Annotated in this window: 120 protein-coding genes and 1 tRNA gene; 44 read left to right on the top strand and 77 right to left on the bottom strand. The window is 67.8% G+C overall.

Annotated elements, in window-relative coordinates:
* Positions 1–92: 92 nt before the first annotated feature.
* From fabG to BLQ14_RS04365, 4 genes are all read right to left on the bottom strand, one after another.
* The gene (fabG, locus tag BLQ14_RS04380; protein ID WP_092498648.1) at positions 93–830 is read right to left on the bottom strand and encodes a 3-oxoacyl-ACP reductase FabG; all 738 of its coding nucleotides are present in this window, start codon (positions 828–830) and stop codon (positions 93–95) included.
* 75 nt (positions 831–905) lie between these two features.
* Complete coding sequence (locus BLQ14_RS04375; RefSeq protein ID WP_092498646.1) at positions 906–2,066, bottom strand: MFS transporter; 1,161 nt, start codon at positions 2,064–2,066, stop codon at positions 906–908.
* Positions 2,067–2,103: 37 nt separating this feature from the next.
* Positions 2,104–3,051 carry an ACP S-malonyltransferase gene (gene fabD, locus BLQ14_RS04370; RefSeq protein WP_092498644.1) on the bottom strand — a complete coding sequence of 316 codons (948 nt, stop codon included), beginning with the start codon at positions 3,049–3,051 and terminating at the stop codon, positions 2,104–2,106.
* A gap of 96 nt (positions 3,052–3,147) precedes the next feature.
* Positions 3,148–3,876: a hypothetical protein gene (locus BLQ14_RS04365; RefSeq protein ID WP_092498642.1), complete on the bottom strand. Its 729-nt coding sequence runs from the start codon at positions 3,874–3,876 to the stop codon at positions 3,148–3,150.
* A gap of 313 nt (positions 3,877–4,189) precedes the next feature.
* Here BLQ14_RS04365 and rpsF point away from each other — a divergent pair, with 313 nt between their 5' ends.
* The 3 genes from rpsF to rplI are packed head-to-tail and all read left to right on the top strand — an operon-like array spanning position 4,190 to position 5,434.
* Entirely contained in the window at positions 4,190–4,534 is a 345-nt protein-coding gene (rpsF, locus tag BLQ14_RS04360; RefSeq protein WP_092498640.1) for a 30S ribosomal protein S6, read from the top strand.
* A 19-nt stretch (positions 4,535–4,553) separates the two neighbouring features.
* Positions 4,554–4,781 carry a 30S ribosomal protein S18 gene (rpsR, locus tag BLQ14_RS04355; RefSeq protein ID WP_092498638.1) on the top strand — a complete coding sequence of 76 codons (228 nt, stop codon included), beginning with the start codon at positions 4,554–4,556 and terminating at the stop codon, positions 4,779–4,781.
* 14 nt (positions 4,782–4,795) lie between these two features.
* Positions 4,796–5,434 (top strand): 50S ribosomal protein L9, encoded by a 639-nt coding sequence (gene rplI, locus BLQ14_RS04350; protein ID WP_092498636.1) that lies wholly within the window; start codon positions 4,796–4,798, stop codon positions 5,432–5,434.
* Between the two features lie 103 nt (positions 5,435–5,537).
* Here rplI and BLQ14_RS04345 read toward each other — a convergent pair whose 3' ends face one another.
* From BLQ14_RS04345 to BLQ14_RS04330, 4 genes are all read right to left on the bottom strand, one after another.
* Positions 5,538–5,888 (bottom strand): hypothetical protein, encoded by a 351-nt coding sequence (locus tag BLQ14_RS04345; protein WP_092498634.1) that lies wholly within the window; start codon positions 5,886–5,888, stop codon positions 5,538–5,540.
* Positions 5,885–6,835, bottom strand: a complete 951-nt coding sequence (locus BLQ14_RS04340) for a DnaJ C-terminal domain-containing protein (RefSeq protein WP_092498632.1) — start codon at positions 6,833–6,835, stop codon at positions 5,885–5,887. Before BLQ14_RS04340 ends, BLQ14_RS04345 begins: the two co-directional genes overlap by 4 nt.
* Before the next feature lie 178 nt (positions 6,836–7,013).
* Positions 7,014–8,342, bottom strand: a complete 1,329-nt coding sequence (gene tig / locus BLQ14_RS04335; RefSeq protein WP_092498630.1) for a trigger factor — start codon at positions 8,340–8,342, stop codon at positions 7,014–7,016.
* Between the two features lie 37 nt (positions 8,343–8,379).
* A tRNA-Leu gene (locus tag BLQ14_RS04330) sits at positions 8,380–8,464 on the bottom strand.
* 213 nt (positions 8,465–8,677) lie between these two features.
* Between BLQ14_RS04330 and BLQ14_RS04325 the strand changes: the two genes are divergently transcribed.
* On the top strand, positions 8,678–8,899 hold the full coding sequence (locus BLQ14_RS04325) for a Hint domain-containing protein (protein ID WP_092498628.1): 222 nt from the start codon (positions 8,678–8,680) through the stop codon (positions 8,897–8,899).
* A 37-nt stretch (positions 8,900–8,936) separates the two neighbouring features.
* Here BLQ14_RS04325 and BLQ14_RS04320 read toward each other — a convergent pair whose 3' ends face one another.
* Positions 8,937–10,484, bottom strand: coding sequence for an NAD(P)H-hydrate dehydratase (locus BLQ14_RS04320; protein WP_092498626.1), 1,548 nt, complete (start codon positions 10,482–10,484; stop codon positions 8,937–8,939).
* A gap of 187 nt (positions 10,485–10,671) precedes the next feature.
* Here BLQ14_RS04320 and BLQ14_RS04315 point away from each other — a divergent pair, with 187 nt between their 5' ends.
* The 7 genes from BLQ14_RS04315 to BLQ14_RS04285 all read left to right on the top strand — a co-directional run bounded on the left by BLQ14_RS04315 (position 10,672) and on the right by BLQ14_RS04285 (position 18,168).
* On the top strand, positions 10,672–11,010 hold the full coding sequence (locus BLQ14_RS04315; RefSeq protein WP_092498624.1) for a P-II family nitrogen regulator: 339 nt from the start codon (positions 10,672–10,674) through the stop codon (positions 11,008–11,010).
* Between the two features lie 92 nt (positions 11,011–11,102).
* On the top strand, positions 11,103–12,509 hold the full coding sequence (glnA, locus tag BLQ14_RS04310; protein WP_092498622.1) for a type I glutamate--ammonia ligase: 1,407 nt from the start codon (positions 11,103–11,105) through the stop codon (positions 12,507–12,509).
* Positions 12,510–12,745: 236 nt separating this feature from the next.
* Positions 12,746–13,846 (top strand): ABC transporter ATP-binding protein, encoded by a 1,101-nt coding sequence (locus tag BLQ14_RS04305; protein WP_092498620.1) that lies wholly within the window; start codon positions 12,746–12,748, stop codon positions 13,844–13,846.
* 59 nt (positions 13,847–13,905) lie between these two features.
* The gene (locus tag BLQ14_RS04300) at positions 13,906–15,006 is read left to right on the top strand and encodes an extracellular solute-binding protein (protein WP_092498618.1); all 1,101 of its coding nucleotides are present in this window, start codon (positions 13,906–13,908) and stop codon (positions 15,004–15,006) included.
* 61 nt (positions 15,007–15,067) lie between these two features.
* A complete protein-coding gene (locus tag BLQ14_RS04295; protein WP_092498616.1) occupies positions 15,068–15,355 on the top strand; it encodes a DUF1330 domain-containing protein in 288 nt (95 codons plus the stop codon).
* 1 nt (position 15,356) lies between these two features.
* Positions 15,357–16,976: an ABC transporter permease gene (locus tag BLQ14_RS04290; protein ID WP_176759527.1), complete on the top strand. Its 1,620-nt coding sequence runs from the start codon at positions 15,357–15,359 to the stop codon at positions 16,974–16,976.
* A gap of 4 nt (positions 16,977–16,980) precedes the next feature.
* Positions 16,981–18,168 (top strand): ABC transporter permease, encoded by a 1,188-nt coding sequence (locus BLQ14_RS04285; protein WP_092498614.1) that lies wholly within the window; start codon positions 16,981–16,983, stop codon positions 18,166–18,168.
* Positions 18,169–18,171: 3 nt separating this feature from the next.
* Here BLQ14_RS04285 and BLQ14_RS04280 read toward each other — a convergent pair whose 3' ends face one another.
* The 10 genes from BLQ14_RS04280 to BLQ14_RS04235 all read right to left on the bottom strand — a co-directional run bounded on the left by BLQ14_RS04280 (position 18,172) and on the right by BLQ14_RS04235 (position 27,708).
* The gene (locus tag BLQ14_RS04280) at positions 18,172–19,101 is read right to left on the bottom strand and encodes an AEC family transporter (protein WP_092498612.1); all 930 of its coding nucleotides are present in this window, start codon (positions 19,099–19,101) and stop codon (positions 18,172–18,174) included.
* Positions 19,102–19,179: 78 nt separating this feature from the next.
* A complete protein-coding gene (locus BLQ14_RS04275) occupies positions 19,180–19,977 on the bottom strand; it encodes an MBL fold metallo-hydrolase (RefSeq protein WP_092498610.1) in 798 nt (265 codons plus the stop codon).
* On the bottom strand, positions 19,974–20,786 hold the full coding sequence (locus BLQ14_RS04270; RefSeq protein ID WP_092498608.1) for a TatD family hydrolase: 813 nt from the start codon (positions 20,784–20,786) through the stop codon (positions 19,974–19,976). The genes BLQ14_RS04275 and BLQ14_RS04270 overlap by 4 nt, the downstream gene beginning before the upstream one ends.
* Positions 20,783–21,925 (bottom strand): DNA polymerase III subunit delta', encoded by a 1,143-nt coding sequence (locus BLQ14_RS04265; protein WP_092498606.1) that lies wholly within the window; start codon positions 21,923–21,925, stop codon positions 20,783–20,785. The genes BLQ14_RS04270 and BLQ14_RS04265 overlap by 4 nt, the downstream gene beginning before the upstream one ends.
* The gene (gene tmk / locus BLQ14_RS04260) at positions 21,922–22,545 is read right to left on the bottom strand and encodes a dTMP kinase (RefSeq protein ID WP_092498603.1); all 624 of its coding nucleotides are present in this window, start codon (positions 22,543–22,545) and stop codon (positions 21,922–21,924) included. The genes BLQ14_RS04265 and tmk overlap by 4 nt, the downstream gene beginning before the upstream one ends.
* The gene (locus tag BLQ14_RS04255; RefSeq protein WP_092498601.1) at positions 22,545–23,711 is read right to left on the bottom strand and encodes a D-alanyl-D-alanine carboxypeptidase family protein; all 1,167 of its coding nucleotides are present in this window, start codon (positions 23,709–23,711) and stop codon (positions 22,545–22,547) included. The genes tmk and BLQ14_RS04255 overlap by 1 nt, the downstream gene beginning before the upstream one ends.
* 25 nt (positions 23,712–23,736) lie before the next feature.
* Positions 23,737–24,606 carry an SPOR domain-containing protein gene (locus BLQ14_RS04250; RefSeq protein WP_092498599.1) on the bottom strand — a complete coding sequence of 290 codons (870 nt, stop codon included), beginning with the start codon at positions 24,604–24,606 and terminating at the stop codon, positions 23,737–23,739.
* A 155-nt stretch (positions 24,607–24,761) separates the two neighbouring features.
* Positions 24,762–25,730 carry a GDP-L-fucose synthase gene (gene fcl, locus BLQ14_RS04245; protein WP_092498597.1) on the bottom strand — a complete coding sequence of 323 codons (969 nt, stop codon included), beginning with the start codon at positions 25,728–25,730 and terminating at the stop codon, positions 24,762–24,764.
* 10 nt (positions 25,731–25,740) lie between these two features.
* The gene (gmd, locus tag BLQ14_RS04240) at positions 25,741–26,871 is read right to left on the bottom strand and encodes a GDP-mannose 4,6-dehydratase (protein WP_092498595.1); all 1,131 of its coding nucleotides are present in this window, start codon (positions 26,869–26,871) and stop codon (positions 25,741–25,743) included.
* Between the two features lie 105 nt (positions 26,872–26,976).
* Positions 26,977–27,708, bottom strand: a complete 732-nt coding sequence (locus tag BLQ14_RS04235) for a GntR family transcriptional regulator (RefSeq protein ID WP_092498593.1) — start codon at positions 27,706–27,708, stop codon at positions 26,977–26,979.
* 181 nt (positions 27,709–27,889) lie between these two features.
* Between BLQ14_RS04235 and BLQ14_RS04230 the strand changes: the two genes are divergently transcribed.
* The 6 genes from BLQ14_RS04230 (at position 27,890) to BLQ14_RS04205 (ending at position 34,677) form a co-directional block, all read left to right on the top strand.
* Positions 27,890–28,927, top strand: coding sequence for a TRAP transporter substrate-binding protein (locus BLQ14_RS04230; RefSeq protein ID WP_092498591.1), 1,038 nt, complete (start codon positions 27,890–27,892; stop codon positions 28,925–28,927).
* 152 nt (positions 28,928–29,079) lie between these two features.
* A complete protein-coding gene (locus tag BLQ14_RS04225) occupies positions 29,080–31,155 on the top strand; it encodes a TRAP transporter large permease subunit (RefSeq protein WP_092498589.1) in 2,076 nt (691 codons plus the stop codon).
* A 10-nt stretch (positions 31,156–31,165) separates the two neighbouring features.
* Positions 31,166–31,288 (top strand): dihydroxy-acid dehydratase, encoded by a 123-nt coding sequence (locus BLQ14_RS04220; protein WP_092498587.1) that lies wholly within the window; start codon positions 31,166–31,168, stop codon positions 31,286–31,288.
* Between the two features lie 7 nt (positions 31,289–31,295).
* Positions 31,296–33,038, top strand: a complete 1,743-nt coding sequence (gene araD / locus BLQ14_RS04215) for an L-arabinonate dehydratase (RefSeq protein WP_092498585.1) — start codon at positions 31,296–31,298, stop codon at positions 33,036–33,038.
* A 3-nt stretch (positions 33,039–33,041) separates the two neighbouring features.
* A complete protein-coding gene (locus BLQ14_RS04210) occupies positions 33,042–33,938 on the top strand; it encodes a dihydrodipicolinate synthase family protein (RefSeq protein WP_092498583.1) in 897 nt (298 codons plus the stop codon).
* A 13-nt stretch (positions 33,939–33,951) separates the two neighbouring features.
* Positions 33,952–34,677 (top strand): ribonuclease activity regulator RraA, encoded by a 726-nt coding sequence (locus BLQ14_RS04205; protein ID WP_211295353.1) that lies wholly within the window; start codon positions 33,952–33,954, stop codon positions 34,675–34,677.
* A 69-nt stretch (positions 34,678–34,746) separates the two neighbouring features.
* Here BLQ14_RS04205 and BLQ14_RS04200 read toward each other — a convergent pair whose 3' ends face one another.
* Both BLQ14_RS04200 and BLQ14_RS04195 read right to left on the bottom strand, forming a co-directional pair.
* Positions 34,747–35,706, bottom strand: a complete 960-nt coding sequence (locus BLQ14_RS04200; protein ID WP_092498581.1) for an acetyl-CoA carboxylase carboxyltransferase subunit alpha — start codon at positions 35,704–35,706, stop codon at positions 34,747–34,749.
* 83 nt (positions 35,707–35,789) lie between these two features.
* Entirely contained in the window at positions 35,790–36,764 is a 975-nt protein-coding gene (locus BLQ14_RS04195) for an L-malyl-CoA/beta-methylmalyl-CoA lyase (protein ID WP_092498579.1), read from the bottom strand.
* A gap of 270 nt (positions 36,765–37,034) precedes the next feature.
* Between BLQ14_RS04195 and dgcN the strand changes: the two genes are divergently transcribed.
* From dgcN to BLQ14_RS04180, 3 genes are all read left to right on the top strand, one after another.
* Positions 37,035–38,036, top strand: a complete 1,002-nt coding sequence (gene dgcN / locus BLQ14_RS04190; RefSeq protein ID WP_092498577.1) for an N-acetyltransferase DgcN — start codon at positions 37,035–37,037, stop codon at positions 38,034–38,036.
* Positions 38,037–38,104: 68 nt separating this feature from the next.
* Positions 38,105–39,070, top strand: a complete 966-nt coding sequence (gene dgcA / locus BLQ14_RS04185) for an N-acetyl-D-Glu racemase DgcA (RefSeq protein WP_092498575.1) — start codon at positions 38,105–38,107, stop codon at positions 39,068–39,070.
* Between the two features lie 24 nt (positions 39,071–39,094).
* Positions 39,095–39,946, top strand: coding sequence for a D-amino-acid transaminase (locus BLQ14_RS04180; protein WP_092498573.1), 852 nt, complete (start codon positions 39,095–39,097; stop codon positions 39,944–39,946).
* 6 nt (positions 39,947–39,952) lie between these two features.
* On the opposite strand, the gene BLQ14_RS04175 is transcribed toward BLQ14_RS04180, so the two are convergent.
* On the bottom strand, positions 39,953–40,723 hold the full coding sequence (locus BLQ14_RS04175; RefSeq protein WP_092498571.1) for a sulfite exporter TauE/SafE family protein: 771 nt from the start codon (positions 40,721–40,723) through the stop codon (positions 39,953–39,955).
* A gap of 167 nt (positions 40,724–40,890) precedes the next feature.
* On the opposite strand from BLQ14_RS04175, the gene BLQ14_RS04170 reads away from it, so the two are divergent.
* Complete coding sequence (locus tag BLQ14_RS04170; RefSeq protein WP_092498569.1) at positions 40,891–42,573, top strand: acyl-CoA dehydrogenase family protein; 1,683 nt, start codon at positions 40,891–40,893, stop codon at positions 42,571–42,573.
* A gap of 6 nt (positions 42,574–42,579) precedes the next feature.
* Here BLQ14_RS04170 and recO read toward each other — a convergent pair whose 3' ends face one another.
* Together recO and BLQ14_RS04160 are read right to left on the bottom strand one after the other, a co-directional pair.
* Complete coding sequence (gene recO / locus BLQ14_RS04165) at positions 42,580–43,305, bottom strand: DNA repair protein RecO (protein ID WP_092498567.1); 726 nt, start codon at positions 43,303–43,305, stop codon at positions 42,580–42,582.
* 21 nt (positions 43,306–43,326) lie between these two features.
* Complete coding sequence (locus tag BLQ14_RS04160; protein ID WP_092498565.1) at positions 43,327–43,902, bottom strand: YqgE/AlgH family protein; 576 nt, start codon at positions 43,900–43,902, stop codon at positions 43,327–43,329.
* A 113-nt stretch (positions 43,903–44,015) separates the two neighbouring features.
* Here BLQ14_RS04160 and BLQ14_RS04155 point away from each other — a divergent pair, with 113 nt between their 5' ends.
* Entirely contained in the window at positions 44,016–44,891 is an 876-nt protein-coding gene (locus tag BLQ14_RS04155; RefSeq protein WP_245656941.1) for a protein-disulfide reductase DsbD domain-containing protein, read from the top strand.
* A 14-nt stretch (positions 44,892–44,905) separates the two neighbouring features.
* Here the strand turns inward: BLQ14_RS04155 and BLQ14_RS04150 are convergent, their stop codons facing one another.
* From BLQ14_RS04150 to BLQ14_RS04130, 5 genes are all read right to left on the bottom strand, one after another.
* Positions 44,906–48,334, bottom strand: a complete 3,429-nt coding sequence (locus BLQ14_RS04150; RefSeq protein ID WP_092498563.1) for an efflux RND transporter permease subunit — start codon at positions 48,332–48,334, stop codon at positions 44,906–44,908.
* 4 nt (positions 48,335–48,338) lie between these two features.
* Entirely contained in the window at positions 48,339–49,799 is a 1,461-nt protein-coding gene (locus BLQ14_RS04145; protein WP_092498561.1) for an efflux RND transporter periplasmic adaptor subunit, read from the bottom strand.
* Positions 49,800–49,893: 94 nt separating this feature from the next.
* Positions 49,894–50,436 carry a molybdenum cofactor biosynthesis protein B gene (gene moaB, locus BLQ14_RS04140; protein ID WP_092498559.1) on the bottom strand — a complete coding sequence of 181 codons (543 nt, stop codon included), beginning with the start codon at positions 50,434–50,436 and terminating at the stop codon, positions 49,894–49,896.
* Between the two features lie 16 nt (positions 50,437–50,452).
* The gene (locus BLQ14_RS04135; protein WP_092498557.1) at positions 50,453–51,064 is read right to left on the bottom strand and encodes a metallophosphoesterase family protein; all 612 of its coding nucleotides are present in this window, start codon (positions 51,062–51,064) and stop codon (positions 50,453–50,455) included.
* A gap of 1 nt (position 51,065) precedes the next feature.
* Positions 51,066–51,872, bottom strand: a complete 807-nt coding sequence (locus BLQ14_RS04130; protein WP_092498555.1) for a uracil-DNA glycosylase — start codon at positions 51,870–51,872, stop codon at positions 51,066–51,068.
* A gap of 257 nt (positions 51,873–52,129) precedes the next feature.
* Here BLQ14_RS04130 and BLQ14_RS04125 point away from each other — a divergent pair, with 257 nt between their 5' ends.
* The 3 genes from BLQ14_RS04125 to plsY are packed head-to-tail and all read left to right on the top strand — an operon-like array spanning position 52,130 to position 54,964.
* Positions 52,130–53,071 carry an aspartate carbamoyltransferase catalytic subunit gene (locus BLQ14_RS04125; protein WP_092498553.1) on the top strand — a complete coding sequence of 314 codons (942 nt, stop codon included), beginning with the start codon at positions 52,130–52,132 and terminating at the stop codon, positions 53,069–53,071.
* Complete coding sequence (gene pyrC, locus BLQ14_RS04120) at positions 53,068–54,360, top strand: dihydroorotase (RefSeq protein ID WP_092498551.1); 1,293 nt, start codon at positions 53,068–53,070, stop codon at positions 54,358–54,360. Before BLQ14_RS04125 ends, pyrC begins: the two co-directional genes overlap by 4 nt.
* A gap of 10 nt (positions 54,361–54,370) precedes the next feature.
* A complete protein-coding gene (plsY, locus tag BLQ14_RS04115) occupies positions 54,371–54,964 on the top strand; it encodes a glycerol-3-phosphate 1-O-acyltransferase PlsY (RefSeq protein ID WP_092498549.1) in 594 nt (197 codons plus the stop codon).
* A 3-nt stretch (positions 54,965–54,967) separates the two neighbouring features.
* Here the strand turns inward: plsY and BLQ14_RS04110 are convergent, their stop codons facing one another.
* The 4 genes from BLQ14_RS04110 to BLQ14_RS04095 all read right to left on the bottom strand — a co-directional run bounded on the left by BLQ14_RS04110 (position 54,968) and on the right by BLQ14_RS04095 (position 58,876).
* Positions 54,968–55,756, bottom strand: coding sequence for a hypothetical protein (locus BLQ14_RS04110; protein WP_143004457.1), 789 nt, complete (start codon positions 55,754–55,756; stop codon positions 54,968–54,970).
* 297 nt (positions 55,757–56,053) lie between these two features.
* Positions 56,054–57,424 carry a glutamate--cysteine ligase gene (locus tag BLQ14_RS04105; protein ID WP_092498545.1) on the bottom strand — a complete coding sequence of 457 codons (1,371 nt, stop codon included), beginning with the start codon at positions 57,422–57,424 and terminating at the stop codon, positions 56,054–56,056.
* A gap of 83 nt (positions 57,425–57,507) precedes the next feature.
* Positions 57,508–58,050 (bottom strand): hypothetical protein, encoded by a 543-nt coding sequence (locus BLQ14_RS04100; protein WP_092498543.1) that lies wholly within the window; start codon positions 58,048–58,050, stop codon positions 57,508–57,510.
* A gap of 100 nt (positions 58,051–58,150) precedes the next feature.
* Positions 58,151–58,876 (bottom strand): 16S rRNA (uracil(1498)-N(3))-methyltransferase, encoded by a 726-nt coding sequence (locus tag BLQ14_RS04095; RefSeq protein ID WP_092499429.1) that lies wholly within the window; start codon positions 58,874–58,876, stop codon positions 58,151–58,153.
* A 12-nt stretch (positions 58,877–58,888) separates the two neighbouring features.
* Between BLQ14_RS04095 and ubiA the strand changes: the two genes are divergently transcribed.
* The 3 genes from ubiA to BLQ14_RS04080 all read left to right on the top strand — a co-directional run bounded on the left by ubiA (position 58,889) and on the right by BLQ14_RS04080 (position 62,159).
* Positions 58,889–59,857, top strand: a complete 969-nt coding sequence (ubiA, locus tag BLQ14_RS04090) for a 4-hydroxybenzoate octaprenyltransferase (protein WP_245656939.1) — start codon at positions 58,889–58,891, stop codon at positions 59,855–59,857.
* A gap of 65 nt (positions 59,858–59,922) precedes the next feature.
* Positions 59,923–61,833, top strand: a complete 1,911-nt coding sequence (locus BLQ14_RS04085) for an OmpA family protein (protein ID WP_092498541.1) — start codon at positions 59,923–59,925, stop codon at positions 61,831–61,833.
* Positions 61,830–62,159 (top strand): hypothetical protein, encoded by a 330-nt coding sequence (locus BLQ14_RS04080; protein WP_092498539.1) that lies wholly within the window; start codon positions 61,830–61,832, stop codon positions 62,157–62,159. The genes BLQ14_RS04085 and BLQ14_RS04080 overlap by 4 nt, the downstream gene beginning before the upstream one ends.
* 12 nt (positions 62,160–62,171) lie before the next feature.
* On the opposite strand, the gene BLQ14_RS04075 is transcribed toward BLQ14_RS04080, so the two are convergent.
* Both BLQ14_RS04075 and BLQ14_RS04070 read right to left on the bottom strand, forming a co-directional pair.
* Positions 62,172–63,347, bottom strand: a complete 1,176-nt coding sequence (locus BLQ14_RS04075) for an acetyl-CoA C-acyltransferase family protein (protein WP_092498537.1) — start codon at positions 63,345–63,347, stop codon at positions 62,172–62,174.
* Between the two features lie 33 nt (positions 63,348–63,380).
* Positions 63,381–63,872, bottom strand: coding sequence for a MarR family winged helix-turn-helix transcriptional regulator (locus tag BLQ14_RS04070; protein WP_092498535.1), 492 nt, complete (start codon positions 63,870–63,872; stop codon positions 63,381–63,383).
* Between the two features lie 149 nt (positions 63,873–64,021).
* On the opposite strand from BLQ14_RS04070, the gene BLQ14_RS04065 reads away from it, so the two are divergent.
* The 7 genes from BLQ14_RS04065 to BLQ14_RS04035 all read left to right on the top strand — a co-directional run bounded on the left by BLQ14_RS04065 (position 64,022) and on the right by BLQ14_RS04035 (position 70,770).
* Entirely contained in the window at positions 64,022–64,399 is a 378-nt protein-coding gene (locus BLQ14_RS04065; protein ID WP_092498533.1) for a hypothetical protein, read from the top strand.
* 103 nt (positions 64,400–64,502) lie between these two features.
* On the top strand, positions 64,503–65,864 hold the full coding sequence (gene hmgA / locus BLQ14_RS04060; RefSeq protein ID WP_092498531.1) for a homogentisate 1,2-dioxygenase: 1,362 nt from the start codon (positions 64,503–64,505) through the stop codon (positions 65,862–65,864).
* A gap of 167 nt (positions 65,865–66,031) precedes the next feature.
* Complete coding sequence (maiA, locus tag BLQ14_RS04055; RefSeq protein ID WP_092498529.1) at positions 66,032–66,667, top strand: maleylacetoacetate isomerase; 636 nt, start codon at positions 66,032–66,034, stop codon at positions 66,665–66,667.
* 23 nt (positions 66,668–66,690) lie between these two features.
* The gene (gene fahA, locus BLQ14_RS04050; protein WP_092498527.1) at positions 66,691–67,962 is read left to right on the top strand and encodes a fumarylacetoacetase; all 1,272 of its coding nucleotides are present in this window, start codon (positions 66,691–66,693) and stop codon (positions 67,960–67,962) included.
* A gap of 17 nt (positions 67,963–67,979) precedes the next feature.
* Positions 67,980–68,930 carry an MBL fold metallo-hydrolase gene (locus BLQ14_RS04045; protein ID WP_092498525.1) on the top strand — a complete coding sequence of 317 codons (951 nt, stop codon included), beginning with the start codon at positions 67,980–67,982 and terminating at the stop codon, positions 68,928–68,930.
* Positions 68,931–68,955: 25 nt separating this feature from the next.
* A complete protein-coding gene (locus BLQ14_RS04040; RefSeq protein WP_092498523.1) occupies positions 68,956–70,566 on the top strand; it encodes an FAD-dependent oxidoreductase in 1,611 nt (536 codons plus the stop codon).
* Positions 70,567–70,569: 3 nt separating this feature from the next.
* Positions 70,570–70,770: a DUF2783 domain-containing protein gene (locus BLQ14_RS04035; protein WP_092498521.1), complete on the top strand. Its 201-nt coding sequence runs from the start codon at positions 70,570–70,572 to the stop codon at positions 70,768–70,770.
* A gap of 24 nt (positions 70,771–70,794) precedes the next feature.
* Here the strand turns inward: BLQ14_RS04035 and dtd are convergent, their stop codons facing one another.
* Both dtd and BLQ14_RS04025 read right to left on the bottom strand, forming a co-directional pair.
* Positions 70,795–71,232, bottom strand: a complete 438-nt coding sequence (dtd, locus tag BLQ14_RS04030; protein WP_092498519.1) for a D-aminoacyl-tRNA deacylase — start codon at positions 71,230–71,232, stop codon at positions 70,795–70,797.
* A 10-nt stretch (positions 71,233–71,242) separates the two neighbouring features.
* Positions 71,243–73,039: an ABC transporter ATP-binding protein gene (locus BLQ14_RS04025; RefSeq protein WP_092498517.1), complete on the bottom strand. Its 1,797-nt coding sequence runs from the start codon at positions 73,037–73,039 to the stop codon at positions 71,243–71,245.
* Between the two features lie 143 nt (positions 73,040–73,182).
* On the opposite strand from BLQ14_RS04025, the gene BLQ14_RS04020 reads away from it, so the two are divergent.
* The 7 genes from BLQ14_RS04020 (at position 73,183) to BLQ14_RS03990 (ending at position 80,131) form a co-directional block, all read left to right on the top strand.
* Entirely contained in the window at positions 73,183–74,046 is an 864-nt protein-coding gene (locus tag BLQ14_RS04020) for a glycosyltransferase family 8 protein (protein WP_092498515.1), read from the top strand.
* 55 nt (positions 74,047–74,101) lie between these two features.
* Entirely contained in the window at positions 74,102–75,322 is a 1,221-nt protein-coding gene (locus tag BLQ14_RS04015; RefSeq protein WP_092498513.1) for an MFS transporter, read from the top strand.
* A 201-nt stretch (positions 75,323–75,523) separates the two neighbouring features.
* The gene (locus tag BLQ14_RS04010) at positions 75,524–76,705 is read left to right on the top strand and encodes an ABC transporter substrate-binding protein (protein WP_092498511.1); all 1,182 of its coding nucleotides are present in this window, start codon (positions 75,524–75,526) and stop codon (positions 76,703–76,705) included.
* Positions 76,706–76,782: 77 nt separating this feature from the next.
* Positions 76,783–77,706 (top strand): branched-chain amino acid ABC transporter permease, encoded by a 924-nt coding sequence (locus BLQ14_RS04005; RefSeq protein WP_092498509.1) that lies wholly within the window; start codon positions 76,783–76,785, stop codon positions 77,704–77,706.
* Positions 77,706–78,677, top strand: a complete 972-nt coding sequence (locus BLQ14_RS04000) for a branched-chain amino acid ABC transporter permease (RefSeq protein WP_092498507.1) — start codon at positions 77,706–77,708, stop codon at positions 78,675–78,677. Before BLQ14_RS04005 ends, BLQ14_RS04000 begins: the two co-directional genes overlap by 1 nt.
* Position 78,678: 1 nt before the next feature.
* Positions 78,679–79,425, top strand: a complete 747-nt coding sequence (locus tag BLQ14_RS03995) for an ABC transporter ATP-binding protein (protein WP_092498505.1) — start codon at positions 78,679–78,681, stop codon at positions 79,423–79,425.
* A gap of 4 nt (positions 79,426–79,429) precedes the next feature.
* Positions 79,430–80,131 (top strand): ABC transporter ATP-binding protein, encoded by a 702-nt coding sequence (locus BLQ14_RS03990; RefSeq protein ID WP_092498503.1) that lies wholly within the window; start codon positions 79,430–79,432, stop codon positions 80,129–80,131.
* A 42-nt stretch (positions 80,132–80,173) separates the two neighbouring features.
* Here BLQ14_RS03990 and ettA read toward each other — a convergent pair whose 3' ends face one another.
* The 25 genes from ettA to rpmC all read right to left on the bottom strand — a co-directional run bounded on the left by ettA (position 80,174) and on the right by rpmC (position 96,693).
* Positions 80,174–81,829, bottom strand: coding sequence for an energy-dependent translational throttle protein EttA (gene ettA, locus BLQ14_RS03985; RefSeq protein WP_092498501.1), 1,656 nt, complete (start codon positions 81,827–81,829; stop codon positions 80,174–80,176).
* Between the two features lie 86 nt (positions 81,830–81,915).
* Positions 81,916–82,635, bottom strand: coding sequence for an ATP12 family chaperone protein (locus BLQ14_RS03980; protein ID WP_342670226.1), 720 nt, complete (start codon positions 82,633–82,635; stop codon positions 81,916–81,918).
* Positions 82,629–83,318, bottom strand: coding sequence for an HAD-IA family hydrolase (locus BLQ14_RS03975; RefSeq protein ID WP_092498499.1), 690 nt, complete (start codon positions 83,316–83,318; stop codon positions 82,629–82,631). Before BLQ14_RS03975 ends, BLQ14_RS03980 begins: the two co-directional genes overlap by 7 nt.
* On the bottom strand, positions 83,315–84,361 hold the full coding sequence (locus tag BLQ14_RS03970; protein ID WP_092498497.1) for an RluA family pseudouridine synthase: 1,047 nt from the start codon (positions 84,359–84,361) through the stop codon (positions 83,315–83,317). Before BLQ14_RS03970 ends, BLQ14_RS03975 begins: the two co-directional genes overlap by 4 nt.
* On the bottom strand, positions 84,358–84,735 hold the full coding sequence (gene crcB, locus BLQ14_RS03965) for a fluoride efflux transporter CrcB (RefSeq protein WP_092498495.1): 378 nt from the start codon (positions 84,733–84,735) through the stop codon (positions 84,358–84,360). Before crcB ends, BLQ14_RS03970 begins: the two co-directional genes overlap by 4 nt.
* Positions 84,736–84,767: 32 nt before the next feature.
* Positions 84,768–86,087: a replication-associated recombination protein A gene (locus tag BLQ14_RS03960; RefSeq protein ID WP_092498493.1), complete on the bottom strand. Its 1,320-nt coding sequence runs from the start codon at positions 86,085–86,087 to the stop codon at positions 84,768–84,770.
* A 68-nt stretch (positions 86,088–86,155) separates the two neighbouring features.
* Positions 86,156–86,770, bottom strand: coding sequence for an autoinducer binding domain-containing protein (locus tag BLQ14_RS03955; RefSeq protein WP_092498491.1), 615 nt, complete (start codon positions 86,768–86,770; stop codon positions 86,156–86,158).
* A gap of 199 nt (positions 86,771–86,969) precedes the next feature.
* The gene (gene rplQ, locus BLQ14_RS03950; protein ID WP_092498489.1) at positions 86,970–87,389 is read right to left on the bottom strand and encodes a 50S ribosomal protein L17; all 420 of its coding nucleotides are present in this window, start codon (positions 87,387–87,389) and stop codon (positions 86,970–86,972) included.
* Positions 87,390–87,485: 96 nt separating this feature from the next.
* Positions 87,486–88,502: a DNA-directed RNA polymerase subunit alpha gene (locus BLQ14_RS03945; protein WP_092498487.1), complete on the bottom strand. Its 1,017-nt coding sequence runs from the start codon at positions 88,500–88,502 to the stop codon at positions 87,486–87,488.
* Between the two features lie 115 nt (positions 88,503–88,617).
* The gene (rpsK, locus tag BLQ14_RS03940) at positions 88,618–89,007 is read right to left on the bottom strand and encodes a 30S ribosomal protein S11 (RefSeq protein WP_092498485.1); all 390 of its coding nucleotides are present in this window, start codon (positions 89,005–89,007) and stop codon (positions 88,618–88,620) included.
* A 15-nt stretch (positions 89,008–89,022) separates the two neighbouring features.
* The gene (gene rpsM, locus BLQ14_RS03935; protein ID WP_092498483.1) at positions 89,023–89,391 is read right to left on the bottom strand and encodes a 30S ribosomal protein S13; all 369 of its coding nucleotides are present in this window, start codon (positions 89,389–89,391) and stop codon (positions 89,023–89,025) included.
* A gap of 201 nt (positions 89,392–89,592) precedes the next feature.
* A complete protein-coding gene (locus BLQ14_RS03930) occupies positions 89,593–90,255 on the bottom strand; it encodes an adenylate kinase (protein ID WP_092498481.1) in 663 nt (220 codons plus the stop codon).
* A complete protein-coding gene (secY, locus tag BLQ14_RS03925) occupies positions 90,252–91,625 on the bottom strand; it encodes a preprotein translocase subunit SecY (protein ID WP_092498479.1) in 1,374 nt (457 codons plus the stop codon). Before secY ends, BLQ14_RS03930 begins: the two co-directional genes overlap by 4 nt.
* Before the next feature lie 106 nt (positions 91,626–91,731).
* Positions 91,732–92,208 carry a 50S ribosomal protein L15 gene (gene rplO, locus BLQ14_RS03920; protein ID WP_092498477.1) on the bottom strand — a complete coding sequence of 159 codons (477 nt, stop codon included), beginning with the start codon at positions 92,206–92,208 and terminating at the stop codon, positions 91,732–91,734.
* 286 nt (positions 92,209–92,494) lie between these two features.
* Positions 92,495–92,686: a 50S ribosomal protein L30 gene (gene rpmD / locus BLQ14_RS03915; protein WP_092498475.1), complete on the bottom strand. Its 192-nt coding sequence runs from the start codon at positions 92,684–92,686 to the stop codon at positions 92,495–92,497.
* Positions 92,687–92,700: 14 nt separating this feature from the next.
* Positions 92,701–93,264 (bottom strand): 30S ribosomal protein S5, encoded by a 564-nt coding sequence (gene rpsE / locus BLQ14_RS03910; protein ID WP_092498473.1) that lies wholly within the window; start codon positions 93,262–93,264, stop codon positions 92,701–92,703.
* Between the two features lie 11 nt (positions 93,265–93,275).
* Positions 93,276–93,635: a 50S ribosomal protein L18 gene (gene rplR, locus BLQ14_RS03905; RefSeq protein ID WP_092498471.1), complete on the bottom strand. Its 360-nt coding sequence runs from the start codon at positions 93,633–93,635 to the stop codon at positions 93,276–93,278.
* Positions 93,636–93,646: 11 nt separating this feature from the next.
* Entirely contained in the window at positions 93,647–94,180 is a 534-nt protein-coding gene (rplF, locus tag BLQ14_RS03900) for a 50S ribosomal protein L6 (protein ID WP_092498469.1), read from the bottom strand.
* Between the two features lie 12 nt (positions 94,181–94,192).
* Positions 94,193–94,585, bottom strand: a complete 393-nt coding sequence (rpsH, locus tag BLQ14_RS03895) for a 30S ribosomal protein S8 (protein WP_092498467.1) — start codon at positions 94,583–94,585, stop codon at positions 94,193–94,195.
* A gap of 12 nt (positions 94,586–94,597) precedes the next feature.
* Positions 94,598–94,903: a 30S ribosomal protein S14 gene (gene rpsN / locus BLQ14_RS03890; protein WP_092498465.1), complete on the bottom strand. Its 306-nt coding sequence runs from the start codon at positions 94,901–94,903 to the stop codon at positions 94,598–94,600.
* Between the two features lie 20 nt (positions 94,904–94,923).
* Positions 94,924–95,487, bottom strand: coding sequence for a 50S ribosomal protein L5 (gene rplE, locus BLQ14_RS03885; RefSeq protein WP_092498463.1), 564 nt, complete (start codon positions 95,485–95,487; stop codon positions 94,924–94,926).
* Positions 95,480–95,794, bottom strand: a complete 315-nt coding sequence (rplX, locus tag BLQ14_RS03880) for a 50S ribosomal protein L24 (RefSeq protein ID WP_092498461.1) — start codon at positions 95,792–95,794, stop codon at positions 95,480–95,482. The genes rplE and rplX overlap by 8 nt, the downstream gene beginning before the upstream one ends.
* A complete protein-coding gene (gene rplN, locus BLQ14_RS03875) occupies positions 95,794–96,162 on the bottom strand; it encodes a 50S ribosomal protein L14 (RefSeq protein ID WP_092498459.1) in 369 nt (122 codons plus the stop codon). The genes rplX and rplN overlap by 1 nt, the downstream gene beginning before the upstream one ends.
* Before the next feature lie 76 nt (positions 96,163–96,238).
* Entirely contained in the window at positions 96,239–96,472 is a 234-nt protein-coding gene (gene rpsQ / locus BLQ14_RS03870) for a 30S ribosomal protein S17 (RefSeq protein WP_092498457.1), read from the bottom strand.
* A 14-nt stretch (positions 96,473–96,486) separates the two neighbouring features.
* Complete coding sequence (gene rpmC, locus BLQ14_RS03865; protein ID WP_092498455.1) at positions 96,487–96,693, bottom strand: 50S ribosomal protein L29; 207 nt, start codon at positions 96,691–96,693, stop codon at positions 96,487–96,489.
* A 181-nt stretch (positions 96,694–96,874) separates the two neighbouring features.
* Between rpmC and BLQ14_RS03860 the strand changes: the two genes are divergently transcribed.
* Together BLQ14_RS03860 and BLQ14_RS15480 are read left to right on the top strand one after the other, a co-directional pair.
* A complete protein-coding gene (locus BLQ14_RS03860) occupies positions 96,875–97,495 on the top strand; it encodes a 2OG-Fe(II) oxygenase family protein (protein ID WP_092499423.1) in 621 nt (206 codons plus the stop codon).
* Positions 97,492–97,674 carry a hypothetical protein gene (locus BLQ14_RS15480; protein ID WP_092498453.1) on the top strand — a complete coding sequence of 61 codons (183 nt, stop codon included), beginning with the start codon at positions 97,492–97,494 and terminating at the stop codon, positions 97,672–97,674. The genes BLQ14_RS03860 and BLQ14_RS15480 overlap by 4 nt, the downstream gene beginning before the upstream one ends.
* A 48-nt stretch (positions 97,675–97,722) precedes the next feature.
* On the opposite strand, the gene BLQ14_RS03850 is transcribed toward BLQ14_RS15480, so the two are convergent.
* From BLQ14_RS03850 to BLQ14_RS03780, 15 genes are all read right to left on the bottom strand, one after another.
* Positions 97,723–98,031 (bottom strand): DUF4387 family protein, encoded by a 309-nt coding sequence (locus BLQ14_RS03850; protein ID WP_092498451.1) that lies wholly within the window; start codon positions 98,029–98,031, stop codon positions 97,723–97,725.
* Positions 98,028–99,383: an acyclic terpene utilization AtuA family protein gene (locus BLQ14_RS03845; RefSeq protein ID WP_092498449.1), complete on the bottom strand. Its 1,356-nt coding sequence runs from the start codon at positions 99,381–99,383 to the stop codon at positions 98,028–98,030. Before BLQ14_RS03845 ends, BLQ14_RS03850 begins: the two co-directional genes overlap by 4 nt.
* A 13-nt stretch (positions 99,384–99,396) precedes the next feature.
* Positions 99,397–100,902, bottom strand: a complete 1,506-nt coding sequence (locus tag BLQ14_RS03840; RefSeq protein ID WP_092498447.1) for a tripartite tricarboxylate transporter permease — start codon at positions 100,900–100,902, stop codon at positions 99,397–99,399.
* A gap of 3 nt (positions 100,903–100,905) precedes the next feature.
* Entirely contained in the window at positions 100,906–101,346 is a 441-nt protein-coding gene (locus tag BLQ14_RS03835) for a tripartite tricarboxylate transporter TctB family protein (RefSeq protein ID WP_092498445.1), read from the bottom strand.
* On the bottom strand, positions 101,346–102,275 hold the full coding sequence (locus BLQ14_RS03830) for a Bug family tripartite tricarboxylate transporter substrate binding protein (RefSeq protein WP_092498443.1): 930 nt from the start codon (positions 102,273–102,275) through the stop codon (positions 101,346–101,348). Before BLQ14_RS03830 ends, BLQ14_RS03835 begins: the two co-directional genes overlap by 1 nt.
* Before the next feature lie 278 nt (positions 102,276–102,553).
* Entirely contained in the window at positions 102,554–102,967 is a 414-nt protein-coding gene (rplP, locus tag BLQ14_RS03825) for a 50S ribosomal protein L16 (RefSeq protein WP_092498441.1), read from the bottom strand.
* A 12-nt stretch (positions 102,968–102,979) separates the two neighbouring features.
* Positions 102,980–103,687: a 30S ribosomal protein S3 gene (gene rpsC, locus BLQ14_RS03820; protein ID WP_092498439.1), complete on the bottom strand. Its 708-nt coding sequence runs from the start codon at positions 103,685–103,687 to the stop codon at positions 102,980–102,982.
* Positions 103,687–104,067 carry a 50S ribosomal protein L22 gene (gene rplV, locus BLQ14_RS03815; protein ID WP_092498437.1) on the bottom strand — a complete coding sequence of 127 codons (381 nt, stop codon included), beginning with the start codon at positions 104,065–104,067 and terminating at the stop codon, positions 103,687–103,689. The genes rpsC and rplV overlap by 1 nt, the downstream gene beginning before the upstream one ends.
* Before the next feature lie 3 nt (positions 104,068–104,070).
* Entirely contained in the window at positions 104,071–104,349 is a 279-nt protein-coding gene (gene rpsS, locus BLQ14_RS03810) for a 30S ribosomal protein S19 (RefSeq protein ID WP_092498435.1), read from the bottom strand.
* Positions 104,350–104,352: 3 nt separating this feature from the next.
* Entirely contained in the window at positions 104,353–105,195 is an 843-nt protein-coding gene (gene rplB / locus BLQ14_RS03805) for a 50S ribosomal protein L2 (protein WP_092498433.1), read from the bottom strand.
* A gap of 140 nt (positions 105,196–105,335) precedes the next feature.
* Positions 105,336–105,632 carry a 50S ribosomal protein L23 gene (locus BLQ14_RS03800; protein WP_092498431.1) on the bottom strand — a complete coding sequence of 99 codons (297 nt, stop codon included), beginning with the start codon at positions 105,630–105,632 and terminating at the stop codon, positions 105,336–105,338.
* Entirely contained in the window at positions 105,629–106,249 is a 621-nt protein-coding gene (rplD, locus tag BLQ14_RS03795; protein ID WP_092498429.1) for a 50S ribosomal protein L4, read from the bottom strand. The genes BLQ14_RS03800 and rplD overlap by 4 nt, the downstream gene beginning before the upstream one ends.
* Positions 106,246–106,989, bottom strand: a complete 744-nt coding sequence (gene rplC, locus BLQ14_RS03790; protein WP_092498427.1) for a 50S ribosomal protein L3 — start codon at positions 106,987–106,989, stop codon at positions 106,246–106,248. The genes rplD and rplC overlap by 4 nt, the downstream gene beginning before the upstream one ends.
* Positions 106,990–107,005: 16 nt before the next feature.
* The gene (gene rpsJ, locus BLQ14_RS03785) at positions 107,006–107,314 is read right to left on the bottom strand and encodes a 30S ribosomal protein S10 (protein ID WP_092499421.1); all 309 of its coding nucleotides are present in this window, start codon (positions 107,312–107,314) and stop codon (positions 107,006–107,008) included.
* Positions 107,315–107,427: 113 nt separating this feature from the next.
* Positions 107,428–108,169: EF-Tu C-terminal domain-related protein (locus tag BLQ14_RS03780; RefSeq protein WP_245656935.1), on the bottom strand; the 742-nt coding region annotated here is incomplete at its 5' end.

The following is a 108,169-nucleotide window of genomic DNA, read 5'->3' as shown; positions in this document are numbered from 1 at the left end:
TGCCCGGTGCGACATCGCGCCCCGGCAAGCTGCGCCGCCTATAGCACATCGTTCAGGCGACGCAAACGCTTTCGCCGTGGCGCGACAGCCGCTCAGATCATCGCCATGCCGCCGTTGACATGCAGCGTCGCGCCGGTGACATAGCCCGCCTCTTCCGAAGCGAGATACACCGCCGCCGCGCCAATCTCGTCCGGCCGGCCCATGCGCCCTGCCGGGATCTGCGCCAGTATGCGCGCCTTCTGCTCGTCGGTCAGCTTGTCGGTCATGGCCGTCTCGATGAAGCCCGGCGCGATGCAGTTCACGGTGATGCCGCGGCTCGCCACCTCATAGGCCAGCGACTTCGACATGCCCACAAGCCCGGCCTTGGCCGCGGCATAGTTGCCCTGACCGGGGTTGCCGGTGGCTCCCACCACCGAGGTGACGTTGATGATCCGCCCCCAGCGCGCCTTCATCATGCCACGCAGAACCCCGCGCGAAAGCCGCATCGCCGCGGTCAGGTTCACGTCAAGAACCGCCTGCCACTCCTCGTCCGACATGCGCATGAACAGGTTGTCGCGCGTGATGCCCGCGTTGTTGACGAGAATATCCACCGAACCCATCGCCTCGGTGGCCCGTTTTGGAAGTTCCTTCACCGCATCGGGGTCAGAGAGGTTGCAGGGAAGAACATGGGCCCCCTCGCCCAGCTCGGCGGCAAGCTCCTCGAGCGGCTCGATCCGCGTGCCCGAAAGCCCCACCTTGGCTCCCCGCGAGAAGAGCGCGCGCGCAATCGAGGCGCCGATGCCTCCCGACGCGCCAGTGACGAGCGCGGATTTCCCGGTAAGATCGAACATGGGGCAATACTCCTTGGCGACGATCCCGATTGGCGCGCGTGCTAGCCCAGCGCGCGCGCTGCGGCAAGCGCCCAGTCACCCGCGCGCCGCCCACTGCCGGCGCAACGCCACCACGCCCGCGAGCGCGATGGCGGCAAACCCGGCACCGGCGCCGAAGCTGAACGCAGGCCCCGCGAACTGCCAGAGCGCCCCGGCAATGGCGCTGGCCAGAAGCATCGCGACGCCCGTGACGAGGTGAAAGACACCATAGGCCGTGCCCCTCAGCTCGGCGGGCGCGGAATCGGCCACGAGCGCTGAAAGGATGCCCTCGCTCAAGCCCATGTGCAGCCCCCAGAGAATCACGCCGGCCCCGATGCCGATGGCCCCACCCCCGGCAAGCGCAATCTGCGCGGCGGCCAGCAGCACGAGCGCGGGAACGAGCACGAGCGTCCTGTCCACCCGGTCAGAAACCGCCCCTGCCGGGTAGGCGCTGAGAAAATAGGCCAAATTCAACGCCACGAAGACGAGCGGCAACAGCGTGAAGGACAGGCCCGCTCCCTCCGCCCGGAGAACGAGAAATGCCTCCGAGAACCGCGCCAGGGTGAAGGCCACCGCCACGGCCACGACCTGCCGGTAGCGCCGGCCGAGCCGGCCGAGCCCGGCTCGCGAGAGCGGCGCGCGCACGGGCTTGCCGGCCCTCGGCGGCTCCCGCACGGCGAAGAGGATGAGCGCCACGGCCAGTACCGCAGGCACCGCCGAGGTCCAGAAGACGGCACGGAAGTTGTCCGCGAACACCCACATCAGCCCGACCGCCAGAAGCGGCCCGAGGAACGCCCCGGCCGTATCGAGCGACTGCCGCAGACCAATGGCCGCGCCCCGGATGTCCTCGGGCGCGAGATCGGCCAGAAGCGCATCGCGCGGGGCGCCGCGAATTCCCTTTCCTACCCTGTCGGCAAAGCGGGCCGCCGCCACCCATCCCGCCGAGGGTGCCATCGCAAACACCGGCTTTGTCACCGCTGCAAGGGCATACCCCAGCAGAACCAGAGGCTTGCGCCGGCCCAGCCGGTCGCTCAGCGCGCCCGAAAACAGCTTGGTGATGGCGGCAGTGGCCTGCGCCACACCCTCGATGAGCCCCACCGTCAACGCCGAGGCACCGAGCCCCACCATCAGCCACACCGGCAGCAGCGCATGGATCATCTCCGAGGAGACATCCATCAGGAGCGACACGAGCCCCAGCGCCCAGACGCCGGCGGGCATCCGCCGCAACCCGCGCCCCAGACGCCCCACGACGCCCTCAGCCCTGGGTGAGGCTTGCAGCTGCCGCCTTCACCTCGTCGACGGTCCCCACCGTCCGGGTGGTGATCGAACGGTCGATCCGCCGAACCATGCCCGAAAGCGCCTTGCCGGCGCCGATCTCCCAGGTCTCGGTCACGCCGTGCGCGGCCATCCACATCACCGATTCGCGCCAGCGCACCATTCCCGTGACCTGCTCCACGAGCAGGGCACGGATGAGGGTCGGGTCATCCACCGGCGCCGCCCGCACATTGGCGATCACCGGCACTTTCGGGGGCGCGATATCCACCTTGCTCAGAGCTTCGGCCATTACCTCGGCCGCAGGCGCCATGAGCGAGCAATGGAACGGTGCCGAGACGGGCAGCACCACGGCCCGCTTCGCCCCGGCGGCCTTGGCCAGTTCCACCGCTTTCTCCACCGCCTCACGGTGCCCCGAGACAACCACCTGTGCCGGGTCGTTGTCGTTGGCTACCTCGCAGACATGGTGCCTGTCCGAGGCCTCGCTGGCCACCTTGCGTACCGCCTCGAGGTCCAGCCCCAGAATCGCCGCCATGGCGCCGACGCCCACCGGCACCGCCTCCTGCATCGCCCGGCCGCGGATGCGCAGGAGCCGCGCCGCGTCCGCCACCGTCAGCGCACCGGCCGCGGCAAGGGCGGAGTATTCGCCCAGCGAATGACCGGCCACATAGGCCGCCGCCTCGATGGTCACGCCCTCCTCGGCCAGCGCCGCCATGACCGCCATGGAGGTTGCCATGAGCGCCGGCTGGGCGTTCTCGGTCAGGGTCAGCGTTTCCTGATCGCCTTCCCAGATCAGCGCCGAAAGCTTCTCGCCCAGCGCCTCATCCACCTCGTCGAACACCGCCCGCGCGGCCGGATAGGCCTCGGCGATGTCGCGCCCCATGCCAACGGTCTGGGCCCCCTGGCCCGGAAACAGGAAGGCTCGGCTCATGGCAGTCTCCTTCGCGGCTCGTGTGGCGCCCTCCGATAGCCAATGCGCGCCGTCACTGCAATCTCCCGGCACGCCGCGCCACGGCCAGACGACGGGTCAGCCCGCGCTCGGCCGGCCTCCGAGTCGCAGCTCGTGCGGGCCAAGCAGCGGAAATGCCATCGACCGCCGCGACGCCGGCGATGGGACTGCCGCTGCAACACGCGCCTCGGGCGGCAGGAAGTCGCGCGCGATGCGCCGGTGCAGCCCCCGCAAGACGTCCTCCTCGCCAACCGCCAGAACCTGCCAGCCGGCTCGGTCGCCCTCTCCGGCCTTCAGACACAGCCGCATCATCCCGTTGCGCCGGCGCTGAAGCACAAGCTCCGAAACCGGGCCGAAGGTGCGGTCGAGCAGGACGCGGGAGCCGACTGCGCATAGCCGACAGACCCTGATGCGGCGCGTCAGCGTGTCAACCTCGACACGCAGCGTGCCGCGCATGGTTAAAAGAAGCCCGGCAAGCGCCCCCACGAGTCCGGCGTGCAGGCCGACCAGCCCGGCCCGGCTCCAGCCCGCCTCCGGCAGTGCAAGCTGCACCGCGCCCCACCCGAGCGCCGCCAGCCCCGCGGCAGCCGCCCCCGTGGCCCAGGCGGCACGAACATCGTGCCGCGTCACCGGCACGATCGTGAGCGGCTGTTCGATGACATAGCCCCTCGTCATCTCACGCACCGCGATGCGCGAGCTGACGCCCAGGCCCCGTCCCAGCCGTTTTCCCACATGCAGGCGCGGAATCCGGCGCGCCGGGGGCGGCGCGGGAATCATCCACGGGCTGTCTTCGGTTTCGATCAACATCGGCAATCCGTCGCGGTTCAAGATGCGCTTGAGAAACCCCGTCAGCCTGCCCTGCGATGCTGGCCCGGCCGCGGCGCCTTTCGGTCAGGCTGTCGGAAATTCCGCGGCGTAAATCGGGCCGCTGCCTCGTCGGTCACTCGCGAGCTGCCCATGCAAGCCGTGTACGGGCCGCGCCGCCTTGCATCGCGGGCCGAGAGATGTATAAGGCCCCATCCTTCCGCAACTTCATCGATCGGCGCAGCCTCTCGAGGGCGGGACGCGGAAGGTCGAGCCCCCGCCCGGCGAAGCGCGCCCGAAGAGAGACGGAGATCGCATGCCGCTTTACGAGCATGTCTTCATCGCGCGCCCGGATCTGTCCGGCGCGCAGGCCGAGGGCCTGATCGAACATTTCGGCTCCATCCTGCAGGAAAACGGCGGCAAGGTCGTCGGCAGCGAGTACTGGGGCCTGAAGACGATGGCCTACAAGATCAACAAGAACCGCAAGGGCCACTACGCCTTCATGCGCACCGACGCTCCGGCGCCGGCGGTGCAGGAGATGGAGCGGCTGATGCGGCTGCACGAGGATGTCATGCGCGTGCTCACCGTGAAGGTGGACAAGCACGACGAGGGCCCCTCGATCCAGATGCAGAAGCGCGACGAGCGCGACCGGCGCCGCTGAGAGAGAAGGAGACAGGAACATGGCCGCAAGACCGTTCTTCCGCCGGCGCAAGGTCTGCCCCTTCTCGGGCGAGAATGCGCCGAAGATCGACTACAAGGACACCAAGCTGCTGCAGCGCTACATTTCCGAGCGTGGCAAGATCGTGCCCTCGCGCATCACCGCGGTATCCGCCAAGAAGCAGCGTGAGCTTGCGCGCGCCATCAAGCGCGCCCGCTACCTCGCGCTCCTTCCCTATGTGATCAAGTAAGGGAGGCCCGCGACATGGACGTGATCCTTCTCGAACGCGTGGCCAAGCTGGGCCAGATGGGCGATGTCGTCTCCGTCAAGGACGGCTACGCGCGCAACTATCTTCTGCCCCAGAAGAAGGCGCTGCGCGCAACGCCCGAAAACCTCAAGGTCTTCGAGGCGCAGAAGGCGCAGCTCGAGGCGCGCAACCTCGAAACCCGCAAGGAGGCCGAGGCGCTGGCCGAACGGCTCGACGGGCAGCAGTTCGTCATTCTCCGCTCGGCTTCCGATTCGGGGGCGCTTTATGGCTCGGTGACCACGCGCGACGCCGCCCAGGCCGCGACCGAGGCCGGCTTCTCGATCGACCGCCGCCAGGTGGTGCTCAACCGCCCGATCAAGGAGCTGGGCCTGCACGAGGTGACGGTGAACCTGCACCCGGAGGTGTCGGTGACCATCACCCTCAACGTCGCCCGCACGCCCGATGAGGCCGAGCTTCAGGCCGCAGGAAAGACGGTGGCCGAACTGGCGGCCGAAGAGGCCCGCGAGGCCGAATTCGAGATCGCCGAACTCTTCGAGGATGTCGGTGCCGCGCAGGAGGCCGAGTCGCTTCTCGTCGAGACGGTCGAGGGCGAATCGCCCGACACCGGCGAGCAGCCCGACGTCGAGCAGCGCTGAGCGCTGCCGCCCCCATCGGAACCACTGCAAGAAGAACGGGCCGCCCGCGCAAGCGGGTGGCCCTTTCGCTTTCCGGCAGGCGCCTGTTGCGGCGCGGCGCCGGTTACTCGACGCGCCCCCAGCGGTGACGAAGGAAGGCTGCGCCAAGCTCCCGGCGCACGGCCTCGGGCTGCTCGGCCACGGCGCGAAGAAGCGCGTCAAGCTCCGCGTGAAGCCCGTGCATCCGGTCAACCAGATCCATCACCAGTCCCAGTGCATCCTCATTGAGGTCGAAGACCTCGCCAAGATGGCAGGCGAGCTCGAGGCGGGCACGATCCACCGCGCGATAGGCAGGTGCCGCATCGTCGGTGATCATCGGCCGAACCACCTCGCTCGCCTCCAGCCGGCGCAGCCGCGCCACCGTCAATCCCGGAATGGCGGCGACCAGCTCCTCGATGCTGTAGACCCGGCTCATGGCTTCATCCCCTTCCGCGGATCATAGGCGTGTTTCTCGCGCCACGTCTTCATGAACGCCTCGAGCTCGTCGTCGATCTGCGGCGGCATCACGATCTTCAGTTCGACGAGCTGATCGCCGGGCTTGCCGCCCTTCTCTGGCTTGATGCCGCGGCCCTTCATCCGCAGCACCCGGCCGGAGGAGGCGCCCTTCGGGATCGACAACTTCACCATGCCGTCGATGGTCGGCACCGGCACCTTGCCGCCCAGCACTGCCTCATCGATGGTGATCGGCAGCACCACGCGAATGTCGCTGCCCTCGCGCTTGAAGACGGGATGCGGCGCCACCTCGATGGTGATCAGCGCATCCCCCGGCGGCCCTTCGCCGATGCCCGGCTCGCCCTTGCCGCGCAGCCGGATCGTCTGCCCGTCGCGGATGCCGGCCGGGATCTTCACCTCGAGCGACTTGCCGTCAGGCATCAGCAGCTTCTTGGTCGCCCCCTTGGCCGCATCGAGGAAGGACACCTGCAGCCGGTAACGCACGTCCGCCCCGCGGGCATGCACCTCACGCGTCGAGAACCCCCAGCGCGAGGCGCCGCGGTCGCCGCGGCCACGCAGGATCTCGGCGAATATGTCGGAGATGTCCTCGAAACCCTCGAATCCGGCCCCGCCGGCACCCGCATGCGCATACGGATTGCCCTGGGCACCGGCATACTGCTTGTAGTAGTGATATTCGGGTCTCTCCTGGCCCATGGCGTCGATCTCGCCACGGTCGTAGCGCGCACGCTTCTCGGGGTCCTTCAGAAGTTCATAGGCCACCGAGGCCGCCTTGAACCGCTCGGCCGCCTCCGGGTCATCCGGGTGCAGGTCCGGATGGCTCGTCTTCACGATCTTGCGGTAGGCCTTCCTGATCTCCTCGTCCGTCGCGTTCTTCGACACGCCGAGGGCCGCATATGGATCAAGACTCACGTCTGCCCCCTGATCTTGTATTCGGTTTCTCGCGCCGCGATGGTTTCTGCGCTGCAGAATCCCGCGGCAGGTCGATCAACATATTGTCATGTCTAGGTGAATTTTCGAGGGGGCCGGACAAAGAAAAACGGGCCGCCCCATCGGGACGGCCCGCGGATTCGCCGACTGGCCCTGTGGCTCAGTCCTCGAGAGCTTCGACGGCCTTCTCCAGTTCGTCCTTCGAGACCTCGCGCTCCTCGACCTTGGCGAGCTCGAGGATGAAATCCACCACCTTGTCCTCGAACAGCGGCGCGCGGATCTGCTGCTGAACCTGCGGGTTCTGCTGCACGAACTCGAAGAAGGCGCGCTCCTGCCCGGGATACTGTCGGGCCTGATTGAGCACGGCCTGCGTCATTTCCTGGTCGGTGACCTCGATCTTGTTCTTTCGGCCAAGCTCGGCCAGCAGCAGCCCCAGCTTCACCCGCCGGCGGGCGAGCTTCTCGTGCTCCTCGGTGGGCTCGACCTCGGGGTGGTCGTGGCCCTGCACCTCGGGGTGCTCCTCGTGCCACAGCTGATGGGCGATCTGCTTGGCTTCGGTCTCCACAAGCGTCGGCGGCAGCTCGAAATCGACCATCTCGTCGAGCTTGTCGAGAAGCCGGCGCTTGAGCACCGCGCGCGCGGCGTTGGCGTATTCCGCGGCGAGCTGGTCGCGGATGCGCGTCTTCAGCTCCTCGAGGTTCTCCGCCCCGTAACGCTTGGCAAGCTCGTCATCGATCTTCGCCGGCACCGGCCTTTTCACCGCCTTCACGGTGCATTCGAAGACGGCTTCCTTGCCGGCGAGATGCTCCGCGCCGTAATCCTCGGGGAAGGTGACCTTCACGTCCACCTTGTCACCCGCCTTGGCGCCGATCAGCTGCTCCTCGAAACCCGGAATGAAGCTCTCCGAGCCCAGCACCAGCGGATAGTCCTCCGCCGAGCCACCCTCGAACGCCTCGCCATCGACCTTGCCCACGAAGTCGATCACCACCTGATCGCCCTTCTCGGCGGGCTCGCCTTCGGGCTTGTCCTCGAACTCCTGCGCGTTCTCGGCCAGACGCTTGAGCGTGTCCTCCACCTCCTCATCGGAAGGCTTCACCACCATCCGCTCGATCTCGATCCTGGAGAACTCGACCTCGGGGATTTCGGGCAGCGCCTCGTAGGTCATGGAGACCTCGATGTCGTCGCCCTCCTTCCAGTCCTCGTTGGTAAGCTTCACCTCGGGCTGGAACGCGGGACGGTCGCCCGTCTCCTCGAAGTGCTTGGCCATGGCGCTGTCCACGGCCTCCTGCATCGCCTCGCCCATAAGGCGCGGCCCGAACTGCTTGCGCAGAAGCGCCATGGGAACCTTGCCCTTGCGGAAGCCCTTCATCTCGATCTGGGGCCGCGCCTCCTCGAGCTTGGCGACAACCTTGGCCTCCAGTTCCTCGGCGGTAACCTTGATCTGGTAGCCGCGCTTGAGGCCTTCCTTCAGGGTCTCGGTGACCTGCATATTCCGTCCTTTTCACATCCTCTGGGTATCGCGGGTCTGGTGCGGGTGGAGGGACTTGAACCCCCACGCCTTGCGGCGCCAGAACCTAAATCTGGTGCGTCTGCCAGTTCCGCCACACCCGCATCTCATGGGTCAGCACCCCCGGGCAGCACAAGCGCGGCCCGGAAAACCGGCGCCCTTCTAGCAAAGCCCTCTGAGGGATGCGAGAGGAAAAACCGCGTCCCCGCGGACGGCTCAGCCCCCGTCGCGCTGGTGCAAAGAGAAAACGCCTGATGGCCATATTTCTGCCGCAACTGCGGGAAAGACATCGGAAAGCCGCAGAAGGAGGTGCCGGGATGTACATTGACCGAGAGATGCCCGTCGTCACGCCCGTGAGCCCGAGTTGGAGCGAAGGCGAGATCAAGGCCGTCGCGCCGGGGACACGGGTTCTGACGCTCCAAGGGCCGAAGCCCGTCGAGACACTCGCCCCCGGCGAGCACATCGTCACCCGCGCAGGGGCCCGCAGGCTGCGCGCTCTCGCCGCAGGCGATGGGGGTTTTCACCTCGTCTTCACCTAAACCGGCCAGGTCCGGGCCGCGTCTCACTGAGGCCCGATCAGAGACCGAGCGCGGAGAAAACCTCCGGCAGGCGGTCGGGCAGATCCTCGGCAATCATCCCCGCCCCTGCCCGCCGCGCCGCTTCCACATGCAGCCAGGCTGCCAGCGACGCCGCCCGCTCCGGGGCAAGCCCGCGCGCCAGAAGCCCGGCAATGAGACCGGCCAGCACATCGCCCGCGCCCGCCGTCGCCAGCCACGGCGCGGCGCGCGCATAGGCCGCGGCATGGACCCAGGCCCGCCCATCGGGCGCGGCGATGACGGTATCGGGCCCCTTGAGCAGCACCACCGCGCCGCTCTCGCGCGCCGCCGCGCGCGCGGCGTCGAGCCGGGAGAAGGCCGGCCCCGCCTCCGGCTCCGCCCGCAGCCGCGCGCCCAACCCGGGAAACAGCCGCGCGAACTCTCCTTCATGCGGGGTAAGCACGCAGCGCCCGTGCACGCGCGCCCGCAGCCGCGGCTCACGCGCGAGAATCGTCAGCGCATCGGCATCGAGCACCGTCGCCCGGCCCGCATCGAGCGCGGCCGCCACAAGCGCCCCCTCCCGCGGCCCGAGCCCGAGCCCCGGGCCAAGGCAGAGCGCGTCGATGCGCGGGTCTTCCAGCAGCGCGGCAAGCGCCTCTCCGTCAGCCACCGGCCGCAACATCACCGCCTCGAGCCGCGCGGCATTCTCGATCATCGCCGCCGGCGGGCAGCCGAGCGTCACCAGCCCCGCGCCGACGCGCAGCGCCGCCCGCGCCGCCATGCGCGCCGCCCCGCCACGGCCCACCCCGCCTGAAAGCACCAGCGCATGGCCGTGGTGGTATTTGTGCCCGCCGGTCTTGGCGAGCTCTCGCACCGGCGCCGTCAGCTCGACAAGCTGCACGCACTCCCCCGCCCCCGCCGCCCAGGCACCGATGCCGATGTCGGCGACTTCGAGCCACCCGGCATGCGCCGGCCCCTCGGCGAGGTAATGCCCGAGCTTCGGCGCATGAAAGCTCACCGTGAGGTCGCAGTGCATCGCCGCCCCCAGCACCCGGCCGCTGTCGGCGCAAATCCCCGAGGGGATGTCGACGGCCACCACCCGCCCATCGCGCCCCCCCTCGCCACGCCAGGCCGCGACAGCGCGAATCGCTTCGGCCACCGACCCGGTCAGGGGGCGCGCGAGCCCGGTTCCGAAGAGCGCATCGATGACCACCGCCGGAGATTCTTCAAGCCCCGCCCCGAGCTCGGCCAGAGGCCGCACCGCCCCGCCCATCTCGCGCCAGCGCGCATGGTTGGCCTGCGCGTCGCCCTTCAGCCGTTCGGGCTCACCAAGGGCGAAAACCTCAACCTCCCAGCCCCACTCTCGCAGAAGCCGCGCCACAACATAGCCGTCGCCGCCGTTGTTGCCCGGCCCCGCGAGAACCAGCCCGCGGCGCGGCGCCACGGCAAGCTCGGGCCAGCGCGCGAAGGCCGTCCCGACCACCCCGCGCCCGGCCCGCTCCATCAGCTCAAGCCCGGTGACCGCGCCGCTCGCCATCGCCGCGACTTCCACCGCGCGCATCTGCGCTGCCGTCAGCAATTCGCCCATTCCTGCGGCTCCCTGCAGCCTGTCCGTTCACAATTCGTCCTTTTTCCGGGCATCCTGCACATTTTTTGTGCACTCATCCCGGAATCCTCGCCGCGCGCCGCGCTGCGACAGCCTAGCGAATTGTCGGCACCGGCGTGAAGTGGTCTGACCTGCTCCGACAGACTGAAAGTGGCCAGGGAGCGGGCGCATGAAGAAGGTCGAGGCGATCATCAAGCCGTTCAAGCTCGACGAGGTGAAGGAAGCCCTGCAGGAAATCGGCGTGCAGGGCCTCAGCGTCATCGAGGTGAAGGGCTTCGGCCGCCAGAAGGGCCATACCGAGCTCTACCGGGGCGCCGAGTATGTGGTGGACTTCCTGCCGAAGGTGAAGATCGAGGTGGTCATGCCGGACGATCTCGTCGACACCGCCATCGAGGCCATCATCGCGGCGGCCCGCACCGACAAGATCGGCGACGGAAAGATCTTCGTCTCGCCAGTCGAGCAGGCGGTGCGCATCCGCACCGGCGAGACCGGCGAGGACGCGCTCTGAAGAAGGCGTCCGTCGCCACCGCGGCCAGACAGACTGAAAACCCCGGCGCCCCGCGCCGACGATCTCTCGAAAGGGAAGGAAAGGTCACGCAAATGAGCAATGCTGACGTTCTCAAGACAATCAAGGACGAGGAGGTCGAATACGTCGACCTGCGCTTCACCGACCCGCGCGGCAAGCTGCAGCACGTCACCGTGCTGGCCGATCAGGTCGACGAGGACTTCTTCGAGGAAGGCTTCATGTTCGACGGCTCCTCCATCGCCGGCTGGAAGTCGATCGACCAGTCGGACATGAAGCTGATGCCCGACGCGGAGTCGGCCTATCTCGACCCGTTCTTCGCCGAGAAGACCATGTGCGTGCACTGCTCGGTGGTCGAGCCCGACACCGGCGAGCGCTATGAGCGCGACCCGCGCGGCACCGCTCAGAAGGCCGAGGCCTATCTCAAGTCCTCCGGCATCGGCGATGTGGCCTATTTCGGCCCGGAGGCGGAATTCTTCCTGTTCGATGACGTCCGCTTCGCCGTCACCATGAACAAGGTGTCCTACCAGGTCGATGCAATCGATGCCGCCTGGAACACCGACACCGAATACGAGATGGGCAACATGGGCCACCGCCCCGGCGTCAAGGGCGGCTACTTCCCGGTGCCGCCGGTCGATGACGGGCAGGACATCCGCTCCGAGATGCTCTCGACGATGAAGCGGATGGGCATGAAGGTGGACAAGCACCACCACGAGGTGGCTTCCTGCCAGCACGAGCTCGGGCTCATCTTCGACAGCCTGACCCGCCAAGCGGACGAGCTTCAGAAATACAAGTACGTCATCCACAACGTCGCCCAGGCCTACGGCAAGACGGCAACCTTCATGCCCAAGCCGATCGCGGGCGACAACGGCACCGGCATGCATGTGAACATGTCGATCTGGAAGGACGGCAAGCCGCTCTTCGCCGGCGACAAGTATGCCGATCTGAGCCAGGAAGCGCTGTGGTTCATTGGCGGCATCCTCAAGCACGCCAAGACTCTCAACGCCTTCACCAACCCCTCGACCAACTCCTACAAGCGCCTGATCCCCGGCTTCGAGGCGCCGGTGCTGCGCGCCTACTCGGCCCGCAACCGCTCGGGCTGCGTGCGCATTCCGTGGACGGAGAACCCCAAGGCCAAGCGCGTCGAGGCGCGGTTCCCCGATCCTTCCGCCAACCCCTACCTGTGCTTCTCCGCACTTCTGATGGCCGGCCTCGACGGCATCCGCAACAAGATCGATCCGGGCCCGGCGATGGACAAGGATCTCTACGACCTGCCGCCCGAGGAGCTCGAGGGCATCCCGACCGTCTGCGCGTCCCTGCGCGAAGCGATCGACAGCCTTGCTGCCGATCACGACTTCCTGCTTGCGGGCGACGTGTTCACCAAGGATCAGATCGAGGGCTACATGGAGCTCAAGTGGGAAGAGATCTACGCCTTCGAGCACACGCCGCACCCGATCGAGTTCAAGATGTACTACAGCTGCTGAGGCATCGGCGTCGACATCGCCTGCGGGGGCGCCCATCGTGGCGCCCCTCTTTTTTTGCCGATGGTCCGTCAGCGGCGCCTTTCCGGTCGCAAGTGCCCTGAAATCGGTCGCTTCTGCGCCCCCACGACGTCCTCCCCCGGAACATACGGTTGCAAGAGCCCGCCAGTTTTGTTTGGATTGGCGGGCGAGAGCAAGGGAAGCGGGCCTGCGCCCGACGGCCTGAGAAGGGGGGTACATTGGCGGCAGAGGCAAGCGACGACGCATTCGTCGTCTTCGAGCGCGTGCAAAAAAGCTACGACGGCGAGACGCTCGTCGTGAAGGATCTCAACCTGTCGATCGGCAAGGGCGAGTTCCTCACGATGCTTGGGCCGTCGGGTTCGGGCAAGACCACCTGCCTGATGATGCTGGCCGGTTTCGAGACCGCCACGCACGGCGACATCCGGCTCGGCGGCGTTTCCATCAACAACATCCCGCCCCACAAGCGCGGCATCGGCATGGTGTTCCAGAACTACGCGCTGTTCCCGCACATGACGGTGGCGGAAAACCTTTCCTTCCCGCTCGAGGTGCGCGGGATGGACAAGGCGACGCGCGAGGAAAAGGTCAAGCGCGCGCTCGACATGGTGCAGATGGGCGAGTTCGGCGGGCGCCGGCCCGCACAGCTTTCGGGCGGCCAGCAGCAGCGCATCGCGCTTGCGCGCGCGCTCGTCTTCGAGCCCGAGCTCGTGCTGATGGACGAGCCACTGGGCGCGCTCGACAAGCAGCTGCGCGAGCACATGCAGTTCGAGATCAAGCACCTGCACGAGCGGCTCGGCATCACCGTGGTCTATGTCACCCACGACCAGACCGAGGCGCTGACGATGTCCGACCGGGTGGCGGTGTTCAACGATGGCGTCATCCAGCAGCTCGACCCGCCCGACGTGCTCTACGAAGAGCCGCAGAACAGTTTCGTCGCCCAGTTCATCGGCGAGAACAACACGCTCGAGGGCACCATCGAGGCCATCGAGAACGGCATTGCCCGCGTGCGGCTCGACCATGGCGAGCTGATTGATGCGGTGCCGGTGAACGTCAACAAGGTCGGCGAGCGCACCCGCGTTTCCATCCGCCCCGAGCGGGTGGAATACAATCCCGAGCGCATGCCGCCCGATGCGCACACGGTCAGGGCGGAGGTGCTTGAGTTCATCTACATGGGCGACATCTACCGCACCCGGCTCAACGTCGCCGGCAACGAGAACTTCATCATCAAGACACGCAATGCCCCCGATCAGCGCCGGCTGAAGCCCGGCGAGGTGATCGAGGTCGGCTGGCGCCCGCAGGATTGCCGGGCGCTGGACGCGTGACCGCATCCGCGGCCGCGCGCCATCACGAAACCCGAGAGTCTGACAAGGAGAGGAAGACCATGAAACGCAAGATACTTCTGGCCACCGCCGCTGCGACGGCCATCGGCGGGGCGGCGTTCGCCGCCAGCCACGGCATGATGTCGAACAAACTGGTGCTGGTCAGCTGGGGCGGCGCCTACCAGAACAGCCAGGTCAAGGCCTATGCCGAGCCCTACAAGGCGATGCACCCGAAGGTGGAGATCATCTGGGATGAAAGCTCCGCCGAGGCTGTGGCCAAGCTGCGCGCCATGAACGAGGCCGGAAACATCACCTGGGACGTGGTCGACGTGGTCGCCTCCGACGCCATCCGCCTTTGCGACGAGGGCCTGGCGATGGAGATCGACCATGACAAGATGCTCGCCCCGGCGCCTGACGGCACGCCTGCCTCGGAGGACTTCGGCGAGCTGATCGTCTCGGAATGCTTCATCCCGCAGATCGTCTACTCCACCACCTTCGGCTACCGCACCGACGTTGCCGAATGGGGCGGCAAGGAGCCCGATGACGTCTGCGACGTCTTCGATCTCGAGACCTTCCCCGGCAAGCGCAGCCTCGAGAAGCGCCCGATCAACAACCTCGAGTGGGCGCTCTATTGCGACGGCGTGGCCAAGGAAGACATCTACGACGTCCTCGAGACCGAGGAAGGCCAGGCGCGCGCCTTCGCCAAGCTCGACACCATCAAGGATCAGGTGATCTGGTGGTCGGCCGGCGCCGACACGCCGCAGCTTCTGGCCGATGGCGAGGTTGTGATCGGCTCCACCTACAACGGCCGCCTGTTTGACCTCATCGTCAACCAGAAGCAGCCGGTGAAGATGCTGTGGGACATGCAGGTGTTCGACCTCGACGGCTGGATCATCCCGAACGGCCTGCCCGAGGATCGTCTCGCCCGCGCGCTCGACTTCGTCTATTTCGCCACCGACACCCAGCGGCTGGCGGATCAGGCCAAGTACATCTCCTACGGCCCGGCGCGGAAGTCCTCGGCACCGCTCGTGCCCGACCACATGAAGCCGCACATGCCGACCGACCCGGAGAACGCCAAGAACACGCTGCTCTACAACTACGAGTGGTGGGCGGACTACCGCGACGATCTGGACGCCAAGTTCCAGGCCTGGCTGGCGAAGTGATCGCCTGACGCAAAACCGGGGCAGGCAGCACTGCCTGCCCCACCCCAAGGGGAGCGCACCCATGCCCAAGGGCTACATCATCGCCCATATCACCGTGAAGAACCCCGAGGCCTACCGCGAGTACGTGGAGCGCGACACGCCCATTCTCGAAGGACTCGGCGGACGCTTCATCGTGCGCGGCGGGCGCTCCGAAACGGTTGAGGGCGAATGCCTCGACCGTCACGTCATCATCGAATTTCCCGACTACGAGACCGCGCTCCGGGCCTATCACGACCCGGCCTATCAGGAGGTCGCGCAGATCCGCAAGGACAACGCCGAGAGCGTGATCGTCGTCGTTGAAGGCACCTGAGATGAAGGTTCCAGCCACAGACCCCAACACCATGGACGCGCCGACGCCGGATGACGCGCTGCATCTGGTCAAGGGTGAAGGCCCGATCGTCGCCGCCGACGGGCGGCCGCTGAAGGCCAGCCTGCGCCGGGCACTCAGGCGCGAGAAGCTCAGGGCGCTGGGGCTGGTGGCGCCTCTCCTGATCTTCGTTCTGGTCAGCTTCATCGCCCCGATCGCGGACATGCTGTTCCGCTCGGTGGAAAACCAGATCGTCGCCGACACGCTGCCGCGCACCGTCGCAGCACTCGAGGACTGGGACTATTCCAGCGGCGAGGCACCGGGCGAGGATGTATTTGCCGCCTTCTACGTCGATCTCTCCGAGGCGGTGGCGCTCAAGACCCACACCCGCCTCGGCACCCGCCTCAATTACGAGATGACGGGAATGTCCTCGCTGTTCCGCAAGACCGGCCGCCGGGTCGGGCGCTTCGACACCGACATCTACGCCGACCAGTTCGCCGCGCTGGACCCGGCCTGGAAGGACGGCGCGGCCTGGATGGAGATGATGAGCGCACCGGGCATCGAGAGCGTCCTGCCCGAGACCGCTTCCGCCTGGCAAAGCTGGCTCAGGATTCTCGAGAACGAGGGCGACGACCCGGCGGAGGAGACGCCAGCCGATTTCGTCTTCACCATGCTCTACCGCGATCTGGCGCGCGGGGCCGACGTTTCGGCCTACAACGGCCCCGGCGCGGACCGCCTCGCCGCCGCTGCCGCGGCCGTGGGCGGTTTCGAGACCGTCTCGATCAAGGAGCAGTTCCTCAAGGCTGACAAGGACTGGGGCGACCCCGAAGTCTGGGGCGTGATCCAGACCTTCTCGCCGCCCTACACGCCGGGCTATTTCCTCGCCGCGGTTGACCTCAAGCTCACACCCCACGGCATCGAGAAGCAGCCCGAGGAGCAGCAGATCTACGTGATGCTGTTCAACCGCACGCTGTTCATGAGCCTCGTGATCACCGGGGCGTGCATCCTCTTGGGCTATCCGGTGGCGTATCTGCTGTCGAGCCTGCCGCTGCGCACCTCGAACATCCTGATGATCCTGGTGCTCCTGCCCTTCTGGACCTCGCTTCTGGTGCGCACCTCGGCCTGGAAGGTGCTCCTCCAGCAGCAGGGGGTGATCAACGACATCCTCGTCTGGCTGGGGTTGGTGGATGATGCCAACCGCCTCATCCTCATCAACAACCAGACCGGCACGATCATCGCCATGACGCACATCCTGCTGCCGTTCATGATCCTGCCGCTCTATTCGGTGATGAAGACGATCCCGCCCTCCTACATGCGGGCGGCGAAGAGCCTTGGCGCCACCAACTGGACGGCCTTCTGGCGGGTCTATTTCCCGCAGTCGGTGCCGGGGATCGGTGCGGGCTCGATCCTCGTCTTCATCCTTGCCATCGGCTACTACATCACGCCGGAGCTCGTGGGCGGCACCTCGGGCACCTTCATCTCCAACCGGATCGCCTATCACATCTCCAGCTCGCTCAACTGGGGGCTGGCCGCCGCGCTCGGCACGATCCTTCTGGGCGTGGTGCTGATCCTCTACTGGCTCTACGACCGCATCGTGGGCATCGACAACGTGAGCCTCGGGTGACCCCATGACAACCATCGTGACCCCGCGCGGAACCTCCCCCAGCCTCACCGGCTTCACCATCCCGCTCACGGCGGCACTTGGCGGCTTCTTCGGCCTGCTCGCCGGCTCGGCCAATGACATGGTGCTGGCAGGGCTCGTCGCCGGAGCCGCCATTGGCGCGGCGACCGCCTGGGTGCTCGCGCGCTTCCTGCCCGACCGCAGGCGCGGGAAATGGGCGACGGCGGCGGTCTATGCGCTCGGAGGCCTTCTGAGCGGCGGCACCACCGGCCTTGTCGCCGGCGGCGTGATCGGGCTGGTGATGGGGTGGTTCGCGCTGTGGCTCCACTCGGGGCGCTACCGGGCGGGCGTGCCGGTTTACGCCACGCCCCTGCAGGTGCTCTGGCACAACAGCTATCTCTTCATCTGCGGGCTGATCTTCTTCTTCCTGATCGCCCCGATCATCGTGGTGATCCCCTTGAGCTTCAACGCCGAGGAGTTCTTCACCTTCACGCCGAAGATGCTCGCGCTCGACCCCGAAGGCTACTCGCTCAGGCACTACCGCGACTTCTTCACCAACCCCGACTGGCAGCAGGCGCTGCGCAACTCGGTGCGGATCGCGCCGGCGGCGACGCTGCTTTCCGTCTCGCTGGGCACGCTCGCCGCGATAGGGCTGTCGCGCCCGCATGTGCCCTTCCGCCGCGCGATCATGGCGATCCTCATCAGCCCGATGATCGTGCCGCTGATCATCTCGGCCGCCGGCATGTACTTCTTCTACTCGCGCATCGGGCTGCAGGGCACCTACGCGGGCGTCGTGCTGGCCCATGCCGCGCTGGGCATCCCCTTCGTCATCATCACCGTCACGGCAACGCTGGTGGGGTTTGACGAATCGCTCACCCGCGCCTCGGCGAGCATGGGCGCGGGGCCGGTGCGCACCTTCTTCCGCGTGCAGATGCCGCTCATCCTGCCCGGCGTGATCTCGGGCGCGCTGTTTGCCTTCATCACCTCATTCGACGAGGTCGTGGTGGTGCTCTTCGTGGGCTCCGCGGGGCAGAAGACGCTGCCCTGGCAGATGTTCACCGGGCTGAGGGAGCAGATCTCGCCGACGATTCTCGCGGTGGCCACGATCCTTGTGACGCTGTCGATCCTGCTTCTGACAACGGTGGAGCTACTGCGCCGGCGTTCCGAGCGGCTGAGGGGGATGTCGCCGGGCTAAGCCTCAGGGCAGGACGGCCAGCCACAGCCAGATGGTGAGAAGCGAGGCGGCGGTGCCTGCAAGAACCGAGGTGGCGGCGACGCGCCGGGCGACTCCGTAGATGTTGGCAAAGAGATAGGCGTTGACGCCGGGAGGCGTGGCCGCGGTGATGACGGCCGCGCGCATCTGCTCCTTCGCAAGGCCGAGTTCATGGCCGATGAGCCAGGCGAGCGCGGGGGTGAGCAGAAGCGAAACCGCGCAGACGAAGGCGATAGTGAGCGCATCGCCCTCGGGCCGGTAGGCATACAGAACACCACCGAGCCCGAAGAGCGCCGCGGGAAGCGCCGCGCGGGCCATCAGCTCCAGCCCCTCGACGACCGCACCCGGCAGCGCCAGACCGGTGACGTTTGCGACAAAGCCGAGGGCAATTCCGAGCATGAGCGCGTTCCGGGCCAGCGACCTGGCCACCGTGCGCAGCGCCGCGACGAGACCGTTGCCTCTTGCCCGGACCAGTTCGATCGCGGTGATGCCGATGCCGTAGCAGACCGGCGCGTTCAGCGCGACGATGGCATAGTTCGACGCAAGTGTCGGGGCGCCGTAGGCGCGCTCGGCGATGGGCAGGCCCAGCAGAACCGAGTTGGAGAACAGGCAGCAGAACCCGATGGCCACGCTGTCTTCCCACGGGCGCCCGAAGAGGCTGCGCGCACCGCAAAGGCCGACGAGAAAGGCCGCCACGGCCGAGGCGTAGTAGGAGATGAGGAGCGCGGGTCGGAAGCTTTCCTGCAGATCGAGCCGGGCGATCGCGAGAAACAGCAGGCACGGGATGGCAAAGCCCTGCGCAAAGCGCATCAGCGCCGCGATCTCGCCCTCGCCGATCAGCTTGCGCCAGCGCGCTGCATAGCCAAGGCCGAGCACGAGGAAGACCGGCAGGACGATGTCGATGAGCGCCTGCACGGTGTCACCTCCGCTGCGAGGCTGCGGCTGGCGCCGCAGCTGGGTATTTGCACCAGGGTGATGATGGGGAGCGCCCGTTCATTCCTGAAGCGTGATCTCCATGCCATCGAAGGCGGGGGTGACGTTTTCGGGCGTCTCCGCCTCGACGGTGGCGTAATCGAGGTCGATGTGCATGTTGGTCAGCACCGCGCGGGCCGGCCGGGCGCGGGCGACCCACTCGAGGGCCAGGTCGAGATGGGCGTGGGTGGGATGCGGCGTGCGTCTGAGCGCGTCCACGATCAGAACGTCGAGGTCTTCAAGAAGCGGCCAGGAGCTTTCGGGGATCGCCACCGCATCGGGGATGTAGGCGAGCCCGCCGATGCGGAAGCCGAGAGCCGGCATCACCCCGTGATCGACCGGAATGGGCGCGAGGCGGACGGGGCCGCCCGCACCGGGAATCTCGAAAGGCCCCGTGATGGTGTGCAGGTTCAGGATCGGCGGATAGGGCGAGCCTTCGGGCTGGACGAAGGCATAGCCGAAGCGGTCGAGCAGCGCTTCCTGGGTGGGCGGATCGGCCCAGACGTCGAGGCGGCGGCGCATGTTGAGCACCACCATGCGCAAGTCGTCGATGCCGTGGGTGTGGTCGGCATGGGAGTGAGTATAGACCACGCCGTCGAGCTCGCCCACGCCGGCATCGAGAAGCTGGGAGCGCATGTCGGGCGTAGTGTCGATGAGAACGCGCGTCGTGCCGCCGTCGCCCTCGCGCTGGACCAGAAGCGAGCAGCGGCGGCGGGCGTTTTTTGGGTTGGCGGGGTCGCAGGCGCCCCAGTGGCCGCCGATGCGCGGCACCCCGCCCGAGGAACCGCAGCCCAGGATGGTGAAGCGCAGCGCCATCACGCCGCCCTGGATGCGCGCGCGGCCTTGGTGAAGAGCCGGTCGAAATTGGCCTCGGTGGCAGCGGCAAAGGCGGGGTAGTCGAGGCCGAAGATCTCCGCCCCCACACGCGCGGTGTGGATGACATGCGCCGGCTCGTTGCGCTTGCCGCGGAAGGGCGGCGGGGCGAGATAGGGGCTGTCGGTCTCGACGAGGATACGCTCGAGAGGGGCGGCGGCGAAGATTGCGCGCAGCTCGCGGCTTTTCGGGAAGGCGGCGATGCCCGACATCGACAGGTAGAAGCCGAGATCAAGCGCCGCCTCGGCCAGTGCCGCACCCGAGGAAAAGCAGTGCATCACGCAGGAGAAGGCCCCGGCGCGGTACTCCTCGGTGAGGATGCGGGCCATGTCCTCGTCGGCGTCGCGGGCGTGGATGATGAGCGGCAGGCCGGTGCGGCGCGCCGCCTCGATATGGACCGCCAGGCTTTCCTGCTGCACCGCCTTGGTCTCGGCGGTGTAGTGGTAGTCGAGCCCACTCTCGCCGATGCCGACGAATTTGGGGTGCCGCGCAAGCCGCACGAGCTCATCGACCGTGGCCATCGGCTCCTCGGCCGCACTCATCGGGTGCGTTCCCGCGGCATAGAAGACGCCGTCATAAGCCTCGGCGATGGCGCGCACGCGCGGCTCGTGGCTGAGGCGCGTGCAGATCGTCACCATGCGGTGCACGCCGGCCTCGCGCGCCCGGGCCACGACGGCGTCAAGCTCGCCCTCGAAATCGGGAAAGTCGAGATGGCAGTGACTGTCGGTGACAGGTGGCGGGGTATCGCTCATCATCGGGAAAGGCCGGCGGCCGCGTCGTTGATCCTCAGCACCGTATCGAGGATGAGCGATGCAGGGTCAAGGTTGACCGCCCGCCCGTGGCGCATGCGCGCGCCAAGGCTCTGCTGGAGCTCGGCCCACAGGCGCCCGGCGCCGGGCACGGCGGCAAGGCGGGTGAGAGTGTCGGCCTCGCCGGGGGCGGCCTCAATTGCGGGCGGCCCGGCGACGGCGGCTCGGGCGAGGCGCGCAAGGGCCAGCTCGATGAGCTCGATGGCAAGGTCGAGGCGCTCCGCCTCACCCCGGGCGCCGGCGCTTTCGGCGAACTTCACGGCGGCGGCGCGGTCGAGGCGCGGCATGGTCGCCATCAGCGCGAGAAGCTCGGCGTAGAGGGCGAGCCCGTCATGGGCGAGAATGCGCAACGCCTCGCCCACCGAGCCGCCCGACAGCTCGGCGAGCGCCGGCGTGTCCGTCCCCGCCTCGATCCCCGCCGCTGCAAGAGCCCGGCCCATGTCCTCGGCGCCGAGAGGGGCGCAGCGCAGCACCCGGCAGCGACTGCGAATCGTGGGCAGAAGCCGTGCCGGCTGGTGGCTGACGAGCAGAAGCACGGTGTCGCGCGGGGGTTCCTCCAAGACCTTCAGAATGGCATTGGCGGCGTTGACGTTCATCTCGTCGGCGGAGTCGACAATGACCACGCGCCGCCCGCCCTCGGCGGCCGATAGGGCGAAGAAACCTCTCAGCCGGCGCACGTCGTCAACGGTGATGACCGTCCTCAGCCGCTTGCGCGCGGGATCCCAGCTGCGTCGGATCAGGCAGAGCCGCGGCTCGGAGAGCGCGGCGATGCGCGCCTCGAGCGCGGGGTCGGCGGGCGCATCGAGCTTCGCGGCGGCGGGCGGAAGCTCTTCGCCGAAAAGCCCCTGCCCCGCCGCCTCCGCCGGAGCCTCGGAAAGCAACCGCCGGGCGATGCGCCAGGCGAGCGTCGCCTTGCCAACGCCCCTGGGGCCTGTGATGAGCCAGCCATGATGGAGCCGCCCTCCGGCGAGCGCCTCGAGAAACTCCCGCTCCGCCGCCTCCTGGCCGAAGAGTGCGCGCGTCTGGCGGGGATGAGGCGCGCCTTCGACGCGGTCGGCCTCGGGAATGTCGGCAACGTCGCTCATTGCAGCCGTTCGTGCACGATGGCGAGAATCTCGCGCTCGAGCTCCTCGGGCGCGCGGGCGCCGTCGACGACGACGATGCGCTCGGGCCATTCGCGGGCAAGGGCGAGAAACCCCTCCCGCAGCCGGCGCTGGAAGGCAAGCCCCATCTCCTCGAAACGGTTCTCGCCGGTGTTGCGGGCAAGGCCGCGGTGGAAGGCGGTTTCGGGGTCCATGTCGATGAGTATGGTCAGATCGGGCTCGCGGCCGATGACGCGGGCGTGCAGCTCGTCGACGAGCGGGCGGAGCCCGGGGCGCCGGGCGCCCTGATAGACGCGGGTTGAATCGGCAAAGCGGTCGCACACCACCACCGCCCCGCGCGCGAGCGCCGGTGCGATGGTCTTTTCCAGATGGTCGCGGCGAGCGGCGGTGAACAGCAAAATCTCCGTTTCCGGCGACCAGCGCGCGGGGGCGCCCTCCACCAGCAGGCGGCGAATCTCTTCCGCGCCCGGAGAGCCCCCCGGCTCACGGGTTTCGACAACCTCGTGGCCCTCGCGCCTCAGCGCCTCGGCAAGACGCCGTGCCTGGGTGGATTTGCCGGCCCCGTCGATGCCCTCGAAGGTAATGAACAGCGCAGGCGCCATCAGGAGGAGCCCGCCAGCTCCCCGGCATAGCGCTCCATGAGCACCGCAAGGGCGGTCTTGACCCGCTTCCAGATACCCCCGCGCGACACCTCTTCGGCGGCCACGAGGGGCACCTCTCGCTCGGGCAGCCCTTCAAGCCGGATGGTGAGCCGGCCCACCTCCTGCCCGGCGGCCACCGGCGCCTCGAGGGGGCTGCGAAAGCGCGCCTCCGCCGTCAGATCACCCCGCACAAGGGCCGGCACCAGAAGCTCGAGGTCGTCCGCCACCGCAAGACCCACACGCTCGCGCTGGCCCAGCCAGACGGGCGCCTCGGCCACCACCTGGCCCTTCGCGGCGACCTTCTTGATGACGAATTGCCTGAACGCCCAGTTGATGATGCGCTCGCCTTCCTCGGCGCGCGCGGCCTCGCTCTCAAGCCCCATGATCACGAAGACGATGCGACGGTTGCCCTGCACGGCCGAGCCGACCAGCCCGTAACCCGCCTCCTCGGTGTGCCCGGTCTTCAGCCCGTCCGCGCCGATGCCGAGTTTCAGGAGCGGGTTGCGGTTGAAACGGTTCTGCGGCGCGCGCCCGTCATAGGGCCATTCGGTGATGCTGAAATAGCCGTAATACTCGGGAAACTGCGTGATGAGCCTGACGGCAAGCTTGCCCAGATCCCGCGCGCTCATGCGCTGGTTGGGGTGCGGCCAGCCCGAGGCGTTGGCGAAGGTCGAGTTCGTCAGGCCCAGCGCACGGGCGCGTTCGTTCATCAGCCGGGCGAAGGCCTCCTCGGTGCCCGCGAGCCCCTCGGCCACCACCACGCAGGCATCATTGCCCGACAGCACGACGATGCCCTTGATGAGCTCCTCCACCGTGGGCCGGTCGCGCTCGTTGAGAAACATGGTGGAGCCGCCCATCTGACGTGCCCGCGTCGAGACGCGAAAGCGCGTGTCCAGCGTCACGCGCCCGTCGGCCAGCGCCTCGAACAGCATGTTGAGGGTCATCAGCTTCGACATGGAGGCGGGCGGCAGTGCCAGATCGGCGTTCTTCTCCAGAAGCACGGTGTCGGTGGTCACGTCATAGACGTAGGCCGCGCGTGCGCGCGTCTCGAAGGCGCCGGCCGGCAGGGCGAGCGCTGCCAGGGCAAGCGCAAGCAGTGGGAGAAGAACGGTGCGGATTGGCAGCATCGGCGGGAAGCCTTACCCCTGTTTGTCAGCTTTTCACGAAATAGGCGTCGGCGAAACCGAGCGCCTTCACTTTCTTGAGAAGCGCAGCGCGCTCGGAGCGGCTGGAGGCGGGCCCGACCAGCACGCGCCAGTAACTCTTGCCCTGGGTCGATCCCGCGCGGATCAGCGGGATGATTCCCTGCGCGCGCAGGCTCTCGGCCAGCTTGCGGGCATTTTCCTCGACGCTGAACAGCCCGACCTGGATGTAGGGCTTGTCGAGCGCCGAGGTGGCTGGTCCCGGGCGTGCCGGCGCGCTCGCGCGCGCCTCGGCGGCGATCGAGGTGCTGGCCGTCGCCGCACCCTCACCGTCCTCGCCCCCGGCGAGCTCGGTCGTCTCCACCGCGCCGGCCGCCGGGTCTTGCGGGTCCGCCGGCTCGACGCCCGTCTCCTCGGCAATGGGCACTTCCTGACGGCGCAGAGCCGTGACATTCAGGCGCGTGGGCGAACCGGCCAGCATGCCGAGCGCCGCCGCGGCATCCGAGGAGACCTGCAGCGCCGGCCCCGGCGCCTCGCGCTCGCGGCGGAACAGCGCGCCGATCACGAACTGGCCGTTCGCCTCGTTGCGGATGATCACGCGCTGGGGCTCCTTGACATCGGGATGCGCAACCCAGACGCCGCCAAGGGACGGGCGGCCATCCCAGAGCCCGTCTTCGGTGACCTGAAAGATCTCGGGCGCCTCGACATCGCGCTCGACGATGCGCACCGCGCCGGTTTCGGTTCCGCGCCCGCTCGTCTCGGCTCCCTCCTGGCTTTTCTTGCCCCCGAGAAGGGAGAAGCCGCCTTCCTGCGAGCATGCCGCAAGACCGCTGAGGGCCGCGATGACCAGGAACAGACCTGCTTTCCGAAAACCTGCCATACCTTGCCCCTTCCCCGGTGCATTCCTGCACCTGTGTGCTCGAGTGCCGCCGTTGCCGCGGTGATTGGCGCGAAGTCTATCCCTTGCCGGGACGTATTGGAAGTCTGCGCGCGCCCGCTCGGCGGAACTGGGCCGGCGCGCCGTCGCCGCGCGGCTCACTGGCGCAAGCTGACGCGGCTGTCACGAAACCACGCATAAGTCTCCCTGATCCCTTCCTCGAGTCCGATCTTCGGCGTCCAGCCGAGGCGGGTGAGGCGGCTCGTGTCGAGGAGCTTGCGGGGGGTGCCGTCGGGGCGGGTCGGGTCGAAGCGGATGCGGCCCCGAAAGCCCGTCACCCGCGCCACCATCCCGGCCAGCTCGGCGATGGTCACGTCCTCGCCCGTGCCCACATTGAGGTGGCTGCGCATCGGCTCGGTCTCGCGCGCATACACCTCCCGCGGCAGCTCGAGCACGAAGAGCGACGCCTCGGCCATGTCATCGACATGCAGGAACTCGCGCCGCGGCCGGCCCGTGCCCCAGACCACCACCTCCTCCGCGCCGCTCTCCACCGCCTCGTGGAAGCGGCGGATCAGCGCCGGCAGCACATGGCTGTTCTCGGGGTGGAAGTTGTCGCCGGGGCCGTAGAGGTTCGTCGGCATCACCGAGCGGAAGTCGGTGCCATGCTGGCGGTTGTAGCTCTCGCACAGCTTGATCCCGGCGATCTTGGCGATGGCGTAGGGCTCGTTGGTGGGCTCGAGCGGACCGGTCAGAAGCGCCTCCTCGGCCATGGGCTGGGGCGCCTCGCGCGGGTAGATGCAGGAGGAGCCGAGAAACAGGAGCCGCTCCACCCCCGCCTCGAAGGCGGCGTGGATGACATTGGCCTCGATGATCAGGTTCTCGTAGATGAAATCGGCCGGGTAGCTGTTGTTGGCGTGGATGCCGCCCACCTTCGCCGCGGCGAGGATCACCCGCTCGGGCCGCTCGGCGGCGAAGAAGGCCCGCACCGCCGCCTGGTCGGCAAGGTCGAGCTCGGCGCGGCTGCGGGTGATGGGCGTGATCTCCTCCCCCGCCGCCCGCCGCGCCTCGAGCCGGCGGAGAATGGCCGAGCCCACCATGCCGCGATGGCCGGCGACGTAGATCCGCATCTCCCCCTCCTCAGCTCTCGATCGACACCGGCACCTCCATCCCATGCGCCTTCAGAAGCGCATGGCGGCGGGCAATCTTCAGGTCTTCCTCGACCATTTCCCGGCACATCTCGCGGGCGCTGATCTCGGGCTGCCAGCCGAGTTTCTCGCGCGCCTTGGTCGGATCGCCCAGAAGCGTCTCCACCTCGGCGGGGCGGAAATAGCGCGGATCGATGCGCATGATCACATCGCCCGGCCTCACCGCCGGCGCCCTGTCCCCCTCGACGGCCACGACGCGGGCGATCTCCTCCACCCCCGCGCCCTCGAAGGCGAGCGTGATGCCGAGATCCTCCGCCGCCCAGGTGATGAATTCGCGCACCGCGTGCTGCTCGCCGGTGGCGATCACGAAGTCGTCGGGCGCCTCCTGCTGCAGCATCATCCACTGCATGCGCACATAGTCCTTCGCATGGCCCCAGTCGCGTTTGGCATCGATGTTGCCCATGTAAAGGCAGCTCTCGAGCCCCTGCGCGATGTTGGCCAGCCCCCGGGTGATCTTGCGGGTCACGAAGGTCTCCCCCCGCCGCGGGCTCTCGTGGTTGAAGAGAATCCCGTTGCAGGCGTAAAGCCCGTAGGCCTCGCGGTAGTTCACCGTGATCCAGTAGGCATAGAGCTTGGCCACGGCGTAAGGCGAGCGCGGGTGGAAGGGCGTGGTCTCGCGCTGGGGGATCTCCTGGACAAGGCCGTAAAGCTCCGAGGTCGAGGCCTGGTAGAAGCGCGTCTTCTTCTCCAGCCCCAGAAAGCGGATCGCCTCGAGCAGCCGCAGCGTGCCGAGCGCATCGACATCGGCCGTGTATTCGGGGCTCTCGAAGCTCACCGCGACATGGGATTGCGCGGCGAGGTTGTAGACCTCATCCGGTCGCACCTCGGCGAGGATGCGGGTGAGGTTCGAGCTGTCGGTCAGATCGCCGTAATGCAGGAAAAACCGCGGATTGCGCTCATGGGGATCCTGGTAGATGTGGTCGATCCGCTGGGTGTTGAACTGCGAGGCCCGGCGCTTCAGCCCGTGCACCTCATAGCCCTTCTCCAGCAGAAACTCCGCAAGATAGGAGCCGTCCTGCCCCGTGATCCCGGTGATGAGGGCGCGTCTTTCCCGTCTGCCCATGCAAGTCCCGCGTCGATGATCGCCACTCGGATTTCATCGCGCGAAACGGTACTGCAAGCAAGAAAATATCTCCCTTAGGGAGATTCACGGCCGCCCGGGCGGCGCTCACACGCTGGCTGGCGTGAAGAAGTCGGGATGCTCGCGGCACAGAAGGTCAAGCCGCTGGATCGTGCCGGTCAGATGCCGGCGCATCGCCTCGGCCGCCGCCTCCGCCTGCCCGGCCTCGATGCCTTCGAGAATCGCGCTGTGGGCTGCAATGATCTCGTGCATCTTGCCCGCCCGCGGCAGTTCGAGCCGCTGGCAGCGTGTCAGATGCCCAAGCCGACGCGCCAGCATGGCGTGGAGCCGTTCCATCCCGACCCCCTCGAACAGCGTGCGGTGGAAATTCCGGTCAAGCTCGGTGAAGAGGTCCATTTGCGCGAGGTCGCCGGCAAGCACCGACTGCATGTCGATGATCGCCCGCGCCCGCGCCAGTGTCGCCTCGGGCCGCGTCGCGGCGAGCTGGCGCACCACCTCCGACTCCACGGCAATGCGCAGGAACTGGTTCTCGCGCAGTTGCGCAAGGTCGATCCGCGTCACCACGGTTCCCGATTGCGGGCGAATCCGCACCAGCCCATCCTGTTCGAGCAGCTGCAGCGCCTCGCGGATCGGCATGAGGCTCACGCCATACTCGGCCGCAAGTTCCCTGCGGTTGAGAACCCTGTCCGGCTCCAGATCGAGGTTGATGATCCGCCGTCGCAGCGCTTCATAAACGTTCTGCGCCGCCGAAAGGCCCGACGGCTCCCGCAGGGCCGCTTCGGACCTTTCCGCCAGGGGTCGGATGTCGACTTCGTTCACTTGGCCTCCCGGAGCTCAATGCGCCCACCGCCGCCCTCCGCGGGACGGCCGCCGCGCCACGGCGTGTGTGTGCATTTAACGCCAAAACGGGCTTGCTTCAATGATATGACTAATATATCAGTTCGCCGGGCGGTGCCGGTCCCTCGGCACTGCCGGGAGGAAAAATCGGAGGAGAATTCACATGAAGCTCGCACTGGTCAGGGCCGCCACCGGCCTCGCCCTCGCCGCCGCGCTGCAAGGCGCCGCCATCAGCGCCGCTGCAGAAACGCGGGCGCTCAAGATCCAGACTTCGGCAAATGCGAGCCATTTCTCGCTTGCCTATCTGAGGCAAAACTGGGTGCCCAAGCTCAACGACATGCTCGAGGCAGACCTGACGATCGAGCTACTGCCCATCGAATCGGTCGTTCCGCGTCGGGAGACGCCCGAAGCCATCGGCCTTGGCATCCTTGATGGCGACCTGACCTCGGTGAGCTACTTCTCGGGCGTGGACCCGGCATACGCGCTGATCGGCGACCTGATCGCCGGTTACGACACGCCTGCGCAAGTCACCGAGTTCTGCATGGAAGGCGGCGGCAAGGAGCTGCTGCAGGAACTGCACGACACGCATTTCTCGGGCATCCAGGTTGTCGGCTGCGGCGCCTACAACCGCGAGGCGCTGGTCTCGAAGGTGCCAATCCACGGGGTGGACGACCTCAAGGGCATCAAGATTCGCGCGCCGGAGGGGCTTGCCTCGGATGTCTTCCGCCGCGCCGGGGCCACGCCCGTCTCGATGGCCGGCTCGGAAACCTACAGCGCGCTCGAGAAGGGCGTGATCGATGCCGCCGACAACTCCGCCTATGCCAACAACGATGCCAACGGCATGCACAAGGTGGCGAAGTTTCCGCTCTACCCCGGAATTCATTCCATGCCGGTGCTGCAGTTCACCGTGTCCAAGGAGGTGTGGAACAGCCTCAGCGAGCACGACCGCCAGGCGCTCCGCGACTGGTTTGTCCAGGCCTTCGCCGGGCTGACCGAAGCCACCAACGCCGAAGACCTGCGCCTCGTCGAGCGCGACCGCGCGGCGGGGGAGCTGACCATCATCGACTGGCCGCAGGAGGAGCGTGACCGCTTCCGCGCCATCGCGCAGAAAGCCTGGGAGGATTTCGCCGCCCAGTCTCCCCTGGCGCGCAAAGTCTATGAGGCGCATGTCGCCTTCATGAAGAAGAAGGGTCTTCTCTGACCCAGAGTGCCCTGCAGTGATGGACGCCGCCTCGGGCGGCGTCCCCGATCCCTGAGCGCCGCCGCGGGTCAGTGCACCCCCAAGCCCAGAGCCCTCGCCTGCGCCGTCATTCGAGGCGCCGCGCCGCGGCCGACGACACACCGGGAGGCGACATGTCGCGTGACTATGACAAAGCCCTCGAGCGGGCTGAAATCGGCTTGTCGGACGAGGATCCGATCCTGGGCGATACGGACGTTCGACGCGAGAACTACACGCCCATCGATCACCTCAGCCACGTGATCGGGATCGGGGTTGCCACATTCTATCTCATCGCCGCGCTGATCACGCTTTACGAGGTGTTCGCGCGCTACCTGTTTCACGCCCCGACGCTGTGGGCGTTCGAGACGGTCATGACGCTGTGCGCCGCGGCGTGGATGCTGTCATCGGGTTACATCACGCTCAAGCGCCGGCACATCGCCATCACAATCTTCCATGCCGTCGCCTCGCCACGGCTGCGCTGGTGGCTCGATCTTCTCGCCATGGCGGTTGGCATCTTCGCGCTGTTCATGCTGCTGAGCGACGCGACCATTCGCGCCTATGACGCCGCCATGCGCGTCGAGCGCTCCGGCTCGGCCTTCAACTCGCCGCTGCCGATGATGATGAAGGCGCTCGTCGTCCTCGGCGCGCTTCTCTATCTCGCCCAGCTCACCGTGAACCTCTACCGCCATGTCACCGGGGCGACGGCAAGATGGGCCGTGAGGCTGCTCGGCGCCTGTTTCGTGCTCTACTTCGCCGCCGGCTTTGCCGCGCATGTGCTCGGCCTCGCGCCCGCCGAGGCATTTTCCGGATTCGTGAGCGCCCTGGCCAAGGCGCTCGACCCGTCCCCCGCGTTGCAACTGCGGCAGATGGACCTTGGCACCATCTCGCTGATCATGGTCGCCCTCCTTGTCGCCCTGATGATGACCGGCATGCCGCTCGGCATCGTGACGCTCTTCGTCTCGGTGATCATGGCAATCGGCTTCTTCGGGCCGCGAGGACTGTTCCTGGTCTCCTCCAATGCCACGGGCCTGCTCGAGCATTACAGCCTGGTTGCCGTGCCCTTCTTCGTTCTGATGGCCTCGGTGCTCGAGCGCGCGGGCATTGCCGAAGATCTCTTCGATGCGATGTCGATCTTCGCCGGCAACCTGCGGGGCGGTGTCGCGGTCCAGACCACGGTCGTTGCCGTGATCCTCGCGGCCATGTCCGGCGTGATGGGCGGCGAGATCGTGATGCTCGGGCTCGTCGCCCTGCCGCAGATGCTGCGCCTCGGCTATGACCGGCGGCTCACGATCGGGCTCATCTGCGCCTCGGGCGCCCTGGCCACGCTGATTCCGCCCTCGATCATCATGATCGTTTACGGCCTGTCGGCCGAGGTGGGCATCGGCGACCTGTTCATCGCCGGGGCGCTGCCGGGGCTGATGCTGGCGGCCTTCTATGCCGGCTACGTGCTGCTGCGTGTCAACCTGAACCCCGCGCTGGCCCCCACCGCCGCCGAAGTCGCGGCGATGACCGGCCGCGAGCAGACCCTTTCGCGCGAGCGGATCACGGCCGTCATCCTGTGCATCCTGCTGATCGGCGCGGTGATGGGCTCGATCTATGCCGGCATCGCCAGCGTGACCGAGGCGGCGGCGGTCGGCTGCGTGGGCTCCTTCGTGGTCGCCGCGATCCGCAATCGCTTCAACTGGCCGGTAATCTCGACGGCGCTCATGGGCACCATGGCCACGGTGGGAACGATCATCTGGCTGGTGCTCGGCGCAGTCAGCTTCGTGGGCATCTTCAATCTCGTCGGGGGCGGCGAGTTCATGCGCTCGCTGTTTCTCGACCTGGGGCTCGGGGCGATGGGCACGGTGCTGGTCATGATGCTGATCCTCATGGTGCTCGGCACCTTCATGGAATGGATCGCCATCGTCCTCATCACCGTGCCGGTGTTTGCCCCGGTGGTCATGACGCTGGCGCCAGAACTCGGCCTGACCGAGGACCAGGCGAAGATCTGGTTCGGCATCCTGTTCGTGATGAACATCCAGATCTACTTCCTCAGCCCGCCTTTCGGCCCGGCCTGCTTCTGGCTGAAGTCGGTGGCCCCGGAAGACGTGAGCCTGCAGGAGATATTCATCTCGGTCCTTCCCTTCATCGGCCTGCAGATCCTCGGCCTCGTCCTGGTGATGCTGTTCCCGCAGATCGCCCTGTTCCTGCCCGAAATCCTGAACTGAGGAGACATCCATGATCGGACGCGACTCGCGCGACGACATCGACGGCTACGGGCGCTGGCCCTGGCTTCTCGGCCTCGGTCTTGCCGCGCTCATCCTGGGGCTGATGTTCGGCCTCGCCAACCCCGCATCGTGAGGCCGGCATGACACGCGATCGCCGCAAGACCCCCGAAGAGCTCCGCTCTGCCCGCTGGTTCGCACCTGACGACCTGCGCAGTTTCGGCCACCGCTCGAGGGCGATGCAGATGGGACTGGGCGAAGAGGACTGGCAGGGCAAGCCCGTCATCGCCATCATCAACACCTGGTCGGACCTGTCGCCCTGCCACCACCACCTTCGTGACCGCGCCGAGTGGGTGAAGCGCGGGGTGCTGCAGGCCGGCGGTTTGCCGGTGGAGATGCCGGTGCACTCCTTCTCGGAGCAGTTCCTCAAGCCCACCTCGATGCTCTACCGCAACATGGGGGCGCTCGAGGTCGAGGAAACGCTGCGCGCCCATCCCATCGACGGCGCCGTGCTGATGGGGGGCTGCGACAAGTCCACCCCGGCGCTGGTGATGGGCGCGGTGAGCGCGGGGCTGCCCTTCATCTTCCTGCCGGCCGGGCCGATGCTGCGCGGCAATTTCCGCGGCCGTCCGGTGGGTTCGGGCACCGATGTGTGGAAGTTCTGGGACGAACGCCGCGCCGGCACGATCGGCAGGGAGGAATGGGAAGGGCTGCAGGGCGGCATCGCCCGCAGCTACGGCACCTGCATGACCATGGGTACGGCCTCCACGATGATGTCGATCGCCGAGGCCTGGGGGCTGACGCTGCCGGGGGCCTCGTCGATCCCGGCGCCGGATTCGGGCCACAAGCGCATGGCCGCCGCCTGCGGTCGCCGCATCGTCGAGATGGTGTGGGAAGACCTCACCCCCGATCGCATCATGACGCCCGCCTCCACCCGCAACGCCGCGACGGTGGCCATGGCCACGGGCTGCTCGACCAACGCGGTGATCCATCTCATCGCCATGGCCCGGCGCGCCGGCATCGCGCTGACGCTCGACGAGCTTGACGCGATCGGTCGCGAGACGCCCGTCATCGCCAATATCCGCCCCTCCGGGAAGGAGTACCTGATGGAGGACTTCTTCTACGCCGGCGGGCTGCCGGCGCTGATGAAGGAGCTGGGCGAGCGGCTCGACCTCTCGGCACTTACCGTGAACGGCCGCATGCTGGGAGAGAACATCGCCCCGGCGCGCAACTGGAACACCGATGTCATCCGCCGGCTAGCGAACCCGGTATGGCATGAAGGCTCGCTTGCGGTGCTGCGCGGCAACCTCGCTCCTGACGGGGCGGTGATCAAGCCCGCGGCGATGGACCGCCGCTTCCTGCGCCATGCCGGCCCCGCCATCGTGGCCGACAGCTATGCCGAGATGAAGCGGATCATCGACGACCCCGACTATCCGATGACCCCCGATCACGTGCTGATCCTGCGCAACGCCGGGCCACAGGGCGGGCCGGGAATGCCCGAGTGGGGCATGATCCCGATGCCGAAGGCGCTTCTGAAGCAGGGCTGCCGGGACATGCTGCGGATCTCGGACGCGCGCATGTCGGGCACCTCCTATGGCGCCTGCGTTTTGCATGTGGCGCCCGAGGCCTATGTCGGCGGGCCGCTCGCGCTGGTCAGGAACGGCGACGTGGTCGAAATCGACGTGCCGGCGCGGCGGCTCGAACTGCGGATTTCCGACGAGGAGCTTGCCGCCCGCCGCGCCGTCTGGACGCCCCCCGCCCCGCGCTACGGGCGCGGCTACGGCTGGATGTACGTGCGCCACATCGAACAGGCCGACAAGGGCTGCGACTTCGACTTTCTGCGGACGGACTTCGGCCCGCCCGTTCCGGAACCGGAGATCAACTGAACCATGACAGCGCTCGACGAGGCTCTTTCGGGGGTGTCGGGAATTCTCGTCACCCCCTTCGATGAACAGGACAGGATCGCGCCCGACCGGCTTGCGCCGATCGTCGAACGCGCCATCGGCGCGGGCGTGCACATCCTCACCGTCAATGGCAACACCGGCGAGTTCTACGCCCTGACGACGGAAGAGGCGCTGGCGATGCTGCGTGCCGTTGCCGGGCTCGTGGGCGGCCGCGTGCCGCTGGTGGCCGGCGTGGGGCGCGGCATCCACGATGCCCGACGTCTTGCCGAGGCCGCGGCCGAGGCGGGCGCGGCAGCGCTGATGGTACACCAGCCGCCCGATCCCTTCGTCGCGCCACGGGGGCTCGTGGACTATGTGCGCGCCGTGTCCGAAGCGGCGCCCGGCATCCCGCTGATCCTCTATCTGCGCAACGACGCCATCGGCATCCCCGCGATTGCCGCGCTTTGCGCCCTGCCCGGCGTCGTCGGCGTGAAATGGGCCACCCCCAACCCCATGCGCCTTGCCGCCGCCATGGCCGCGGCGCCCGACCACATCGCCTGGGTCGGCGGGCTTGCCGAAACCTGGGCGCCGGTCTTCTGCGCCGTCGGCGCGCGCGGCTTCACCTCGGGCCTGATCAACGTCTGGCCCGAGCGCTCGGTGGCCATCGCCGCCGCCCTCGAGGCGGGCGACCTTGCCCGCGCACGCAGCCTCATCGCCGGAATGACCGCCTTCGAGGAGATCCGCGCCGGCGAACAGGGCGGCGCCAATGTCTCGGGCGTGAAGGCCGCCCTTGCCCTGATGGGTGAGGATTGCGGCCCTCCGCGCCCGCCGGCAACCTGGCCGCTGGGCGACGACGACATGGCGCGCCTGCGCCACTTCCTCGAAACGAACGGCCTGATCTGATCGGAGAAGTCACATGACCGGACAATCGCTGAACGCCGAGACACGCGCGCGGCTCGAAACCGTCTCCGTGGCAAGCCTTGCCACGCTGCTCTTCAAGCGCGGCCTGCGCAATCAGGTCATCCAGAATGTCCGGCCGGTTGCCCCCAAGGGGCGCAACATGGTCGGCCCCGCCTTCACCTTGCGCTACATGCCCGCGCGTGAGGACCGCAACACGCTCGACGTGTTCCGCGACCCCGAGCACAAGCAGCGCAAGGCCATCGAGACCTGCCCGCCAGGCCATGTCCTGCTGATCGACAGCCGCAAGGACGCGCGCGCGGCAAGCGCCGGCGACATTCTCGTCAGCCGGCTGATGATGCGGGGCGCCGCCGGCATCGTCACCGATGGCGGGTTTCGCGATGCCATGCGCATCGGCGAACTCGACATTCCGGCCTATCATCAGCGCCCCTCGAGCCCGACCAACCTGACCCTGCACGAGGCCATCGAGATCAACGGGCCGATCGGCTGCGGCGACGCGCCCGTCTTCCCCGGAGACGTCATCGTCGGCGACGATGACAGCGTAATCGTCATCCCCGCCCATCTGGCCGACGAGATTGCGGAGGAGGCGGTGGAGATGACCGCCTATGAGGATTTCGTCATCGAGCAGGTGCGTGCCGGCGCCTCGATCATCGGCCTCTATCCCTGCACCAGGGAGGCGCATCGCACCGCCTTCGAGCAATGGCGCAAGGCGCGCGGGCGCTGAACCACCGCGAACCACCGCGAACCACGGCATAGCCCGCTCCGCCCGCGTTGATCCGGCGGGGCGGGCCCCTCAGGAGGCGAGCGCCTTCTGCCCCATGTCGAGATACTTGCGGCGCCGGTCGGCAACGAGCTGGCCGGGCTTGCGGCCCGAAAGCTCCTCGAGCATCTCGCCGATCGCCTCGCCCACCGCCGCGATCGTCGCCTTGCGGTCGCGCTGCGCGCCGCCGACCGGCTCGGGAATGATCCGGTCGATCACGCCGAGTGCAAGGAGATCCTGCGCCGTCAGCCGCAGAGCCGCGGCCGCCTCGCGCATGCGTTCGGCATCCTTCCACAAGATCGAGGCGCAGCCCTCCGGCGAGATCACCGAATAGATCGAATGCTCGAGCATCGCCACGCGGTTGCCGGTGGCAAAGGCCACCGCCCCGCCCGAGCCGCCCTCGCCAATGATGACCGAGACCAGCGGCACGCGGATCTGCAGGCACTTCTCGGTCGAGCGCGCAATCGCCTCGGACTGGCCGCGCTCCTCCGCCCCCTTGCCGGGATAGGCGCCGGGCGTGTCCACGAGCGTGATCACCGGAAGGCCGAAACGGTCGGCGAGATCCATCAGGCGGATCGCCTTGCGGTATCCCTCGGGCCGGGCCATGCCGAAGTTGCGCTCGATGCGGGTTCTGGTGTCATGCCCCTTCTCATGTCCGATCACCATGACCGGCCGGCCGTCGAAACGCGCCATGCCGCCCATGACCGCATGGTCGTCGGCGAAGTTGCGGTCACCGGCAAGCGGGGTCCACTCGGTGAAGAGCGCCTCGATGTAATCCTTGCAGTGCGGCCGGTCAGGGTGGCGGGCCACCTGGCACTTCTGCCACGGGTCGAGATTGGCATAGAGCTCGCGCAGAAGCTTCCGCGCCTTGGCGTCGAGTGCCTGCGCCTCCTTTTCCACGTCCATCTCGGGATTGGCGCGTGCGAGCGCCCGCAGCTCCTCGGCCTTGCCCTCGATCTCGGCAAGCGGCTTTTCGAACTCGAGATAGTTCATGCCGGGCGCTCCCTCATCGCTTCGTGCGCGGTATATGGCGGCACGGGCGGGAGGATGCAATCCGCGAGCGCGGGCGCAACCGCTCAGCCGGCGCCGATCATCTCCGCCTGACGCACGATCACTTCGGCCTGACGGATGGAAGCGAGATCGACAAGCCGGCCCTTGTAGACGGCCGCCCCCGCCCCCGAGGCCTTGGCTTCCTCCATCGCCGCGAGAATCGCCCGCGCCTCGGCGACGGCTTCGGCCGAGGGGGTGAAGACCTCGTTGGCCAATGCCACCTGGCTGGGGTGGATCGCCCATTTGCCCACCATTCCAAGTGTGGCCGAGCGACGCGCCTGGGCGATGAAGCCTTCGGTGTCGGAGAAATCGCCGAACGGGCCATCGACCGGCAGGAGCCCGTGCGTGCGGCACGCGGCGACGATCGCCGCCTGGGCCCAGTGCCACGGGTCGGCATAGTCGAGCTGGCGCGGCCGCTGTTCCTTCGGCCCAAGCATGTAGTAGCCTTCCTGCGTGCCGCCGATGCCGGTGGTCTGCATGCCCATCGAGGCGGCGAAATCGGCCGCGCCGATCGACATCGCCTGAAGCCGCGGGCTTGCCGCGGCGATCTGGTTGACATGGGTGATGCCCGCGGCCGTCTCGATGATGACCTCGAGGCTGATGCGCTTTTTCCGGCCCTTCGCCGCCTCCACCGCCGAGACGAGCGCATCAACCGCATAGACATCCGCCGCGCAGCCCACCTTGGGGATCATGATCTGATCGAGCCGCTCGGAGGCGTTTTCCAGAAGCTCGACCACATCGCGGTACCACCAGGGCGTGTCGAGCCCATTGATCCGCACAGAGAGATGCTTGCTTCCCCAGTCGATTTCATGGGTGGCGGCGATGACATTGCGCCTTGCCTCCTCCTTGTCGTCGGGCGCCACGCTGTCCTCCAGGTCGAGGTTGATGACATCGGCCGCGCTCGCCGCCATTTTCTCGAAGATCGCCGGACGCGAGCCGGGACCGAAGAGCTGGCAGCGGTTGGGGCGGGCGGGTGGCGCGGGCTGGACGCGGAAGGACATCGGGGCACAAGCCTCCTGGCAAGATCGTTTCGCTTTCACCGCGCTGAGTCGCTAGATTATTGCGCGTCACTTCGCAAGGTCCGTTTTGCACCCGCAGCATGCAGCGGGGCGGGACGAGGTGGGCACGCCCCTGCCGTTCCACGCAACAAACTCCTGTCCAAGGAGCGTTTGGCCGAAGAAGATTCGCCGGATTTCGGGATTTCTTCGCAGTTTCGGACGACATTTCGCGACTTCCGCAGCATTGTCTGGCCAGGCGAAGGAGACCGCGCGATGATCGAGACCCCCTATCTTCTGTTTCTGGGCGACGCGCCCGATCAGCTCGCCGCGAAGGTGGCGCAGGGCATCCGCGACTGGCGGCCGGAACACGCGCTTGGCCAGCTGCGCATGGAGGGATGCAAGGCCGATGTCGGCCTGCCCGACATGACGCTTGAAGAGGCGCGGGCGGCGGGCGCGAAGACACTGGTGATCGGCGTGGCCAACCGCGGCGGCGTGATCAGCCCCGCCTGGAAGAAGGTGCTGGTGGCCGCACTCGAGGAGGGCTTCGATCTTGCCTCGGGGCTGCACAATCTTCTGCGCGACGAGCCCGATCTCGTGGCCGCGACGCGCGCCCATGGCCGGCAGCTGCACGATGTGCGGGTGCCGACCGTGGCATATCCCATCGCGAATGGTCGCAAGCGCAGCGGCAAGCGCTGCCTCGCCGTGGGCACCGATTGTTCGGTGGGCAAGATGTACACCGCGCTCGCCATGGACCGGGCGGCGAAGGCGCGGGGGATGAAGTCGAGCTTTCGCGCCACGGGGCAGACGGGCATTCTCATCACCGGCGAGGGGGTGCCGCTCGATGCGGTGGTGGCCGATTTCATGGCCGGGGCGGTGGAGTGGCTCACGCCCGACAACGACGACGACCACTGGGACATGATCGAGGGCCAGGGCAGCCTCTTTCACATCTCCTTTTCCGGCGTGACCATGGCGCTCATCCACGGCGGCCAGCCCGATGCGCTGATCCTCGCCCATGAGCCGACGCGCACGCATCTGCGCGGGCTGCCCGAGCACCCGGTGCCAAGCCTCGAGGCGCTGCGCGATCTGGCGCTGCCGCTCGCGCGCATCGCCAACCCGCGCGCGCAGGTGGTGGGCATCTCCGTCAACACCGCGGCGATGGGCGAGGACGAGGCGCTGAGCTATCTGGAGAGCGTCGAGCGGCGCATGGGGCTGCCGACGGTGGACCCTTTCCGCCAGGGCGCGGAGCGGCTTGTTGAGGCGCTCGAGGCGATCTGACGGAGGTTGCGCGGGCGGCTGCCGGGTGAAATGGGTATTTGCACCAGGGTGATGAGGCAGGGGGTGCGATGAAGGTCGAGCTGCGCGAGGATGTGTTTCCGCTCAGGGAGGTGTTCACCATCTCGCGCGGCTCGCGCACCGAGGCGCGGGTGCTGACAGTGGCGCTTGAGGATGGCGGGGCGCGCGGCTGGGGCGAATGCGTGCCCTATTCCCGCTATGGCGAGACGGTGGAGGGGGTGGCGGCCGAGATCCGCGCGCTCGAGCCGCCCCTGGACCGGCGCGCGCTGCAGGAGATGCTGCCCGCGGGTGCCGCGCGCAATGCGCTCGACTGCGCGCTTTGGGATCTCGAGGCCAAGCGCGTCGGGCGCCGGGTGTGGGAACTTGCCGGACTGCCCGCCCCGCGGCCGGTGGTGACGGCCTACACGCTTTCGCTCGATGCGCCCGAGCGGATGCGCGCGGCGGCGGCGAGGAATGCGCATCGCCCGCTTCTGAAGATCAAGCTTGGCGGCGAGGGCGACATGGCGCGGCTCGAGGCGGTGCGCGAGGGCGCGCGGGATGCGCGCATCATCGTCGATGCCAATGAGGGCTGGACGCCGGAGCTATACGCCGAGCTTGCCCCGCATCTGGTGCGCCTTGGCGTGGCGATGGTCGAGCAGCCGCTGCCGGCAGGCGCCGATGACGCGCTTGCCGAGATGGAGCGGCCGGTGCCCGTCTGTGCCGACGAGGCCTGCCATGACCGCGCCTCGCTGCCCGGGCTTCGGGCCAAGTATGATCTCGTCAACATCAAGCTCGACAAGACCGGCGGGCTGACCGAGGCGCTGGCGCTGCGGGAGGCGGCGCGCGCGGCCGGCTTCGGCATCATGGTGGGCTGCATGGTGGGCTCCTCGCTTGCTATGGCGCCCGCCGTTCTGGTGGCGCAGGGGGCCGAGTTCGTCGATCTTGACGGGCCGCTGCTTCTGGCGCGCGACCGCGCGGTGCCATTGACCTTTGACGCGGAAGGGATACACCCCCCCGAAGCGGCGCTCTGGGGCTAGGGCGCGGGAAGGGAAGGAGCAGCCATGAGCCGGATCGTCTATGTCAACGGTGCGTATGTGCCCGAGGAGGAGGCGAAGGTTTCGGTCTTTGACCGGGGCTTTCTCTTTGCCGACGGTGTCTATGAGGTGACGAGCGTGCTCGAGGGCAGGCTTCTCGACTTCGAGGGGCACATGCGCCGGCTGCGCCGCTCGCTCGCCGAGCTCGACATGGCCGCGCCGGCCAGCGACGAGGAGCTTCTGGAAATCCACCGCGAGCTGGTGCGGCGCAACGGCGTCGAGGAAGGGCTTGTCTATCTGCAGGTCACGCGCGGCGCGGCGGACCGGGATTTCGTCTATCCCGCGGGCGTCGCGCCGACGCTGGTGATGTTCACGCAGGAAAAGCAGATTGTCGAGAGCCCCGCGGCCGAACGCGGCATCCGCGTGATCTCCATTCCCGACGAGCGCTGGGGCCGGCGCGACATCAAGACGGTGCAGCTTCTCTACCCCTCCATGGGCAAGATGATGGCCAAGGCCGCCGGCGCCGATGACGCCTGGATGGTCGAGGAAGGTTTCGTGACCGAAGGCACCTCCAACAACGCCTACATCGTCAAGGGCGGCAGGATCATCACCCGCCATCTTGGCAACGAGATCCTGCACGGGATCACCCGCGCCGCCGTGCTGCGGCTGGCCCGCGAGGCGCAGATGGAGGTGGAGGAGCGGCCCTTCACCATCGAGGAAGCGCAAGGCGCCGACGAGGCTTTCATCACCTCGGCGACGACATTCGTGCAGCCCGTGGTGGCGATCGACGATGTCGAGATCGGCGGCGGGCGCCCCGGCCCCATCGCCCGGCGGCTGCGCGAGATCTATGTGGAGGAAGCTCGGCGCAACGCGGTCTGATCCCTCTCAGCCAAGGAAGCCGCGGCGCAGCAGGTTCAGCCCCGCGAGCGTCAGCACCACCAGCGTGGCGCGGCGGAAGCGCTCCTGGTCGAGCCGGTCGGAAAGGCGGAAGCCCAGCGCCATGCCAAGAAGCGCGGGCAGGCAGAGCGCCGCCGAGGCGGGCAGCGTGGTGGCGTTGAGCACGCCCGAGTTCAGGTGCCCGCCGAGGAGCGCAACCGAGCCGAGCGCATAGACCACGCCCTGGACGCGGATGTGCTCGAGCTTCGGCGCCTCGATGGCGTTGAGGTAGAGCACCGTGGGCGGCCCCCACACGCCCGAGATGCCACCGACGAAACCGGCGATGGTGCCCAAGACGATCTCGGCGCGGCGGCGGTGTTCGGGGCGGATCACCGGCCGCCAGCCCATGAGCTGGGCAAGCGCGAAGGCGGTGACCATGAGGCCCAAGAGAAGATACATCACCTGCTGGGGCAGAACCCGCACGAGCTGCGCGCTGACGAGAATAAAGACAAGCACGATCGCCACGAATTCGCGGAACTTCCATGCCGAGGCGAGGGCAGGGCGCAGGCCCCCGCGCAGCGCCTGCCAGAGGTTCGAGAGGAGCGTTGGCAAGATCAGCGCCGCCAGCGCCAGATCGGGCCTGAGCACCGAGCCCAGCGCCGAGATCATGATCATCGGCATGGCAAAGCCGACCGCCCCCTTCACGAAACCGGCCGCGACCGTGGCGGCGAGCGTGAAGGCCAGAACACCCGGCGACAGCTCGGCAAGAAATCCCGTCATCCGTCCCGTTCCGCAAGCACCCCTCGGTCATAGCGCTTTCGCCGCGCGGGTGCACCCGTCAAGCGCTTCGGTCATTTTCGTGCGCTGTTGCACATCTCTTCGAATTTTTATTGCGCTGCACCTGCAAAGGTCCTATTTCCGACATCAGCACTCGACGGGAGAGACGCATGCCCCACGACGGACAGACCCGACAGCCTTCGGCAGCGCTTTTGCCGAATCTTCTGGAGCTGACCTCTGCCGCACTTGAGCCGATACGCGCGGTGGCCGAGCATGCGGCGGTGCAGCTGCGCAAGCGGCTCGCGCCGGAAGGAAAGCTCGCTCAGGGTGCGCTGGAAGCCGAACAGACCGCCGCCCACGGGCTGGCATGGATTGCCACGGTGGTGGAGGCGCTTTCGCAGATGCAGGGCTGGGCGCTCCGGCTAGAGGCAGAGGGGCGATTCGGCGAGATGGAGGCGCTCATCCATCAGATCGCCTTCGGTGAGTATCTCGCCCAGATCAGGGGCGGCATTCCGATGAGCCAGGGCGAGATCGCGCGGCTGGACGAGATCGGCGTCGGCGTGGATGAGCGGGCCGAACTCGAACAGCCCGCCGTGGCCGAGCTGATCGCGAGGGGCAACACGCAGGCGGCCCGCACGCGGCTTGTGGAGCTGATGCAGGCCGCCGAGGGCGCGGCGAGCTTCGGGGCCACCGGGCTTGACGAGGAGCTCGAGATGATCCGCGCACAGTTCCGCCGCTTCGCCGAGGAGCGGGTGGTGCCGCACGCCCACGGCTGGCATCTGCGCGACGAGCTGATCCCGATGGAGATCATCGCCGAGATGGCCGAGCTCGGCGTCTTCGGCCTCACGATCCCCGAGGAATATGGCGGCTTCGGGCTGTCGAAGGCCTCGATGTGCGTCGTCTCCGAGGAGCTCAGCCGCGGCTACATCGGGGTGGGCTCGCTCGGCACCCGCTCGGAAATTGCCGCCGAGCTCATCCTCTGCGGCGGGACCGAGGCGCAGAAGCGCCAGTGGCTGCCCAAGATCGCCTCCGGCGAGATCCTGCCCACCGCCGTGTTCACCGAGCCCAACACCGGCTCCGACCTCGGCAGCCTGCGCACGCGCGCGGTGCGCGAGGGCGACGACTGGCTCATCACCGGCAACAAGACCTGGATCACCCATGCCGCGCGCGCCCATGTGATGACGCTTCTGGCCCGCACCGACCCCGAGACGACCGACTGGCGCGGGCTGTCGATGTTTCTTGCCGAGAAGACGCCGGGCACCGACGATGACCCCTTCCCCGACGAGGGGCTCACCGGCACCGAGATCGAGGTTCTGGGCTATCGCGGCATGAAGGAATACGAGCTCGCCTTCGACCGCTTCCGGGTAAAGGGCGAGAACCTTCTGGGCGGGGTCGAGGGGCAGGGCTTCAAGCAGCTCATGCAGACCTTCGAATCGGCCCGCATCCAGACGGCGGCGCGCGCCATCGGCGTGGCGCAGTCGGCGCTTGATCTGGCGCTGCGCTACGCGCAGGAGCGGCGCCAGTTCGGCAAGCCGCTCATCGCCTTCCCGCGCGTGTCGGGCAAGCTCGCCACGATGGCGGTGGAAATCATGATCGCCCGCCAGCTCACCTATCACGCCGCGCGCGAGAAGGACGGCGGCCGGCGCTGCGACCTCGAGGCGGGGATGGCCAAGCTTCTGGGGGCGCGCGTGGCCTGGGCGGCGGCCGACAATGGGGTGCAGATCCACGGCGGCAACGGATTCGCGTTGGAGTATCCGATCAGCCGGGTGCTGTGCGACGCGCGCATTCTCAACATCTTCGAGGGCGCGGCCGAGATCCAGGCGCAGGTGATCGCGCGCAGGCTCCTCTCCTGAAGGCGCTCAGAGCCGCCGGGCCCAGGCCTCGACAAGGCGCCGCCGGGCCGCCGGCAGCGGGCGTTCGCCAAGGGCGGGCGCCAGCCGGTGCTCGAGGAAATGGCCGGTGGTGCGCAGACCCGCCGCAATCTCCTCGGCCGTCGCCCCTTCGGCGCCCAGAAGGCAGGGGGGCAGCGGCAACAGCCGCTCGGCCCACTCCCCTGCCCCGGCCCGGCTTACCGCCCGGCCGCTCTTCGGCGAGACATAGGCAAGGTCATCGGCCTCGCCGGTGACGGCACAGGCGGAAAGGTCAAGGCCGAAGCCCGTCTCTTCCAGAAGAGCGGCTTCCCAGATGAGGTAGGCCAGCGGCCAGTCCCGGTCGTCTCCCAGAAGGTCGAGAAGCTTCAGCGTGCGCTCATAGAGCCGCGGGTGCGGCTCGCGCTCGGGCAGCGCGAAGCTCAGAAGCGCGCAGACCGAACCGAGCGCCGCCAGCGCCAGCCGGTCGCCCATCACCGCCCCGGCGCGCGCCTTCACCGGCTCCACGGTGTAGCTGCCCAGATGCTCCTCGAGCCGCGCGCGCCATGTCAGTTGCAGCTGCGTGCCGGGCTGGAGAACCGGGGCAAGCCGCCGCCCCGCGCCGCCGCGCACAAGGCCTGCGTGCCGGCCGTGCGCAGCGGTGAAGGCCTCGACAATCGCGCCGTTCTCGCCATGCGGGCGAACGGCGATGACAAAGCCCTCGTCACGCCACTCCATGCCCGGCCCGCCGGGTTGCGCTCAGGCCCGCCCGGCGGCGGCCGAGAGCGAGACCGCATCCACCCCGAGCGACTTGAGCGCCGCGTTCCATTTCTCGCTGTCGGGCGTGTCGAAGACGATCTTCGGGTCAGCGTCGCAGGTGAGCCAGCCGTTCATCTGGATCTCGTGATCGAGCTGCCCCGGCCCCCAGCCCGCATAGCCCAGAGTCGCCAGCCAGCGCGCGGGCCCGGTGCCTTGCGCGATGTCGCGCAGGATGTCGAGGGTGGCGGTCATGGAAAAGGCATCGTCCACCTTCAGCGTCGCGCCCTCGACCTCGTAATCGGCGCTGTGCAGGACAAACCCGCGTCCGGTCTCGACCGGCCCGCCGAAATGCACGGGACGGCCGACGCTTGCCGGGCCCGGGGTGATGCCGAGCTGCTGGAGCATCTCGTCAAGCCGGAGGTTGGGCGTGGGCTTGTTGACGATGAGGCCCATCGCCGCCTCCGGCGAATGGGCGCACATGAAGACGACCGAACGCTCGAAACGGGGATCACCCATTCCGGGCATGGCGATGAGAAGTTTGCCGGCAAGGCCGGTGAAGGATGTCGGCTGTGTCATGGTCCAATAGTGGTGCTTCGGCGCGCGACTGCAAGAGGGCAGCGCCGCGTCATCCGCGCCTTCCTCGCCCCAATGTGATTTCCTCGGCCGCCGTCCGCACCTATGTTCGCGCCATGATCGGAACACTCAGGACGATTTTCGCACGGCTCGCGCGCGATATGGCTCTTGCCCTGGCTCTTGCCCTGGCTTTGGCCGGGGCGGTCTGCCTCGCGGCGGCGGGCCGCGCCGGCGCGGGCGAAGCGGCGCCCCCCGCCCTGTCCGCGGTGGCTTCGGTTGACATCCTGCCCGGCTGGCTCACCGAGGCGGGCACCCGGATGTCGGCGGTCAGGATACGGCTGGCGCCGGGCTGGAAGACCTACTGGCGCGCACCGGGCGATGCGGGCATACCGCCCCGTTTCGACTGGAGCGGCTCGTCCAACCTCGCGGCGGCGGCGCTGCATTGGCCGGCCCCCGAGGTGATCCGCCAGAACGGCCTGACGATCCTGGGCTACCGGACCGAGGTCATCCTTCCGGTCGAAATCACGCCCGAGCGTCCCGGCCCGGTGCGCCTTCACGCCAGTCTCGAGCTCGGGGTGTGCGAGACCGTGTGCCTGCCGGTGGCGCTCACCCTCTCGGCCGAGCTCGCCGGGCCGGGCGCACCCGATCCGCGCATCGATGCCGCGCTCGCCCGCAGGCCGCTGGCGGCACAGGCGGCGGGCGTGGCGCAAGTCCGCTGCACGGCCGAGGACATCGCCGACGGGCTGCGCGTGACCGCCCGCATCGCGATGCCCGCGCTCGGCAGCGGAGAGGAGATCGCCGTGTTCGAGCTGCCCGACCGCAGCGTCTGGATCTCCGAGGCCAGAACCCGACGCGAAGGCGGCGAGCTGGTCGCGATGGCGGAGATGGTGCCTCCCTTCGCCCGCCCCTTCCCCTTCTCGCCGGACGCGCTGCGCATCACGGTTCTGGATGGGAGCGGCGCGGCGGTGGACATCCGCGGCTGCACCGGATGAGGGGTGAGCCGGCCTCAACCCGCCCCGCGCGCCCGCCGCTGCCGCCCCGACAGCGCCATCGCCAAAGCCGCAACCACATAGAGCGCGAGAAGCCATAGCGCGGCGCCGGCAAGAAACACCCCGAGCGCCGTCGGCGCCGGTGCCGCAACCCGAATCGGCACCGGCAGAGCAGCCAGAAGCGCTTCCACCCCCGACGGCAGGCGGCCGCGCACGAACACCGCGCCAAGCGTCAGCGCAAACAGCACCACGACCCCCACAAGGCCGCCCGCAGCTGCCAGGCCGATGCCACGCGCGCGCAGTGGCCGGCCGAGCGCCCGGCGCAGGGCGCGGATGTGCCGCCCAATGTCTTGCCCGATGCCCAGAAGCACCGGCACCAGCAGCAGCACCAGCACCATGCCGAAGCCGAGGCCATAGACCAGCGTGATCACCGTGGGCTTGAGAAACTGCGCCTGCTGAGAGGTCTCGTAAAGGAGCGGCGCAAGCCCCAGCACGGTGGTCGCCGTGGTCAGCAGCACCGCCCGCAGCCGGTCGCAGGCGGCGTCGACGATGGCGGGAAAGAGCCCGCGCTCGCGTGCGTAGGCGTCCACCGTGGTCACCAGCACGATCGAGTCGTTGATGATGATGCCGGTCATGCCGATGAGCCCCACCACCGAAAACATGCTGAGCGGCACGTCCCAGTGCTGGTGGCCCCAGAAGGCACCGATGAGCCCGAAGGGGATCACCGCCATCACCACCAGCGGCCGCGACCAGCTGGCGAAGATCCACGCAAGCGTCAGGTAGATGCCGAGCAGGCACAGAAGAAAGCCCGTGCGCGCATCCGACAGAAACGCGCTTTCCTCCTCCGCAATCCCGGCAAGGCGGATGGAGATGCCGAAGCGCTCCTCGATCTGTGGCAGCAGTTCATCCCGCAACCGCGCGTCGATCTCGGCGGCGCGGGCGGCGTCGTCCTCGGCGATGTCGCCGGTGACGGAGACAACCCGCAGCCCGTTCTCCCGCCTGACGGTGGAAAAGCCCGCACGCCGTTCGACGCTGACGATGTCCGAAAGGCTCACGTACTCGCCCGCCGGGCTCCTGATCTGCATCCGGTCGAGGAAATCGGCCGTCAGCTCGCCCGCGGGCAGCTCCACCCTGATCGTTGCCGAACGCGGACCGTCGGGGAAGCTCGCCGCCTCGATGCCGTTCAGCCGGTTGCGCAGGACACGCCCCAACGCGTCGATGGTGAAGCCCAGCGCCTGCCCCTGCGGGGTGAGATCGAGAATGAACTCCTCCTTGTCATAGGCAAGGCTGTCCTCAAGGCCGCTGACCTCGGGGAAGGTGGCAAGCATGCGCTTGAGCTCCTCGGCGGCCGCCTTGAGCGTTTCCCCGTCCGCGCCGTAAAGCTCGACATCGAGCGCATCGCCGCCGGGTCCGGACCGCCAGCCGCGGAAGCTGATCGTCTCGCTCAGCGGATGGGGGCGCACCTCCTCCTGCAGATCGGCCACGAAGGCGAAGGAAGAGTAGGGGCGAAGGTCGGCATCGATGAGCTCGATGGAGATGGCGCCCAGCTGATGCGGCTCCCTGGTGTCGGAGCCCGAGAGCCCGGGCCCGGCATTGCCGCCGATCTCGGCGATCACGTATTCGACCGGGTTGCGCCCGTATTGCGCCTCGTAGCGCCGGGCGACCGCCTCCACCGCGCGCTGCATCTCGCGCAGCTGGGCGAGCGTGTCTTCGCGCCGCGCTGCCGGCGCCATGGCGAAGTTCCCGGTGACCGAGCCCTGTTCGGGCGCGTTGAAGAAGCGCCACGGCAGATCACCGCGGATGAACGCTGCCGCCTGCCAGGCCAGAAGCGCCACCAACCCGGCCAGCACCGGATAACGGGCGTGGATGACCACCCGCATCAGCCGCCTGAACAGGGTTTCGCGGAACCATCCGAAGGCCGCGTTCACGGCCCGGCTCGGCAGGTCGTACCAGTGGCGCCTTGCCGAGTGGCGCAGGGAATGCGCCATGTGGTTGGGCAGGATCAGGAAGCACTCCACGAGCGAGGCAAGCAGCACCACGATCACGGTGAAGGGAATGTCGGCGATCAGGTCGCCGAAGCGGCCGCCAATGGCGACAAGGCCGAAGAAGGCAATGACGGTGGTCATGGTGGCCGAGAACACCGGCGCGAACATGATCCGCGCGGCGTTCTCGGACGCCTCGACCGGACCTTCGCCCAGCCGCCGCGCGCGGAAGTCGGCATGCTCCCCCACCACGATGGCGTCATCGACCACGATGCCCAGCGTGATGATGAGCGCAAAGAGCGAGATCATGTTGATGGTCAGCCCGAAGGCGTACATCAGCGCGATGGTAGCCGCCATCGCCACCGGAATGCCCGCGGCCACCCAGAAGGCCGTGCGCGCGTTGAGAAACAGGAACAGAAGCGCGAGAACGAGCCCCAGCCCCAACAGGCCGTTGTCCATGAGGATCTTCAGCCGCCCGGTGATGTATTCGGCGCGCGTGCGGATGAGGTCGATGCTCACGCCCTCGGGCAGCGCCGGCGCCATTTCGGCCGCCACCTTCTCCACCGTGCGCTGGATGCCGATGGCGTCGCCCAGGTCGGAGCGGTCGACGCGGATCGACACAGCCGGATTTTCCCCCACGAAATAGGCGCGGTCGCGATCCGCCCCGCCCTCGATCACGCGGCCGACATCGCCGATGGTGAGCTTCGAGCCATCGGGGTTGGAGCGCAGCGCGATGGCGGCGATCTCGGCGGCGCTGCGCTTGGGGCTTCCGGTGCGCACGCGCGCATTCGCTCCCTCCACATCGCCGGCAGGGTCGGCGGCGGCCTCCTCGGCGATCGCGGCAGCGATTTCGGCCATGGTCAGGTCATGGCGGATGAGCGCGATGGAGGGCACCTCCACCACGATCTCGGGCGCGGCCACGCCGCGGATGGTGGTGCGCGTGACGCCCTCGGCGAAAAGGCGGGTGACGAACTCGTCGGCAAACCGGCCGAGCTGCTCCACCCCCACCGGGCCGGTGATGACCACATCGGTCACCCGGTCGCGCCAGGCACCGCGCCGCACCTGCGGCTCCTCGGCCTCCTCGGGCAGCGTGGTGACGGCATCGACGGCCGCCTGCACCTCGTCGGCGGCGCGGGCCATGTCCCAGCCCGGCTCGAAGTCGAGCATGATGGTGGCGCCGCCCTCGCGCGAGACGGCGGTGCTGCTCTCCACCCCTTCCACCGCGAGAAGCGCGGGCTCGAGCAGCTGCACGATGCCGGCATCGACATCCTCCGCCCCCGCGCCGGGCCAGGCAACCGAGACGCTCACCGTCTCGATCACCACATCGGGAAAGAACTGCGCCCGCATGCGCGGTGCCGCGGCAAGGCCAAGCGCGACCAGCACGACCAGAAGCAGATTCGCCGCGGTGCGGTGGCGGGTGAAATAGGAAAGAAGCCCGCCCAGCCGGGCGAAACGCTCCGCCATCGCCTCAGCCTCCCATCCGCGACTCGAGGCGGGCGACCATGGCGGCGGGAACCTTCGGCTGGGAAAGCTGGCCAACAAGGCGCTCCTTCACCTCCCGAGGCATGCGTTCGTTCGACTGGATGAAGGCAATGAGCCGCGCCCGCCGCTCCTCGGAAAGCTCCAGCATTTCCGGCTCGGGGGGCGGCGCCTCTTCGCCCGTGTCGCGCAGCGGCCGCACGCGGATGCCCTCGCCCAGAAGCGGCGAGCGTCGGGCCACCACCTCGCGCCCCGCGAGCGCGCCCGCAGCAACGATCACCGCGTCGCCCTGACGGCGCAGCACCTCCACCTGTGCGACCTCAAGCCGCTCGCCCTCGCCCACCACCAGCACCCGCCCGGCGCCGTCAACCGCCGTGGCCGGCAGGAGCGCGACGCCCTCAAGCTCCGGCTCCTCGATGGTGACGGTGACGAAATCGCCGGGCCGGAAGCCGCGCGCCGCCTCGAGCGTGGCGAAAAGCTGCCGGCCTGTCTGCCCCTCGCCGACCACGGCGCTCTCGCGGCTGATCCGGCCGCTGGCGGTGATGTCGAGCCCCAGCACCTCGAGCGACACGCTAACGTGCGCGGGCAAGAGCCGCCCGTCCGGCCCAAGAAGGCGCGCATACTGCTGGGCGGACAGGCGAAAGGCGACCTCCAGCGCAGCGGCGTCGATGAGTCGCGCGACACGTTCACCGGCCTGAATGATTGCGCCCTCCACCAGCGTCACATCTGCGAGCGTGCCGGCGAATTCGGCCCGTGCTTCCGTCTCGGCCACCCGCCGCTCGGCCTCGGCAAGCGCGATGCGCCGCCGCTCGAGCGCCGTGCGGGCCTGATCCACCCGCGCCTCGGCCTGCGCCAGAGCCTGCCGGCGCGAGACCACCGCCTGCTTTGCCGAGGCCGCGGCCAGTGCGGCCGCCTCCACCGCCGCCTCGGTGCCCACGCCGCGGGCAAGCAGGCTCTTCTGCCGCTCGAGCGCCTGCACCCGCAGCGCCTCCTGTTCGAGCGCCGCCTGAAGATCATCCCCTGCCAGCGTCACCGCCCGCGTGGCCTCGGCAAGCTCCGCCTCGGCCTCGGCCAGATCGGTGCGGGCGACATCCCGCGCGGCTTCCGCATCAGCCGGATCGATGGCGAAGAGCAGCTCGCCCGCCTCCACCCGCCCCCCTTCCTCGAAGTTGGGGCCGATGGCGATCACCGGCCCGCCGGCCGCGGCGCGCAGGTCAAGCGCCCTGCGGCTTCTGATTTCGCCGAAGCTGGTGATTACCGGCGTCACGCGGCCCGGCTCCACGCGCACCACGTCAACGGCAAAAACCCTCTCGCTTGCCCGAAACGGCCGGTCTTCCTTCGCCCAGCGCGCCTGCAGCGCCGAGACGAGAAGATCTCCTGCAAGCGCCAGCAGCCCCGCCGTCAGCGCGGCGAGAAACAGCCCCACAAGCGTGCGGCGCAGAAAACGCATCGGCGCGCAACTCCCGCATGGTCCGGCACCTCAAGATAGTGCCGGCGCAACTGCCCTCCAATCTCCAATGCACAGGCTGATACGCGCCCCGCGCTCACTTCCGTCGCAGATGCTCGTCGAGCCGCGGCATGATCTCGACGAAGTTGCAGGGCCGGTGGCGGTAGTCGAGCTGGAAGGCGAGGATCTCGTCCCAGGCGTCACGGCAGGCACCGGGGCTGCCCGGAAGCGCGAAGAGATAGGTGCCCTGCGCCACGCCGCCCGTGGCCCGGCTCTGCACGGCGGAGGTGCCGACCTTCTGCATCGAGACGATGGTGAAGACGGTGGCGAAGGCCTCGATCTCCTTTTCATAGACGTCGCGGTGCGCCTCCACCGTCACATCGCGGCCGGTCAGCCCCGTGCCGCCCGTGGAAATGATCACGTCAACGTTCGGATCGGCGCACCAGGCACGCAGCTGCGCAGCGATCTCCTCACGCTCGTCAGGCAGGATCTTGCGGTCGGCGAGGATGTGACCCGCCGCCTTGATGCGCTGCACCAGCGTGTCGCCCGAGCGGTCCTCGGCGAGGCTGCGCGTGTCCGACACCGTCAGCACCGCGATGCGGACCGGGATGAATTCCCTGCTCTCGTCAATCCGGCTCATCTCGACGCCTCCCCCTTCACTGGCCGCCCGCTTCCGGCGACACCTCGAACACATGCGCAAACGGGCCGAGATTGACGACGCGCGTTCTGCCGATCCGCCCTTCCTGCCGCCATGCTTCATGGACATGGCCGCAAAGCGCAAGCGCCGGCTGCAGCCGCTCGATGGCGGCTCGGATCGCCGTGGAGCCAACCGAAAGCCCCGCGGACGTCGCATCCGCCACGCCCTTGGGCGGGGAGTGGGTGACAAGCACATCGGCCGCCTCGCAGGCAGCGAGCAGTTCCTCCGCCGCCGCCTCCGTCAGATCGAAGGACCAGGCGCCGAAGGGTGTCACCGGCACCCCGCCGCCAAGGCCGAAGAAGCGCACGCCCCCGATCACCGCACCCTCCCCGTGCAACACCGTCGCCTCAGGTGCCGCCGCGCGCAGCTCTTCGGCGCTTTCGGCATTGCCCGGCACCGCAAGAAGCGGGGCGGCGAGGCCCGAGAGCATCGCCATCGCCTGATCGAGCCCGGCGCGCGCGTTGCAGAAGTCGCCCGCGCCGATGACGAGATCGACACCCCGGCTCGCCTCCACCAGCGCCTCGGCGCGGGTGCGGGAGAGGTGCAGGTCGGAAAAGGCCAGAATGCGCATGTCACTTCCCGTTCAGTTTCGCCTGCAGCTCGAGAAGATCGGCCCATGCCTCGCGCTTGGCATGGGGATTCCGCAGAAGATAGGCGGGGTGGAACATCGGCAGTGCCGGCCGGCCCATCACTTCCGTCCATTGCCCGCGCAGCCGCGTGATGCCGCGCCGGCCCAGAAGCGCCTGGGTGGCGATATTGCCCATCAGCACCAGCACCTCGGGGTCGACAAGCTCGATGTGCCGCTTGAGAAACGGCAGCATCATGGCGATTTCCTGCGGCGTGGGGTCGCGGTTCTGCGGCGGCCGCCAAGGCAGCACATTGGTGATGTAGACGGCATGCGCGGGGTCGGGTGCGTTGCGCGAGAGCCCGATCGCCGCCAGCATCCGGTCAAGAAGCTGGCCCGCCCGGCCCACGAAGGGTCGCCCGATGCGGTCCTCGTCGCGGCCGGGTGCCTCGCCCACGATCATCACCCGCGCCTCCGGGTTGCCGTCGGCAAACACAAGCTGGCGCGCGCCCCGCTTGAGCTCGCACAGATCGAAAGCCTCCATCGCCGCGCGCAGCTCCTCAAGGCTCTGCGCCCGCTCGGCCGCGGCGCGGGCAACGGCGACCGGATCGGTCGCCTCTGCCTGCGCCGGCGCCGGCGCCAGCGAATCAGTGGGCCGCTCCCCCCGCGCCACGGGCTTGTCCAGCACGCGCGGCGCCTCCTCGGGCAGCTCGTAGCGGTTGAGGGGCGTCTCGCCGATCGCCTCGTCGGCGCCCAGCTCCGCCTGCCACTCCAGAAGCGCCCGAATCTCGGCCTGTGTGAGATCGCGTCCCATGCCGCGAAGCTAGGTGGAAGCGCGGGCAAGGTAAACGGCCCCGCGACCGGCCGCCCCCGCGATCCGACGCGCCCTTGCCCGGCCCGGCCGGACGGCAGCGCCAGCGTCCTGTTCCATCACCCTGGTGAAAATACCCATTCCCCCGTCCGGGCCTCGCCCCCCGGTCCGCCGCCTCTCGCTGCGGGCGATTACCCGCGCTTGCCGGCCACCGTTGCCCCGCCCTATAAGCGCCCGAAAGACAAGGGCGGGGCGCAACGATGACATTCCGCAAGGATCACCTCCTGGGCATCGAGCATCTGGGCCCTGACGAAATCCTCGCCGTGCTCGACCTCGCCGAGGGCTACGTCGAGCTCAACCGCGGCCCGCGCAAGCATGCCGACGCGCTCGCGGGCCTCACCCAGATCAACATGTTCTTCGAGGCCTCCACCCGCACCCAGGCCTCCTTCGAGCTTGCCGGCAAGCGGCTGGGGGCGGATGTGATGAACATGTCGATGCAGGCAAGCTCCATCAAGAAGGGCGAGACGCTGATCGACACCGCGCTCACCCTCAATGCCATGCACCCCGACCTTCTCGTCGTCCGCCATCCCCAGTCCGGGGCGGTCGATCTGCTCGCCCAGAAGGTCAACTGCGCGGTCATCAACGCCGGCGACGGGCGGCACGAGCACCCCACCCAGGCGCTGCTCGACGCGCTGACCATCCGCCGCGCCAAGGGCCGGCTTCATCGGCTCACCGTGGCGATCTGCGGCGACATCGCCCACTCGCGCGTTGCCCGTTCCAACATCCTGCTTCTGGGCAAGATGGAAAGCCGCATCCGCCTCATCGGGCCACCCACCCTCATGCCCGCGGGAATAGACAGCTTCGGGGTGGAGGTGTTCGAGGACATGCGCGAGGGGCTCAAGGGCGCGGATGTGGTGATGATGCTGCGGCTGCAGAAGGAGCGGATGGACGGCGGCTTCATTCCCTCCGAACGTGAATACTACCATCGTTACGGGCTCGATGCCGAGAAGCTCGCCCATGCCGCCGATGATGCCATCGTCATGCACCCCGGCCCGATGAACCGCGGGGTCGAGATCGACGGCACGCTCGCCGACGACATCAACCGCTCGGTGATCCAGGATCAGGTGGAGATGGGCGTTGCGGTGCGCATGGCGGTGATGGAGCTTCTGGCGCGCAACCTGCGCCGAAGGAGGGCAGCGTGAGCCTGCTTCTGGAAAACGCCCGGCTGATCGACCCCGAGAAAGACAGGGTCCAGCCCGGCGCGCTGCTCATCGAGAACGGCTGCATCAAGGCGATCCTCTCGGCGGGAGCGGAAATCACGGCCGCGCGCAGCCGCGCCGCCCGGGTGGAAGACTGCGGCGGGCTGTTTCTCGCCCCCGGCATCGTCGATCTCGGCGTGAAGGTCGGCGAGCCGGGCGAACGGCACAAGGAGAGCTTCCGCTCGGCCGGGCAGGCGGCCGCGGCGGGCGGGGTGACCACCATGGTCACGCGCCCCGACACCACCCCGCCCATCGACAGCCCCGAGCAGCTCGAATTCGTCTCGCGCCGGGCGCAGGTCGATTCGGTCGTGCGCATCGCGCCGATGGCCGCGCTGACCAAGGGGCGCGAGGGGCGCGAGATGACCGAGATCGGCTTTCTCAGCGATGCCGGCGCCGTTGCCTTCAGCGATGGCGACCGGGTGGTTGCCGATACCAAGGTGTTCTCGCGCTGCCTGACCTATGCGCGCGGGCTCGGCGCGCTCGTCGTCGCGCATGTGCAGGATCCGGGGCTTTCGGCCGGCGCCTGCGCCACCTCCGGAAAATTCGCCTCGCTGCGCGGGCTGCCGTCCGTCTCGCCGATGGCCGAGCGCATGGCGCTCGACCGCGACCTTGCGCTCGTGGAGATGACCGGCGCGCGCTACCACGCCGACCAGATCACCACCGCCCGTGCCCTGCCCGCGCTGCGCCGGGCCAAGGAAAACGGGCTCGACGTGACCGCTGGCGTGTCGATCCATCACCTCACGCTCAACGAGCTCGACGTGGGCGACTATCGCACCTTCTTCAAGCTCAAGCCGCCGCTGCGCTCCGAGGAAGACCGCCTTGCCGTGGCCGAGGCGGTGGCCGAGGGGCTCATCGATGTCATATGTTCGATGCACACGCCGCAGGACGAGGAGTCAAAGCGCCTGCCCTTCGAGGAGGCGGCCTCGGGCGCGGTGGGGCTCGAGACGCTCTTGCCCGCGGCGCTGCGGCTCTATCACGGCGGAATCCTCACGCTGCCGCAGCTCTTCCGGGTGCTCTCGCTCAATCCCGCGCGCCGGCTCGGGCTCGAAGGCGGGCGGCTCGTGGCGGGTGCGCCGGCCGATCTGGTGCTCTTCGACCCCGACGCGCCCTTCGTGCTCGACCGCTTCACGCTGCGCTCGAAGTCGAAGAACACGCCGTTTGACGGCGCCCGCCTTCAGGGCAAGGTGAAGAAGACCTGGGTCGGCGGGGCGCCCGTGTTCACGGCGGAGTAGGAAGCGCGCGATGGACTGGACAACCCTCGGCCTTGCAGCACTTGCCGCCTATCTTTTGGGCTCCATCCCCTTTGGCATCGTGGTGGCCCGCGCCTTCGGGCTTGGCGACATCCGCAAGATCGGCTCGGGCAACATCGGCGCGACCAATGTGCTGCGCACCGGCAACAAGCTCGCCGCGCTCCTGACGCTGATCGGCGACGCGGGCAAGGGCGCGATCGCCGTTGTGCTCGCGCGGCTCTGGGCGGGCGAGGCGGCGGCGGGCGTCGCTGGCCTCTTTGCCATGCTCGGTCATCTCTTCCCGCTCTACCTGGGCTTTCGCGGCGGCAAGGGCGTGGCCACGGCGCTTGGGATGCTGCTGGCGCTGAGCTTTCCGGCGGGGCTTGCGACCTGCGCAAGCTGGCTCGTGACCGCCGCGATCAGTCGCTACTCCTCGCTCTCGGCCATCGTGGCGATGGCGCTGGCGCCGCTCTGGACGGGGCTTTTCTATCACTGGCACGGGGCGGCGCTGGTGGCGGTGATGTCGGCCTGCGTCATCGCCCGCCACCACGCCAACATCCGACGGCTCATCGACGGGACGGAGCCCAGGATCGGGCGGAAGGGCTGAGCGTCAGCCCGGCCCCGGACACGCCGGATACCGGCCGATCGCCCGGCGCGAACCCCGCAACGAGAAGCTGACCGAGCCGCCACCGGAGGGGATGATCGTCAGCTTCTGTCCAGCCGCGATCTTTTCCAGAAGGTGGTTGAAATTGTCGAGGCAGACCCGGCAGTCCATGATGGTGACGCCTCCCTCCCTGTCGGCCTCATAGGTCATGCGCTGGCCATCGACGGAAAAGACGATCGGTCCGGGCGGAACCGGGCGCCCTGCGATCCTCACAAAGATTGAACCTGCATGTTCGAGAGGGAAGCCGCCGGTGTTGCAGGCCAGGATGATTTCATTGCCCAGATCGTCCCGCGTTGCGAATTCGAGCCAGCCCTGTCCAAAGCTCGCGGTCCAGCCGCGGTTACGCGTTTCGCTGCCGCCCTCGGCGAGGACTGTGGAGCCGCGCGCGCAGCTTTCCCAGACAAAGCGGTTCCCCTCCCGGTCAAATTCGAGCCCGCCATCGATCTTTCGGACACGGAACGCGTCGTAATAGGTTTCACCTTCGCCGGCGCAGGCCAGCCTCAGCGCGGTCCAATCGCCGTCCGGCACCGCCGAAATCACGTCACAGGCATTCTCGACACCATAGAACGTGTTGTCGATGAACCCCAGCGCACCGCCGTCCATTCCAAGATCAACAATGTCGCAACTCCAATTGCTGCCTGGCGGGCGATAGAGGCCCTCGATGTCCTCAGCGAAAACCCCGGTCGCTGCAGTCGCAAGGGCGAGGACGAGGCATCCCGAAACCCTCCTCAGCATGGCGGATCCCGCGACTTCCTCCGAACCAGATAGGCCTGGTAATGATACGGCGATGCAGAAGCCGATCAAGCCGGCGGCGGGATACTGCCGGGGCAATCGCATTTGGCGCTCACGCCGGCCAACGTGCCGGAAGTCACCACCTCGATCAAAGGGGGGAGGGCAGCGCCCGGCCCGAGGTGGGCGCGGAAGCGCCCGCCTGGGGGGCGGGGCGGGCGCTGCCCGGCGTGTCGGCCGGGCCAAACGGTCGAAAGCAGCACACCTTCCTATTCCACTGCGATTTGCTCGGGGCTGTCGCTCTCAGTAACTGTATTCCTCGTAGATCCGGCTCAGGTCGCCCTGCCACGCGCCCTTGTAGCGGGCGATGAGCTCGTCGGCCGGCACCTGCCCCGTCTCGATGCTCTCCTCGAGCGCGTGCAGGAAATGCCGCTCGTCGGGCACCATGCCGCCAAGCCCCGGCCGCGCACGCGCCTTGAGCCCGGCCTTGGCGATCTCGACAACCTCGCCGGCCAGCGCGCGCATGTCAATGTTGCCCACCTTCGCCTGAAGCGCGTCCTTGGAGGCGGCCACGCGCAGCGCCTCGCGCGTCTCAGCGTCCCAGCCCTTGACGAGATCCCACGCCGCATCGAGCGCGCCCTCATCATACATCAGCCCCGTCCACAGCGCCGGCAGCGCGCAGAGCCGCCGCCACGGCCCGCCATCGGCCCCGCGCATCTCGATGAAGCGCTTCACCCGCGCCTCGGGGAAGATCGTGGTCAGGTGATCGGCCCAGTCCGAAAGCGTGGGCTTCTCGCCCGGAAGCGCCGGAAGCCGCCCCTCGAGAAAGTCGCGGAAGGACTGGCCCAGCGCGTCGATGTACTTGCCGTCGCGGTAGACGAAATACATCGGCACATCGAGCGCGTATTCCACCCAGCGTTCGAAGCCGAACCCTTCTTCGAAGACGAAGGGCAGCATGCCGGTGCGCGCCGGGTCGAGATCGCGCCAGATGCGCGAGCGGAAGCTCTTGTAGCCGGTCAGCCTGCCCTCGAAGAAGGGCGAGTTGGCAAAGAGCGCCGTGGCCACCGGCTGCAGGCTCAACCCCACGCGCAGCTTCCTGACCATGTCGGCCTCGGAGCCGAAGTCGAGGTTCACCTGCACCGTGCAGGTGCGATACATCATCGCCTTTCCGAATCTGCCGACGCGGTCCATGTAGCCCGTCATCAGCCGATAGCGGCCCTTGGGCATCATCGGCATCTGCTCATGCGTCCATTCCGGTGCCACGCCCAGGCCGATGAAGCCCGCGCCGATCGTCTCGGCGATCTCCTTGACCTGGCGCAGATGCGCGTTCACCTCGTCGCAGGTCTGGTGAATGGTCTCGAGCGGCGCGCCGGAAAGCTCGAGCTGCCCGCCCGGCTCGAGGCTGATGTTGGCGCCGTCCTTCTCGAGCCCGATGAGATACTCCCCCTCGAAGACCGGCGACCAGCCGAAGCGGTAGCGCAGGCCCTCGAGCATCTCGCGGATCGAGCGCGGCCCGTCATAGGGCAGCGGCAGATGCGTGTCGCGGCAGTAGCCGAACTTCTCGTGCTCGGTGCCGATGCGCCATTCGGACTTCGGCTTGCAGCCGGCTTCGAGATACTCGACCAGCTGTTCGTAACGCTCAACGGGGCCGCCGCCCGACTGGGGGATGGACATCGGATACCTTCCGGGTCTGTCACGATCGGACCGCAGGAGTGAAAGGAAAGCTTGACGGTGTCAATGCAGCGCGGCCGCCGCCTTCAGGAGCGCGTCAGACGCGGCGCGCGGCCTGCCCTTTGCGGGGCCTCCCACACCGGAACGCGCTCGCCGGGGTGGCTTGCAAGATGGCGCAGCATCCGCTCGGTATCGAGCCCCTCGAGCGCGGCGAAGACGTCGAACAGCGCCTCGGCATTCGCCGCGTCGGTGGGGATGACAAGCGGCTGGGCGCGATTCTCCGCCGTGGTGAGAACCCAGGCCCCGGCGGGCGGCGCCGGGTCAAGCTCCACCCGCTCGAGCGCCTCGACGGCCACGGCGCCGCCCTCGAAAGGGCCGAAATAGACAACCACGCCCTCGTCGAGCTGCACCACCCCGGCCCCGCCGCTGCCGCGGCGGAAGCGCGCGCGCTGGATCCCGGCAAAGAGAATCAGGAGCCCGACTATGGCAAAGCTCGTCCCCGCGGCACGGCCGACCGTGCTCAGGGATGTCACGGCCCAATAGGCGGCAACGCAAGCCACCGCCGCGCCAAGCAGCGCCTCGCGCCAGCGCATGAGTTGGACCCGCAGCTCGGGACGTATGAAAGACATGGCAGATATCGCCTGCGTCATTCTCTGTTCTCTCGGCACAAAGCCATCTGCTCGCGGAGCGCAAGGCTAACCCTTGATCCCGGCAATTCTGTGGCGCGCCTCACCGCCAGTCACCCAGCGTCATCTGCCAGACGGTCATGGCCGCCACCGCCGCGGTGTCGGCGCGCAGAATGCGCGGGCCGAGGCTCACCGGCACCACGAAGTCGAGCGACCTGAGCCGCGCCCGCTCGGCCGGCGAAAACCCGCCCTCCGGGCCGATGAGAATGGCCCACGGCCCCGGCGCCGCCCCCTCGAGCGCGGCGCGCGCCCCCACGAGCGACTCGTCGGCGAACATGATCCGCCGTTCAGGGGTCCAGCCCGCGAGCAGCCGGTCGAGCGGCTGCAGCTCTTCGACCGGCGGCACATAGGTGCCCCCACATTGCTCGATCGCCTCCACCGCATGCGCCTGCAGCCGGTCGCGACGGATGCGCTCGGCATTGGTGAACTCGGTCTGAACGGGCAGGATCCGCGCCGCCCCCATCTCCGCGGCCTTCTCGACGATGAAGTCGGTGCGGGCCTTCTTGATCGGCGCGAAGAGAAGCCACAGGTCGGGCGGCGGCTGCAAGGGCCGGGTCTGCTCGAGCACCGCGAGCCTTCCCGCGCGCTTGCCGGCCTCGAGAACCTCGGCCAGCCATTCGCCGTCACGGGAGTTGATGAGCAGCACCCGCGCGCCGGGGCCAAGGCGCATGACGTTGAAGAGATAATGCGCCTGCTCGCGCGTGAGGCTCACCGATTGCCCCGCCGCCAGCGGATGGTCTACATGAAGACGGATCCTTGCCTCTGTCATGGGAACGTTCTTATGCCCGCTTCCTTCGAGGCGCCAGAGACCACCGGCACCGTGGCCGACGCGGTGGCCGGCAACTGGGTGGACCGGCGCGCGCCCGCCTGGGCGCGGCCGTATCTGCGCCTCAGCCGCGCCGACCGGCCGATCGGCACCTGGCTTCTGCTCCTGCCCTGCTGGTGGGGGCTTCTGCTCGCCGCCAATGCCGACGGCCGCTTCGGGCTCTACGACTTCTGGATCGCCATCGGCTGCGGGCTTGGCGCCTGGCTCATGCGGGGGGCAGGCTGCACCTGGAACGACATCACCGACCGCGAGTTCGACGCCCGCGTGGCGCGCACGCGCTCACGCCCCATTCCCTCGGGCCAGGTCAGCGTGAAGGGCGCGGCGGCGTGGATGGTGGCGCAGGCACTTCTCGCCTTCGCCATCCTGCTCACCTTCCCGCCCGCGGCGATCATGCTCGGGCTCGCCTCGCTCGTCCCGGTTGCAATCTACCCCTTCGCCAAGCGCTTCACATGGTGGCCGCAGGTGTTTCTGGGCATCGCCTTCAACTGGGGCGCGCTTCTAAGCTGGGCCGCGCATCGCGGCACGCTGGAATGGCCCGCGGCGGTGCCGTGGCTTGCCGGCATTGCGTGGACGGTGTTCTACGACACCATCTATGCCCATCAGGACAAGGAGGACGACGCGCTGATCGGGGTGAAATCCACCGCGCGTCTCTTCGGCGCGGCCACGCATCGGGTGCTCGCGGGCTTCATGCTGGCGGCGGTGTTTCTGATGATGGTGGCGGTGATCGGGGCGATGGTGCCCGGCGCCGACATCCTCTCGCTCGTCGTCGCGCTCGGGGGCGTCTGGGCCTTTGGCTGGCACCTGATGTGGCAGCTCCGCCGGCTTGACATCGACGACCCCGACCGCTGCCTCGCGCTCTTCCGCGCCAACCGCGACGCGGGGCTGATCGTTGTGCTGTTTCTTGCCGCCGCGCTGGTGCTGTGATGGACAGCTCCGGCGCGAGTGCCTAAGCAGTGGCCGCAACAGGGGGCTGGGAAGGGCGGGCGCCGATGCGCATCTCGCAACTCATGATCGTCATTGCCGTTTTCGCGCTCGCGGGCGCTGCCGCGGTGGGGGCGGCCGTGCTTGCGGTGGAACGCATCGAGACAGGCTCGAAACGCCAGGTCGAGACCGAGCTTGGCATCGCCGGGCTCGACTGGGCGCAGGTGAGCGTGGACGGGCTTCAGGTGACGCTCACCGGCACCGCACCCGATGAGGCCACCCGTTTTCGCGCCGTCGCGCTCGCCGGCAAGGTGGTCGACCCCACCCGCGTGATCGACGCCATCCGCGTGCGCCCCGGCAAGGCGGTAGAGCCGCCGCGCTTTTCCGTCGAGATCCTGCGCAACGCCGAGGGCGTCTCGCTCATCGGCCTCGTGCCGAGCACCACTGACCGGCAAGCCGTGATCGCCCGGATCCGCGCGTTCGCGGGCGACGCGCCCGTGACCGAACTCACCGAAAGCGCCGATTACCCGGTGCCCGCCGGCTGGCAGGCGGCCTTGCATTTCGCGCTCGAAGCCCTGGCGCAGCTTCCACGGTCGAAAATTTCGGTGGCCGCGGACGAGGTCGCAGTCACCGCAATCACCGCCTCGGCCGCCGAAAAGCGCCGGATCGAGGCGGCCTTGCAGGCGGCGCTGCCCGAGGGCGTGCGGCTGTCAATGGACATTTCCGCCCCGCGCCCCGTCGTCACGCCCTTCACGTTGCGATTTCTCATCGACGACGCCGGCGCGCGCTTCGATGCCTGCACCGCCCGCGACGAGAAGGGGCGCGCGCGCATCCTCGCCGCCGCCCGCGCGGCCGGGCTTTCCGGCGAGGCAAGCTGCACGCTGGCGCTCGGCGCGCCAAGCCCGCGCTGGCCGGAGGCGGTGGAGATGGCGATCGGCGCCCTGGCCCGGCTTGGCGGTGGCTCGGTGACCTTCTCCGATGGCGACGTGACGTTGGTGGCACGCGACACCACACCGCCGGATCTGTTCGACACGGTGGTTGGCGAGCTGGAGTCGCGCCTGCCCCCGGCCTTTGCGCTGCATGCGGTCCTGCCCGAGCCGGTGGACACCAGCGCCGGCCTCGCCGGCGACGACAAGCCGCAGTTTCTGGCCACGCTGAGCCCCGAGGGGCTGTTGCAGCTGCGCGGGCGCGTGCCCGACCAGCGCATTCGTGACGCCGTCATCGGCTTCTCTCGCGCGCGCTTCTCGGGCGCCGATGTCTATGGCGCGATGCGGGTGGACCCCGAGCTTCCCGACGGCTGGCCGAAGCGCGTCCTGGCCGCGCTGGAGGCGCTTGCGCATCTCGAACACGGGGCAGTGGTGGTGCAGCCCGATTACGTCGAGATCCGCGGCACCACCACGCTCGAGGAAGGCAAGGCGGAAATCTCGCGCATCCTCTCGGCCGAGCTCGGCGAGGCGGAGAATTTCGCCATCGAGGTCAGGTATGTGCCGCCCCCCGAGCCCGACGAGGCGCTACCAAGCCCGCAGGACTGCGTCGATCGGATCAACGGCATCCTCGCCGCGGCGAAGATCACCTTTGCGCCGGGCTCGGCCGACATCACCCCCGAGGCCGGCGACACGCTCGACCGCATTGCCGAGGCGATGCGCGGCTGCGAGCATGTGCCGATGGAGATCGGCGGCCATACCGACAGCCAGGGGCGGGAATCCATGAACCTTCGCCTCAGCCAGAACCGTGCGGATGCGGTGCTGAATGCGCTTCTCGCCCGCCGGGTGGATACCCGCAACCTCAGCGCCAAGGGTTATGGGGAAACCCAACCCATCGCCCCCAACGACACCGAGGAGGGGCGCGAGGCCAACCGGCGTATCGAGTTCAGGCTGATCGTGGCGGAAACGGCTGGTGACCAAGCTCCGGCGGCCGAACAGGAAGGGGCGGGGCAGGCGGACGCGGCCAGTGCGGCGCAACAGGAGGCACGTCAATGAACAGGACCGAGTTCATCGCGGTCACCGCGATCATTCTCTTCGTGGCCTTCGCGCTGGGCTGGTTTGCCCATTGGCTCGTGCACCGCTTCGTGCGCATCGGCCAGTCCGACATGGACGAGCTCGACCGCATGGCCCAGGCGCTGCACGAGGCCGAGGAACAGCGCGATCAGGCGGTGGCCTATTTCCAGAACCGCGAGGCGGAGCTGACCAATCAGATGGCCCAGCTCGAGGCCGAGCTCGAGGCGGCCATGGACGGGCTGCGCGATGCCCGCCGCGAGGCCGAGGAACTGCGCGCCTACGTCGAACGCATGCATCAGGGACAGTAGGCGCGCGCTCCCTCAGATCCGCTCGATGGCCAGCGCGATGCCCTGCCCCCCGCCGATGCACATGGTGATGAGCGCCTTGGCGCCACCGATGCGCTCGAGCTCGTAGAGCGCCTTGACGGTGATGATCGCGCCCGTCGCCCCCACCGGATGGCCCAGCGCGATGGCGCCGCCGTTGGGGTTCACCTTGGCGGGGTCGAGACCAAGCTCCTTGCTGACCGCCAGCGCCTGAGCGGCGAAGGCCTCGTTCGACTCGATCACGTCGAAGTCGTCGACAGAAAGCCCGGTGCGCTCCATGAGCTTCCTGACAGCCGGGATCGGCCCCACGCCCATGATCTGCGGCGGCACGCCCGCGTGCGCATAGCCAAGGATGCGTGCGCGCGGCCTGAGCCCGGCGCGCTCGGCCGCCTCGGCGCGCGCGAGCACCAGCGCCGCCGCCCCGTCATTGATGCCGCTGGCGTTGCCCGCGGTCACGGTACCGTCCTTCCTGAACACCGGTCGCAGCGCGGCGAGCGCCTCTGCCGAGGTTTCCTTGGGGTGTTCGTCGGTGTCGAAGACGACCGTCTCGCGCCCGCGCTTGACCTCCAAGGGCAGGATCTGCTCGGCAAAGCGCCCCTCGGCGATGGCACGGGCGGCGCGGCGCTGGCTTTCGAGCGCGAAGGCATCCTGCTCTTCGCGGCTGATGCCATATTCGGCAGCCACATTCTCGGCCGTCACGCCCATGTGACCGGTGCCGAAGGGGCAGTTGAGCGCGCCGAGCATCATGTCCATCACCTGCACATCGCCCATCTTCTGCCCCCAGCGCGCGGCCGGCAGGGCGTAGGGCGAGCGGCTCATGGATTCCGCCCCGCCGGCAAGGCCGAAATCGGCATCGCCCAGCATCAGCGACTGCGCCACCGAAACGATGGCCTGCGCGCCCGATCCGCACAGGCGGTTGACGTTCATCGCCGGGGTGGTCTCGGGAATGCCCGCCTCCATCGCCGCCACCCGCGAAAGATACATGTCGCGCGGTTCGGTGTTGATCACATGGCCGAAGGCGACATGCCCGATCTGCCCGCCCTCGACGCCGGCGCGCTCGAGCGCGGCGCGCGCGGCGGCAGCACCAAGGCTTGAGGGCGGGGTGCCCGCGAGCGCGCCGCCGAATGTGCCGATCGCGGTCCGGGCGCCTGACAGAATCACGATGTCGGTCATGCGAAGTCTCCTCCTCAGGGGTCACCACGCACTCTAGCGGGCTCGCGCGCGGGCGCCAGCCTCCCCTTGGATGCCTTCCTCCTCCGGCGCCTCATCCTTCCCCTGCGGCTCCAGCAACACCGCCAGCGCCTCGCGGAAGTCTTCGGCGCGCGCCCCCAGCCGGGCGAGAAACTCGGCCTGGAACGCCTCGGCGAGCGGAGCGATCTCCTCCATCATCGCGCGGCCCTTTTCGGTGAGCGAGAGCGCCACGAGCCGCCGGTCGCGCGGATCGACCGTCTTGGTGATGTAACCCGCCGCCTCGAGCCGCGCGGCGGCGCGGCTGACCTTGGACTTGTCCATCGCCACGCGGGCGTGGATCTCGCGCACGCTCACCGTGCCGGCCTGGCTCAGATGCGCCACAACCCGCCACTCGGGGATCGAGATGCCGAAACGCTCGCGATAGAGGGCGGAAAATTCCCGGCTCGTGCGCTCGGCCAGAACGGCGAGCTGATAGGGCAGGAAGTCGTCCAGAACGAAACGGGTCATCGTCACCGCACCTTCATTGCGTGTGCAATGAAGTCACGCCCGGCCCCGACAGGCAAGGGCACGGGTCATCGCCCGAGACCGAGAGCCGCTGCCTGTGCTAGATTGTCGCACCCCGCCTGCGACGGGAAGGGGGCAACAGGGAGAAAGACATGAGAGGGACGGCATTTCTGTTCATGATCACGGCAATCGTGTTTGTACTCCTGGGCATGGCCTGGGGGATCGAGATGAGCGTGCGGGCGGACTTCAAGATGACGCCGGCGCATGCGCATCTCAATCTGATCGGCTTCGTCATTGGAGCGGTCTTCGCGTTGTATTTCGTCGTCACACCGCAGGCTGACGGCGGTCTTGCCAAGGCGCTCTATGCGCTCTGGGCGGTCACGACGGTGCTGATGGTCGTCGGCATCTACATGGCCGTGAGCCAGCAGGGCGAAGGGCTGGCCAAGATCGCCTCCCTCCTCGGCGTGCTGACCATGCTCATGTTCGGCTGGATCGTGCTGAAAAACGGGATCGGGCGGACGGAAGCCTGAACCGGCAAAATCGTTGCACTTGCAATGAACTTCGCTTCGCGCTAGAAGCGGTGGCGCCGGGGGCGGCTTGAGCCTCCGGCGTCGTGCTTGAGGGAGGACGCCCATGAACATTGCCAACGCGCCCGAGAGGATGATTCGCGCCAGCTCCACCACGGGCACCCATCCGGGCTACATGCCCGGCTTCGGCAACGACTTCGAGACCGAGGCGCTGCCGGGGGCGCTCCCGCAGGGGATGAACTCCCCCCAGCGTTGCAACTACGGCCTCTACGCCGAGCAGCTTTCGGGCTCGGCCTTCACCCAGCCCGGCCCCGAGCGCACCTGGTGCTACCGCATCCGCCCCTCGGTCAAGCACACCCGCCGCTTCAAGCGCATCGAGGTGCCCTACTGGCTGACCGCGCCCGCCATCCACGACGACATCATCTCGCTCGGCCAGTACCGGTGGGATCCGGTGCCGCTGCCCGAGGATGGCCGGCCGCTCAACTGGATCACCGGCATGCGCACCATGACTACCGCGGGCGACGTGAATACCCAGGTCGGCATGGCGGCGCACATCTACCTCGTCACCGAATCGATGGTGGACGAGTATTTCTACTCCGCCGACAGCGAGCTTCTGGTGGTGCCGCAGGAGGGCAAGCTGCGGTTTTGCACCGAGCTTGGCATCATCGACCTCGAGCCTTCCGAGATCGCCATCATCCCGCGCGGGCTCGTCTATCGCGTCGAGCTCATCGAGGGCCCCGCGCGCGGCTTCGTGTGCGAGAACTACGGGCAGAAGTTCGAGCTGCCGAACCGCGGGCCGATCGGCGCCAACTGCCTTGCCAACCCGCGCGACTTCAAGACGCCCGTCGCCGCCTTCGAGGACCGCGAGGTGCCCTCGACCGTGACGGTCAAGTGGTGCGGGCAGTTCCACATCACCGAGATCGACCACAGCCCGCTCGACATCGTCGCCTGGCACGGCAACTACGCGCCCTGCAAGTATGACCTGAAAACCTACTGCCCGGTCGGCGCGATCCTCTTCGACCACCCCGACCCCTCGATCTTCACGGTGCTGACAGCGCCCTCGGGGGTGCCGGGCACGGCAAACATCGACTTCGTGCTGTTCCGCGAGCGCTGGATGGTGGCCGAGAACACCTTCCGCCCGCCGTGGTATCACAAGAACATCATGTCCGAGCTGATGGGCAACATCTACGGCCAGTATGACGCCAAGCCCACCGGCTTCGTGCCGGGCGGCATGAGCCTTCACAATATGATGCTGCCGCACGGCCCCGACCGGGAAGCCTTCGAGAAGGCGAGCTACTCGAACCTGGGGCCCGAGAAGCTCGACAACACCATGTCCTTCATGTTCGAGACGCGTTTCCCGCAGCATCTGACGCCCTTCGCGGCGAAGGAGGCGCCCCTGCAGGACGATTACATCGACTGCTGGGCAGGGCTGGAGAAGAAGTTCGACGGCACGCCGGGGACGAAGTAGCCTTGGCGCGTGAAGAACAACGGAAGAGCCGGCGCCCGGACCGTTCATGGCGGGCATGCGGCCGCCCGGGTAGGCGGGAATGCGCCACCCATGGGGGCGGGCGGGCGCATGCCCGGGCCTGACGGCCCGGGCGGATCGGCTCTCGCTCCAGACAGGGAGGACTCGCCGTGAAGCTCTACTCCTACTGGCGCTCGACCACCTCCTTCCGGGTGCGGGCTGCGCTCAACATCAAGGACATCCCGCACGAGATCGTGCCGGTGAACCTCGTCGAAGGCGAGCAGCGCGCCGCCCCCTATCTTGCCCTCAACCCCATCGGCGGCGTGCCGACGCTGGTGCTCGATGACGGGACGGTGCTCACCCAGTCCATGGCGATTCTCGACTGGCTCGATGCCGCCGGTTTCCTGCCGCGGCTGATGCCCGAAGACCCGATTGCCCGTGCCCGGGTGCTGGGCGCGGCCTTCGTCATCGCCTGCGACATTCACCCGGTGAACAACCTCAAGGTTCTGAACTACCTCAAGGAAAGGCTGGGCCATTCGCAGGATGAGGCAGTCGCGTGGATGCGCCACTGGATGCACGAGGGCTTCACCGCCTTCAACGAGCTGATCGAGCCGGGCGCGCGCTTCTGCTTCAACGACGAGGCTCCTGACGTTGCCGACCTCTGCCTTGCCGGGCAGATGATCAACGCCCGCCGCTGGGGGCTCGACCTTGCGCCCTTCCCCCGCCTCGTGGAAATCGACGAACGGCTGCGGAAGATCCCGGCCATTGCGCAGGCGATGCCCGAGGCGCAGCCCGATGCTATGTGACAAGTGACGAGAGGAAGAGCCCCATGCCGCTGATGCGAAGCTGGGTGGAAAGCGCGAACGCGCCCGACACCGACTTTCCGCTGAACAACCTTCCCTGCGGCGTGTTCTCGCTCGGCGATGGCGAGATGCGCTGCGGCGTGGCCATCGGCGAGATGATCCTCGATGTCACCGGCCTCGAGGAGGCCGGCCTCATCGCCCCCGACCCCGAGGCCGCCGTCTTCGACGTCGCCCACTGGAACGATTTCATGGAGCTCGGGCCCGAGGCCTGGGCCGCCTTCCGCGCCCGCCTCACCGAGCTTCTGGCCGAGGGCGCGGCCGAGCGCGGCCGTGTGGAGCCGCACCTCGTGGCGATGGCCGAGGCGAGGCTGCACATGCCCTTCTCGGTCTCCGAGTTCACCGACTTCTATGCCGGCAAGCATCACGCCATGAATGTCGGCACCATGTTCCGCGGCCCCGAGAACGCGCTGCCGCCGAACTGGCTGTCGATCCCCATCGGCTACAACGGCCGTGCCTCCTCGGTCGTCGTCTCGGGCACCGACTTCCGCCGCCCCTGGGGGCAGCTGAAATCGCCCGAACACGAGCTGCCCGCCTTCCTGCCCTCGCGCCGCTTCGACTTCGAGCTTGAGATCGGCGCCATCGTCGGCCAGCCCTCGCAGGGCATGGTCTCCGTGGCCGAGGCCGACCGGATGATCTTCGGCTACGTCCTCCTGAACGACTGGTCGGCGCGCGACATCCAGGCCTGGGAATACCAGCCGCTCGGCCCCTTCCAGGCCAAGGCGACGGCGACCACCATCAGCCCCTGGATCGTGATGGCCGCCGCGCTTGAGCCCTTCCGCGTCTCCACGCCACCGCGCGAGCGCCCGCTCCTGCCCTATCTGCAGGAGCCGGGGCCGATGCTCTATGACATTCATCTTGAGGTGGACCTCACCCCCGAAGGCGGCGAACCCACCACCATCACCCGCACGAATTACCGCGAGATGTACTACTCCTCCGCCCAGCAGCTTGCCCATCACACAAGCTCGGGCTGCCCGATGAATGTGGGCGATCTTCTGGGTTCGGGCACCATCTCGGGCCCGACGAAGGAGAGCCGCGGCAGCCTTCTGGAGCTTTCATGGGGCGGCAAGGAGCCGATCACGCTGAAGGGCGGCGGGAAGCGCAGCTTCATCGAGGACAACGACACCATCACCATGCGCGGCTGGGCACAAGGCGACGGCTATCGCATCGGCTTCGGGGAGTGCACCGGCAAGGTTCTGCCCGCGCTGCCCGAAGACGAGCTGCCCTTCAACCGCCGCTGAGAGAAAGGACGGAACACATGACCAAGGCCTTCGCGTCGCAAGGCGACCTTGAGGAAAAGAAGACGAGCTTCACCGAGATCGGCCCCGGCCTCTACGCCTTCACCGCCGAGGGCGACCCGAATTCGGGCGTCATCATCGGCGACGACTCGGTGATGGTGGTCGAGGCGCAGGCCACCCCGCGCCTTGCCCGCAAGGTGATCGAGCATGTGCGCGAGGTCACCGACAAGCCGATCACGCATCTGGTGCTCACCCACTACCACGCCGTGCGCGTGCTCGGCGCCTCGGCCTATGGCGCGCAGCAGATCATCATGTCCGACACCGCCCGCGCCATGGTGGCCGAGCGTGGCAAGGAGGACTGGGAGAGCGAGTTCCAGCGCTTCCCGCGGCTCTTTCAGGGGCACGAGGAAATTCCCGGCCTGACCTGGCCCACCACCACCTTCTCCGAGGCGATGACCGTCTATCTCGGCAACCGGCGGGTGGACATCATGCATCTGGGCCGGGCGCACACGGCAGGGGACGCGGTGGTGTGGGTGCCCGATGCCGAGGTGATGTTCACCGGCGACATCGTCGAATATCACTCCGCCTGCTACTGCGGCGACGGGCATTTCTCCGACTGGGGCGAGACGCTCGATGCCATCCACGCCTTCGACCCGGTGGCCATCGCGCCGGGGCGGGGCGATGCGCTGCAGGGCCGCGAGATGGTGGAGGCGGCGATCGAATCGACGCGTGACTTCGTGGAGTCCACCTATCGCCCCGTGGCGCGGGTCGCCGCGCGCGGCGGTTCGCTGAAGGAGGCCTTCGAGGCCTGCCGCGCCGAGTGCGACCCGAAATTCTCCGACTACGCCATCTACGAGCACTGCCTGCCGTTCAACGTCAGCCGGGCCTATGACGAGGCGCGGGGCATCGACACGCCGCGCATCTGGACCGCCGAGCGCGATCTTGAGATGTGGAACGCGCTGCAGGGTTGAAGCGGCGCAGGAGGGAGGAGCGCCCATGAACCGGATCTTCGAGACCCCGCTTTATCCTTACACGCGCTCCGCCGATCAGGACGCCCTGTCGGCGCCCCACCACCGCGTGGTGGTGGTCGGCGCCGGGCCAGTGGGGCTGGCGGCGGCGATCGACCTTGCCTTGCAGGGGGTCGAGGTTCTGGTCCTCGACGAGAACGACAAGGTCAGCTTCGGCTCCCGCGCCATCTGCTTCGCCAAGCGGCCGCTCGAGATTCTCGACCGGCTCGGCGCCGGGCAGCGCATGGTGGACAAGGGCGTTGTATGGAACCTCGGGCGCGTCTTCTTCCGCGACCGCGAGGTCTATTCCTTCAACCTCCTGCCCGAGAGCGGCCACCGGCGGCCGGCCTTCATCAATCTCCAGCAGTATTACTTCGAGAAATTCCTCGTCGACCGGCTGCGCGAGATCGAGGCCGAGGGCGCGCCCATCGAACTGCGCGGCATGAACCGGGTCGAGGCGGTGGGGCTGCACCCCGACCATGTGCACCTGGAAATCACCACGCCCGAAGGCCCCTACGAGCTCACCTGCGACTGGCTCATCGCCTGTGACGGCGCAAGATCGCCCATCCGCGGCATGCTGGGGCTCGACTTCGTGGGCAAGGTCTTCGAGGACAACTTCCTGATCGCCGACGTGGTGATGGAGGCGGATTTCCCCACCGAGCGCTGGTTCTGGTTCGACCCGCCCTTCAACCCCGGCCAGTCGGCGCTTCTGCACAAGCAGCCCGACAATGTCTGGCGCATCGACTTCCAGCTCGGCTGGAACATCGACCGCAAGGAAGAGCTCAAGCCCGAGAACATCGACCGCCGACTCAGGGCGATGCTGGGCGAGGACATCAGGTACGAGCTCGAATGGTCCTCGATCTACACCTTCCAGTGCCGGCGGATGGAGAAGTTCCGCCACGGGCGGGTGATCTTCGCCGGCGACTCGGCGCATCAGGTCTCCCCCTTCGGCGCGCGCGGGGCGAACTCGGGGCTGCAGGATGCCGACAACCTGTGCTGGAAGCTCAGGCTCGTCATCGAGGGCAAGGCGCCCGAGAGCCTGCTCGACAGCTATGATGTCGAGCGCATCCAGGCCGCCGACGAGAACATTCTCAACTCCACGCGCTCGACCGAATTCATAACGCCGAAATCGGAGATCAGCCGCATCTTCCGCGACGCCGTGCTCGATCTCTCCGAGCATCACGAATTCGCCCGGCCGCTGGTCAACTCCGGCCGGCTTTCGGTGCCGGCCGTGCATGACGGCTCGCCGCTCAACGGCCCTGATGCGCTTTTCGGTGCACCCGCCCGCACCCGCCCCGGCGCACCAGCCACCGATGCGCCGCTTGGGCAGGGCTTCCTCCTCGACCGGCTCGGCAACCGCTTCGTGCTGCTCGCGCTCGGCACAGAGGCGCCCGAGCGACTGGAGGAGCAGGGCATCATCGCCGAGGGGCTAACCGTTGCGCCCTCACAGATCGGCAAGGAGCTGCGCGAGCGCTATCTCGGCGAGGCGCCCTCGGCCGTCTATCTCATCCGCCCCGACCAGCATGTCGTAGCCCGCTGGCCCGCCTTCGACGAGACCGCCACCCGTGCGGCGCTGAACCGCGCGACGGCAAGGAGCTGAGCGATGAGCGAGTTGAACCTGACCCCGAACATCCCCGACCCGGATGATTTCTACGCCGAGCTTCTCGCCGCCCATGAGGGGCTGACGAAGGCCGAGAGCGACGCGCTCAATGCCCGGCTCATCCTGATCCTCGCCAATCACATCGGCGACCGGAAGCTTCTCTCCGCCGCCATCGAGGCCGCACGCGCCGCCGGGCAGGAGTGACACGCCGCAGGGCGGGCCGGGGGCTCAGAACCCCATCGGGATCGTCACCGGCCCGTCATTGACAAGGCTCACCGCCATGTCGGCGCCGAAGCGGCCTGTCTGAACCGGCACGCCCTCGCCCGCGAGTGCCTCGGCAAAGAGGCGGTAGAGCCGCTCGCCCTCACCGGGCGGGGCGGCGGTGGAGAAGCCGGGGCGGTTGCCGCGCGAGGTATCGGCGGCCAAGGTAAACTGGCTGACGACCAGCGCCGCGCCGCCCGTGTCAAGCACCGAGCGGTTCATCCGCCCCGCCTCGTCGCGGAAGATCCTCAGCCGCGCGATCTTGCCGGCAAGGCGGCGGGCGTCCTCCTCGCCGTCCCCCTGCATTGCGCAGACCAGTACCAGAAGCCCCGGTCCGATCTCGGCGATCCGCTCGCCGGCGACATCCACCGAGGCGCGCGTGACCCTTTGCACCACCGCCCGCATCGCTGCCCTCCTATTCCGCCGCCAGCCAGCCGCCGCTGGCGCAGAGCCGGGCATAGACCCCGCCCCGGGCCATCAGCTCGTCATGGCTGCCCTGCTCCACGATCCGCCCTGCCTCGAGCACCACCACCCGGTCGACATCGCGCACGGTAGAGAGGCGATGCGCCACGATGATCGTGGTGCGCCCTGCGGCCACCTCCCGGATCGCCTCGCTCACATGCCGTTCGCTGGCCGCATCGAGCGCCGAGGTCGGCTCGTCGAGGAGAAGGATCGGCGGATCCTTCAGAAGCACGCGGGCGATGGCGATGCGCTGGCGCTGGCCGACGGAAAGGTTCGCTCCGCCGGGCTCGATCACCGTGTCGTAGCCCTCAGCCAGACGCTCGGCGAATTCATCGACGCGTGCCATCCGCGCGACCCTCAGCACCTCCTCGCGCGGGGCGCCGGGCTTGGCGACGGAGAGGTTCTCGTAAAGGCTGCCGCGAAACAGGAGCGGCACCTGCAGCACCAGCCCGATCATGCGCCGCAGTTCAGCCAGGTCGATCTCGCGAATGTCCACCCCGCCGATGGTGATGCGCCCCGACTCGGGGTTGTTGAAGCGTGGCAGAAGCTCCAGAAGCGTCGATTTGCCCGCCCCCGATGGCCCGACGATGGCCACGCGCTCGCCCTCGCGGATGGTGAGGTCGAGATCATGGATCGCGGGCGCCCCGGGGCCATAGCCGAAGGTCACGCCCTCGAAAGCGATGTCGCCCGAGCGGGCGGGCTGGCCGGCCGGCGTGTCGCCCCGCGTCTCGGGTGGCAGCTCAAGCAACCGCTCGATGCGCTCGCGCGCGGCGAACATCTGCACCGACTGGCCCATCGCCTGCCCCGCTTCCTGCACGTACGGGTAGAAGAGCCCGAGGCACACGACGAAGGCCGCGAGGTCTCCGGCCGTGATCCAGCCGCGCTGCAGGAAAAGCGAGCTCAGAAGCACTACCGCGGCAATGCCGAAGGCGACGACGAGCGAGATCGTCATCGGCCCGAGCTCACCCAGGAGGTCGCGGCGCAGCTGCTGGCGGAAGGCGCTGCGGTTGATCCGCGCAAATCGCGCCCCGAGCCGCTCGGCCAGCTCGAAGAGCTTGATCTCCTTCGGCGCCGAGAGGGTTTCGCTCAGATCGCCCAGAAGATCGCCCTGCCGCGCCTGGCTGCGGTGGGAGGCGACGTGGATGCGGCGCGCAAAGGCGTTGGTGAGCAGCCCGATGGGCAGGAAGACGGCGGCGAGCACCAGCGTCAGCGGCCAGCTGAACCACAGAAGCGCGAGCGCGTAGATCACCCCGAAGAAGATGCTGGGCAGGAGCGAGCCCAGCACCCTCTTCAGCGACTGGTGCAGCACCTCGAGGTCGTAGGTGAAGGCATTGGTGATCTGCCCGCTTTCGGACTGCGCGAGCGCGCGCGGGGCGGCGGAGAGCAGATGCTCGTAGAGCCGCTGGCGCAGGTCGGTGATGATCGACAGCGACAGCCGCGCGATCATGAAGCGCCGGCCGGCGGTGAGCAGGATCGAGGCAACGACGATGAGAAGCAGAACGCCAAGCTCGCGCGCCAGATCGGCAAGCGGCGCGCCCTGCAGCATGTCCTCGGTGCGGCTGCGCACCCTGAGCGGCAGGAGAAGCGCCACCACCGGCGAGAGCAGCGTGACGGCGACCACAAGGGCAAGCTCGAGCCGCCGGCGCGCGAGGTCGGCCAGAAGCCAGCCAAGGCGGAAGGCCGGCCGCCCGGCCGGATGTCCCCCTCGGGCCTTCAGGCTTGGCTCGGAAGCGTCGGTGTTGCCGGGCATGGTCCCTCGCGGCTTGGGCGGGGCTGGCCCGCCGCGCCCGCTCTAGCCGCTCGCGCGGGAGCGGTCAAACCGCAGCTTGACCGGCGCGCGCGCTCCATGCTCTAAGCGCGCCGCCCCGCCGGGCGCGCAAGCGGATTTCTGCCATGACCATCGACATCGTCTTCTTCCTCAACACCGGGGTTCTTCGCCCGCTCCTTGCGGCGATGAATTCGGTGGTGAAGAACGCCGCCGCGCCCGAGGCGCTGCGCTTCACCATCGTCGCGCCGGATCTCGCCGACGAGGTCGCGGCGATGGAGACCGCCCTCGCCCATGCCTTTCCCGATGCGCCCTTTGCCTGGCGCGTGGTGCCGACCCGCGCGCCCGAGTGGATCGCACGCTACATCCGCGCCCGCTACGGCACGCCGATGGAGGAAGAGGCCTTCGTGCGCCGTTCGATCCATTATGCCCGGCTGTGGATGAGCGACGATTTGCCCGCCGATGTGGGCCGCTTCATCTGCCTCGACTGCGACGTGATCGTGATCGACGACATCGCCGGGCTCTGGGCCGAGGCCGAAGCGGCCGGGCCGGCCGTGTTCGCCGCCTCGCCGCAGCTCTTTCACGGGCTTCTCTATTTCCGCCAGCCATGGAAGGGCTGGCGCGCGGTGCGCGGCATGCGCCCCTTCAACGCCGGCGTGACGGTGATCGACCGGCGGCTCTGGGATGACGGGGTCAAGGCGCGGCTCAAGGTCATCTTCGACTGGAACGAGGCCAACGGCTACGGGCTCTTCAGCCTGCACGACGAGCCGGTGCTGAACCTTCTGTTCAAGGACTACGCCCGCTTCTCGGCGCGCTGGAACCGCTGCGGCTACGGCAACGCGCCGTGGCTTGCGAAGCTTCTGGCCAAGCCGCTCGATGAGACCTCGATCATCCACTGGAGCGGCGGGCACCGCAAGCCGTGGTCCGACCGGGGGGTTCCCTACGGTGATCTGTGGTGGCAATACGATCTCGGCGAACCCGTCACCGGCTGATCCGGACCCGATCGAGGCCCGAGCTGGCGGAAGGGCGCCCGACAGCGGAGGCCGGATGACACCCCAAGCGCCCAGCGCCGTTGACAGTGGCTATTCGTGGCTGCGGCTGGCGATCACGCTGGTCATCGCCGCCATCGGCAATGCAGGAATGTGGGCGGTGATCATGGTCCTGCCCGCGGTGCAGGCCGAGTTCGGCGTGGACCGCGCCGCGGCCGCCCTGCCGTACACCATGACCATGGTCGGTTACGCCGCCGGCAACCTGATGATCGGCCGGGCGGTGGACCGCTGGGGCGTGACCGCCGCGCTGATCGGTGCCGCGGCGATCATCGCGGCCGGCTATCTCGCAGCGGGGCTGTCGGCCTCCGTGCCGGCGCTCGCGACGGTGCAGCTTGCCATCGGCTTCGGCACGGCGGCAAGCTTCGGCCCGCTCATCGCCGATGTCTCGCACTGGTTCCTGCGCCGGCGCGGCATCGCCGTGGCGGTGGCCGCAAGCGGCAACTACCTTTCGGGCGCGATCTGGCCGATGCTGCTTGCCGACACGCTGGCCGCAGAGGGTTGGCGCGCCGTCTATCAGGCGCTGGCGCTCCTGACCCTGGCCATCATGGTGCCGGGCGCGCTTGCGCTCAGGCGCCGGCTGCCCGAGGAGGCCGTCCGCGCCGCCGAGGCCGCCGCCGCGCTGCGGGCGGGCAGCGTGGGCCTGTCGCCGCGCGCGCTCGCCTGGCTTCTGGCGCTCGCGGGCATAGGCTGCTGCGTCGCCATGTCGATGCCGCAGGTGCATATCGTCGCCTGGTGCGTCGATCTGGGCTACGGCCCGGCCGTCGGGGCGCAAATGCTCTCGCTCATGCTCGCCGGCGGCGTCGTCTCGCGGCTCGTCTTCGGGCTGCTCGCCGACCGGCTCGGCGGCGTCGCCTCGCTGCTTCTCGGTTCGGTGCTGCAGTGCGTGGCGCTGGCGCTCTATCTGCCGGCGGGCAGCATGGTCTCTCTCTATGTCGTCAGCCTCGTCTTCGGCCTTTCGCAGGGTGGGATCGTGCCCGGCTACGCCGTGATCGTGCGCGAATACATGCCCCCGCGCGAAGCGGGCGCACGGGTGGGCTTCGTCATCATGGCCACGATCGTCGGCATGGCCGCCGGCGGCTGGATGGCCGGTTGGATCCATGACACCACCGGCTCATACCGGCTCGCGATTCTCAACGGCATCGGCTGGAACCTGCTCAACATCGCGATCATGGCGCTCCTGCTGATGCGCGCACGTCGCGGGCAGCCACAGGCGGCGTGATTGGGGTGACGGGGCGCAACCTCATGCCTCACCGGCCGCAGGAGGGACGCAGGATTTGCATTTCACCGCCGGCTCGGCACAATGCCCGCCCGTGCGGTGGTGGGGATGCGTCTGCAGCGCAGCGGCAGGGGGCCGCGCCACGCCGCCCACCCATGTCCGGCGGTCAGCGGAAGTGCCGGATCAAACTCAGGGAGACTGTGCATGAAGAGGACACTGACGGCTCTGGTGGCGACGGCGATGATGGCCGTTCCCGCCACCGCGGCCGAGATCAAGATCGGCTTCGTCACCACGCTGACCACCGGCGCGGCGGTGATCGGCAACGACATGAAGAAGGCCGTGGAACTGGCGCTCGATCATCTGGGCGGCAAGGCCGGCGATCACACGCTCACGGTGATCTTCGGCGATGACCAGTTCGCGCCCGAGACCGGCAAGCAGGTGACCGACAAGCTCGTCAAGCAGGACAATGTCGATTTCGTCGCCGGCTACATCTGGAGCCACGTGCTCCTGGCCAGCCGCAAGTCGGTGCTCGATGCCGGCAAGTTCCTCATCTCCGCCAATGCCGGGCCGAGCGCGCTGGCGGGCAAGCTCTGCCATGAAAACTTCTTCTCCACCTCCTGGCAGAACGACCAGACACCGATGGCGATGGGCGAGGTTCTGAACCAGCGCGGGGTGAAGTCGCTCTACGTGATGGCGCCCAACTATGCGGCCGGCAAGGACATGGTCGCGGGCGTGGAGCGCACCTTCAAGGGCGAGATCGTGGGCAAGGATCTCACCAAATGGGGCGCGGATGCGCAGCTCGACTTCTCCGCCGAGCTCGCCAAGGCCAAGGCGAGCGGCGCCGATGGGCTGCTGGTGTTCTACCCCGGTGCCGCGGGGGGCGCCTTCATCAAGCAGTATCACCAGGCCGGGCTGAAGGACATCCTGCCGCTCTACACCGTCTTCACGGTGGATGCGTTGAGCCTGCCGCGGCTTCAGGCCGCCGGGCTTGACAGCGTCATCGGCTCCTTCACCACCCAGCACTGGGATCCGACCCTCGACAACGCCGCCAACAGGCGCTTCGTGGCCGATTTCAAGGCCAAATACGGCTCCTACCCCTCCTTCTACGCGGCCCAGGCCTATGACGCGATCAACCTGATCGCCTCGGCCGTGGAAGCGGTGGACGGCGACATGTCCGACAAGGACGCGGTGCGCGCCGCGCTCATGGCGGCCGATTACGAGAGCGTGCGCGGCCCTTACACCTACAACACCAACCACTTCCCGATTCAGAACTTCTACCTGCGCGAGGTGGTGGTGGACGACGAGGGCAACTGGACGACGAAGGTCGCGGGACTCGTCTACGAGAACATGAAAGACCCCTATTACGAGGAATGCCCATTGAAATAGGACGCGCCGCATTGCAGGAACCGGGCGGCCGGGCGGTCAAACGCCCGGCCGCTTGATCATGGGGCAAGGGGGCAGGCGTGGACACGGCACTTTTCGTCATCCAGCTTCTGAACGGGCTGCAGCTGGGGCTCCTGCTGTTTCTCGTGGCCTCGGGGCTCACGCTGATCTTCGGCATCCTCGACTTCGTCAATCTCGCCCATGGCGCGCTCTACATGCTGGGCGCGTTCATCTGCGCGACGCTGACGATGTGGACGGGAAGCTTCGTTCTCTCGGTGATCCTGTCGCTGCCCGTCGTGGGCGCGATCGGCTTTGCCATCGAACGGCTGGTGGCGCGCAGCCTCTACACCCGCGATCACCTCGATCAGGTGCTGGCCACCTTCGGTCTCATTCTCGTGCTCGATACGCTTGCGCATCTGATCTGGGGGCCGGAGGGCATGGCGATTCCGCTGCCCGCCTGGCTCGACGGACAGATCGCCGTGACCGAGACGCTGGTGATCCCGACCTACCGGCTTCTCATCATCGCCACGGGTCTTGCCACGGCGGGCGGGCTCTTCTGGCTCGTCAACTACACCCGGCTTGGCATGCTCATCCGTGCGGGCGCCTCGAACCGCACCATGGTGGCCGCGCTCGGCATCAACATCCAGCTTCTCTTCAGCCTCGTCTTTGCGCTCGGCGCGGTGCTCGCGGGGCTCGCGGGCATGCTGGTTGCCCCCATCACGGAAGCCTCGATCGGCATGGGCAACAACATCATCATCACCGCCTTCGTGGTCATCATCGTCGGCGGCATCGGCTCGATGAAGGGGGCCTTCATCGCCGCGCTGATGATCGGGCTCATCGACACGCTGGGCCGCTCCTTCCTCGATGACATCTTCAAGCTCTTCATGTCGACGGCCGCCGCGGAGACCTCGGCGCCGGCGGTCTCGGCGATGCTGATCTACATCATCATGGCAGCGGTCCTCGCGGTGCGCCCGCAAGGCCTGTTTCCGCCCAAGGTGCGCTGATGAAGCCTGACCGCAAGACCGCCGCCGGCCTCTTCGTGCTTGCGCTTCTCGCCGTGCTGCCGCCCATCTTCATCTGGACGGGCAACCCATTCTACGTCGATCTCGCCACGCGGCTCGTCATCCTTGCCATCGCCGCGACGAGCCTCAACCTCATTCTCGGCTATGGCGGGATGATCTCCTTCGGGCACGCGGCCTATGTGGGCCTCGGCGCCTATGCCGTGGGCATCCCCGCCTATCACGAGCTCTACGGCGGCTTCGACGCCATCGCGAGCTTTTCGGGCAGCTTCCAGATTCCGCTTGCGGTGGCTGTCTGCGCGCTCTTCGCGCTTGTCACCGGCGCCATCTGCCTGCGCACGAAGGGCGTCTATTTCATCATGATCACCATGGCCTTCGCGCAGATGGTCTATTACCTCTTCGTCTCCATCGAGGAGTATGGCGCCGACGACGGGCTGGTGATCGACGTCCGCTCGGAGCTGCCGGGGATCAACCTCGACCGGCCGCTGCAGCTCTACTACCTCGCCTTCGTGAGCCTTGTCCTTGCCATTGTTATCGTGCGCACCATCGTCAACTCCCGCTTCGGCATGGTGATCCAGGGCGCCAAGGGCAACGACACGCGCATGAAGACGATGGGCTTCAACACCTACATCTACCGGCTCACGGCCTACGTGATCTCGGGCGCGATGGCCGGTTATGCCGGCGCGCTTCTGGGCAATTTCACCACTTTCATCAGCCCCGAGATGATGGACTGGACACGCTCGGGCGAGCTGATGTTCATGGTCATCCTCGGGGGCGCGGCCACCACCTTCGGCCCGCTGATGGGTGCCGCCGCCTTCATCGTCATCGAGGAGGTGCTGAGCCACGTCACCATCTACTGGCACCTGCCCTTCGGGCTGATGCTCATTCTCGTCGTCCTTTACGTGCGCGGCGGCATCATGGGGCTGATCGAGGGCCGCTGGGGCAGGAGGCGCTGACATGGCGGCACTGCTGGAAATCGAGGGGCTCTCCAAGAACTACGGCGGCATCAAGGCCTCCGACAACGTCAATCTCGTCATCGAGCAGGGCGAGCTGCACGCCGTCATCGGCCCCAACGGCGCGGGCAAGACCACGCTCGTTGCCCAGCTCTCGGGGCTCGAACGCCCCGACGCCGGCCATGTGCGCTTCCGCGGCCGCGACATCACCCGCATGCCGCCCTGGCGGCGGGCGCATGCGGGCATTGCGCGGTCGTTCCAGATCACCTCGCTCATCATGGAGATGAGCGTGATCGACAACATCGCGCTCGCCGTTCAGGCGCGGCAGGGCCACTCCTTCCGCTTCCTGCGGGACGCCCGGCGCATTCCCGAGCTGCGCGAGGCGGCGATGGGCTATCTCGCCCAGGTCGGGCTTGCCGACCGGGCCGAGGCGGAGACGGCTGCCCTTTCCCATGGCGAGCACCGGCTGATGGAGATTGCCATCGCGCTCGCCTCCGAGGCGCCGCTCCTCCTGCTTGACGAGCCGATGGCGGGGCTCGGGCCGGAGGAATCGGCGCAGTTGGTCGAGTTCCTCAAGGGGCTCAAGGGCAAGCGCACCATCCTTCTGATCGAGCACGACATGGACGCGGTCTTCGCGCTGGCCGACCGCATCAGCGTTCTGGTCTACGGCCATGTCATCGCCACCGGCACCCCGGCCGAGATCCGCGCCAACGACCATGTGCGCCACGCCTATCTGGGCGAGGAGGACTAGGGGCATGCTCAAGGTCGAAGGCCTCACCACCCATTACGGCAGCTCGCAGGTGCTGTTCGGCATCGACCTCGAGTTCGGCACCGGGCAGGTGGCCACACTTCTGGGCCGCAACGGTATGGGCAAGACCACCACCATTCACTCGATCTGCGGCATTGTGCGCCCCTCGGGCGGCTCGATCGTCTTCGACGGCGAGGAGCTGGTGGGCAAGCCCTCCTTCCGCATCGCCAATCTCGGCATCGGGCTGGTGCCGGAGGGGCGGCAGATCTTCCCCAACCTCACGCTGTGGGAAAACCTCGTCGCCACCGCCTCCAACCACCTCGGCCTGCCCGACCCCTGGACGGTGGAGAAAGTCTTCGACCTCTTCCCCGAACTTGCCGAGCGGCGCTCGTCGATGGGCAACCTGCTCTCGGGCGGCGAGCAGCAAATGCTCGCCATCGGCCGGGCGCTGATGACGAACCCGAAGCTTCTGATCCTCGACGAGGCCACCGAGGGGCTCGCACCACTCGTGCGCCGGCGCATCTGGGAGGCGCTGAGCCGCATCCGCGGCGAGAACCTCTCGATCCTTGTCGTGGACAAGAACCTTTCCGACCTTCTGCGCATCGCCGACGTCAATTTCATCGTCGAGCGCGGGCGGGTGGTCTGGCGCGGCACGTCGGACGAGCTGCGCGCAGACCGCGAGGCGCTGCATCGTTATCTGGGCGTCTGAGCCCCCCGCCGAGGCCGGCCCGGTCAGGGCCGGCGGAGGCGTTCAGCGCACGAACTTCTTGTACTTGATCCGCTTGGGCTCCACCGCGTCCGGGCCCAGCCGGCGCTTCTTGTCTTCCTCGTAGTCGGCGAAATTGCCCTCGAACCACTCCACATGCGCCTCGCCCTCGAAGGCGAGGATGTGGGTGCAGATGCGGTCGAGGAAGAAGCGGTCGTGGGAGATCACCACCGCGCAGCCGGCAAAGTCAAGAAGCGCATCCTCGAGCGCCCGCAACGTCTCCACGTCAAGGTCGTTGGTGGGCTCGTCGAGCAAGAGCACGTTGCCGCCCGAGCGCAGGAGCTTGGCCATATGCACCCGGTTGCGCTCGCCGCCCGAGAGAAGACCGACCTTCTTCTGCTGGTCGGCCCCGCGGAAGTTGAAGGCCGAGACATAGGCGCGCGAGTTCATCTCCACATCGCCAAGCTGGATGACGTCCTGCCCGCCGGAGATTTCCTCCCACACCGTCTTGTCGGGGTCGAGCGCGTCGCGCGTCTGGTCGACGTAGGCGAGCTTCACAGTCTCGCCGTATTCGATGGTGCCCGCATCGGGCGCCTCCTGGCCCGTGAGCATGCGGAAGAGCGTGGTCTTGCCCGCGCCATTCGGTCCGATCACGCCGACGATGCCGCCGGGCGGCAGCGAGAAGGAGAGATTCTCGATCAGAAGCTTGTCGCCCTTGGCCTTGGTGAGCCCGTTGACCTCGATCACCTTCGAGCCGAGGCGGGGGCCGCGGGGGATGATGATCTGCGCGCGGGTGATCTTCTCGCGCTCGGATGTGTTGGCAAGCTCCTCATAGGCGCGGATGCGCGCCTTCTGCTTGGCCTGGCGGGCCTTGGCGCCCTGCCTGATCCACTCAAGCTCGCGCTCGAGCGTGCGCTTGCGCGCCTTGTCCTCGCGCGCCTCCTGCTCGAGCCGCTTCGCCTTCTGCTCGAGCCAGGAGGAATAATTGCCCTCGTAGGGAATGCCCCGGCCCCGGTCGAGCTCGAGGATCCAGCCGGTGATCTGGTCGAGGAAGTAGCGGTCGTGGGTGACGATCAGGCATGTGCCCTTGTAGTCGATCAGATGCTGCTGCAGCCAGGCGATGGTCTCGGCATCGAGATGGTTCGTGGGCTCGTCGAGAAGCAGCATGTCGGGCGCTTCCAAGAGGAGCTTGCACAGCGCCACGCGCCGCTTCTCCCCGCCCGAAAGCTGGTCGGGCATCGCGTCATCGGGTGGGCAGCGCAGCGCCTCCATCGCCACGTCGATCTGCGCGTCGAGATCCCACAGCCCCTCGGCATCGATCTCGTCCTGCAGACGCGCCATCTCCTCGGCGGTCTCCTCGGAGTAGTTCATGGCGAGCTCGTTGAAGCGGTCGAGCTTGGCCTTCTTGGCCTTCACCCCTTCCATCACGTTGCCGCGCACGTTGAGGTCGGGGTCAAGCTCGGGCTCCTGCGGCAGGTACCCCACGCGCACGCCCTCCGCCGCCCAGGCCTCGCCGGTGTAGTCGGTGTCGATCCCGGCCATGATGCGCAAAAGCGTGGACTTGCCCGCGCCGTTGACGCCCACGACGCCGATCTTCACCCCCGGCAGGAAGGACAGGCGGATGTTCTCGAAACACTTCTTGCCGCCGGGGTAGGTCTTCGACACCCCGTCCATGTGATAGACGTATTGATAAGCTGCCATGGTCCTGCCGTTCATCGTGTCTGTCGGTGAGTCTCAGCGGCGCTACATAGGGCGAAGCGAGGGCGGGCGCAAATGCCGTGGCGGGCTCAGACGGGCGCGGCCAGGCGGCAGAACTCGGCCGCGGTCAGGAAGGCCTCGCGCTTGAGCGCGGCGGCGGCCTCGGCCTCCTCGTCCCGGCCCCACTGGGCGATCTGCCACTCCTCGTCCACGCGCGAGCGCTGCCAGAGCTCCTCGGGGGCAAGCATGCCCTCGGCGGCGGCCAGCCCGATCACCAGCGAGCCCGAGAGCGTGACCAGCTCATGGAGGGCGGCGAGGCGGAACTCGTCGACTGCCGCCAAGGCCTCCGCCAGCGCGGCGAGGGCGCGCGCGTCCTGCGGCTGGTGGATGATCCCCTCCACGGGCAGGAGCCGCGCCCCGAAGCGCGCATGCGCCCAGTCAAGAAGCGGATCCCACGCCTCCGCCTGCAGCGCGGCCAGCGCCTGCGGGGCCTCGGCGCGATAGCATGTCAGGTCGGTCTCGCCGTAGCCGGCAAGCTCGCGCTCGACATCGGCGCGGTGGGCGCGGACGCGATCGATGGCGGTGTTGGCGGTGCGGGTCATCGGCATGGCGGCGGGGTCGATCTCCTCGCCCTGGGCCTGCCATTCGGCGGCAATGGCGCGGGCGAGCGCCTCGGTCGGCAGGATGAGCGGTGCCTTCGCGGGCGTGCGCAGGGGCCGGCCGTCAAGCAGCACCTCCCAGCCGCCGCCCTCAGCGGGGCCGGCGGTGGCCTCCTTCCAGAAGCGTCTGGCCTTCCAGAGCGTCACCATGCGGCCTCCCAGATTTGCTCAAATGCGGTCCTAAGCTCCGGGGCGCTCGCAACCACCCGCTCGGCGCCCGCTGCTGCCAGCGCCGCGCCATCATGGTAGCCCCACCCGACGCCTATGGCGCGGACGCCCGCCGCGCGGGCCATCTCCACGTCGAAGGTGGTGTCGCCCACCATCACCGCATGACGCGGCTCCACCCCGGTTTCGGCAAGCGCGGCAAGCACCATGGCCGGATGCGGCTTTGAAGGGTTCAGGTCGGCCGTCTGGCGGGTGACGAAATGCGCCTCGAGCCCGTGCACGGCGCACAGATGGTCAAGCCCGCGCCGCGCCTTGCCGGTGGCCACCCCGAGAAGCACCTCGGGCCGCGCCGCGAGATCGTCGAGAAGCGCGCGCATGCCCGGAAAGAGCGGCGAGGGCGGGCCGCCGCCGGGCGCGCTGCGCTGGGCGAAGAAGGCCTCACGATAGGCGTCAGCAAGGCGCCCGCGCAGGCCGTCGTCGGCCTCCGGTGCCAGCCGCGCCATCGCCTGCGGCAGGGAAAGCCCGACAATGGAAAGCACCGCCTCGCGCGCGGGCGCGGCAAGGCCGCAGGCGGCGAAGGCCTCGCCCATGGCCGCGAGGATCGCGTGCTGGCTGTCGACCAGCGTGCCGTCCACATCGAAGAGGACAAGGCGAAGGGGGCCGCTCATGCTTCCTCCGCGAAAGGGTCAACCGGCACATCCTCTTCGCGCCAGCCGAAGATGGCCCAGCTGCGCGCCATGTGCTCGGGCAAGGGCGCGGTGAACTCCATCTGCCGCCCCGTCAAAGGGTGGGCGATCTTCAGATAGCGCGCGTGCAGATGCAGCTTGCGCGAGATCTCGCCGCCAAGCTGCGCGCCCCAGCCCTCTCCGCGGTTCTCCTGCCCGGAGCCGCCGTATTTGCCATCGCCCACGATCGGATGGCCGATCGCAGCCATGTGCGCGCGCAGCTGGTGGGTGCGCCCGGTGACCGGCACCAGCGCCACCCAGGCGGCGCGCTTCGCAAGTGCCTCGAGCACCGCGTAATCGCTCACCGCGCGCTTCGCGCCGGGGGTGTCGGTGACCACCTCCCACGGGATCACGCGCATCTTCTCGCCCTCCCCGCGCGCGCCGTGGCCGGGCGCCTTTACCAGCCCCGTGCGGATCGTGCCCATGCGGGGGCTCGGCACGCCCGCCACCGCCGCCCAGTAGATCTTGCGCGTCTCGCGGGCGCGGAAGGCTGCCGTGAGGGCCGCCGCTGCCGCCCGCGTGCGCGCCAGAACGAGAATGCCCGAGGTGTCACGGTCAAGCCGGTGCACGAGGCGCGGCCGCTCCTCCCCCGCGCCCACGAGCGCTTGCGCGAGCGCGTCCACATGCCGGTGCTGGCCGCTGCCGCCCTGGGTGGCGAGCCCCGGCGGCTTGTTGAGCACGATCATCGCGTCGTCCTGATAGATCACCGCCTGCCGCATCGCCTCGGCCTCGGCGGGGGTGATCCGGGCGGCGGGCCTCGAAGCCGGGGCAGCATCGGGCTCGGGAAGCGGCGGGATGCGCACCTTCTGCCCCGCGGCAAGCCGCGTGGAGGCCTTGACCCGCCCGCCATCGACCCGGATTTCGCCCTTGCGGCACATCTTCTCGATCCGCCCCTGCCCGACATGCGGGAAGCGGCGGCGGAACCAGCGGTCAAGCCGCTGGTCGGCTTCGTCAGGCGCGACGGTGAGAATCTGCACCCCGCTCATGGCGTGAGCGTCCGGCCGAGCCAGAGCCCGGCGAGAAGCGCGAGGATGCTCACGCCTACCGACGCCCCCACATAGAAGGCAGCGGCTCCGAGCTCGCCCCGCTCATAAAGCGTGACCGCCTCGAGAGAGAAGGAGGAGAAGGTGGTGAAGCCGCCGAGAAATCCCGTCATCACCAAGGGGTTCAGATGGGTGAGTCCGCGGAGCGCGAAGAGCGAGACGAGAAAGCCCATGGCAAAGCTGCCAAGGATGTTGGCGGCGAGCACACCCAGCGGAAAGCCGGGGCCGGCGAGGCGATAGACCGCCACCCCCAAAAGGTAGCGCCCCGAGGCGCCGACCGCACCGCCCGCGGCAACCTGCAACAAGGTCCAGACCATGGCGCGCCTTACACCGTTCGCCCCGCCCGGAGTCAACCGCCCGCCTGCCGGCGCGCGCGCAGGCGGGTGAAATAGTCGAGCCGCTTCTTCAGTTCCCGCTCGAAGCCGCGCTCGACGGGCTGGTAGTAGACGCCGCGCTTCATGCCGTCGGGAAAGTAGTTCTGCCCCGAGAACCCGCCTTCGGCGTCGTGGTCGTATTCATAGCCCGCCCCATAGCCCTGCTCGGCCATGAGCTTCGTCGGTGCGTTCAGGATGTGCTTGGGCGGCGGCAGCGAGCCCGTCTTCTTCGCCGCCGCCATCGCCGCCTTGAAGGCGGTGTAGGTGGCGTTCGACTTCGGCGCCAGCGCCAGATGCACCACCGCCTGGGCAAGCGCCAGCTCCCCCTCGGGCGAGCCAAGCCGCTCATAAGTCTCCCACGCGTCGAGGCAGAGCCTGAGCGCCTGCGGGTCGGCAAGGCCGATGTCCTCGGTGGCCATGCGGGTGATGCGGCGCGCGAGATAGCGCGGGTCCTCGCCGCCGGCGAGCATGCGCGCGAGCCAGTAGAGCGCGGCGTCCGGGTCCGAGCCGCGCACCGATTTGTGCAGGGCCGAGATCAGGTTGTAATGCGCGTCGCCCGACTTGTCATACTGCGCCGCGCGCTTCTGCAGCCGTGCGGCCAGTGCGGCGGTGTCGAGCCTGCCCTCGACCTTCCAGGCCATCACCTGCTCGATGAGGTTGAGCAGCGCGCGCCCATCGCCATCGGCCATCTCGATGAGCGCCTCGCGCGCGGGCCCGTCAAGCGGCAGCGCGCGGCCAAGCTCATGCTCGGCACGCTGGGCGAGGCGCTCGAGATCGGCCGGGGAGAGGCGTTCGAGCACCAGCACCTGCGCCCGGCTCAGGAGCGCCGCGTTGAGCTCGAAGGAGGGGTTCTCGGTGGTGGCCCCCACCAGAAGGATGGTGCCATCCTCCATGTGCGGCAGGAAGCTGTCCTGCTGCGCCTTGTTGAAGCGGTGGATCTCGTCAACGAACAGGAGCGTCCCCGTCCCGTTCGCGCGACGCACGCGCGCGGCCTCGAACACCTGCCTGAGCTCGGCGACGCCGGTGAAGATCGCGCTGATCTGCACGAAGGAAAGATCGGTCTCGGCGGCGAGAAGCCGGGCGATGGTCGTCTTGCCCACCCCCGGCGGCCCCCAAAGGATGAGCGAGCCGAGGCTGCCCGCCCGCAGCATTACCGTCAGCGCGCCGTCCTCGCCGAGAAGATGCGCTTGCCCGATGACCTCCGAGAGTGCCCTTGGGCGGAGCCGGTCGGCCAGCGGGCGAGGCGCCGCGCTCGCGGCTGGCGGCTGAGGCTGAAGGTCAAACAAGTCCGGCATGGGCCGAATTTAGGCCCACGCCCAAGCGGATCAAAGCCCGTTTTGCGGCCCTCCGCGACAAGCGATTGTCAGAGCAGATTGTGCTCGCGGGCCCGTGCAATGGCTTCGGTCGTGGTGCGGGCCAGAAGCCGCTCGCGCGCCGCCTTCAGCCGCGCCTTGAACGCACTTTCCGAAATGCGCAGCTCCGCAGCCGCCTGGCTGTAGCGGCATCCACCAGCAACAAGCCGCAGCGCCGTGCGTTGCGCCTCGGTGAGCGACCGTGGCGGGCGGGTCAGCTCGTGCAGGGCACGCACCACCTCGGCAACACGCTCCATCTCCCCGTCGGTGAACTCGCGATCTGCCCGGGCGAATCCACCGATCGTGCGGCTCTCCTGGCAGCCGCAGGAAACAGCCATGCCGTAGAGCAGACCAAAGCGCCGGGCCTGTCCGATGACGTCATGCGGGTCTGGGTAGTCAACAAGCTCGCTCCAGCGCACCACGCCTTCGCACCCGAGCCCCCAGGAGATGACCGGGTCACAGAGCGCGTAGCTGTTGCGCCCATAATGCTCGGCCCACTCCCGGCCATAGGTAACCTCAAGCTTCAGGGCCGACTGATACTGGATGCGCAACGCAAGCGCATAGCCCTTGGGCGCAAGACGTGAAAGCTCGTTGAGCCCGTCGCGAACCGAGACAACCCCAGACATGCACAAGACACCCTACGCGTGAGTCGATGCTGCCGGGGAGTGAACCATCGGCGAAGGCCTTGTGTCAACCCTGAATTGTGTCGAACCTGCGGTTTCGCGCCAATATTGACGCAACGGAAACACGCCGCACCCACGAACGAAACAGCCCCGCCCGGACGCGCCGGGCGGGGCCGCGAAACGAGCCTGCACGTCGAGACTGTTATTCCTCGGCGGCTTCCTCGGCCTCGAGGCGGGCCCGGTCGGCCGCCCCCTTTGCCGCGGGGTCGCGATCGACGAACTCGATGATCGCCATGGGCGCCATGTCGCCATAACGGAACCCGGCCTTCAGCACGCGCACATAGCCGCCGGGACGCTCCTTGTAACGCGGGCCGAGCACCTCGAAGAGCTTCGAGACGTGCTTGTCCTGCCTGAGCTGCGCGGCGGCCTGCCGGCGCGCATGAAGATCGCCGCGCTTGGCCAGCGTGACCAGCTTCTCGACGATGCGGCGAAGCTCCTTGGCCTTGGGCAGGGTGGTCTTGATCTGCTCGTGCTCGATCAGCGAGCCGGCCATGTTGGCAAACATCGCCTTGCGGTGTTCATGGGTGCGGTTCAGGCGACGGTAGCCGCGGGCGTGACGCATTGTTTCATCTCCTTCGTGTTTTGCTTTGTCCGGCGACCGGTGCGCGCCGGTCGCTCTCCTTGGGGCGTTGCCGCCCGGTGTGAGGGGGCGCCCCCCTCAGAACTGATCTTCGTATTTCTTGGCCAGCTCCTCGATGTTCTCGGGCGGCCAGTTCTCGACCTCCATGCCGAGGTGCAGACCCATGGAGGACAGCACCTCCTTGATCTCGTTGAGCGACTTGCGCCCGAAGTTCGGCGTGCGCAGCATCTCGGCCTCGGTCTTCTGGATGAGGTCGCCGATGTAGACGATGTTGTCGTTCTTCAGGCAGTTTGCCGAACGCACCGAAAGCTCGAGCTCGTCCACCTTCTTCAGCAGGAGCGGGTTGAACTCCAGCCCCTCCTCCTCGTCGGCGCGGCCGGCCGCTTCCGGCTCCTCGAAGTTGACGAAGATCTGCAGCTGGTCCTGGAGGATGCGGGCGGCATAGGCCACGGCGTCCTCGGGCGTGACCGAACCGTCGGTCTCGATCTTCATGGTCAGCTTGTCATAGTCGAGCACCTGGCCCTCGCGGGTGGGCTGCACCTCGTAGCTGACCTTGCGCACCGGCGAGTAGATCGCATCGATCGGAATGAGGCCGATCGGGGCGTCCTCGGGGCGGTTCTTGTCGGCCGAGACGTAGCCCTTGCCGGTGTTCACGGTGAGTTCCATGTAGAGATCGGCGCCCTCGTCGAGGTGGCAGATCACATGATCGCGGTTCAGAATTTCGATGCCGGCGGTCTCGGAAATGTCGCCGGCCGTCACCACACCCGGCCCCTTCTTGGAAATCGTCAGGCGCTTGGGCCCCTCGACCTCCATCTTCAGCCGGACGCCCTTGAGGTTGAGCACGATGTCGGTGACATCCTCGCGCACGCCCGCGACGGAGGAGAACTCGTGCAGCACGTTGTCGATCTGCACGGAGGTGATCGCCGCGCCCTGCAGCGAACTCAGGAGAACCCGGCGCAGCGCGTTGCCGAGCGTCAGGCCGAAGCCGCGCTCCAGCGGTTCGGCCACGATGGTGGCCTTGCGTGCAGGGTCGTCGCCGGGCTTGATCTCGAGCTGCGTGGGCTTGATCAGTTCCTGCCAGTTCTTGTGGATCATGTGAAACCTCCATTCCTGCCCCCGGCCCATGTCCGAAGCCGGGGACGCCCGAGGATAAAATGACGCATCCGGCCCGCGCGCATTCCGCGGCGGGCCGGAGCGAATTCGTGCCCGATCAGACCCGGCGACGCTTGGGCGGACGGCAGCCGTTGTGCGGAATCGGCGTGACGTCGCGGATCGCGGTGATGGTGAAGCCGCAGGCGGCCAGCGCGCGCAGCGCGCTTTCACGACCCGAGCCGGGGCCCTGCACCTCGACCTCAAGTGTCTTCACGCCGTGCTCCTGCGCCTTGCGGCCAGCGTCTTCGGCGGCCATCTGCGCGGCATAGGGCGTGGACTTGCGCGAGCCCTTGAAGCCCATCGCGCCGGCGGACGACCAGGCGATGGCGTTGCCCTGCACGTCGGAGATCAGGATCTTGGTGTTGTTGAAGGACGAATTCACATGCGCCACGCCGGTGGCGATGTTCTTGCGTTCCTTGCGCTTGGGGGTGCGACGATCGCGTGCCATTGTTTCTGCCCTCCCTTACTTCTTCTTGCCCGCGATGGGCTTGGCCGGACCCTTGCGGGTGCGGGCGTTGGTGTGGGTGCGCTGACCGCGCACGGGCAGGTTGCGGCGATGACGCAGGCCGCGGTAGCAGCCAAGATCCATCAGGCGCTTGATGTTCATCTGCACCTCACGGCGCAGGTCGCCTTCCACCGTCAGGTTCTGGTCGATGTACTCGCGGATGCGCAGCACATCGGCATCCGAGAGCTCGTTGACGCGGCGGGCGGGGTCGATCCCCACCGCCTCGACGATCTGGTTGGCCGTGGTCGGGCCGATTCCGTAGATGTAGGTCAGCGCGATCGGAACGCGCTTGTTGGTCGGGATGTTGACGCCGGCAATGCGTGCCACGTGGTCTGTCCTTTCGTTGCGGTTCCGTAATTCCAGAACCTTTTTTCACAACGCTGGCCGCGCGGCGGATGCCGTGCGGCCCGGCTTGGGCGGATGATGCCCGGAGATGCGGGGCAGAAAGCCGCCCGAAGCGATTCCCTGCAGAGACGCTGCGAGTTAGGCGCAAATGCGCCCCCCGTCAAGGGGGCGCCTTTCTGCGCTTCACGCGGCCTTGGCAAGCCCGTCGAGAATGCCGCGGATCTCGGTCGCGACTTCCTCGATCTCGCCCATGGCATTCACCGGCCGCAGAAGCCCCTTGCAGTAGTAGTAGCCGATCAGGGGCGCGGTCTGCTTGTAATAGGCGAAAAGCCGCGTGCGCAGGCTTTCCTCGTTGTCGTCGGCGCGGCGGGCAAACTCCGTGCCGCCGCACTTGGCGCATTTTCCATCGGCCGGAATGGGCTTGGTGATGTCGTTGTAGACCTCGCCACACGTGGCGCAGGTCGAACGGGCCGTGATGCGCTGGACGAGCGCCTCGTCATCCACCTGCATCTCGATCACGGCATCAAGCTTCTGGCCTTCCTCTTCCAGCAGCGCTCCCAGCGCATCGGCCTGCGCCAGCGTGCGCGGAAAGCCGTCGAAGATGAAGCCGCCGGGCGCCTCGGCCGTCTCGAGCTTCTCGCGGATCAGGCCGATGACGATCTCGTCGGTCACGAGCTCGCCGCGGTCCATCACCTCGGCCACGCGCTTGCCCATCTCCGTGCCCGAGGAGCGCGCCTCGCGCAGCATGTCGCCGGTGGAGAGCTGCACCATGCCGCGCTCTTCCACGAGGATGCGCGCCTGGGTTCCCTTGCCTGCCCCCGGGGGGCCGAGAAGAATGATGTTCATCGCCGAGCCGGAGCCTTTCTCGTCTTCGTCGTCTTGCCACCGCGCTTGCGACCGCGCAGCTGTGATTTCTCGATCAGCCCTTCATACTGATGCGCCAGAAGGTGTGACTGAACCTGATTGATCGTGTCCATGGTCACGGAGACGACGATCAGCACCGAGGTGCCGCCGAAATAGAACGGGATCGCCAGCTGCGAGCGCAGGATCTCGGGCAGAAGCACCACCGCCGCAAGATAGGCCGAGCCCAGCACCAGAACGCGGTTGACCACATACTCCAGATATTCGGCCGTCTTCTTGCCGGGGCGGATGCCGGGGATGAAGCCGTTCTGCTTCTTGAGGTTCTCGGCCACCTCCTCGGGCTTGAAGGCGACGTTGAAGGTGTAGAAGTAGGTGAAGAACACCACCATCGCCCCGAAGAACAGCAGGTAAAGCGGCTGGCCGGGCCCGAAATAGGCAAGGATCGTGCTCATGATCGGCCCGGTCTGGTTGCCCGAGAAGGTCGCGAGGGTGGTGGGCAGCAGCAGAAGCGAGGAGGCGAAGATCGCCGGGATCACGCCCGCGGGGTTGACCTTGATCGGCAGATGCGAGGAGCCGCCGTCATAGATCTTCATGCCCACCTGCCGGCGCGGATACTGGATGTGGATCTTGCGCAAGCTGCGCTCCATGAACACCACGAAGGTGATCACCGCCACCACCATCACCATCACGCCAACGATCACCGCCGGGCTCAGCGCGCCCGACCGCCCGGAGGCGAAGAACTGTGCCAGCGCCGCCGGCACCTCGGCGATGATCCCCACGAAGATGATCAGCGAGATGCCGTTGCCCACGCCGCGGGCGGTGATCTGCTCGCCCAGCCACATCAGGAACATCGTGCCGCCGACAATGGTGATGACGGTGGAGGCGCGGAAGAACCAGCCGGGATCAGTAACAAGGTCGCCCGCCTCCAGCGAGACCGCAAGGCCGTAGGCCTGGAAGGTGGCCAGGAACACCGTGCCATAGCGTGTGTACTGGTTGAGCTTCTTGCGCCCCTGTTCGCCCTCCTTCTTCAACTGCTCGAGCGCGGGCACCATGGCCGCAAGCAGCTGCACGATGATCGAGGCGGAGATGTAGGGCATGATCCCCAGCGCGAAGATGCCCATGCGGGCGATGGCGCCGCCGGTGAACATGTTGAGCATGCCCCCGAGCCCCGCCTGCGCCTGATCCATGAACTCGCGCAGTGCCTGACCGTCGATTCCCGGCACCGGGATGTAGGTGCCGAGCCGGTAGACGATCAGAAGCCCCAGCGTGAAGAAGATGCGCTGGCGAAGTTCCTTCGCCTTGCCCAGCGCGCTCCAGCTGAGGTTCGCCGCCATTTGCTCTACTGCAGATGCCATTTGCGGTCTCTTCTCAGTTGAACGCCGCCGGCCCGGTCTTCCCGGTCCGGCGGCGCAAGGAAAACTCGAGCGTCATTTAGGCCGGCCCGGGCCGGCCCACAACCTCTCACTCGGCCGCCGGAGCCGCCTGGGCGGTCTTCAGCGTGCCGCCGGCCGCCTCCACCGCGGCCACGGCCTGACGCGAGGCGCCGGTGACGGCGAGATCGACCTTGGCGGAGAATTCGCCCTTCGCGAGCACGCGGACGCCGTCGAGCCGCCGGCGCACCAGCCCCGATTCGACGAGGACTTCCTCGGTGATCGGCTTGCCCGCATCGATCTTGCCCGCGTCGATGAACTTCTGGAGGATGCCGAGGTTGACCACGGCGTATTTCTTGCGATTGGGCTTGTTGAAGCCGCGCTTGGGCAGGCGCTGGTAGAGCGGCATCTGCCCGCCTTCGAAGGCGTTGATGGCCACGCCGGAGCGGGATTTCTGGCCCTTGATGCCGCGCCCGGCGGTCTTGCCCTTGCCGGAGCCGGGGCCACGGCCGACGCGCTTGGCCTTCTTGGCCGCGCCGGGGTTGTCGCGCAATTCGTGCAGTTTCATGTCGCTTCTCCTTGGCCGGACGCGCCCTGCGAAGCGAGACGGGGCGGCCACGGCATGTTGTCGATGGATGCGGCCCCGAATGCCGGGCCACCCGCGGCGTATAGGCGAGCGGAACGGGAGGATCAAGGCCGTCGATGACGGCGTTTGCCCGCCCCTCGCGGGGCCGCGCTGGCGCGCGGCGCCTTCGGCGAGGGTACTTGGACCAGGATGATGCACCCAGAAAAGCCAGGCGCCCCGGCCGCGTGAGCAACCGGGGCGCCGGATTGTCGCCGAGGATCAGCGCGGATCAGCCGCGCTCCTCGATGATCTGCACCAGATGCGGGATCTTGCGGATCATGCCGCGGATCGCGGGCGTGTCCTCAAGCTCGCGCGTCTTGTGCATCTTGTTGAGCCCGAGGCCGATCAGCGTCCGGCGCTGAACGGCGGGGCGGCGGATGGGCGAGCCCACCTGCTTCACGACGATCGTCTTCTTCGCCATCGTCCGGGTCTCCCTCAGGCTTCGGCGCCGGTTTCGGCGGGCTGTTCGGTGCGGTGCAGCACCTCGGCCACCTTCTTGCCGCGACGCTGGGCGACCATGCGCGGGCTCGATTCCTTCTTCAGCCCGTCGATGGTGGCGCGGATCATGTTGTAGGGGTTCTGAGACCCCAGCGACTTGGCGACCACGTCCTGCACGCCGAGCATCTCGAACACCGCGCGCATCGGACCGCCGGCGATGATGCCGGTGCCGGCCGGCGCCGAGCGCATGATCACCTTGCCGGCCCCGTGACGGCCCTCCATGTCGTGATGCAGCGTCCGGCCCTCACGCAGCGGCACGCGGATGAGGTTGCGGCGCGCCTGCTCGGTGGCCTTGCGGATCGCTTCGGGCACTTCCTTGGCCTTGCCCTTGCCGAAACCCACCCGGCCCTTCTGGTCGCCCACGACGACGAGTGCCGCGAAGCCGAAGCGCTTTCCGCCCTTCACCGTCTTGGACACACGGTTGATCGCGACGAGACGATCGGCGAATTCCGGGGTTTCCTCGCGCTCGCGACGATCCCGGCGTTGCGGTTCTCTTGCCATCTCCCGTCTCCTCAGAATTTCAGACCGCCTTCACGGGCCGCATCGGCAAGCGCCTTGATCGTCCCGTGATAGAGGTAGCCGCCGCGGTCGAAGTAGCACTCCTCGATCCCGGCCTTCTTCGCGCGCTCGGCAATCGCCGCGCCGACCTTGGCGGCGGCGGCGGCATTGTTCTTGCCGACCACGCCGAGATCCTTCTCCAGCGTCGAGGCCGAGGCCAGCGTGCGGCCGGCCACGTCGTCGATGAGCTGGGCGGAGATGTTCCTGTTCGACCGGTAAACGGATAGCCGCAGCCGGCCCGCGTTCACCTTGCGCAGCTTGTTCCGAACGCGCAGGCGGCGCTTCAGAAACAGGTCCCGTTTGCTGTTTGCCATCTGTCGCGTCCCTACTTCTTCTTGCCTTCCTTGCGGAAGATGAACTCGCCCTTGTAGCGGATGCCCTTGCCCTTGTAGGGCTCCGGCGGCCGCCATTCACGGATGTTCGCGGCAACCTGGCCGACGAGCTGCTCGTCGGTGCCTTCCACCACGATCTCGGTCTGCTTCGGGCAGGTGACGGTGACGCCCGGCGGCACCTCGAAATTCACCTCGTGGCTGTAGCCGAGCGACAGCTTGAGCGTGTTGCCCTGCATCTGCGCGCGGTAGCCGACGCCGTGGATCTCGAGCTCCTTGCGAAAGCCCTGGGTCACGCCCTGCACCATGTTTGCCACCATCGTGCGGGTCATCCCCCACTGCTGGCGCGCGCGCTTGGAGTTGCCGCGTGGCTTCACCGTGATGACATTTCCGTCGAGCGTGATGGTCACGTCATCGGTGGCGGTGAAGCTGCGGGTGGCCTTGGGGCCCTTGATCTGCACGGTCTGGCCGGAGACGGAGGCCTCGACCCCCGCGGGCAGCTCGACCGGCTTCTTACCAATTCGAGACATCTGCCTTCCTCCTCAGAACACGGTGCAGAGCACTTCGCCGCCGACATTGGCCGAGCGCGCGGCTGCATCCGACATCACGCCCTTCGGCGTGGAGACGATCGCCACGCCCAGCCCCTGCCGGACTTCGGGGATGTCCTTCACACCCATGTAGACGCGACGGCCAGGCTTGGAGACGCGCTTGATCTCGCGGATCACGGGAGCGCCGTCATAGTATTTCAGCTCGATGCGCAGCGCCGGGTGGCCGCGCTCGTCAACCGTCTTCTCGTAGCCGCGGATGTAGCCCTCCTGGGCCAGCACATCGAGCACCCAGGCGCGCAGCTTGGAGGCCGGCGTGACAACGGAGGTCTTGCCGCGCATCTGCGCGTTGCGGATCCGGGTGAGCATATCGCCGAGAGGATCGTTCATTCCCTGTCCTCCTTACCAGCTCGATTTCACGAGGCCCGGAATCTGGCCCTCGCTGCCCAGCTCGCGCAGCATGATACGGCTGATCTTGAGCTTGCGGTAATAGGCATGCGGCCGGCCGGTCAGCTGGCAGCGGTTGTGCAGTCGCGTCGGCGAGGAGTTGCGCGGCAGCTTGGCAAGCTTCAGCCGGGCCTTGAAGCGCTCCTCCATCGGCAGCGACTCGTCGTTCGCGATTTCCTTCAGGCGCGCGCGCTTGGCGGCGTATTTCTGAACCAGGCGCTGGCGCTTCTTCTCGCGCTCGACCATGGATTTCTTGGCCATGTCTCTTTCTCCTCCCGCGCTCAGCTCGAAAACGGCATGTTGAAGTGCTTCAGAAGCGCCTTCGCTTCCGCATCGGTCTGCGCGGTGGTGCAGATGATGATGTCGAGGCCCCAGACCTCATCGACCTTGTCGTAGTCGATCTCGGGGAAGACGATGTGTTCCTTCAGCCCCATGGCGTAGTTGCCGCGCCCGTCAAAGGACTTGCCCGGCACGCCGCGGAAGTCGCGCACGCGCGGGAGCGCAATGGTGATGAGCCGGTCAAGGAACTCGTACATGCGGTCGCCGCGCAGCGTGGCCTTGGCGCCAAGCGGCATGCCCTCGCGCACGCGGAAACCGGCGATCGACTTCTTCGCCCGGGTGATCACCGCCTTCTGACCGGCGATCAGGGTGAGGTCGTCTGCCGCCGACTTGGCCTTCTTCGAGTCGCGCACCGCCTCCGCACCACAGCCGATGTTGAGCACGATCTTGTCGAGCCGCGGGATCTGCATGTCGTTGCGGTAGCCGAACTCCTCCTTGAGGGCCGGCCGGATCTTCTCGCGGTAGAGCGCCTTCAGACGCGGGGTGTAGTTGGCGGCATCAAGCATCGATCACGTCCCCCGTGGTCTTGGCGTAGCGCACCTTGCGGCCATCCTCGGTGATGCGGAAGCCGACGCGGGTGGGTTTGCCGTTCTTGTCCAGAAGCGCCAGGTTCGACAGGTCGATCGGCATCGCCTTGGGAATGCGGCCGCCCTGGCTCGTCTGCGTCTGGCGCTGGTGGCGGATGGCGATGTTGACGCCCTCCACGATCGCCTTGCCGGCCTTGCGGTCGACCGAGACGATCTCGCCGGTGCGGCCCTTGTCCTTGCCGGCAAGGACGATGACCTTGTCGCCCTTCTTCAGCTTGGCAGCCATCACAGCACCTCCGGCGCGAGCGAGATGATCTTCATGAAGTTCTTGGCCCGCAGCTCGCGGCAGACGGGGCCGAAGATGCGGGTGCCGATGGGCTCGCCGGCGTTGTTGAGAATCACCGCGGCGTTGCGGTCGAAGCGGATGGCGGTGCCATCCTCGCGGCGCACCTCCTTGGCGGTCCGCACGACGACGGCCTTGCGCACGTCGCCCTTCTTGACGCGGCCGCGCGGGATCGCCTCCTTCACCGAGACGACGATGATGTCGCCGACGGAGGCATATTTCCGCTTCGACCCGCCCAGAACCTTGATGCACTGAACCTTCCGGGCACCGGAGTTGTCAGCGACATCCAGATTGGTCTGCATCTGGATCATGTGGTTTCTCCCGACCTTTGGGGCCGCCGTGCAGTCCGGACATCGACCCCAGGGTTTCGTTCAAACCGGAATGTGGTCAGGCTCGCGCCACCACCTCCCAGCGTTTGGTCTTCGAGATCGGCGCGCATTCCTGAATGCGCACGACATCGCCGATCTTGAACTCGTTGTTCGGGTCATGCGCCCGGTACTTCTTGGTCTTGCGCACCGTCTTCTGCAGAAGCGGATGCTTGAAGCGCCGCTCGACCAGAACGGTCACGGTCTTGTCGTTCTTGTCCGAGGTCACGGTGCCCTGCAGGATTCTCTTCGGCATCTCTCAGGCTCCCCTCACTCGGCCGCCGCGCGGGCTTTTTCGTTGAGCACGGTCATCACCCGCGCAATGTCGCGGCGGACCACACGCATGCGCGCGGTGTTTTCCAGAGCGCCCGTGGCCTGCTGGAAGCGCAGGTTGAAGGCCTCCTTCTTCAGCTGAGCCAGCTGGTCGCGCAGCTGGTCGGGCGTCTTGTCACGCAGTTCCTTGGCATCCAGTGCCATCGTTCTTCCCTTTCAACATCACCGGATGGCCCCCGAAGGGTCACCCTGATTCCGGTGGAGCGGTGGATGAGCGGGCCGTTTACGCCGAGGCGCCGCGCATGGCAACCCTTTTTTCGCGGATTTCGCGCGCAGGCGTGCAAACCCTCTCGCCTCTCGCGCGCGCCTCGTCTAGATGGGCGCCATGGCACAGATATCTTCGCTCTTCGTCACGCGCCTCTACCGCGCCCATCTCTCCGAGCACGGCCCCGAGATCGACCCCGACGAGCTTGAAGCCTCCTGCCTCTCCATCGCCGAGGATGACGAGGCCGGCCAGCGCTGGTGCGCGGAAAACGGCTATCCGGGTTACACGAGCTACGCCTCGCTCACCGACCTGCCGTGGCGCTTTCCGGTCTTCGCCGATCTCGTTGAGGCGCTCGATGCGCACGTCGCCGCCTTTGCCGAGGATCTCGAGTTCGATCTGGAAGACCGGGCGCTCGTGCTCGAGGACATCTGGATCAACATCCTGCCCGAGGGGGGCATGCACGCGAGCCACATCCACCCCCATTCGGTGATCTCCGGAACCACCTACGTGGCCATGCCCGAGGGCGCCTCGGCGCTGAAGCTCGAGGATCCGCGCCTTGCGCGCATGATGGCCTCGCCCGCCCGCCGCCGCGACGCGCGCGAGGAGCTGCGCCCCTTCATCTACATCCGCCCGCAGGTGGGCGAGGTGCTCATGTGGGAAAGCTGGCTGCGCCACGAGGTGCCGATGAACATGGCCGAGGAGGAGCGCATCTCGGTGAGCTTCAACTATCGCTGGGAATGAGAACGCCGGCGCATCCGCCCCCGGCCGCGCGGGAGGGTGGAGACGGCCGCGCTCATGTCGTCAAGGGCAGCGCCCGGCCCGGGGCGGGTGCGAAGCGCCTGCCCGAGGGGGCGGGGCGGGCGCTGCCCGGCCTGACGGCCGGGCCGGAGGATGCAGACGGCTGCGCCCTTGTCACCTGAGGCCGCGCGCGCCCCGCCCGGGCCGAATTCGATTGAGCGCAGCTCGCTCTACCCCGCCTCAAGCTCGATGTCGCCGATGAGCAGCGCGAAGGAGGCGCCGTGCATGTCGCGATCGGCCACACTGCCCTGAACCGCGGGGCGCGGCAGGCTGAACTTGATGACGGCGAGATCGGCGATCTCGAAGCGCCGCACGCTCGCGGGCGCCGCACCGAGGCGCCGGGCGACCTCATCGGTGGAAAGCTGCGCGCACACCTTCTCGAAGCTCGCGGCGTCGGGCAGGAAAACATCGATCGTGAGCCAGAATGGCCCCGCGTTCTTCGAGCGGATATGGCTTGCAACCTCGCCGAGCGTGCTCATGGCCCGACCTCGAGCGTCGTCAGCCGGAAGGCCTGCATCGGATCGTCGAGCGCCATGACATGGTGCAGGCAGAACTCATAGGCCGCTCCGCGCGCGATCTCCGCCGGCGAGAAGGGGAAGGCGAAGGTGGGCATGGGCTCATCCTCCGTCAGCGGATGGTGCAAGAGGTAGGGGTTGAGTGTCTTGGCCACTTCTCCGGCGAGGGTCTCGTCGCCCGCGGTGACGATGCCGAGAACCCCCACTTCGCTGCCCGCCCGCGCCGCGCGGTCGAGCGCCCCGAGCGTGGCGTCAAGCCCGATCAGCCTGAGTTCCACCGAGAAATCCGCCCGCCCGGTTCTGGCCCGCGCCTTTTCGACCACGCGGCGAGCGATGTCCGCCGTCCATTCCCGGATCGCGGCGACGTAGCGCGGGTCGCGCACCAGCGCGAGCGTGACCACCTGAAAGCCCGCGCGCCGCGCCCCCTCAAGCTTGACGGTGTAGCGCGGAGAAGCCACCCAGCGGCTGCCCGTCACCCGCACCCGCGCCGCATCGAGCGCCTCGTACCGCGCGCGCCGCACATCGAGATGACCGCCCGGCTCATGCAGGATGAACGGGTCGGCGTTTTCATAGAGCATGTGCGCCGAGACGCTGCGCGGCGTGGCGCCCGCGCCGGGACCCAGCGCGGTGAGGGTGAAACCCTCCTCATCGAAATCGAGAAGGATGCTGCCCGAATTCGGCCGGGTGGTGGCGAGCGCCCCGCATTCGCCGACCTTGGCGCCATGCCAGGCCGCCCCTGCGTGACAGCCGCGCGCAAGCGGCAGGGCGGCGATGATCGCCGTGTCGGTGGTGCGCCCGGCAATGACGATGTCCGCTCCCGTGGCAAGTGCCGCCTGCACCTGCTCGGCGCCGGCAAGCGCAACGATGTTGGTGCACTCGGCCACCGCCTCGGGCGTCACTTCCGGCGCGCCGGGCAGCGGCTCGAGCCGGCGCTCGGCGAGCGCCTCGGCGATCTCGGCCGGCGCCTGCCCGCTCTTCAGCACCGCAAGGCGCAGCCGCTCGCCGCGCTCGGCGGCGATCTCGCGGGTGATGTCAACGAGCCAGTCCACCGCCGCATCCGCCCCGCAGGTGCCGGCGGTGCCGATGATGAGCGGCACGCCCGCCCGCGCGCGGGCGTCGATGAGCGCCGCCCACTCCGCCTTGGTCGAGGCGCGGGAGTATTTCGAAGTGCCGGTGCCAAGGTAATGTGGCCCCGAATCGGTGGAGCCCCCGTCGATGGCGATGAGATCGGGCCCCGCCGCGAGCCCCGCGGCGAGCGCCGCCTCCTCCCAGCCAAGGCCGAGGGCGCCCGAGGGAACCAGCACCCGCACGCCCATCCGCCGCTCCTCCTCAGTCGGTGATCGCCTGCGGCCGGCGCAGGAACGGACGCAGGAAGATCGGCGCGACGAACCCGACCACCGCGGCGATCCAGAGCCCGATGGAGATGGGCGAGGAGAACAGATAGGTCCAGTCCCCGTCCGACAGCACCATCGCGCGGCGCAAGGAGTCCTCCATGTTGTTGCCGAGCAGGATGCCGAGGATGATCGGCACCGTCGGCACGTCGAGCTTGCGCAGCGCCCAGCCGAGCAGGCCGAAGCCGACCATCATCAGAAGGTCGAAATAGCTGCCCGAGAGCGAGTAGATGCCGACGAAGGAGACCATCGTCACCCCCGGCAGGAGCACATGGGGCGGCACCTGCAGGATGCGCACGAAAAGCTTCACCATGGGCACGTTCATCGCCAGAAGCACGAAGTTGGCGATCAGCAGCGAGGCGATGAGCCCCCACACCACATCGGGCTTCTCGGCAAAGAGCGTCGGCCCCGGCGTGATGTTGAGCGTCATCAGCAGCGCGAGCAGTACCGCGGTGGTACCCGAGCCCGGCACGCCGAGCGTCAGCATCGGCACCAGCGCGCCACCGGCGGCAGCGTTGTTGCCGGCCTCCGGCGCGGCCACGCCCTTGGGGTTGCCGGTGCCGAAACCCGCCTTATCACCGGCAATCGCCTTCTCCGACATGTAGGCAAGGAAGGAGCCGAGCGAGGCGCCCGCGCCCGGCAGAACCCCGGCAATGAAGCCCACGAGCGAGCCGCGGAGCATCGTCCAGCCGCTGGCCAGGATGTCGCGCACCGGCACGGTGACCTTCTTGAGCCGCACGCCGATGGACGTGCTCTGACCGTGGCTCTCGATGAACACGAACACCTCGGAAATGGCGAAGAGCCCGACGATCGCCACGAGAAAATCCACCCCGTCCATCAGATGCATGTTGCCGAAGGTGAAGCGCGGCATGCCGGTGGTGTTGTCGAGCCCGATCATGGCGATGCCAAGGCCGATGCAGGCCGAGATCGCCGCCTTCGCCTGGTTGTTGGAGGCAATGCCGCCCAGCGTGCAGAAGGCCAGCATGTAGAGCGCGAAATACTCGGGCGGGCCGAAACGGTAGGTTATGCCCGCAAGCAGCGGGGCAAGCAGCATCAGCCCGATGGTGGCGAGAAAGGCACCGACGAAGGAGGCCACCCCCGAGATCACCAGCGCATCCCCCGCCCGGCCCTGCTTGGCCATCGGGTAGCCGTCAAGCGTGGTCATCAGCGCCGGTTCGTCACCGGGGATGTTGAGAAGGATCGACGAGATCCGCCCCCCATACATCGCCCCGTAGTAGACCGCCGTCATCAGCACCAGAGCCGACGTGGCATCGAGACCCATGGTGAAGGTGATCGGAATGAGGATCGCCACACCGTTCGATGGCCCGAGCCCCGGCAGCGCGCCGATGATGGTGCCGAGAAAACAGCCGATGACCGCCAGCATCAGCGTGAAGGGCGTGAGCGCCACCGAAAAACCCAGCGCGAGATTGGTCAGAATGTCCATGGTTCAGCCAAGCCAGCCCTTCGGAAAAGCCACAAGGCCAAGCCCGAGAGCATATTTGAAGATCACGAACAGACCCAGCGACAGCCCAAGCCCCGTCAGCGCCGCCGGCACGGGGCGCGGCGAGATCTGGTAGGCCAGGAGCCCCGCGGCGATGGCGGTGGGAATGAGAAAGCCCATGGGTTTCAGCGCATAGGCGTAGGCGACCAGCACCACCAGCGCGAAGGCGATTGCGCCGAGGCGGCGCAGGCCGGGCCATTGCGGGTCGGGGTCGGGGCGGAGCATGACGATGACGCCGCACAGCGCCGCCACCGCGCCGATCAGGATCGGAAAGGTCTTCGACCCCACCGGATCGGACAGAAAGCTCGTCTGGATCTGCGTGGCGCTCGCGATGTAGGCGAGCGCCACCAGAGTGACGACCAGACCGAAGATCCGGTCGGAGATCATCACTGGATGACCCCGATTTCGCGGCTGAGCTCCTCGGTGTCCTTGATCACCTGATTCACCCACTCCTGGAAGTCGCCGCCGACCTTGGTGAAGGGAGCCAGACCATTGGCTTTCATCGCTTCCTTCCACTGCTCGCTTTCGGCGACCTTGCGCAGCATCTCGGCGATCTCGTTGAAGCGCTCGTCGGAGATGCCCTTGGGCACGTAGAGGCCGCGCCAGTTCACCGCCACCACGTCATAGCCCTGCTCCTTGGCGGTCGGGATGTCCTCGAAGCCCGGAACGCGCTCCTCGGTCAGGACCGCAAGCGCGCGCACCTCGCCCGACTTCAGGAAACCGACGATTTCGGACATGTCGCCGGTCATCGCCGTGGCATGACCGCCGATCACCTGGGTGATCGCGTCGGCGCCGCCGTCAACGCCGATGTACTTGACCTTGCGGATGTCGTCGAAGCCGGCCTTCTTGAGGATCATCAGAACCTTCAGATGGTCGAAGCCACCCGCGGCCGAGCCGCCGGCAAAGCTGACGGATGACGGGTCGGACTTCACCGCTTCCACGAGATCCTTGAGCGACTTGTAGGGGCTGTCGGCGGCCACGACGATCACGCCGGGGTCAGCGCCGATGGCCCCCACGAAACGCACCTGATCGGCCTTCAGACCGCCATAGGCGTTCTGCGCCAGCCGCGTCGCTGTGGCCTGGCTGGCCGCCACGATCAGGTTCGGATCGTCATTGCGCTCGTTGACGACATGGGCAAAGGCGAGCCCCCCGCCGCCGCCGGCCATGTTGGTCACCTGCACCGGCTCGTCGACAAGGCCAAGCTCGTACATGATCTTGCCGATCTGCCGGCAGGTGAAGTCCCATCCACCACCCGGGTTCGCGGGCGCGATGCACTCCATCGCCGCCGAGGCCGGCGCAGCAGCGCCGAAAGTCATGAGAACGCCTGCCGCGAGGCTGGCGAAAAATCCTCTTCTCTTGATGTGTTCCCTCCCATGGATTGCGCGGGACGGAACGCCAGGCTCCGTCCGGTCCGACCACATTACATTTCGCCGCCGTTTTGGGAAGACTTTGCACGAATGCGCCGAGCTCCACGTGTCATGGCGGGACTGCGGCCGCACCGGGAGAACCGGAAGGAGAGGATGTCCACGAAAAATGCAAGGCCCCCGCCGGGGATGCCGGCGGGGGCCCTTGAACTCTCGCGGAAGCGCGAAATCTACCAGTCTTCGCGAACCACGGTGCGCGTCTTGATCGGCAGCTTCATCGCCGCGAGCCTGAGCGCCTCGCGCGCCACCGCCTCGCTCACGCCGTCGATCTCGAACATGATCCGCCCCGGCTTGACCTTGGCCGCCCAGTAATCGACCGAGCCCTTGCCCTTGCCCATCCGCACTTCGGTGGGCTTGGAGGTCACCGGCACATCGGGGAAGATGCGGATCCACACCCGGCCCTGACGCTTCATGTGTCGGGTCAGCGCGCGGCGCGCGGCCTCGATCTGGCGGGCGGTGATCCGCTCGGGCTCAAGCGCCTTCAGCCCGTAGGTGCCGAAGTTGAGCTCGAAGCCGCCCTTGGCCTGACCGTGGATGCGGCCCTTCTGCTGTTTGCGGTATTTGGTGCGCTTGGGTTGAAGCATCTCGCATTCTCCTCAGCGGCGGCCGCCGGCGCCACGCGGCGCAGGGCCTTCCTGGATCTCCTGGATGCGACGGTCATGGGCCGAGGGATCGTGCTCCATGATGTCGCCCTTGTAGATCCACACCTTGACCCCGATGACACCGTACGGCGTCATCGCTTCGGCACGGGCGTAGTCGATGTCCGCACGCAGCGTGTGCAGCGGCACGCGGCCTTCGCGATACCACTCGGTGCGGGCGATCTCCGCACCGCCAAGGCGGCCGGCAACGTTGACCCGGATCCCGAGCGCGCCCATGCGCATCGAGTTCTGCACCGCCCGCTTCATGGCCCGGCGGAACGACACGCGGCGCTCGAGCTGCTGAGCGATCGACTCGGCGACAAGCTGGGCGTCAAGCTCGGGCTTGCGCACCTCGACGATGTTGAGGTGCAGCTCCGAGTCGGTCATCTTCGCAAGCTTCTTGCGCAGAGTCTCGATATCGGCGCCCTTCTTGCCGATGATGACACCCGGCCGCGCGGTGTGGATCGTCACGCGGCACTTGCGGTGCGGGCGCTCGATGATCACGCGGCTGATGCCGGCCTGCTTGCACTCCTTCCGGATGAAATCGCGGATGCGCACATCCTCGAGAAGCAGATCGCCATATTCCTTCTTGTCGGCATACCAGCGGCTGTCCCAGGTGCGGTTGACCTGCAGACGCATGCCGACGGGGTTGACCTTGTGACCCATTAGGCTCGCTCCTCGACTTGACGCACCTTGATCGTGAGCTCGGAGAACGGCTTGTTGATGCGGCCGAAGCGACCACGGGCCCGCGGACGGCCCCGCTTCATCACAAGGTTCTTGCCCACCCAGGCCTCGGCGACGACAAGCTCGTCCACATCCAGCCCGTGGTTGTTCTCGGCATTGGCAATCGCCGACTGCAGGCACTTCTTGACGTCGACGGCGATGCGCTTTTTCGAGAAGGTGAGATCGGCCAATGCCTTTTCCACCGGCTTGCCGCGGATCATGGCGGCGACGAGGTTCAGCTTCTGCGGGCTGACACGCAGCATGCGCGTCTTGGCCATCGCCTCGTTCTCGGCCACGCGGCGCGGATTCTTCTCCTTACCCATGGCTTACTTCCTCTTCGCTTTCTTGTCGGCCGCGTGCCCGTAGAAGGTGCGGGTGGGCGCGTATTCGCCGAACTTCTGGCCGATCATCTCCTCGGTGACGAGCACCGGGATGTGCTTGCGGCCGTTGTACACTCCAAAGGTCAGGCCGACGAACTGCGGCAGGATCGTGGATCGCCGCGACCAGATCTTGATGACTTCCTTGCGGCCCGATGCGCGCGCCTTTTCCGCCTTCTTCAGGACGTAGGAGTCGACAAAGGGCCCCTTCCAAACCGAACGTGCCATGGATCAGCGCCCCTTCTTCTTGGCGTGCCGCGAGCGGATGATCAGCTTCGACGACGGCTTGTTGCGGTCGCGCGTACGCGCGCCCTTCGTGGGCTTGCCCCAGGGAGTGACCGGGTGACGGCCGCCGGAGGTCCGGCCCTCACCACCACCATGCGGGTGATCGACCGGGTTCATCGCCACGCCGCGCACCGCCGGACGGCGGCCCAGATGCCGGCTGCGCCCGGCCTTGCCGAGGTTCTGGTTCGAATTGTCCGGGTTCGACACGGCGCCGACCGTGGCCATGCACTCCTGGCGCACCATCCGCAGCTCGCCCGAGCTCAGACGGATCTGCGCGTAGCCGCCGTCCCGGCCGACGAACTGGGCATAGGTGCCGGCGGCACGCGCCAGCTGCCCGCCGCGCCCGGGCTTGAGCTCGATATTGTGCACGATGGTGCCGATCGGCATGCCGGTGAAGGGCATCGCGTTGCCCGGCTTCACGTCAACCTTCAGGCCGGCGACCACCTTGTCGCCCACCGCCAGACGCTGGGGAGCCAGAATGTAGGCCTGCTCGCCGTCCTCGTAACGGATCAGCGCGATGAAGGCGGTGCGGTTCGGGTCGTATTCGATCCGCTCCACCGTGGCCGGAACGTCGAACTTGCGACGCTTGAAATCGACGATGCGGTAAAGACGCTTCGCCCCACCTCCGCGGCGGCGCATCGTGATCCGTCCGGTGTTGTTCCGGCCTGCCTTCTTGGTGAGGCCCTCGGTGAGGGCCTTCACAGGGCGGCCTTTCCAAAGCTCCGAACGGTCGATCAGCACCAGCCCGCGCTGGCCAGGCGTCGTCGGCTTGTACGACTTGAGTGCCATGCTTCCTGTCTTCCGTTGGCTCGTGGGCCCGTGGGCCCGGTTCATTTCGGTTGCTGTCCGGCCGCCGGGGGCGCATATCCCGTCCGATAGCCGAAATGCCCGCGGCCCCGGTTGCCCGGGGCCGAGGTCGCCGCTCTCTATTAGAGACCGGTGGTCACGTCAATCGTGTTGCCCTCCTCGAGGGTCACGTAGGCCTTCTTGACGTCCTTGCGGCGGCCGCGAATGCCGCGGAACCGCTTGGTCTTGCCCTTGGTGATGGTGGTGTTGACCGCCTTCACCTTCACGCCGAACAGCGCCTCCACCGCTTCCTTGATCTGCGGCTTGTTGGCATCCATCGCCACTTCGAAGACAACGGCCCCGTTCTCGGAGGCCATGGTTGCCTTCTCGGTGATGATCGGCTTGCGGATCACGTCGTAGTGTTCGGGTTTCGCACTCATTTCAGCCGCGCCTCCAGAGCTTCGACACCGGCCTTCGTGAGCACGATCGTGTCACGGCGCAGGATGTCATAGACGTTGGCCCCGACCGACGGCAGCACATCGAGGCCCTCGATGTTGGCCGCGGCGCGGGCGAAATTGGCATCAACCTCCGGCCCGTCGATCACGAGCGCGCGCTTCCAGCCGAGCGCACGCACCTGCCGCGCAAGCGGCCCGGTCTTGGGCTCGGCCACCTCGGCGGCGTCGAGCACGACGATCTCGCCGGCCTTGGCCTTGGCCGAAAGCGCCATCTTCAGGCCCAGCTTGCGCACCTTCTTGGGAAGGTCATGCGCGTGGCTGCGCGGCACGGGGCCCTTGTACACGCCACCGTGGCGGAAGATCGGCGCGTTGCGGTCACCGTGGCGGGCGCCGCCGGTGCCTTTCTGGCGGTAGATCTTCTTGCCCGAGTAGCTCGTCTCCGAGCGGGTCTTGACCTTGTGGGTCCCGGCCTGCGCCTTGTTGCGCTGCCAACGCACCACGCGGTGCAGGATGTCCGCCCGCGGCTCGAGATCGAAGATCTCGTCGGCCAGCTCGACCGTTCCGGCCTTGCTGCCGTCAAGCTTGATCACGTCGAGTTTCATGCCTCACCTCCTTCGGCCGGCTGGGCGGCCTCGGTGGCCTCGCCAGCCTCGGCGGCGGCGCCGTTGGTCTTCAGCGCGGCAGGCTTCGCGACGTTCTCGGGAAGCGGCTTCTTGACCGCGTCCTTGATCGTCACCCAGCCGCCCTTGGCACCGGGAACCGCGCCCTTGACCATAATGAGCCCGCGTTCCGGGTCGGTCCTGACCACCTGCAGGTTTTGCGTGGTCACGCGAACCGCGCCCATGTGGCCCGCCATCTTCTTGCCCTTGAACACCCGGCCCGGATCCTGGCACTGGCCGGTCGATCCGTGCGACCGATGGCTGATCGACACACCGTGGCTGGCGCGCAGGCCGCCGAAGTTGTGGCGCTTCATCGCCCCCTGAAAGCCCTTGCCGATCGAGGTGCCGGAGACGTCCACATACTGGCCTTCCACGTAGTGGTCGGCGGAAATCTCGGCGCCGACCGGGATCAGGTTCTCGGGGTCGACGCGGAATTCGGCCAGCTTGCGCTTCGGCGGCACCTTGGCCACGGCGAAATGCCCACGCATGGCTTTGGAGACGCGCTTGGGCTTGGCCGTGCCTGCGCCGAGCTGCACAGCGCAGTAGCCGTCCTTCTCGGGGGTGCGCTGCGCGACCACCTGGCAGCCGTCGAGCTGCAGCACGGTGACCGGCACCTGCCGTCCGTCCTCCATGAAGAGCCGGGTCATCCCCAGCTTCTTCGCGATCACTCCAGAGCGCAACATCGCTGATGCCCTCCCGTCAGACCTTGATCTCGACATCCACGCCGGCGGCGAGGTCGAGCTTCATCAGGGCGTCCACCGTCTGCGGCGTCGGGTCGACAATGTCGAGAAGCCGCTTGTGGGTGCGCATTTCCCACTGGTCGCGGCTCTTCTTGTCGATGTGCGGGCCACGCAGCACGGTGTACTTCTCGATCTTGTTGGGCAGCGGGATCGGCCCGCGCACCTGCGCACCGGTCCGCTTGGCGGTGTTGACGATTTCGCGGGTGCTGGCGTCGAGCACCCGGTAGTCGAACGCCTTCAGGCGGATACGGATGTTCTGGCTTTGAATGGCCATCTTTCTTGCCTTTCCGGGCTTCGGTTGAGAGGTGGGCCGGGGACCACCCCCGACCCACGTCGAACCGGTTTGTCAGTCGCTCCCCGCCCTTTTGCGGGCGGGCGGGCTTACTTGAGGATCTTGGAGACCACGCCGGCGCCGACGGTGCGGCCACCCTCGCGGATGGCGAAGCGCAGGCGCTCCTCCATCGCGATCGGCGCGATCAGCTCGACCGTGAACGACACGTTGTCGCCCGGCATCACCATCTCCACACCCTCGGGCAGCTTCACCGTGCCGGTCACGTCCGTCGTGCGGAAGTAGAACTGCGGACGGTAGTTGGCGAAGAACGGCGTGTGACGGCCACCCTCCTCCTTCGTCAGGATATAGGCCTCCGCCTCGAACTCCGTGTGCGGCGTCACCGAACCGGGCTTGCACAGAACCTGCCCGCGCTCCACCTCGTCCTTGCCGATGCCGCGCAGAAGCGCGCCGATGTTGTCGCCCGCCTCGCCACGGTCGAGAAGCTTGCGGAACATCTCCACGCCCGTCACCGTGGTCTTCTTCGTCGGGCGCAGGCCGACAATCTCGACCTCGTCGCCAACCGTCACCACGCCGCGCTCCACGCGGCCCGTCACCACCGTGCCGCGGCCGGAGATCGAGAACACGTCCTCGATCGGCATCAGGAACGGCTGGTCGATCGGGCGCTCGGGCGTCGGAATGTACTCGTCAACCGCCTTCATCAGCTCGTGGATCGAGTTCTCGCCGATCTCCGGGTCACGCCCCTCGAGCGCGGCCAGCGCCGAACCCTTGATGATCGGGATCTCGTCGCCGGGGAAGTCGTAGGAGGACAGAAGCTCGCGGATCTCCATCTCC

It is taken from the genome of Meinhardsimonia xiamenensis (genome assembly GCF_900102905.1).
Lineage (GTDB): Bacteria > Pseudomonadota > Alphaproteobacteria > Rhodobacterales > Rhodobacteraceae > Meinhardsimonia > Meinhardsimonia xiamenensis.
This window is presented reverse-complemented; position numbering and strand designations above follow the sequence as displayed.

Excerpts from the sequence above, each read along its gene's own strand:
- rpsS (WP_092498435.1), bottom strand. The coding sequence starts at position 104,349 with ATGGCACGTTCGGTTTGGAAGGGGCCCTTTGTCGACTCCTACGTCCTG.
- rpsC (WP_092498439.1), bottom strand. The coding sequence starts at position 103,687 with ATGGGTCACAAGGTCAACCCCGTCGGCATGCGTCTGCAGGTCAACCGC.
- BLQ14_RS04270 (WP_092498608.1), bottom strand. The coding sequence starts at position 20,786 with ATGATGAGCGATACCCCGCCACCTGTCACCGACAGTCACTGCCATCTC.
- rplP (WP_092498441.1), bottom strand. The coding sequence starts at position 102,967 with ATGCTTCAACCCAAGCGCACCAAATACCGCAAACAGCAGAAGGGCCGC.
- BLQ14_RS04180 (WP_092498573.1), top strand. The coding sequence starts at position 39,095 with ATGAGCCGGATCGTCTATGTCAACGGTGCGTATGTGCCCGAGGAGGAG.
- BLQ14_RS04025 (WP_092498517.1), bottom strand. The coding sequence starts at position 73,039 with ATGCCCGGCAACACCGACGCTTCCGAGCCAAGCCTGAAGGCCCGAGGG.
- BLQ14_RS03930 (WP_092498481.1), bottom strand. The coding sequence starts at position 90,255 with ATGAACATCATTCTTCTCGGCCCCCCGGGGGCAGGCAAGGGAACCCAG.
- dgcN (WP_092498577.1), top strand. The coding sequence starts at position 37,035 with ATGATCGAGACCCCCTATCTTCTGTTTCTGGGCGACGCGCCCGATCAG.
- BLQ14_RS04160 (WP_092498565.1), bottom strand. The coding sequence starts at position 43,902 with ATGACACAGCCGACATCCTTCACCGGCCTTGCCGGCAAACTTCTCATC.
- BLQ14_RS04020 (WP_092498515.1), top strand. The coding sequence starts at position 73,183 with ATGACCATCGACATCGTCTTCTTCCTCAACACCGGGGTTCTTCGCCCG.
- BLQ14_RS04135 (WP_092498557.1), bottom strand. The coding sequence starts at position 51,064 with ATGCGCATTCTGGCCTTTTCCGACCTGCACCTCTCCCGCACCCGCGCC.
- BLQ14_RS04015 (WP_092498513.1), top strand. The coding sequence starts at position 74,102 with ATGACACCCCAAGCGCCCAGCGCCGTTGACAGTGGCTATTCGTGGCTG.
- BLQ14_RS04225 (WP_092498589.1), top strand. The coding sequence starts at position 29,080 with ATGTCGCGTGACTATGACAAAGCCCTCGAGCGGGCTGAAATCGGCTTG.
- BLQ14_RS04010 (WP_092498511.1), top strand. The coding sequence starts at position 75,524 with ATGAAGAGGACACTGACGGCTCTGGTGGCGACGGCGATGATGGCCGTT.
- BLQ14_RS04210 (WP_092498583.1), top strand. The coding sequence starts at position 33,042 with ATGACAGCGCTCGACGAGGCTCTTTCGGGGGTGTCGGGAATTCTCGTC.
- BLQ14_RS04265 (WP_092498606.1), bottom strand. The coding sequence starts at position 21,925 with ATGAGCGACGTTGCCGACATTCCCGAGGCCGACCGCGTCGAAGGCGCG.
- BLQ14_RS03955 (WP_092498491.1), bottom strand. The coding sequence starts at position 86,770 with ATGTCTGGGGTTGTCTCGGTTCGCGACGGGCTCAACGAGCTTTCACGT.
- rplD (WP_092498429.1), bottom strand. The coding sequence starts at position 106,249 with ATGAAACTCGACGTGATCAAGCTTGACGGCAGCAAGGCCGGAACGGTC.
- ubiA (WP_245656939.1), top strand. The coding sequence starts at position 58,889 with ATGCCCGCTTCCTTCGAGGCGCCAGAGACCACCGGCACCGTGGCCGAC.
- plsY (WP_092498549.1), top strand. The coding sequence starts at position 54,371 with ATGGACTGGACAACCCTCGGCCTTGCAGCACTTGCCGCCTATCTTTTG.
- BLQ14_RS04145 (WP_092498561.1), bottom strand. The coding sequence starts at position 49,799 with ATGCGTTTTCTGCGCCGCACGCTTGTGGGGCTGTTTCTCGCCGCGCTG.
- rplR (WP_092498471.1), bottom strand. The coding sequence starts at position 93,635 with ATGGCAAACAGCAAACGGGACCTGTTTCTGAAGCGCCGCCTGCGCGTT.
- gmd (WP_092498595.1), bottom strand. The coding sequence starts at position 26,871 with ATGGGCAGACGGGAAAGACGCGCCCTCATCACCGGGATCACGGGGCAG.
- BLQ14_RS04125 (WP_092498553.1), top strand. The coding sequence starts at position 52,130 with ATGACATTCCGCAAGGATCACCTCCTGGGCATCGAGCATCTGGGCCCT.
- BLQ14_RS04250 (WP_092498599.1), bottom strand. The coding sequence starts at position 24,606 with ATGGCAGGTTTTCGGAAAGCAGGTCTGTTCCTGGTCATCGCGGCCCTC.
- BLQ14_RS04150 (WP_092498563.1), bottom strand. The coding sequence starts at position 48,334 with ATGGCGGAGCGTTTCGCCCGGCTGGGCGGGCTTCTTTCCTATTTCACC.
- rpsE (WP_092498473.1), bottom strand. The coding sequence starts at position 93,264 with ATGGCAAGAGAACCGCAACGCCGGGATCGTCGCGAGCGCGAGGAAACC.
- dtd (WP_092498519.1), bottom strand. The coding sequence starts at position 71,232 with ATGCGGGCGGTGGTGCAAAGGGTCACGCGCGCCTCGGTGGATGTCGCC.
- BLQ14_RS04045 (WP_092498525.1), top strand. The coding sequence starts at position 67,980 with ATGACCAAGGCCTTCGCGTCGCAAGGCGACCTTGAGGAAAAGAAGACG.
- rplB (WP_092498433.1), bottom strand. The coding sequence starts at position 105,195 with ATGGCACTCAAGTCGTACAAGCCGACGACGCCTGGCCAGCGCGGGCTG.
- rplX (WP_092498461.1), bottom strand. The coding sequence starts at position 95,794 with ATGGCTGCCAAGCTGAAGAAGGGCGACAAGGTCATCGTCCTTGCCGGC.
- araD (WP_092498585.1), top strand. The coding sequence starts at position 31,296 with ATGACACGCGATCGCCGCAAGACCCCCGAAGAGCTCCGCTCTGCCCGC.
- rpsR (WP_092498638.1), top strand. The coding sequence starts at position 4,554 with ATGGCCGCAAGACCGTTCTTCCGCCGGCGCAAGGTCTGCCCCTTCTCG.
- BLQ14_RS04205 (WP_211295353.1), top strand. The coding sequence starts at position 33,952 with ATGACCGGACAATCGCTGAACGCCGAGACACGCGCGCGGCTCGAAACC.
- BLQ14_RS03970 (WP_092498497.1), bottom strand. The coding sequence starts at position 84,361 with ATGAGCGGGGTGCAGATTCTCACCGTCGCGCCTGACGAAGCCGACCAG.
- BLQ14_RS04100 (WP_092498543.1), bottom strand. The coding sequence starts at position 58,050 with ATGTCTTTCATACGTCCCGAGCTGCGGGTCCAACTCATGCGCTGGCGC.
- BLQ14_RS04200 (WP_092498581.1), bottom strand. The coding sequence starts at position 35,706 with ATGAACTATCTCGAGTTCGAAAAGCCGCTTGCCGAGATCGAGGGCAAG.
- BLQ14_RS03980 (WP_342670226.1), bottom strand. The coding sequence starts at position 82,635 with ATGGTGACGCTCTGGAAGGCCAGACGCTTCTGGAAGGAGGCCACCGCC.
- BLQ14_RS15480 (WP_092498453.1), top strand. The coding sequence starts at position 97,492 with ATGAGAACGCCGGCGCATCCGCCCCCGGCCGCGCGGGAGGGTGGAGAC.
- BLQ14_RS03990 (WP_092498503.1), top strand. The coding sequence starts at position 79,430 with ATGCTCAAGGTCGAAGGCCTCACCACCCATTACGGCAGCTCGCAGGTG.
- rplQ (WP_092498489.1), bottom strand. The coding sequence starts at position 87,389 with ATGCGTCACGCCCGCGGCTACCGTCGCCTGAACCGCACCCATGAACAC.
- BLQ14_RS04080 (WP_092498539.1), top strand. The coding sequence starts at position 61,830 with ATGAACAGGACCGAGTTCATCGCGGTCACCGCGATCATTCTCTTCGTG.
- BLQ14_RS04195 (WP_092498579.1), bottom strand. The coding sequence starts at position 36,764 with ATGTCCTTCCGCGTCCAGCCCGCGCCACCCGCCCGCCCCAACCGCTGC.
- BLQ14_RS03835 (WP_092498445.1), bottom strand. The coding sequence starts at position 101,346 with ATGATCTCCGACCGGATCTTCGGTCTGGTCGTCACTCTGGTGGCGCTC.
- recO (WP_092498567.1), bottom strand. The coding sequence starts at position 43,305 with ATGGAGTGGCGTGACGAGGGCTTTGTCATCGCCGTTCGCCCGCATGGC.
- BLQ14_RS04230 (WP_092498591.1), top strand. The coding sequence starts at position 27,890 with ATGAAGCTCGCACTGGTCAGGGCCGCCACCGGCCTCGCCCTCGCCGCC.
- BLQ14_RS04040 (WP_092498523.1), top strand. The coding sequence starts at position 68,956 with ATGAACCGGATCTTCGAGACCCCGCTTTATCCTTACACGCGCTCCGCC.
- rpsH (WP_092498467.1), bottom strand. The coding sequence starts at position 94,585 with ATGAACGATCCTCTCGGCGATATGCTCACCCGGATCCGCAACGCGCAG.
- BLQ14_RS03995 (WP_092498505.1), top strand. The coding sequence starts at position 78,679 with ATGGCGGCACTGCTGGAAATCGAGGGGCTCTCCAAGAACTACGGCGGC.
- BLQ14_RS04325 (WP_092498628.1), top strand. The coding sequence starts at position 8,678 with ATGTACATTGACCGAGAGATGCCCGTCGTCACGCCCGTGAGCCCGAGT.
- rpsF (WP_092498640.1), top strand. The coding sequence starts at position 4,190 with ATGCCGCTTTACGAGCATGTCTTCATCGCGCGCCCGGATCTGTCCGGC.
- fabG (WP_092498648.1), bottom strand. The coding sequence starts at position 830 with ATGTTCGATCTTACCGGGAAATCCGCGCTCGTCACTGGCGCGTCGGGA.
- BLQ14_RS04300 (WP_092498618.1), top strand. The coding sequence starts at position 13,906 with ATGAAACGCAAGATACTTCTGGCCACCGCCGCTGCGACGGCCATCGGC.
- crcB (WP_092498495.1), bottom strand. The coding sequence starts at position 84,735 with ATGGTCTGGACCTTGTTGCAGGTTGCCGCGGGCGGTGCGGTCGGCGCC.
- glnA (WP_092498622.1), top strand. The coding sequence starts at position 11,103 with ATGAGCAATGCTGACGTTCTCAAGACAATCAAGGACGAGGAGGTCGAA.
- hmgA (WP_092498531.1), top strand. The coding sequence starts at position 64,503 with ATGAACATTGCCAACGCGCCCGAGAGGATGATTCGCGCCAGCTCCACC.
- BLQ14_RS04345 (WP_092498634.1), bottom strand. The coding sequence starts at position 5,888 with ATGAGCCGGGTCTACAGCATCGAGGAGCTGGTCGCCGCCATTCCGGGA.
- BLQ14_RS04320 (WP_092498626.1), bottom strand. The coding sequence starts at position 10,484 with ATGGGCGAATTGCTGACGGCAGCGCAGATGCGCGCGGTGGAAGTCGCG.
- BLQ14_RS04375 (WP_092498646.1), bottom strand. The coding sequence starts at position 2,066 with ATGCCCGCCGGCGTCTGGGCGCTGGGGCTCGTGTCGCTCCTGATGGAT.
- BLQ14_RS04130 (WP_092498555.1), bottom strand. The coding sequence starts at position 51,872 with ATGGGACGCGATCTCACACAGGCCGAGATTCGGGCGCTTCTGGAGTGG.
- rpmD (WP_092498475.1), bottom strand. The coding sequence starts at position 92,686 with ATGGCGAAGAAGACGATCGTCGTGAAGCAGGTGGGCTCGCCCATCCGC.
- BLQ14_RS03830 (WP_092498443.1), bottom strand. The coding sequence starts at position 102,275 with ATGACTTTCGGCGCTGCTGCGCCGGCCTCGGCGGCGATGGAGTGCATC.
- BLQ14_RS04290 (WP_176759527.1), top strand. The coding sequence starts at position 15,357 with ATGAAGGTTCCAGCCACAGACCCCAACACCATGGACGCGCCGACGCCG.
- BLQ14_RS03860 (WP_092499423.1), top strand. The coding sequence starts at position 96,875 with ATGGCACAGATATCTTCGCTCTTCGTCACGCGCCTCTACCGCGCCCAT.
- rpmC (WP_092498455.1), bottom strand. The coding sequence starts at position 96,693 with ATGGCACTGGATGCCAAGGAACTGCGTGACAAGACGCCCGACCAGCTG.
- fahA (WP_092498527.1), top strand. The coding sequence starts at position 66,691 with ATGCCGCTGATGCGAAGCTGGGTGGAAAGCGCGAACGCGCCCGACACC.
- BLQ14_RS03850 (WP_092498451.1), bottom strand. The coding sequence starts at position 98,031 with ATGAGCACGCTCGGCGAGGTTGCAAGCCATATCCGCTCGAAGAACGCG.
- BLQ14_RS03840 (WP_092498447.1), bottom strand. The coding sequence starts at position 100,902 with ATGGACATTCTGACCAATCTCGCGCTGGGTTTTTCGGTGGCGCTCACG.
- BLQ14_RS04000 (WP_092498507.1), top strand. The coding sequence starts at position 77,706 with ATGAAGCCTGACCGCAAGACCGCCGCCGGCCTCTTCGTGCTTGCGCTT.
- BLQ14_RS04085 (WP_092498541.1), top strand. The coding sequence starts at position 59,923 with ATGCGCATCTCGCAACTCATGATCGTCATTGCCGTTTTCGCGCTCGCG.
- rplN (WP_092498459.1), bottom strand. The coding sequence starts at position 96,162 with ATGATCCAGATGCAGACCAATCTGGATGTCGCTGACAACTCCGGTGCC.
- BLQ14_RS04285 (WP_092498614.1), top strand. The coding sequence starts at position 16,981 with ATGACAACCATCGTGACCCCGCGCGGAACCTCCCCCAGCCTCACCGGC.
- BLQ14_RS04220 (WP_092498587.1), top strand. The coding sequence starts at position 31,166 with ATGATCGGACGCGACTCGCGCGACGACATCGACGGCTACGGGCGCTGG.
- rplV (WP_092498437.1), bottom strand. The coding sequence starts at position 104,067 with ATGGGTAAGGAGAAGAATCCGCGCCGCGTGGCCGAGAACGAGGCGATG.
- BLQ14_RS04065 (WP_092498533.1), top strand. The coding sequence starts at position 64,022 with ATGAGAGGGACGGCATTTCTGTTCATGATCACGGCAATCGTGTTTGTA.
- fabD (WP_092498644.1), bottom strand. The coding sequence starts at position 3,051 with ATGAGCCGAGCCTTCCTGTTTCCGGGCCAGGGGGCCCAGACCGTTGGC.
- BLQ14_RS03975 (WP_092498499.1), bottom strand. The coding sequence starts at position 83,318 with ATGAGCGGCCCCCTTCGCCTTGTCCTCTTCGATGTGGACGGCACGCTG.
- BLQ14_RS04070 (WP_092498535.1), bottom strand. The coding sequence starts at position 63,872 with ATGACCCGTTTCGTTCTGGACGACTTCCTGCCCTATCAGCTCGCCGTT.
- fcl (WP_092498597.1), bottom strand. The coding sequence starts at position 25,730 with ATGCGGATCTACGTCGCCGGCCATCGCGGCATGGTGGGCTCGGCCATT.
- BLQ14_RS04365 (WP_092498642.1), bottom strand. The coding sequence starts at position 3,876 with ATGTTGATCGAAACCGAAGACAGCCCGTGGATGATTCCCGCGCCGCCC.
- BLQ14_RS03800 (WP_092498431.1), bottom strand. The coding sequence starts at position 105,632 with ATGAGTGCGAAACCCGAACACTACGACGTGATCCGCAAGCCGATCATC.
- BLQ14_RS04035 (WP_092498521.1), top strand. The coding sequence starts at position 70,570 with ATGAGCGAGTTGAACCTGACCCCGAACATCCCCGACCCGGATGATTTC.
- BLQ14_RS03945 (WP_092498487.1), bottom strand. The coding sequence starts at position 88,502 with ATGATCCACAAGAACTGGCAGGAACTGATCAAGCCCACGCAGCTCGAG.
- tmk (WP_092498603.1), bottom strand. The coding sequence starts at position 22,545 with ATGGCGCCTGCGCTGTTCATTACCTTCGAGGGCATCGACGGGGCCGGC.
- BLQ14_RS04170 (WP_092498569.1), top strand. The coding sequence starts at position 40,891 with ATGCCCCACGACGGACAGACCCGACAGCCTTCGGCAGCGCTTTTGCCG.
- rplC (WP_092498427.1), bottom strand. The coding sequence starts at position 106,989 with ATGTTGCGCTCTGGAGTGATCGCGAAGAAGCTGGGGATGACCCGGCTC.
- secY (WP_092498479.1), bottom strand. The coding sequence starts at position 91,625 with ATGGCATCTGCAGTAGAGCAAATGGCGGCGAACCTCAGCTGGAGCGCG.
- BLQ14_RS03960 (WP_092498493.1), bottom strand. The coding sequence starts at position 86,087 with ATGCCGGACTTGTTTGACCTTCAGCCTCAGCCGCCAGCCGCGAGCGCG.
- BLQ14_RS04175 (WP_092498571.1), bottom strand. The coding sequence starts at position 40,723 with ATGACGGGATTTCTTGCCGAGCTGTCGCCGGGTGTTCTGGCCTTCACG.
- rplO (WP_092498477.1), bottom strand. The coding sequence starts at position 92,208 with ATGAAACTGCACGAATTGCGCGACAACCCCGGCGCGGCCAAGAAGGCC.
- BLQ14_RS04295 (WP_092498616.1), top strand. The coding sequence starts at position 15,068 with ATGCCCAAGGGCTACATCATCGCCCATATCACCGTGAAGAACCCCGAG.
- BLQ14_RS04110 (WP_143004457.1), bottom strand. The coding sequence starts at position 55,756 with ATGCTGAGGAGGGTTTCGGGATGCCTCGTCCTCGCCCTTGCGACTGCA.
- tig (WP_092498630.1), bottom strand. The coding sequence starts at position 8,342 with ATGCAGGTCACCGAGACCCTGAAGGAAGGCCTCAAGCGCGGCTACCAG.
- dgcA (WP_092498575.1), top strand. The coding sequence starts at position 38,105 with ATGAAGGTCGAGCTGCGCGAGGATGTGTTTCCGCTCAGGGAGGTGTTC.
- BLQ14_RS04105 (WP_092498545.1), bottom strand. The coding sequence starts at position 57,424 with ATGTCCATCCCCCAGTCGGGCGGCGGCCCCGTTGAGCGTTACGAACAG.
- moaB (WP_092498559.1), bottom strand. The coding sequence starts at position 50,436 with ATGAGCCGGATTGACGAGAGCAGGGAATTCATCCCGGTCCGCATCGCG.
- BLQ14_RS04255 (WP_092498601.1), bottom strand. The coding sequence starts at position 23,711 with ATGCTGCCAATCCGCACCGTTCTTCTCCCACTGCTTGCGCTTGCCCTG.
- BLQ14_RS04095 (WP_092499429.1), bottom strand. The coding sequence starts at position 58,876 with ATGACAGAGGCAAGGATCCGTCTTCATGTAGACCATCCGCTGGCGGCG.
- BLQ14_RS04075 (WP_092498537.1), bottom strand. The coding sequence starts at position 63,347 with ATGACCGACATCGTGATTCTGTCAGGCGCCCGGACCGCGATCGGCACA.
- BLQ14_RS04155 (WP_245656941.1), top strand. The coding sequence starts at position 44,016 with ATGATCGGAACACTCAGGACGATTTTCGCACGGCTCGCGCGCGATATG.
- rpsK (WP_092498485.1), bottom strand. The coding sequence starts at position 89,007 with ATGGCACGCGATCGTCGCACCCCCAAGCGCAAGGAACGCAAGAACATC.
- ettA (WP_092498501.1), bottom strand. The coding sequence starts at position 81,829 with ATGGCAGCTTATCAATACGTCTATCACATGGACGGGGTGTCGAAGACC.
- rplE (WP_092498463.1), bottom strand. The coding sequence starts at position 95,487 with ATGCTTGATGCCGCCAACTACACCCCGCGTCTGAAGGCGCTCTACCGC.
- rplF (WP_092498469.1), bottom strand. The coding sequence starts at position 94,180 with ATGTCTCGAATTGGTAAGAAGCCGGTCGAGCTGCCCGCGGGGGTCGAG.
- BLQ14_RS04315 (WP_092498624.1), top strand. The coding sequence starts at position 10,672 with ATGAAGAAGGTCGAGGCGATCATCAAGCCGTTCAAGCTCGACGAGGTG.
- rplI (WP_092498636.1), top strand. The coding sequence starts at position 4,796 with ATGGACGTGATCCTTCTCGAACGCGTGGCCAAGCTGGGCCAGATGGGC.
- BLQ14_RS03845 (WP_092498449.1), bottom strand. The coding sequence starts at position 99,383 with ATGGGCGTGCGGGTGCTGGTTCCCTCGGGCGCCCTCGGCCTTGGCTGG.
- rpsQ (WP_092498457.1), bottom strand. The coding sequence starts at position 96,472 with ATGCCGAAGAGAATCCTGCAGGGCACCGTGACCTCGGACAAGAACGAC.
- rpsN (WP_092498465.1), bottom strand. The coding sequence starts at position 94,903 with ATGGCCAAGAAATCCATGGTCGAGCGCGAGAAGAAGCGCCAGCGCCTG.